The organism is Thalassotalea nanhaiensis (assembly GCF_031583575.1).
Classification (GTDB): domain Bacteria; phylum Pseudomonadota; class Gammaproteobacteria; order Enterobacterales; family Alteromonadaceae; genus Thalassotalea_A; species Thalassotalea_A nanhaiensis.
In genome coordinates, this window is sequence record NZ_CP134146.1 from 2,883,571 (window position 1) to 2,998,913 (window position 115,343).

Here is a 115,343-nt window from a genome sequence, read left to right on the forward strand (position 1 = left end):
GCGCCCGGCGATGCCATGTCACGAGAGAATTCAAGTTCAATCGGGTTAGCGTGACGGTATAAACGAATTGGCACGGTGCCCATATCAGCAGCAATTGCATGTTCGTTAGAGAACAATTCAGCAACTGCATAACTAGCTTCATTTTCTTTCATCGGCACACTGTAAACCAGATCCATCTGCAATAAATCTTGCGCAGGGTTTACTGTCATAGGAGCATCTAAAATAATGTGTGAAGACTCTTGATCCGCAACAAGTGACACTGCGTAATCGTAAGTATCAAGGATCCATTCGCCAGCACGAGATTCAGTATCATTAGTGTTTTGCAACAAAATCCAATACTTACCCGGTTGAGGGTCCATTACATAACACTTGTTTACTAACTTTTCAGCCTGTGAAACACACGTTCCTTCAAACAAAAAGTTTAGCTCACCAGGAGCAACAATATCTCTACCAACAACCATCATTAGCGTACCTGAATGGGCTTGCAATTCTGGTAATGCATTAGCATTAGTCTCAACTTTACGTAAAGTATCAACTGCAAGCATTTTAGTTCCTTCAGGTACATCAACCCATAGTACTTTTGCCGACGGTTCTTTATGAGCAGTAGCAAAGTCAAAGCTTAAACGCGATTGGTCAATCGGCAATTCAACACGACCAATCCAAGTTTGACCATAGCCTTGTGATGAGTCTAGTTCAACAACACCTGAAGAAGACTTAACAAGGTTACCCTCACTATCTTGATCAATATATTGCACATTATTTTGATGATAAACCCTTGCACTAAGAGTATCTGTAGACATTGCCGGACGGCTTAAGTCAATTGGCGAACGACCAGTATCTGCATTTACATTGGCTTCAACAAGCGTTGGCAGGTAATCAGAGTTTAACGAAACACCTACAGGTAAACGAAGCTCTGGAATACTTGGATCGTTAGCAGTAATGCTTACTTCGCCACCAGTATAACCTGTGCCGTTGATAATATTTTCATATTGATCCTGAGCAACACTGCGGTCAATTTTTGCAGTAAACATTACTGTAACTGACTCACCTACAGCAAGAGTAAAGCTATCAACTGATGATTTAATCGAAACCGCAGCTTCAAATTGATCAATATTAACGTTATAAGTCCCAGCTTTTTTCGCTTTGAATGTTCTTAACCAAGTACAAGTCTCTGGACAGCTGCCATCAAATAAGTAAGGCATATTTAATTGACGAACATCACCGCCTTCATTCGGGCTAGCCGCTAGCATGTTCTCAAGAGTTTCATCTAATACTAAACCAGTATTAATTGCAGCTTTTAAATCGATTAAACCAGTACCTACATGCCAAGAATTAACATTTACTACTTCTTGGTATATAGCTTGTTCAATCATAACTAGCTCACCATCTTCGTAGATAAGTTCGCCGTTTTCATCTGTTGCTGGAATTAGCATTGAGATTTTACGATGATCAGGATTATCGGCATCATAATACTCTTCAGTGATATAACGCGTAGTATAACGAACTGGCGATGCTGTCATTGTCATTGCAGATTCACGCTCTGACTCGCTCCAGTTAGGACGTAGCTGTTTAAACAGTGCCATAGAGCCCGCAACCACAGGAGTTGCCATAGAGGTTCCGTTACTAAATGCAAAGTCAGCTGAATTCCAACCTTTATCAAGCACAGTATTATCAGACCATGCTGCATAAATATGAACACCAGGGGCCATTACTTGCACCGGCATTATATCTTCTACGTAATAGTGAGGACCCTTTGACGTAAAGTTCGCTAACGTATGATCGATATTGTCACTATCTTCCTGTGCTTTAACAATCTCCACAAAATCAGAGTTGATTGAAAGTTTTCGTTCACGCTTTAACTCCGCCAGGCTTGATGGCGTATTTAAAGGAGCAGCAGGATCAATACTACTAAAGAATGGTGAAAAGTCTTTCAGCCAAGATTCATTACGTACGTTTACAAACGGAATGTCTGCCGGGAAGTTGTATAAACTACCGTAAGTAGGATCATCATTGTAAACTACAATAGAGGCATTGAGATCGGCGCGAGTATCACCTCGTCCAGCTTTTAACGCATCACGTTTGGCAACTTCAACTACATTTTCAGCTTTTTGTTGAAAATCTATGTTATTACCGTTACCACGAGCACAAAATACAATAGCATTATCAAAATTAAATGGTTTAGTGATATCGTTAGGATCACGCCACTCTTCAAGGTTTTCACAATACTTATCACCTTCGAACACGCGCATTTCTGGTGCTTGACCATTCGCCGTAGCTTGAATTGATGATTGCCCTGAAACTTCAGCAGTAGTCGATTGATAAATCGGTGCTTTATAGTCAGTGATCACCGGACGTGAACTTACTACACCAAATGAATTTGTTACGGCACCAGGCCCTGTACTGTTGCCATAACGAGCATCATAATTTTCATAATCACGATCGGCAGGAGCACGCACACGACACTGACCTAAGGTAGGCTGATCAATAGTAGAGTTTTCACCGTCACCATCTCTATCTTCTGGTACACAATTCTCTTCTTCAGAATCTTTACATGTATCACCATCATGATAAACAATGGTGTATTTGTTATTCCAAGTTAAGCCGTTATTAAATTCTGTTTCCATATACGGCTCAACACCGTATGCACAAACAATACCTTTAGAGTTACCTAATCGACCACGATAATTTGGATGTACATCATCGTATTCAAGTTCAGGACAGTAAAAACGTTGGGCCCGTTTTTGTTCAAGAGGTGATGGTTCACCCGTATTCGGCGAAACAATATCCGTTAACGTTGGGAAAATAGCGTCGTCATTTGCTAAACAAATTGACTCACGCGTGGTGTAGTTTTTAGGAACATCGCGGTTAATATCCAAACAGCCCCAATCTCTACCAGAACCTGCCTCTTCCTGACTTACCCATTCAGTACCAATTAAACAGTTTGATGGATCGTGTTGATCGCCAATGTCTACATTACCAAAACTGTCACACTGCTTAGTATCAGGGTCACGAAATTCATCTTCGCTACATTCAAGATAACAAAGGTCATCTTCGAGCATTTCAAAGCCAGCCTTACAAACAAGCCCTTCTGTACAGTCATCTTCAACACAGGCTCCCATATATTCAGCAAGAACTGCATCACCATCAAAATGATCCCCAGAAATATTAAACCAGCGGTTCGATAGTGTTAATGGATAATCTACGCCATCAATACTAGCATTCAAATCTGCGCCAGTTGACATATTTTCGGCATTTGTTCGGCTTTCGCGACGGTTAGTTTGAGTAGCACCTACAGTTAAAATCCATGGTGCTGAGTTTTTCACAGTTCCAGCATAACCTGAGTTACCCGCTGATACGGCAATATGCATCCCTGATTCACGTGCAGATAAAAACGCTTGACCAATAGGGTGTTCCCAGGCATTAAATGGGCTACCACCTAATGACCAGTTTAGTGAGTCAACACCATCTTCAATGGCGTCTTCAAGCGCTTCAATCATTACATCACCCAAACAGCCGGCATAACCAGAGTTCGAGTTAGCAGAAATACAAACTTGATACATGATCACATTGGCACGCGGTGCTACACCACTAATATCACCAATTGGTTCACGGCTGGCTTCAACGCCAGGGCCGTCAATTTCACGATATAAATGTTTTACGTCTTTAATGGCGTTACCAGCAGCAGTACCTGCGGTGTGCGAACCATGTCCGGCATGATCTTCACCAACTGGAGGAACAGCATATAATCGACCATTTTCCTGATGCAAGTCATTAGCAGTTAAACCTTTTTCGAACATCTTATCGATAAGGGCAGTTTTTGAATATTGATCGGTAATACGATTGTATGAACGCACACCAATCAACTTGTCGTTACACATATGTTCAAAGCCGCGCTTTAAACAATCACCTACATAATTACCGTCACCAAACGGGTTGATATGATCGTATAGATCATCCGTTACCCAAGTAATGTTGCTATCATCGGTATAAGTGCTATTACCACCAAAATCGTGGAAAGACGGATGATCGGAATTAATACCGGTATCTGCTACACCAACAATGATGCCTTCACCTTTGGCACCTAAATCCCAAAAGTGATGTGAATTGATAATGTCGTGCGCACCTGCCACTTCATTTTTCGCATCTACCAAAGTTTGTATAGAATAGCTTTCTACACGGTGAATGCTTTTAACGGCAGTTAGTTCAGCAAGCTTAATCGCCTGCTCTTGCGTCATAGCCGTGGTAAAAGCATTTACGGCAACATCATATTGAGTTATTGCCGAAATATTAAAGCCAAAATTGTTTGCTTCACTAATAAAGAACTCTTGCTGTTGGGCAAGGTACTCTTTGTACTTAACAACACGGTTTTTATAATCACGGCTCGCTTTTACCTGTTTAAGGTTAACTTCACGCTCTTGGCCAGTTGAGTTGATATCACTAGCAACACTTTCTTGAGCAACGGTACGTAAATGCGTAGCGTCTAAACCGTTAAGACCACCAGTGTATTGCGCTACAGGGCGATCTTGCAAAGTAACAAAATATTCTTGAATGCCTTCAATGTTATCTTCAGGAGTAAACTTAACGCGTTGCGTTAATTGTTGATTCACACCATTAACCATTGGCATACCGTTAATACGGTTTACTTCGGCAAATTTAGATTCTGTCGAACCAGTAAGCTCGTAATTTTCAAAACTGCGAGCTGCTTTTAATGTATCTGGTAATTCTGACAAGCTAATATCTGGTAATGATATTTTATTATCAATTTCGGGTAAGGTTAACGCTGCAGCTGCCACACTACCCATATATAGGGTAGAGAATGTAGCTAAAGCTAATTGTTTAATTTTCACCTTTAAGACCTCTCTTTTTAGAACTGCCCGTAGGCAATTCAAATTTAAATTTATTAACGTTAATTACTTTGAAGCTCATACTTAGAAATTATGCTCAAAGCCTAAATAAAACTCTCGACCAATAGCTGAACCTGCATAAGCGCCTATGTTGTACCAAGGCCACTCGTGCGCAAGGAAGGTATCGTCTTTCGGCGCTTGTTCATCAAAAACATTATTCACGGTAAAGTTGACGCGAGTGTCCCCTTCGTTAAAGGTATAACCAAGAACTAAGTTTGCGGTGATGTATGGGTCTAAACGCTTTTGCGACGTTTTCTTTTCAGCGTTTTCAATTGGCTCACCATCGCTGTCTACCGGGTTTTCATCTTCATCAAGTACGTAATCAATTTCTTTGCCGGTATCTTTATCAAACAGTGCATCATTACCATCATCGTTTTGTACAGGTTGTGGACGACGAGGGCCTAAGCCACTCTTGTAACGAACACTCATCGAAGCTGACAAGCCTTCGTAATACCAACCTAAGGTACCAATAACAGTATCAATAGCTTCTGGGTTACCGATTAAGTCATGCAATTCTGTTGGTGGTGTACCATCACCTTCAATGGTGTCACGTTGCGTACTAATAATTCCGGTATGGGCTAAACTAAAATTGAAAATCCCCATATCGTTGCTTTCAAGGGTGTATTTAATTTTTGTATCTGTACCCGTTTGGCGATGCATCGCTAAGTTAAATGGTGTGGTATTTACACTTTCAAGGGTGCTTTGCGCTAATTCTGAATCGCCACCATCTTTACGCACGATTAATTGATTAACCTTGTCACAACCGAACGTAACACCATCGCTAACTTCATCTTCATAAGCACAAACAAACTCATCAAATAAGATGCCGTTTAAACTCGCTTGCTGTATTTGGTTATTGATTTCGGTATCGTAATAATCGAAAGTCAAAGATAAGTTATTAATTGGCTCCCAAACAAAACCGATACCGTAAGAGTCACCCGTTTCATTTTTCAGATCTGAAGCTGGTAATTTATTGGCTTTAAATACTGAAGAGAACGTGCGACAGGCATTTTGATAAACACCGGCGTTAGGGCCATTTGAAAACTCTTCTGGAGAAACGCCTTCTGGTGCCCAAATTTGATCGTAACAACCTAACCAGTCAGTACCACCACTGTAGAATGAGCTTTCAGTGTATATTGCTTGTAAATCAGGGGCTCTAAATATACCTGAATATGAAGCACGTATTAATAAGTCATCGGTAGGACGATATTCAAGGCTGATTGCAGGCGTTACGTCACTATTTATCGGCCCCGTTGCATGATATTCATCATAACGAAGCGCAGTTGTAGCTGTTAAGCCTTCAAGTAGAGGGATTTTAAGCTCAAGACCTGCTGAATAACGATCACGTTCGCCTTCACCACCAAAGCCGGCAAAATTCCACCAACCTTCACCTGGCTCAGCCGTCATTTTGTCATCCGCAATGTACTCAAAACCTTCATTCATGTACTCAAGTACGGCTGCAAATTGGAGAGTGCCCGCTGGTAATTCGTATAAATCACCAGAAACAACCCCTGTTAGCATGTGAGAATATGTTTCATTTTTCTCTTTTGCTCGGCCAAACAAGTCGTCGATAGCTTGAGTTGATAACGGTTCAAAAACATCAATAAGTGAGTTGCCGTCGTAAACAGGAGAGCCTAAGAAGGTAATTTCATCATCATTAGCATCAAGGACTTTTTCGCCTAGGAAATATTTTTCGACCATCGCGTGATCAGCAAGAGTACGCGCGGTATCCATTTGATATTCACTTTGGGTGTAACTTACTTCCCAGTTGTAATCATCAAGAACATAACCTTTGGCACCTATTGAAAAGCTATAGGCTTGTTCGTCAAAGGTAGTCGCTGTATTACCTATTTCTTCAGAGCCCATAAGACGCTGGTGAGTGTACATGCCATGCTCATAACCAAACATATTACCTGGTAATAAAATGGTGTTGTCGCCACTGCCTAATTCGAATATAGGCGCAGGAGAGTTTGGATCTTGTACTAAGCCCTGAACACTGGTGAAACCACGATCATTATCGGCTTTAATGTTGGTAAAAATTAAATCAGCGAAAATTTCAAGATCTGAATTTAATTCAAAATTACTCGATACCATGGCAGAAATCTTTTCCTGACCATTACGTATGGTGCTGCGTTTACCTTTATCGAAACCACAATAGCTGCCATATGAACCTGGAATAGTGCTTTCTTCATCACGATCTCGGTAGGCGTATTCCATACCTGGAATCGCATCACAAGCTTCTTTGCCTGGATCTAAGTAAGTATCAGGCTGTTGATGTTCTGGTAAGTTGTTAAAAAAGGCATCGTAACCACGAGCAGCAATAGCATTTACTTTCATTGCGCCACGGCTCATTACCGGAGTACCGTATGGGTAATCCATATCTGATGGACCATAAATGGTATCAGAATCTGCGTACTCTAGAACGGTTGTTACATTACCATTGTCAAAATCAAAGCCTTTTACTACATTGAAGCGGCTTGAATCGCCATCAATATTATCTGGTGTACCTACAGTGCCACCTACAGAAAAGCCTTCAAAATCTTTCTTTAATATAACGTTGATAACTGCAGCGGCTGCGTCAGAACCGTAAATTGCCGACGCACCAGTAGAAACTACTTCAATTCTCTCAACTGCGGCCATTGGTACAGAGTTTACGTTTACTACTGTTGCACTTGAGTTATAAGCGGCAGGGTAGTTCGCAATACGACGTCCATTTACCAATACCAACGTATATTGCGGGCCTAAACCACGAAAGTTTAATACCTTAGCATTTGGAGTGAAGCCATTTGAATTTTCATCAGCGGTAACAGAACCGGTATTTTGTGATAAGTTTTGCAACGCATCGTAAACGGTCATGTTACCCGCTTTGAGCATGTCATCAGCGCTGATAACTTCAACCGGTAATGGACCTTCTAAGGTTGTTTGGTTAATACGAGAACCAGTGACTTGAAATACCTCAATGTCTTCATCATTTTCAGATGACTCTTCAATCAAGTCTTGGTCAACTTGATCTACTTCAACCTGCTCTTCCTGGTCATTAACGCTTTGTTCAGCTTCTGCTCTGGCAACCTGGCTCAGTAGCAGTGATGAAGTTAACAACGACAGGCTCATGGCCTTGGTTAACTTATTTAAGCTTAATTTCATAATGTTAGCCTATACAGTAGTTATAATAATTAACTTTTGCTCTGCAGCCCTTAGCTAACGGGAATAAGCTCTAAAAAACTGCAGAGAATAAAATTGCAGCTCTAATCTAATGTAATTAACTGTAGAAATATGTGAAAAAAGGTTAACAACACTAAGGCGAGGGTTTTAAGGAAAATTTGATGAAAACTAGCCGTTTACAAGCTGTTTTATTTAGGTAATTTAAATGTTAAAAGGCTCGAGGAAAACGCAGAAATTAGGCAAAATAAGAAAAGACAGTGTTAACAACACTGCCTTTTTATTTTAATTATTAAATCAGTTATTTGTTGGTACTACCACGTCACCAACAAAGCTGCCATCTCTTGCTTCACAATAAGCGCCAGAAACCGTAAACGCACAAGCGCTATTCGAGTTCATTTCAAGCTCAGTTATAGCATGGTCGCTATTCACATCCATATTGTAATGATGTTCGTCACAATTCCACACATAAGCATCTACAGGGAATGTTTCTGGATTTGCTACCAAAGCAGACTCACTCGCCAATTCAGCCTTACAGAACATGGTCGTATTACACTGAACAAACTCACCATCTACATTATTGTCAACAAAACAAACTGATTGATTTTTATGAGCTACAGCAACAATCGAAGCAGGTGAATTTAATTGTGGAATTTCAATAGGATCATCAACTAACTCTCTGGTGTGCAATTCTTCATTAAAGACTTCAGGTGTAATTGAATTTGGATTTAACTCAACAGGAATAACATTACCTTCACCGTCTTGGCTAAATGTTAAATCTAACAAGACAGTACTTGCGTCTGTTGGATCATAAATATCACCATAAACGTATTTCTCAGCAATGTTATTAACATTATCACTAGGACTATAGCCATAACAATAAGCACCAGTTTCATCTGTTAAACACACGTTTTTTCCGGTAAAAGACACATCGCTAATAGAGCTACTTTGATGATCAATTTCATGAATTAAACGCTCAGTTGCCCCCCAACATTGAAAACGTTCGGTATCTTCAACGCAAAATATACTCGCTGTATTGTAGAGCTTTTTCGGTTGGTTAAAGGTCGTTGCATTAACATCAGCATTGATGTTGTATTGATTCCCCCCCCAACAAACAACATCGCCATCAGCGATAACACAAACACTATCTGCCAGCACTGACATGTCAGTAATATTATCTAGGTTGTCTGGTTGTTCAGTTATCATTAGTCCGTCAGAGAAACCTCCGTCAAAGCAATGAACACCAGCATCATCAAGAAAACAAATAGAACTACTACCACCTTGTATATCAGAAGGGTTTATCGCATAAGCGGGTAAACCAACACCATATTTATTTTCAAATTCAAGTCCTACATCGCCACCAAAACAATACACTTTGTTGTTAGTTAACACACAACTAGTTTGCCCCACCGCAACTATACTTGATGTAGTTATGGTATCAGCATTAAAGTTAAACTGCTTATTAGCAAATGTCGTAGGCTTTGCCCACTCACCATTGTTTAAACAAAGCAGCTCATCATTTAACGCATCACCAACACATATTTCGCCAAAATTTGCTCTAGGCGCAGGTTTAACAAATTCAAATTTATGGTAGACAGCCGGGTTAGGGTCATCTGCATTAGTAAGGCCATCACCGTCGATGTCTAATTCATTTGGATCTTCATCAGCTAGACCATCGTTGTCTGTATCTTTTTGCCAATCAGGATTATTCGGGAAAGCATCTTCGAAATCGGATACGCCATCGTTATCGCTGTCATTATTGCGCAATTGTAACTCTTCAATAAGTGCTTTTGCTTTGGTTGCTAATGCATCACGTATCGCTACATCAATATCATCTGCAAAGAAATCACTCATTGCAATTGCTAAATCAACCTGCTGCTCATTTGTAACAGCTAGCTTTGCTTGATCTAGGAATATTTTTAACGAAGATTTGTTCAAATCACTTAGTAACACACCAGATGTTTCGGCGCTGTCTTTAACCAATTTTTGCACTAAATGACTAAAAGGCGTAATCATCACATCAGCTTGTTCAAGACTAGTATCAACATCTAACATGCTGGTACCCATTAACTTAATCGGTAGAGCCTGAAAATCATCATCGTCTCTAGAAACATCATCAGCGTTTATACCAGCACCGGTTCCCAATTCAGCGACAAGATTGGCATGAACCAATTTACTTACATCTGCCTCACTTACGACAATCGAAAAGCTACCCTCTTCACCGGCAATGGCTGACGAAATATCTGAAGGTTCATTATCGTCATGGTTTAAGTCATTATTAAAATCAATAAATACATTTGCACCACTGATGTAACCATCAATCACTTTACCATTTACAATAAAGTCACCTGGAGCAATGACTTGCGAGTCGGTTACCGTGATAGTGATTGTATGCGAAATAGCAGTAAAACCATTGTCAGCATTAATAGTTACTGTATATGTTCCTGCATCTTCACTTGTTGGGGTACCACTTAATTGACCGGTTGCAGAATTTAACGATAACCAGCCTGGTAAATTATCACTACTAAACACATCTTCATTGCCAGCGCCAGTAATGGTAGGCGTAAACGAATACGCTTGTTCTTCTGCAACACTGTCGTTATTTAGCCCTGATAGATTAAACACATCATTAACGCTAATAGAAAATGATGTTAATGAGGTACTTTTAGCACCATCGGAAACTGAAATGGTTATATCTGTATATTCACCAGCATGGCTATAATTTGGAGTACCTGATAACTCACCTGTCGAGCTATTTATATTTAACCAACTTGGCTTATTAGTCACCGAAAAAGACAAACTATCATTTTCAGCATCGCTCGCTGAAGGAGTAAAACTGTATGCTTGATTTTCATCGATTGCGGTAATTGGTGTACCTGAAATGGTTGGAGCACTATTCGTTGGAAGTGGAGGATTAGGTTTATCGCTACCACCGCCGCCACCGCCGCCACAAGCTGTAACTCCAAGCGTAGTAAATAACACTACCGCTAGTTGAGATCTTCTAAAATTGCTTAACATAAATTGTTCCTAGGATTATCACTCATTTAGCCAATAGTGATTTCTGCGAAAAAACATGAAAATACGGCTAAATAAAATTTTTAGTGACCTTAATCTAATAAACTCACGCCGGAAATTTTGTTAAAAGTTGTTAAATGCAATTTCACTGAACTTACAGACAAAAATAATTACTTGCCTGATCCTTGTGTACAAGCCAGTTATTTACAACATTCATACCCACACAAAACATTTTATTTACACGATATTTTTGAAACAAGAATTGGTTAACAGTTTTTAACATATATGTTCATTGCGATAACTTAATCTGAATGTTGAGAAATTTTATAAACAACATGTTATTGCCTTATGAATGGAGGTGATAAATGGATATTTAAAGGTGATAATCAACATGAGTAAGACGATGAATAAATCATATTTAGCTCTTCTTGTTGCTACTACATTGGGCTTAACAGCTTGTGGTGGCGGAGGCGGTGGTGGCGGAACGAAAGTAGAAACCCCTAATACAGCGCCTACAATTTCAGGAACGCCAACGGTTTCAGTTAATGAGAACCAAGCTTACAGTTTCACTCCATCAGCAAGTGATAGCAATAATGATTCTTTAACATTTTCAATTACCAACAAACCAAACTGGGCTTCATTTGATACCTCAACGGGTGCATTAACCGGTACTCCTGATTATGACGCAGCTGATATCTATGCAGCTGTTAGCATCAGCGTTTCTGATGGTAAAGATAGTGTAAACCTTGCCCCATTTGATATTAATGTTATCAATGTAAACCGAGCGCCTATCATCGAAGCAATTGAAGACCAAAGTGTGTCTGAAACGTCTGAATTTTCGTATTCATTAAGTGCAAGCGATGCCGATCAGCAAGACCTTACATTTACTGTAGAAAATGCACCAACATGGTTAACGTTAAATACCGACACCAATGTATTATCCGGCACGCCAACATTAAGCGATGCAGGTACAAATGTAGTAACAGTTAGCGTATCTGATGGTGAAACTACAACATCGAAAGATTTCAATTTAAGTATTCTCAATTCTGTCCAAGTCAGTGGTAAAGTCATCGATGGCTATATCAGTGGTGCTGACGTTTATTTAGATTTAAACAACGATGGTATCCGCAATACCAATGAAGAATTTGTTACCACTGACACTAATGGCTCGTACTCGTTTGTCGTTAAAGGGGAAAACCTAAACGTTCTGCAAACTAAATTTTTACGTGCTTATGTTGGGAATGGTGCAAGTGATGCAAGTCGACCAGAACTTGATTTTGCCGTTAACCCTGTAACGTTTTCATACGCTCCTATGGCAAATATAGACAGTAGTACTGACGCCGTTGTGGCAAATATTACGCCGTTCACTCACAGTGTTAGTGAAGAAGTAGCAGCAGCAATTACAAGTGATGCAACGTTAGCAGAGATTCAAGCAGCACTAACGAGTGCTGAAACAAAGATTTTATCTGAGCTATTGTCCGCGTTGAGCATTGATGATACTCATCAAGACATTACACAGATTAAAGCTGCGTTATTATCTGATTTTATTGCTTCAGGACTTAGCAGTGAAATTGTCGATGCGATGATTGCTAAAGCCAAAGACATGACAAATTTGGCAATGGCGATGCAATCTTCTATTGATACTGATGAAGATGGCTTTTCAGATTTATATGAAACTTACTTTGGCTCAGATCCACAAAATAATGCGAGTACGCCTAATGATTTAGACGGCGACGGTCACACTAATGATGAAGAAATTGCGGCAGGCTCAGATCCTCAAGATCCACTATCAACCCTCGACGACCTCGATGGCGATGGATACTCTAATGCTGAAGAAGAATTTTATGGTACAGATCCAAGAGATAAAAACTCTAACCCGGGCGACTTAGACGCTGACGGTGTGCCTAACGGTGGTGATGCATTCCCGAACGATGCCAACGAACACTCCGACATTGATGGTGACGGTATAGGTGACAATGCTGATTTAGACCGAGACGGTAACGGATTTAATGATGCTGACGAAACAAAAATTATAGCCGGACGTAACTTTAAATGTGCTATTAACCTTGATAAAACCGTTAGTTGTGATCTTACTAGTGACTCTACTTTCGCACAAAACGACATTCCTGCAGAGTTAGCTAATGTTGAATTGTTAGCCGCTGGTGGTGCACACGTTTGTGCAGTTTCAAGTGACGCTAATGATACTGCTATTTGCTGGGGTGACAATCAATACAAACAACTTGATGTTACACCAGCTGGTGGCAAGATTGTACAGCTTGTTTTAGGCGATAATTACACCTGTACCGTAGCTGAAGATGGTGATGAATTAAAGGGCTATACCGTTCAATGTTTTGGTGCTTTAACGAATCGAGAAGGCGATTTTGAAGAAAGAAATGGTAGCTTTGCCTTAGTTGCAGGTGGTCCAAACCATATTTGTGCAAATTCAACTGTGGTTGAAAATGGCATAGCCCGTGGTGTTCCTTACTGTCTTGCTAATGATGAAGGCGTAGTTTTAGAGACCTCTTCTGCAGGATATGGTAATAATACTCTTCAAGTAACAGGCTTTTCTTTAGGGAAAGATTTTACTTGTACTTATACTAATGAACAATCATCAACCTGTATTGGCAGCTTAACAACGCTTGCAATTGATGGTGTGGTACTAACTCAGGTAAGTGCAGGCGATACTCACGTATGTGCTATTGAAATGGTAGATGAATTAACTAATCAGGTTCATTGTTGGGGTGATAACACATTTGGTCAGTTAGAAATTGGTAGCGTATTAGATGGCCAAAGTATTGATCGTATTCATGCCTCAGGTAACACTACTTGTGCATTTGTTAAAGATAATGCACAAGACCCTATTTGTTGGGGTGCTAGCACTGAATTTAACGCAACGTCCATTGATTATCCGGTTAGCTATATGACTGGTGGCGATTTGTTCAAGTGTGCAGTACTAAGCGATGGCAGTGAAATTTGTGATGGTACAATCGATGCTGATACCAATGATGATGGCGTTACCGACCTATTTGACGGAAGCGACTTTATTCCAGCACCGAATGCACAAGTACCTGGTTATTCTATTTGTATGGGTGTTAAAGCGACAGATAAACTTGCCTGTTTAACTCCTGCAGGACTTGAATACTCTACTGTTATGATAAAAGGTGAAACGAAACAATTAAGCGCCAACGCGATTGTTGATAATGGTTTAACTGGCATGGGTGATCAAGGTGGTATCTGTGTTCTTGATAATGGTGAAGTAAATTGTGTTAGCGGTATTATGGCTAGCGACACACCGTATACAAGTTCAAACCCAGTGGAGATGGGCGTTGGCAAATTTACGGTATGTTTTATTGATGACGAAGGTTTGCAATGTATTAATAAGCATACACAAATCAGCTCAAGCTTGGTTGACAACATGCCTGATTTTTCTGAAGCGGTAGGATTTAAAAGCTTACAGGTTCATCAAGATACAACCCAAGAATATGCTTGTGTTGCTGCTGGATATGTAAACTCTCAAGATAAGGTTTACTATAAAGCACAGTGTTGGGGTTCTGCTGAGCAAGGGCAACTTGAAGCAAGAACAAATTCACTTTCTAAAGGCTTTCAACGATTTGAGCTAAATAGTGTTAATGCGTGTTTGATTGCTTCTTCTCTTATTGAGTGTTGGGGTAATACTGAAAACGGTATTGGAAGTATCAATACTGCAACTATTGAACAACAAGAACTGGGCATTAATACTTACAATCCAATCAACGCTGAAGAAGTCATGGTTGATGATGAACTTAAAACCATTAATGTAAAAGTAAGTGATGTATCATTAAACTTTAAGACACTATGTTATATCAGTGACTCAGGGTTAAACTGTGTGGGTACTGATCCTGCCCTGCCTGCATCGACGTTACCAAGTAATATTGAAATTGGTGGTGCCGATACATGTCTTGTCGATGGTATCAATGTTCTCGTTGATAATGATGCGACTATGGGCGGAACTAACATTGAATGTAGTAATAGCGATTTTGGTGCTATCACGAATATCTTTGATGTTGACGCAAGCGCTATAGCGACATGTGTTTTTACCGACGATAAAACAGTGTGTAAAAGTACAGTCCCTAATTATGAGTTTGATGGCGAAGTAAGCGCTCCAATTGAACCGTAATATAGAATGCTAAAACGATAAAAATGCCAGCATCAACGCTGGCATTTTTGTATCTAAAACCATTCAGCGTTACAAAACTTTCTAAACCTAGTTCCTATTGGATACTTGGTTAGATGCATATGCTGTACTTCCTTAAACCAACACAGATAAATGTCAACATTCTTTACAGATGTTGATTTATATAAAGTTAAGTGGTTGATTTTATTCTGGTGGAATGTTTATTGCTAATAAACATGGATCGGCCCCGCAGTGGGAAGTCAATGGATGGCTGATGGACTGACGGACCTTTCTCTGAACCTCTTTTCTGATGGACGGATTCGCCGAACGATGCTAAATGATTATGATTATAAAATCGCTTCATTTTGCATGTTCTAGATGGTTCCTGTTAATACTTGCCATAAACTCAATACCAAAAAATGGAACAATATATTATGAAATCAATTAACTCAGTTGTTAAAAGCGTTATTGCATGTACATTCTTAATCGCTAGTTCGTCAGCATTTGCCAAAATGCACGTTCAAAACTTCGACCTTTTCAACTTACCGTTACCTAATGGTGTTTGCACGACACCAGATGCCTGGTTTACCTCTGGTAACTTACAAATAATGATTCATATAAGAGAGGATGGTAATGGAGGTATGCATTACACCTTTAGGGAGCAACTTAAGGGGGTTGCGATAATCGATTCAAATGGAGATACCTACCGAATGACTGGAAACGTGCATGAATTTGGCCCATGGGAAACATCTGTACAAGAAAACTCTGGAGGCAACACTATTATCCACGACTCTTGGAATATGCGGATTACGCCGACAAAAGGTAGCGATGGTAAGGCATTTTGGTTGAAAGGACGTCTACAAATAGTCATAGATAGTGAAGGAAACGTAAATGTGATCAAAAACCAAATAGATGAAGAATGTGTAGACTAATCTCACTCGTTTGTTTGGACGGTGTTTTATAAGGATTATTGAATAAGAAATTATGTTTAAAAAAGGGGTTGTCTTAATTAAGACAACCCCTTTGTTATTACGTGTAAAATCTAAACGTTAGAACTTTGCCATTAATGACAATTCTACATATCTCGGTATGGTAGTACTTGATACTAAGCCATAATCAGGATTAATTTTACCGGTGCGACGGTTGCCATCAAAACCATCAAAAATCTCACCAGTTTCATTGTATTGAGTCGTAGTGATTTCGTTAAACACGTTATATACCTGCAGTTGTGCTACGGTTTCAAACCCGTAAAAGTCGGTTGCATAACGTAGATTCATATCAACAATAAAGGTATTTGGTGTACGACCTCTAGAACCACGAGGACTTGGCACTGAAATATAATCAGGATTTTCCGCATCTTCACTTTCAGGATCTTCTTCTAAACAATAGAACGAAAACGATCCATATTGTGAAGCATACTCATCGGTTGGATGATAGCCTAAACAGTTGTTAGGTCGACCCGTTTGCCAAGTAGCATTAAAGCCCACTGTTAGTTCGTCGGTAATCGCATAAGCACCATTAACTTTCAATGTATGGCGACGATCATTAGCAAGATCACCATTAGAAAAGTCCATTAAACCTGGCTGGTCAAAACTTTGAGTGATACCAGAGTCGGTTTGTTCAATGTCTGAGTTTACAAGACCTTCACTGTTACCCCAGGTGTGGCCCCAAGTATAACTGGCAGAAATACTGTAATCGTCCTGCCATTTTCGTTCAACGGTTAAATCCCATTGTAAATGAGTACGTTCAGCTTCAGGGAAGCCTAGGTATTCTGATGGAATTGTCCATTGTTGAAATGCTAACGGCCCGTTTTCGCCATTACCGTTAAAGTCGGTAGTGTCATCAGGATCTGCCCAAAAAGTAAGGTCTGAGCCCGGGTTGGTTAACACATAATAATTAAAGCCAGTACACGACGTACAATCAATGCCCTGCTCTTTTAGATAATCATCAAAGCCTTTATCTACTGCAACATCTTCAATGGTTTCACCAAGCCAACGATACGTTCCTCGTATGCCCCAAACAAAGTCGCCAAACGTTTGTTGAAACGACAACATAACTTCTTCTTGGTACATAGGTTCAATGCTGCTATCGACTAATTGTCGAGTATCTTGCAACGTACCATCAGCAAACGTAGAGATGTTATTAATGTCCAGAGTTTCACCATCTATGCCATTAAATAACTCATTGTAAATCACATCTATATTGTAAGAGAGTTGCTGATTAAGCTCAGAGCCAGCTAAACGAATATTGGTATTCGTTGCCACCGGCAAATAAAAGCGCCCATAACTAGCACTAAGCTTTGATTCGCCATCGCCAAACATATCCCAGGCAAACCCTAAACGCGGCGCTATCTGACCATCCATTTCAATATAGTCTTCACCAGCGCCATTTTTGTTGGTGAATTCATCATATCTAAGGCCAAGGTTTAACACGATGTTATCGGTAATTTGCCATTCGTCTTGCACGTATAAGGCAAAACTTTCGGTATCAAAACTGCCTTTATTGGTCATAGTACTGGCAAAAGCATATTCACTATCTAAGTAGGTTAATTCCCCGCCTTCAAAGTACGTCATTAAATTGTCTGTTTCGAAGGTGAAGCCATAAGAGCCGTTACCCGAAAAATATCTATCTTCTTTAGCGTTTAGTTTCTCAATATCGATACCAAACCTGAAGGTATGATCAAGATAGTAATAATCAAAGTCAGCACGGAACTGATCGCGTTTATCTTCTTGTATACCAATTGTAGATATTGCCGGGCCAGAAATAATTAAACCTGTGCGGGTATCAACAATTTGTGTTTCACCATTATGACTTACAGGTGACCAGCCACTACTGTGTTCATTATGACCAAACATGATGCTTGCTTGTAAGTCATCTGTGATTGGACCGGTATATTGAATTGAGAAGTTTTTACCACCCGCTTCTGTTTCATAAACATTATTATATGAGCCTTGAGTTGGATGAACTACGCGACCATTATCAATAGAATCACTGGTATTATCAAAATAGTACTGGCCCTTTACCTTATTGTGCAAATCATAAGGGGAACGAGTAATTTCGTAAGCCCGATCATCAGAAAACGCGGTAATTGCGATAATGTGTTCATTAGTAATATACCAATCGAGTTTACCACCCCAAAAGGCATCATCGGTTTCACGCTCTGAATAGTTCCAAATGCTGGCCGACTCTTGAGTAACCATTCTAGGATTGTAAATGGCGTAATAAAACAAGCTATCATCAATAATAGAGCCACTCGCCCATAAGCTTACTTCAGTGGTTTCATAGGTGCGGGCATGGTTAATACGATAATATTCGGTGCCATAGTACTCTTGCCCTTCTTCAGTACGCATAACATCAGGACGTTTTTCTCGTAAACTGTCCGGTTCGTGAGTAACACTTATGCCATATTCAGATTCATTGGCACCACTTTTAGTCGTGGCATTGATAACCCCGACTGCTCGGCCAAACTCTGCAGAAAAGCCACCAGTTTTTACTTCAAAACTTTGGTACATTTCCCAAGGGACATTACTAAAGCCTAGGCCATTACGAACATTTGTTACGTTCAAGCCATTAATGTAATAAGCATTTTCAGCAACTGATGAACCACCAAAAGAAACCAAATCACCAAAACCTGAGTCACCTTTGGTTGTACCTGGAGCCAATAAAGCTACCGCCGACATGCTCTTAGGTACAGGGATACGCTCTAAATCGAGGCTGGTTACAACAATACCTGAGCTTGATGATGTTGTATCGATAGGAGCGATAGAAGATGCTCTTACTTCGATAGTTTCCATCCCCTCAACATTCATGGCTAAATTAACCAGTGTTTTACCACCAATTGATACTTTAGCATTCTCTTGTTCAGCTACCATATAACCATCTTTGGTGGCATAAATATTATAGGTACCGGTTGGTAATAGAGGGAAACGATAATGACCATTTTCATCTGAGTTTATCGTTCTTGATAAACCCGTTTGAGTATTAATAATGGTGATTTCTACACCTGCTACCGCCACTTCGCCTTGCGCAATTGTTTTACCTGAGATATGGCCGGTTGTATTGTCAGCGTATACATTTGCTGACGTTAATGCCGATAACAACGTTGCGGCAAGTAAAGATTTTTTAAACCTTTTATTTATTAATTTATTTTTCATAATTTTACCTGAAATACCCGCAGCTTAATGTTTATTAGGAATGCTTAATGTTGAACTTCTCCGAAGTACCAACACCAAAGAAAATAAGGCTAACAACCAGCCGAAACTACCGCCTTTTGAAACGTTAGACTTGTAAGGATCAATAGTGACTGTATAAACAGAGGTTGTTTTATACTCACCATCAACAGCTGTCATTTCGAATGAGACTTGCGTGGTTGCATCAACTGAAGGTGCAATAAAATGAATTGTATTAGATTTTTTACCGTCAAACTCAATCGCACTGCCTTCGATTTGGTTCCAATCGAATTGTAAAGTATCACCATCTAAATCATCGGTAATCGCAACAATTGACACTAGTTCGCCTTCCATTACGGTGATTTCATCGCCTTGCGATGTTGGCGCAACATTGACATCAAGTAGTATCAATTCCACTCGCTCAGTTTTGCTGTTACCAGATGAATCTGTTGCTGTAACTTCAAAAATTAATAAAGAATTTTGGGCAATGATTGGCGCACTAAAGCTTAAGTTTGCATCGTTAGTTTCAGATAAAGTAGCCGTTGGACCACTGATCTGCTGCCAAGAAAACGTAACCGCTTCGTTGTCGTACTCAAGTGCCGATGCAGTTAAATTAATAACGGTTTGCTTACCAGATGAGTCTTTTTCAGTCGCTTTAACAAACTTGTTGGTAACAATCATAGGAATGCGATTACCACATGCTTCATGACGTTCACCAACGGCAACAGAAAATGCCGGTTTAACTGTATTAAAAAATTCAAAGTCATCGATAAACCAGCCAGCAGTAGGTTGCTGTTCATCAGTACCTATAGCAAAACGTACTTGTACGTTCTTACCGTTTAACTGGCCTTCAGGAATAATAATTACAACTTTTTCACCTTTAGGGTTTGACGGCCCTACATAGGCTTGACGGTGGCCAAGAGGATTTTGAGCTCTTGCTTTAACTTCTGAGAACGTGCCATGAACTACCCCTGAATATGGTGCGCTCATGTGGGCATTAAAGGCCATTACATCTTGCCATTGTCCACCATCAACACTTAATTCAATAACACCACCATCCCAAAACTCATCAATCCAAGGCGAATCTTCCAACGCACCTGCTGGACGATACTGACCAGACTCAAAATCAAAAATATGGAAAAACTCAAAGCTGAAGTCACCGCTTTCTGATACTTCAACTTTAGGCGATGTCAGGTAAGTTAATACTCTTGTAGGGCTTGCTGCTCCCCACCACATTTGACCTTGGCGAAGGTCAAGAATGTCTGAGCCATACTTGTTATCAAGGAGCCACGGGTAAACAGCAATACCATAAGACTCTTCAGTCACGTTATCAGCAAAGGTATTCCAATCATTTGTGGTGGCAATATTATTTTCAAAGCGAGTGATAGATTCTTGGTTGGCAATAATGTCGGTTTGAGATGTTGTCCAAGCACTACCTGCAGGAGGAATAAGTGCTGACGTTTCATCATTCTCAAATTCGATATCAAAGCGCACGGTAGATAACGGCTGAGCACTGTGTAAGGTGATTTCAAACGGTACGGTTTTGATTTCACCATAGTTTCCAGCAAAATCAATGTTAATAACATTATCAGCTAGAACAACACCGTCTTGGCTTATCGTAACATCATCAATGGTTTGAATAATGGCACGGGTTCCAGTAAATGCTTGTGTACTTAAATCTTTCAAATGTAAAACTATTTGCATGGTTTCACCAACATCAAGAGATTCATCAAGATCACAGTAAGCACCAAACTCATTTATAAACTGATAATCAGCAGTTACATTAACAACTGAAAAGGCTGGGTACTGAGTAGCAAAACTCTCTACAACTTGTTCGAACAAGGCATCATCGCGCTCTGGTGAAATAGCACCTAAACCAAAACCTCTGCGTGCAAATGCTTCAAGCATAATTTTAAAATCTTGCTCGTCTGTTGCGGCAGTAACGGCTAATAACGCATCACGAGCTTCAGTGAATGTTGGCCAATAATTGGTCACTTTTAAGCTGGCAACCAAGTATTCCTGCATACGTTTTTCAACCATATCAAACGTTAAGTCTGTACGGTTGTTATGTAGTGCAATATAAACATTCCACAAAGCTGCAGCCCAAACTTCACCGGCATTGTGCACTTCATTATTTGGAATATATTGAGCCTGATGATAAGCACCTACACCTGGTGGTGTTTCTGCACTAAAGGCAATATGCCCTAACGTCAGTGGGTTAACGTTCATATCTGTGCTGTATGGGAAACGACGAATCCCTTCTTTAAAGGCAATATTACCAACTAGGTTTCGGCCTACAAATGTAGACATTGGGAAGTCGCCTTGGAACATTTCGTTACCCAAAATGTTTCGATCAGATTCTTTAAGTTGCAACATCATCGCGACAAAATCGCTCCAACCTTCACCTAAAGAAGCTCCTTGCCATTGCATTAAGCCCCAACCGTTATGAATTAATCGGTTCGTTAAAAAGTGAGCCCACTCGTGTGCAACAATTCCTGCATCAAATGCACTGTGGTTTTGATCGGTTTTTACCACAACGTCAAAGGTAACATCCTGTTCGGCATCAAGAGAAGCTAGGATGTTTTCAGCATTTTCATACGATAAAAACACCCCAGGAATATCAACATCAGAGCCATCATCATTTGGCCCTAACCCCATATTAATGGTGCCACCAATTTGACCTTCTGAGTTTTCTTCCCCTTGCTTAACATGGTTAAAGACAAAGTAACCAACAGCGCCTGCACTTTGAGCATTCAATGCTTTATTTAAAAAGCTACACTTACCACGTTTTATTACCGCGATTTTTCCGGCAATCTGTTCTGGATTGATCACTGGTTCACATAAGTCATTTGACTCGCCGTCACCATCAAAGGCATAGGCTAATTGATTTTCGACAGTGGTTGTTTCAGGATCATCTTTCATTTCAAATGTACTTGGCCCAAATACAGAACGACCAAATCTATCAGGAGAAAAAACATCGTCTTCAGTTTCTTGTCCCAACAACCCTCTTACATCAAACAGCAGTTCATACAATCCCCAGGTATACATGCGCATAACCGGTGTTTGACCATCAGGAGGTGTCATCATTGAAGCATTATTTGAACCGTTAAAGTCAACTCGAGCTTCAATGGCATCGTTGCCTAATCCACCTCTGCCGTAATTATCCTGCTGGGCATTACCAGCTTGTTCATTAAAACCCGCGTCATACAAATAATCATGCATGTAGTTGGTCACATAAAACATTTGCGTCATTGCAGCACGAACATTTTTAGGATCTGAGGCAGGCAAATTGTATTCATAAGGATAATCAAACGTTCCGGCTGAAGAGGTGGTTAAGTAAAAATCACGTTGTACTTCACCTTCTTCTGCAACATCAAAACCTTCAGGCGCTTCAATATCTGCCATAACCAATGCATTATTACCAAATGCATCAACTTGATTTGGTGCTAACCAAGGATCGTTAGTACTTATTCCGGCATTTTCGATAGTGACAAATTGATCATCAACAAGGTGATCTTGATAATTGCCAAAAAACTCTGGATCAAGTCCATTAGGATATGGTGAAATTTCTATACTGGTTGGCGTATCAAATGGTTTGTATGGTGACTTATCGTCTGCGTAAACTTTATAACGATAGGCATGATTTGCCTGCAAACTTCCACTATGAAGGACTCGCAAGTCGCGTGCAGAGATAATATAGCCCTGCGTATTACTTTGCTGTGTTGTTGAATCAATGGTTGTTACATTAACCATATAAGCGGCTTCTACGCCCCTTTCCATTGGGTAATACACAAACGTTGCAGCAGCGTTTTCAATGGCCCATGATTTACCGTCAACAAAATCAGGTTGTGCACTTACAGTAAAAGTATCAAAACCATTTTCTGTTTCAACACTAACTAGATCACTGGCACTCACATCGACATTACTGGCGCGATAAGCTGAGATGATCGCACTTTTCGAAGATTGATTAAAAATAGAATTTTGTTGCTGCGATGAACCACTTATTGCAGCAAAAGTACCAGAACTGGCTACTGCTGATAAACTTTGATCCATGATGATATTGATTTCACTACCAATGACATCAACACCATTAACTTGCTGCTTATATTTCACAATAACCGGACCATTGCCAGTATCGTGAACATGAGCAATGACGGCTTGGCTTGCACCATTGTCGATATAACCATGCTGACTGGCAATATTGTCAAAATAGCTGGAGCCAGCTCTTTGAATTTGAGACTTTTTATCCGCGATAAAATTTAAATTGGCGCGTTTTAGTTGCTGTGGTTTGAACCACTGAAATGTTGTGTTACCTTGCTCATTAACCTGGTTTTTCATCTGATGAGATGCAGAAACCGATTTATTCAAAGCGGATGAAGATGCAAGCGCATCGTTGTTAAACGTGTGTTGTACCGTTGCAGCAAGTGCATTAACAGACAAAGCACTTGTTATCGCCAACACTAAGTTTAGTTTTTTATTTAACATAAATCTTTCCAATTCTTACTTTTAGTAAAAAATTTTTTCGAGCCTGTCGCAAAGCAACAGGCTTGAAAATTTATTATTTTTGTATTGTTTTGCGGCTAACTGCACACAGAGTTATTAGCATTAATAGCCAATATGCTGCGCCACCTTCAGGATCGCCTTTAGCTTTTTCATCTTCAGGTGCTTGAGTTACTTCAACAGTAAAGGATTTACTTACCTCAACCGTGCCGTCAGATACCACTAACGTGTAGGTATGAGTCCCTGCACTGAGGTTTGATAGATTTAATGAAGGGTTATGGATTTGCGCTTCATCTAAATGCTCGCCCTGCCAGGTATAAATTAACTCGTCATTATCTTTGTCTTTGGTATAGGTAACTATTTGCACAAACTCATCTGACATAATGGCAAAGTGGTCATTTTCAAAAGAAATCTCTGGGGCGTCATTAACGTTCAGTACTTCGATATTGAACACGGCAGATACGAAGTCCTGTGCATTATCTTTATTCGTTAATGTTAATGTGACCGGAACTGGTGATTTAGTGAAATAATCGGTTGTTGCAACAATAGTGAGCAATAACTGGTTGTTGGCCAACGTATGATCAATAGTAATGTTTTGATCTGCAATATCGATGTCAACTAACAGGTTATTATTTGCTACTGCAATAGGAACAAATTTAGCACCACTGTCTTCAGTAACAGATACTGTACTTAAACTTTCTAATGTTAAAAGCGTACCGACTTGAATGTCCGTTTGGTTACTGAACTCTAAACCAGAAGACACATTTTTCACTTTAACTGATAACAACTCGCCAACTTGCGCATCACTGCTAACCTTTACTTTAAAGTCAATGCGACTTGCTGCCGATTCAGGGCCTATGTAATCAAAACAAACAACTTTATCATTCTTAATTGCAGAGAATATTTCCACTTTGTCGTTTGCTTTCATAGAGTTGAAATACTCGGCGCCATGGTACAAGCCGCCGTAGGTATTTTTATAACCTTCAGATCCTATTAACCCGACATTGGCACTGTATAAAGCATCGTTGAATAACATTCCGCCATTAAAAGACCTTTCAGTATCATCAAATAGTGCTCGGCTAATATCATCGTAAGCAATCACAACTTCGTAAGCACCAGCAGTATTTTTAGCTTCACCGGTTTCCATGAATATTTGGAAGTCGTAGTTATCATTTCCATAATGATCCAACTCTGACGAATGGCTAGGCTCTGAGCCATTTAAGTAGCCAATATTTCCGGTATTGGTTGTACATTGAGTAACTTGCTCATCAAAACTGTTGGTACCGATAGCTTGGTTTTCACATACTTGTTTCCACGCGGTTTGTGCGTTGTCGTAATTGATCACAACTTTACTACCAAGAGTGGCAACGCTGATCCCTGATTTTGGCTTATCGGCGCTCGCTTCAGGTCGAAATGGCACAATAAATTGCTGACCAAATCCTTGTGCTCGCCAAAGAGGCGCTACAGCATCCACTAATTGAGAGCCGTTAAGACCACCATGATAGGCAAAATCAAGCGCACGGCTTTCATTTGGTAATCCCGTACCAAGAGGGTTGGCAGAGGCAAAATGGTGCAAGCCAATAAAACCATTACCAAACAGGTACATATAACGGCTTTGTGAGTAATCACTATTGCCAAAGAATGTGATCCATGGTGATTCTATATCTTGACCTTTGAACAATTCGGCAATATCAATAACTACATGTTCACGGTCTATGTATTGTTGGCCGTTATCGTCTTGTGAAGCCATCCAGTTGAATGGTCCCCACTGGTCATGATGAACACGTGCAGCCCATTCACGATCGCTTTCAACACTACCATCTTCATTTAATCGTCTTGGGTTTGACATAATGGTTTTACCCATTGGCGACAGTAAATAGTCTTTAGGCTCAGCCGCAGTATCTCGCATTGCGCTGCCAGTGATAGGTGTTAAATCTAAATCCAGGAAGGTGCCAGACGTTTGATCTTGGTAATTAGGAGTACGACATAGAGCATCATCTGCATTAGTGGTGACAGCGTATTCGCGTGCTAATTTTGCCGCACTGCGCATGCTACCTTGAACACGCAAATTACCATCTTGTACAAACGGAGTTAGGTCAACGTAGTCATTATCAGCAACAGTAATACTATTGTTCACAATCTCTAAATTTGATGGCAATTCAGCCTGTAAATTAAAGTTGCGCGTAGCTGGCGACATATTTTCATTAAACACTAACGCCATATTAATGGTGGCACCTGGGATTACGTCTTCAGGCTTTGACATTAAAACAACATTGGCAGCATCGCTTACACGGTTGATGTCAAGGTTAACGGTTTTAAAATTATCTACGGCAGTAAATGCGGTATAAACATTTTGACCAGCGTTAAGATCCAGATCCCAATGTACCGTTACCTTTTTAGTGCTTTCATTTGCAGTTAAATGAATATTTTCAGCAACAGTGTCTGAAACAACACCAGTAAAAGTCGAAACGGTGGTGGTTAACTCATCAGTCCAAAACTCGGTATAAGTAGGATCTGAAGAAATACTCCACTGATAGATAACCCAATAATCATCTTCTATAGGGTCAGTAATAGAGCAAAAGTTATTTGATCCAATGGTCGAGCCATTCGTTGAAAACGCTGAAGAAAAGTCAGAAATACATAATATTTCTTCTCTAAAATCAACATAACGGTTTTTGTTTAAGTCTCGGCCAATAGCAACTTTTAGTGCCGTTTTACGGTTGTTATCTAAGAATTTTCTGTTGGCTACCTTACCAGCCTCGGCAATAATTCTTTTACTGCCAGGCGCAACTCGTACCCATTCAACATAAGCTGTTTGGTTACTAATTTGTGCTTCAACATCAAAGATTGGGTCAACACAATATTGTGAATAAAACAGATAACAACTCATGTCATCCCAACCAGATATAGGTTTTAACACCGTTTCTACAGCATCAACAATGTTTGGCTGGTAAACGGTAAATTCAGGTGTGTTCACATCGTCAGTAGTGAAATTGGCAAGTACAGCAGAGCCTTGGTTCATATCGGTACTAACAAAGTGCATATCATTAGTAATATCAAGTTTTGTACCAACAACAACAGGCCAATGTGCTTCTGGGATACTTCTGTCTGTAGCAGAAAAAATTATATCTCCAGACGTTACAGACTCTTCATTATTTTTAATATCGCTGTCATTTTCATTATATTCATTGTACCAATTGCTGTACGTCCACCCTTCTCTGAAAGTTTCTTCAGTAACATTAAAGTTAATAGTAATCGTTTGGGTTTCACCTTTTTTCAGGGTAAATTGCGAAGGTGATATGGTGATATCAGCAGACGCGTAATCCATATACGTTTCAACTAACCAAGTTGCATCACGAGTTGCTTCAACAACACGGGTGATGGTACACGATGAGTAACATTGACGTTCAAGTACCCCTGGCAAGTTTAGCTCTGAAATATTGTTTAACGCAGGATCGGCACTTTGATAGTTTGCTACCGACTCATGCATGATCAAGCCAGTATTGATGGCTCGTTCAACATTCATTAAACCACTTCCCATGGTGTAAGCGTCAGGTACTCGCTCTACCTCATCATTAGAATGAACAGCAGGCTTTGCTGTCATGGTGATAGCAGAAATAACTTGAGATGGAGACCAGTCGGGGTGAGCTTGTTTTACCAAGACTGCAGAGCCTGATACTACAGCAGTGGCAATTGAACTACCGGTTTTTGTTAACCAATCAGACGCTATACCATATTCATTATATGGTCGCTGATCTGCCGATGCAGCTAATACATTAACGCCAGGAGCGACAACAGATGGCAACAGATGTTCGCCATTGACACCCGAACCAGGACCATAGCCTGTGGCATTGTCATACATGTAACCAAGTAAAGATGCATATCTAAACTCAACTATCGGGCGGATCATTGTTTCAATTTGTGCGCCGAGTTGGTTCGATTTAACGACCCATTGGTAGAAAGTATTAGACTGTTCTGTTTCAAGAACCGAAGTCATTGCAAACGTAGCTGGAAAATTACCGTCATAATTTAAGGTGATATTAGGCGACACGTAAGAAGTGGCTACCATTATCATACCGCCAGCACCTGCAGCTTTTACCTGGTCGGCCATGTGCTGGTAAGTTTGTGCGACACTACTATTGTTTGTATAGGAAATATTCCCTTCAACATCGACAAGACAAACAGCAATGTCAGATGGAGAAAAGGTATTTTCAGGAATGCTGGTACACGCTTTAAGTTCAGCAAGTTGCTTAACTGAATACGCAGTTGTATCTACGACGGTTTCAGCAGCAACCGGATGCCCAAGAAAGCCGTCTCCCGAGTAACCTGTATACGCCGCATATTCGTTGATAGGTGTTAATGTACTGCCTTCTTGACGCTTCGGGCGACTTTCTTCATCGCCACCTGAAATTTCATTGATTGCTGCATAGGTTGTATATGACTCAGACTTATCGGTGACACCAACACTCAGTAACCAAGGAGATGCGTGATCGGCTGAGCCAATTTCATTACTCGCCACACCAACAGCCGTTACTACTACAATTCCTGCCTGATGAGCATTTAAAAATGCCATCTCAACCGCGTCTAAGTATGGGTTAAGACTAGAGCCATTAACTTCAGCCATTGAGAAGTTAATCACATCGACTTCGTCTGAAATAGCATCATCTATCGCTTTTAAAACGGCCTCGTCGGCACAACTTGTGTCGTTTCCAAGTGCATCACAAACCTGGTAGGAAATTATTTGCGCATGTGGAGCAATACCAGAAACATCATAAGACGTTACTGCGACAGGAGTACCATCGTGTTGCCATTCTTTATAACTTGGAAAATGGCGAGCAACGCCTTCGATACCATTACCAGCAGCAACGCTGGCAACGTGTGAGCCATGGCCATTATAATCTTCACCATTTATATGCTGAAATTCATCTGACTCGTTAATGTTATATGTAACATTCGGAATGATCACATCATCAGGGTAAGAACGGATTCCGATCAACTTATTATTACAGCGCTGGTCACCATTATCAGCACAGTCACCTATAAATTCAGAAACTTGCGGAAAGGTATAGCCGTTCACTGTATTATCATCGGCAAATGATACGTGGTCACTGTTGATGCCCGTATCCAAAATACCGATAATCATGCCTTCGCCGCGATAAGATTTACTGCCTAAACTGGTTTCTCCAGCCCAAACAGCTTCAGTGCCTGCATCTTTTGGCAAACTAAAGGACTGCAATTTTGAATAGCCTAAACGGGCTACCGCTTTTACATCATTTAACTGCGATATTTGTTGAGCCGTTTGTTGGTCAACTTTAATGGTAAAACCGTTTAGGGCTTGAGTGTAATTAAAACGAGGCTTTACATTTATGTTTAACGCAGCAAGTTTGTTAACAAGGGAATGCTGTTTGCTAAGTAAATGTGCTTGATAATCATGCACCGTACTGAACTTCTGTTTAAGCTCTTCAGGATTATTCGTTTGTTGAAATGCATTTAAACTAGCGGAACGATTAAATTCAAATTCGTTATATGCTGTTGCTGAGTCCTCAGGTAAAAGCACTACGTAAGTATGTTCACCGCTAAGGTTAGGATCGAATGAAAATTTGATTTTCTTTTGAGCTGATAACTTGTGATTGAAAGAACCTGCTGGCAACGATGTTGCAGCTTCTTTTAACATTTGTTGACTAACAATAGCCTGATTGCTTACCTGAGAAAGCGGCGAACTTATTTCACCATTTGTTGCAGCTGTGGCCACACCAACAGAATAAGCAGTCACCAACATTGAACTTATAAAACGTTTAACTTCCAAGAAATTCCCCTTAAATTTAATGAGTTAGGGTAAAGTGCCGTAATCGGCTTATAATAATTTTCCCATGATTATCTTTTAGTGAAGGCGACGGGGTTGTTAAAAAATGTTAAACAGCTTGCTGTTAATTTGAGAAGTTAAAGTTAACGGCTCAAGTTAAGCTATAAGTTACAAGTCATTGAGGGGATTATTAGACGGTAATTATTTTAGTTTCGTAAATCATTTGTTAAAAATTGTTAAAACACAACCCCACCACACACACATACAAAACCGCAACAAACACAACTAAGCACCTGTTAAATAAGGGATTTTATTTAACACACCATTTAATCCGACGATTTATCTTTGATGCTATCAACAGCAGTAAATTTGAGATGGTGTTAGTTTAAATTTGCAAATTAAATCTTCAGTCAAGCTCGACGTTGATGGCTAAAAATTAAGATTTATGAATCAAATTAAGAAGAGAACTAAGATGAACAATAAAGCATTCATGTTATGTAGCGTCTTGTTACTTTCTGCCTGTGGTGGCGGTGGTGGCGGTGGCGGTACAGAGAAAAAAATAACTCAACCTCCAACAAATCCACCAACGGTTTCTATTACTGCAGTGACTTCTGCACCAGAACAAACTGAAGTGGTGCTAACACCAAGCATTAGTTTTGATAGTTCAACGTTAAAGTCAGCACTATGGTCACAAGTGTCTGGCCCAACCGTTGACGTCGTCACTGGTGAAAATCAACAAGCCAGTTTTTTAGCTCCTGTTGTTAAAGTACAAGATGGTGAGCAAACGTTAGAGTTTTCTTTAACCGTTACCGATAATAATGACTTAACTACAACAGAAAGCGTAGCTGTTACGGTACAGCCGATTAACACTAACCCGGTAATAACAACAGCAAACATTGAAGCCATCGCCGAGCAAAGCTCTTATACTTTTGCAGTAGAAGCTACTGATAATGACGGTAGCATTGCAAGTTTTTCTTGGACAACAGAAAATCAAGACGTTGTTATAAGCGATGCTGACAAAGTGAATGCTAGCTTTACAGCGCCGCAAATAGAAACGTCTGTTGTCATTGATTTTACTTTAACGGTAATCGATGACGAAAACGGTGAAACCTCAAAACTTATTTCGGTTCCAGTAAACCCTGTGGTAAGCGGTATGTTAGTTGGAACTGAGTTTAACCCGGTTAACACTAACTCCACACCGATAGAAGAGCGCGATGTGGTGATATATGACTTGGTGTCAAATCAGATCCTTGGTAGCACTAAACCAAACACTGACGGTAGCTATTCAGTTATGCTGCAAGATAGCGCCTCTTTATTAAATGGCATCAAAGTAAGCGCTACCAAAGACGTTATTATAGAGTCCAGTGAAACTCCAGGTGAATTTTTCACCAGTAAAGAAACTGAGCTTGAAGCAATATGCTATAGCGAAGAGCGACACAGTTGTAATGCTACGCCGATATCTTTTTTAGTAGCTCGAGTACTTGATTTTAAAGAAGACATATCAACTCGTAGTCAAGCCAAAGAATACCTTGAGCAAGCTCTTAATATTAATTTATCAACCGACCCATTTCTTGATACCGCTAATAACAACGGTATTGATATTAATGTTATACAAACAGCATTATTGTCGAGTGAATTAACTTACACAGGTTGGGCAAATAGTGTGTTGGGCTTTATTGAAGGGTCTACAGAAGATGTAGCAACCATGGCAACTTATTTTACAAATATTGATGCGGCACGTTTAGGCGTAATTATTACCTCAAACTCTGCTACTTTAATTGAAAATGCCTTTGATATTGTCGATTTTACCGCAACTGCCAATTTGTTTGGCGAACTTCCCGATGGCAATTCTGGCATTTACAATTACCAATGGGAATTGCCTCAAGGCCATGACATTACCGTAGAAAATGACGACACTACATCAAAGCTGTTACGAGTTAAGTTACCTGATGTTGAACAAGACACGCCTTTAACCTTCATGGTAACAGTTACAAATGACGACTTCGTTGCAAGCAATGAGATCACGTTAACGGTAAAACCTGTTGAAACTGTAGATAACACAATACCAAAAATTGAGACCTTAAAGGATGCGATATTTGAGTCAAATAGCGATATTGTAATAACCGCCAGCGCATCAGATGGCCAAGATTTCGCTTCGCAGCTTAGTGTTAGCTGGCAGCAACTTTCAGGACCAAATGTAACTCTAGAGTCTACAAACAATTTTACGTTAAGCTTTAAAACACCAGAGGTGCTTGCTGAAGCCGAAAAATTAGTTTTTGAGATCACAGTAATAGACTCAAACTTTGGAGCTGCGACAGACACTGTCGATGTTTATGTAACTAAAGTTATTGAGTTATCTGCATTCAGCTTAAATGACACAGGGGTTACTGACTGTGGAAATTATGCATTCGATGGCGGCGCACATAATAACAATGTTAATTGTTTAGCACCCGTAGGCTCTGAGCCATTGCCAAATAATCAAGACGCCCATTTTGGTCGTGATGTTGATAACAATGATGATACGGATGGTGTTGCAGGATTTAACTATTCTAAAATAGCTGCAGATGGCACAGTACTAAGTAATGACGCAACCGAGTGGTCTTGTGTGCTTGATAATGTAACTGGTTTAATGTGGGAACGTAAAACAAGTGCAAAAGATATTCATGGTATTGACACCGTATTCTTCTATTTTGATACCGATTACTCTAAAAATGGTGGTCGACCTGGATACATTTTAAAAGATCCTGAAACAAACGAGCCTATTTTAGACATCAATGGCAAAGAACAGGCCAATAAAGATGAATGTAGTGAAAGTGAAGCTGTTTGTTTAACGACAGAAGAGTTTGTTGCTGAAACTAACCAAGAAAACTTATGTGGTTATGCTGATTGGCGCATGCCTCATAAAACTGAGCTTATGTCTATTGTAAATTATAATGCTGCGAGCATTCCAACAATAGATGCCGGTTATTTTCCATTTACCAAATCAGCGCCTTATGTAACCAGTACTGGCATTGGTGAACAACGTACTGTCGGAATATATGAAACCCGTAAAGTAGCAATGGTTCACTTTGCTGCTGGTGAGTCATACTATTTCAATAAGAATTTTATTGGCAATTCAACAGCATCACGAAGAATAGCAGCAAGACTGGTACGAGTGGATCAAAGTCAACCTATTCATGCTCATGGAGATATTATTGATGGCAAACAAACCTTTGACAGTGTTTGCAATGGTTTTGAAACTAAGCTTTATCCGCAACTGCCTTTAAAAGACGAGTGGTCAAAAATGTATTGTTCTAACATGGATGCCACCAATGAAGCATGTCCTGATAATCATAAAGGCCTAAGTGGCGATTCTACAGGCAAGTGTTGTGCATACACAGTTGAAACCAGAGAAAATCAAAAAGACCGTGCCATTTGGGGAAGTGGTGATGAGTTAGAAGTGCTTGATGTTGAACTAGGCTCTTGTTGTTCTTCTGAAGGTTGTCGTGGACTTTCAAATGGTTCGTTTAACTTAGATGCAATGGCACAATAGGAATTAGGTATGAAAAATTTAAATTTATCCGCACTAATAGGCAGTACATTACTACTAACAAGTGCCGCATCTGTTGCTCAAGACCAACATGGTGAAGCGCCAATAAATCAAAGTTGTATGTATAACATTGAGCAATCGGCTCCGTTAAATCGCTATAGAATTAACAGTGGTGGTGCCACCGTTTTTGATAAAGTGACAGGGTTAACTTGGTCACGTTGTGATTTAGGTCAAAGCTGGAATGATTCGCTTGGCTATTGCGAAGGCGCAAAGTTAGAAGTTAACTGGCTAGAGGCCAACCAACAAGCAACTAACTATGAAGCTGGAGGATTAACCGGTTGGAGACTGCCAAACATCAAAGAATTGGCGACCCTTACCGAAGATAGATGTTCTCTACCAGCGATGAATACTGAAATATTTAATAGCGGCACTGGCTATGAGTATTATTATAGTTCTACTCCATATGTGTTTGATGCTACTCATAAAAAAGTAATGGTATTTAGCGCTCGTATATCAGAAGTTTTAGCTTACGAAAAAGACAACACGTTGAACGTGAAATATGTACTTAAGTAGTTTTACAAGACTTTAAATAATAGCCCTGCTTAGCAGGGCTTTTTTATGCGTTTAAATGGTCACTTTACGTATATGGAACTCTATTAAGATGGATTGTATTCGTTCACCAACATTTTAGTCAGCAACTATTTACCCATAATTAGAGCGTTATCCTACTTTCAATTCTGGTACAAATTTGACGTTAACTATCTGAAAAGGTTAAGGTCTGTTTCACGCCCTGAGTCCTTCAGTCAACTAAATATTCGCAATCAATGGTGAGTTTCTATCTTTCAAAGCCTGCAAATATCTACTCTCTGAGTAAGGCGTTTTCGACTTCCAACAGCGAAATAATATACGTACCCATTTGAAAGCTAAACTCCGAACAGCGGCTTGATGAGAGCCTCCTTTGGCTCTTTGTTGGTCGTAATACAGTTTCGCCCAGAATGACTGATATATAGATCTATCCGCCCATTCAATGAATGATTGTCTGAGAAATTTTGAACATTGCCAACGCCAGTGAACCCAACATTTTTTGCCACTTCGTTCTGTTACAGGGGCTATACCTGCGTACATTTGAATCTCTGATGCTGTGTCAAAACGAGATCGATTTTCTCCCATAGCGACCAGTAATCTGGGCGCTAAACATATGCCTGTTCCTGGTAACGATTTAAACAAATCAGCATCGGGCATCTCTTTGAAAATAAGTGCTATCTCAACATCATATTCTTTAATAGATTTAATGACGGTATGAAGCTGTTTAACTAGCGTCGAACTAAGCAGTTCATGAGTATCAATGACGGCTTTATCGTCTGTCAGTTGAGTTGACTCTTTGATTGAGGCTATGCGTTTTTCTAGCAATGTTACTGCGTTACCACCGTGCTCCAAGAAGAACTGTCGGACAGTTGATTCGTGAGCTCGACGTAATTTTTGAAGACTTGGCCATCGTAATATGAAGTCAGCAAATAATTTTGTATCACGATGACTGAACCAGCTAAGTGGTTGAGGGTAATACTGTTTTAACGTGTTATTTAATCGATTAGCAAACCGCCGCCTATCTTCAACAAACCGACGACGTTGTTCGACTAAGAATGCGAGTTTACGCATATCCTCACTTTCCAATTTCAACGGCGTGATCAGTTTTGGATAATTGATCATTAAACCCAATGCAATTTCAGCATCCGTGGGATCATCTTTAGCACCACTTGGCGAAAATGCTGAACGGTACTTGGCAAGCATGGCAGGATTGATTGGAAATATGGTGATGAAATCATACTTCTGTAATGCATAAACAATCGGTCCTCGACATAGCTCTACGGCCGCATGAATATTACCTTTGTATTGCTTATGTAGCTTTAAAATCCATTCATCGACAGATTCTGGTGAACTATCAACAACAACGAATGAACGACTTCCATCGGGTAGCTGAATACACACATCGTGTTTCTTGGTTGCCCAATCAATACCAATGTGTAATATTGGTTTTTGTTTCGTAGTCATGTGCTATCTCCTCATAGTAAAGTCAGGAGAACCAAGGCTCTTCGAAATCAATATAATGAGCTGTTTGAAGCGAGCCCTGAGTATTCGTTATAGAGCTTGGTAGTACCTGCAACATCGAAGCTAAAAGAGTAAACATACAAGTTGTTCTGAGCGAGTTATTCGTATGAAGCAGGCACATGACCTGAACTAAATAAGTATGGTTTAATTCAGGACTAAAAGATTATATAGAGCGATAAGCAGAAGTCACCTCCCTAGTTCAACTAATGGAATATACCTAAATGAAAGCAAGTAAGTTTAAATATCCATTAATAGTTTTGATGGTTGTTTTTGTGTATGTATTCGCTAGTGAATTTATAAATAAAGATAAGTGTTTAGATTCAGGCGGAAGCTGGAATTCAGCATTACAAATTTGTGAGACAGAGAGTTTTTCATCCGTTAACTTAGTTAAAGTAGATAAGTCTGAAGCTAAGATGATGTTGTTTAGTGATGGAAAATTAGTTAGGGAATATGACGTAGTTTTTGGTGCAAATCCTCAAGGGCATAAACAACAAGAAGGCGATGAAAAAACACCTGAAGGAACATATAGCTTGGACTATAAAAAGGAGGATTCTTCATTTTATAGAGCAATGCATATCGACTACCCGAACAATATAGACACAGCTAATGCAAACAAGCGCGGTGTCTCAGCAGGTGGTTTCATAATGATACATGGACAAAGAAATTATTTGGGGTGGTTATCAGCAATTATGCAAAATTTTAATTGGACTGATGGCTGCATAGCATTGACTAATGACGAGATGGATGATTTCATGGAGTTAGTCAGCGTCGGAACCGAAATTCAAATAGAATGGTAACGGCTGCTTCGAGCGAACAACAGCCGTAGAAACGGAATTTAAATAAAGGAATATGGAGCTATGGTAATTAAACAAATAACAGCAATAACATTAAGATTTTTAGCTCTCACTCTTCTAATCAAATTAACACTAAATATCCCAATGATATTAATGTTCTTAAGTTCATACGAATCTTATATGCAACAAGATATTCCTATATTCTTATATGTTGGTCTAATAGCTAATTTCGTGATTGTAGGGTGCATTTCAGCCTACTTAATATGGAAAGTTTCAAAATCAATTATCGAAAAAGCTCCTACCAATACTGAAAGTTGGATGAGTGAAGATAATCAAAAATTCTTAATTCAATTAGGCGGCATCTATTTTATTGTTAATGCATTAGTGTATTTGCCAGCAGCCATAGGTCGATTGCCAAATAGTCAGCACATTGTATTTGAAAATACTCTTTCAGTGGTTGGTTGGCTAATTCAATTACTTATAGGTATCCTAATAACAACTAGAGCAACACACTGGCATAAGCTGCTACTTAAGCTGAGAAGCAGAACATAACTTATGGCGGTTAAGAGCGAATGAGAGACAGTCAGTAGTTGTATGGAAGTTATGGATAGACGATATAAAATGCGAATTGAACGCTATTGGAACAAAATGGAAAAACAAGCTGACGAAGCATTATCAAAGCTTGATTTCAACGAATGGTTCGATTTATGGCATACCCATCCTGATTGGGATGGGAAAGGTAACTCTAGGCCAGAGAATCGTCAAAGAGCATCTACACTTACAATCCAATTACTTCAAAAAGTGGAAGACTTATCAGGCAATAGCAAAAAAACTATTCAATGCTTTGCTATTGTTTGTGAAGACACCATGGAAAATTCAGTTTACATTCATAGTGAAAATCCAAATGGGTCACAATTTCCATTTTTATTTGAAGATGTAAATTGGAGTCAAAAAGTTGACGAGCTAGAATCCATTATTAACAAAGAACTATACGAATATGGTGTGTTTAATAAAGATGACTCACAAACTTATTTCATTCGTAAAAAAAGTTAGCTACACCGCAACGTGGTTTGAGTACACAAGTTTGACCTTAAGCTATTGAAAAGGTTAAGGTCTGATAAGAGCGAGCAGCGGTCGTTGGCAACAATAGTATATATATGAATAAGCAAGAATCAAAACTAACTCAGTGGGCTATTGAATTTTTGTGGCTAGCTATTCCGTTTGGAGTATATATTGAGTCTAAAAACTATATTTACCTTTTCATGCTGCCTTTATGTTTGTCATGTGTGATTTTTGGTAGGCTAAAAATTAGAGCTAAATCCGATGCAATTATTGAGCATGAAAAAATAATTAAATACTCGAAGTATGAATGGCAGTCTGGTTTCATGGTTTTTGTACTGACTGCTGGAATTTATATCTTTAATATGACTTAAGATGCTGACCTTAGTATTTCTAATATCAAGGTCGGCAAAGAGCGAACAGCAGTCATAAACGTAATTTAACCCCCTTTGATTAAATCCCTGAACTATTGAGTACCCAATGAGTAAAAATTTATATTTAATAATGTTCTCTGTTGTCACTTTAGTAGGTACATCATATGTCGGAATTAAAGGTATAAATTACTACATTGACAAAAAGTCGGCGGAGATTGTAGAAAACACTTTAGCAGATAATACAATCTCGCATTTAGAGTCACTGACTGAAGTTCAGTTGCTCTTAAACGAAAATAAAATTTCAGAAGCTTCTTTGAAGTTAAAAAACAATGCTGATACATTGAAATATATTTTGAAGAACCACTGCAACTTAAAGAGGTGCGACCTTGCCCTTAGAGAGTATTAGATTGACCTTAAGCTTTTCAATAGGTTAAGGTCTGTTAAGAGCGAACAAGAGACAGTCACCACCTAGTTAATTTATGGATATTATGGAAAATATTTTAGGGATAATCCTTATTTCATTCTTGTGTTTCTGTGGAGTATTTAGTCCACTTCTAATGCCACTTTTTGTTAAAGAAGAACACAAAGATAAATTCCCTCGATACATGGATGCAATTCAACCTCCTTATGTTTACCAGAGTAAATGGTTCAAACCCAAAGGTATTATGCTTCAAAGGCTCGCTCTTATTGTGTGGATACCTGCACTAGTTTTAGCGTTATATATGTGGTTAACTGGTCAAATAAACCCATGACAGCTAAATCGACATCACAGGCTGTAATGAGCGATTCTCGGACGGTCAGCATTATGATAACAGCAAGGAAGAATGTGTGCGTAATCTAGTAACAATTTTCTTAATCCTTTTTTCTATTAATTGTTTTGCCACCCAGCAAATAGAAGATGATTTTATTGTAGATGGTAAAGCATATGAGCTAGGACAGTTTCAGTATCCATTAGAAAATTTGTACAAATTTGAAGATATTCATTCCATGTTGGGCACACAAGGAGTCTGTACCGCTAATTGGAGGGATTACAAAGCTACATGGGAGCTTAAAGATAATGAATTGTGGATTAACTCCATGGTAAAGGGGGCTTGTGAAAAAGAGCCTGCACTAGTTGATCCCGTGTTATTTTTTGGTGAAGAAGAATACCCTGTTAAGGTCGTATGGTATAACGGAGACATAAAGCTTCGTCTTTCCAGTAATGATTATCAAACATGCCTAGATGATATAGGTGGTGAAAGACCTATCGGCTATAAATATAGTGCTGATGTTTATGAGTTTTCCGCTGGAAAATTGGTGTACAAATCTAAACAAACAATAACTAAAGTTTGGGAACACGCTTTAGCAGACTGTACTAGTCATGGGCAGGAATGAGCGAGCAGCAGACAAAATAAGAGAAATAAATTCATCTCATGAAGTACATATTTTTATTTTTATCTTTGTTAATTTCCCAAAGTGCCCAAGCTTTATCTGGCAACCTTATGTCACTAGGGAATAGTTGCACTCATCAAAAAGAAATTGTTTCTCTGACTAGTCATAACTTTCTTGATGACAATATGTATGAACTTGAGGCTTTTGGTGAGTATTCTATTTATTTCTACTTTTGTAACGAAGAAAATATTGTAAATGAAATTTCTATGTTTCAGAGGTATATCGAAAAGAATATTGCAGTTAGCCAATATGAACGTGCAGTTAAAAAGCTAACTAAAAGGTTTGGTTCTCCTTCATTTGATGGGAGCCAATTATCTAAAAATATACCTTCTGAATTAACTAAGCCTTTCATTTTTAATAAACAATGGTCTATAAAAGGAATGACACATTACGTGAGTGTCGAGAAAATAGGATACGAAGGGAAATGGACTTTCTATTACCGCATATCTATGGCACAAATTTGACCTTAACATACTGAAAAGGTTAAGGTCTCCTTCACGCCCTGAGTCCTTCAGTCAACTAAATATTCGCAATCAATGGTGAGTTTCTATCTTTCAAAGCCTGCAAATATCTACTCTCTGAGTAAGGCGTTTTCGACTTCCAACAGCGAAATAATATACGTACCCATTTGAAAGCTAAACTCCGAACAGCGGCTTGATGAGAGCCTCCTTTGGCTCTTTGTTGGTCGTAATACAGTTTCGCCCAGAATGACTGATATATAGATCTATCCGCCCATTCAATGAATGATTGTCTGAGAAATTTTGAACATTGCCAACGCCAGTGAACCCAACATTTTTTGCCACTTCGTTCTGTTACAGGGGCTATACCTGCGTACATTTGAATCTCTGATGCTGTGTCAAAACGAGATCGATTTTCTCCCATAGCGACCAGTAATCTGGGCGCTAAACATATGCCTGTTCCTGGTAACGATTTAAACAAATCAGCATCGGGCATCTCTTTGAAAATAAGTGCTATCTCAACATCATATTCTTTAATAGATTTAATGACGGTATGAAGCTGTTTAACTAGCGTCGAACTAAGCAGTTCATGAGTATCAATGACGGCTTTATCGTCTGTCAGTTGAGTTGACTCTTTGATTGAGGCTATGCGTTTTTCTAGCAATGTTACTGCGTTACCACCGTGCTCCAAGAAGAACTGTCGGACAGTTGATTCGTGAGCTCGACGTAATTTTTGAAGACTTGGCCATCGTAATATGAAGTCAGCAAATAATTTTGTATCACGATGACTGAACCAGCTAAGTGGTTGAGGGTAATACTGTTTTAACGTGTTATTTAATCGATTAGCAAACCGCCGCCTATCTTCAACAAACCGACGACGTTGTTCGACTAAGAATGCGAGTTTACGCATATCCTCACTTTCCAATTTCAACGGCGTGATCAGTTTTGGATAATTGATCATTAAACCCAATGCAATTTCAGCATCCGTGGGATCATCTTTAGCACCACTTGGCGAAAATGCTGAACGGTACTTGGCAAGCATGGCAGGATTGATTGGAAATATGGTGATGAAATCATACTTCTGTAATGCATAAACAATCGGTCCTCGACATAGCTCTACGGCCGCATGAATATTACCTTTGTATTGCTTATGTAGCTTTAAAATCCATTCATCGACAGATTCTGGTGAACTATCAACAACAACGAATGAACGACTTCCATCGGGTAGCTGAATACACACATCGTGTTTCTTGGTTGCCCAATCAATACCAATGTGTAATATTGGTTTTTGTTTCGTAGTCATGTGCTATCTCCTCATAGTAAAGTCAGGAGAACCAAGGCTCTTCGAAATCAATATAATGAGCTGTTTGAAGCGAGCCCTGAGTATTCGTTATAGAGCTTGGTAGTACCTGCAACATCGAAGCTAAAAGAGTAAACATACAAGTTGTTCTGAGCGAGTTATTCGTATGAAGCAGGCACATGACCTGAACTAAATAAGTATGGTTTAATTCAGGACTAAAAGATTATAAAGAGCGACAAGCGGACGAATTTGGGTTAAGGAAAACTATGATTAAAAAAATATTTATCGCGAGTTTAATCACTATTTTTTTTGAGTTTGCATTTTCGTTGATATTTATTAAAGCATTTACATTGGCAATAGACTCAACAAAAACATTAGCCATGTCAGATTTATTTGGTTTGGGAATGATTGCTGCTCTAATTGCTTGCATTGTTGTAACTGTCTGGGCTATTCCTGTTCATCTTGTTTTAAATAAATTAAAGAAATTCCATATAGGATGGTACATCCTGTCTGCCTTAATTCCTTGTTTGGGTCTTATTACTTTAGAGCTGCAATCAACTCATCCTGTTCCTGCTTTGGGGCTGCCTAGTATTTTATTTGGAGTTCCAGGAGCTGCCGTATTTTGGTACTTTTCAGTCTATCGTATAGGAGCAATGACTCATAGACCAAAGTGTAGCGAGAAGCGGTCGACTGCATAAAGCCAAAAGGACGATAAGATAATGAAATTGATGAATCGGGTTAGAATAATAATGGCTGTGTGGGGAATCACATGTCTGTTTTTTGTTGGTCTGGGCCACCTTGGTGGTATAATAACAAAAATGTCTACCCCTATGGCTTTTTCAGCTATCGAGAGTAGTTACATCAAACTTGATTCGTTATCTGAAGAAGAACTGAAAGATTATGACTTTCTTAAGTCAAGGGTTCTATTAAATGGCCAAGGGCAGAAGAATTCTTCAGCGCAAGCGAGAAAATACCTAACTCGCGTAGGATTGGGGAATGCTGTTATTTTTTTTGTTTTAGCCATATTTCTTCCTAGCATAATAAAGCGGCTAGCGGTGCCTAAACCTAGGTCACATTAAACGCTGCTTCGCAACAAGATTGTTATTAAGCATACTAATTATGAATGACAGCTTGTGGCACTTTTGACACGGTTGCGTCATACGAGGTTATCGCGTAAGTTATTGAAAAGCCGAACGGCAAAAATGAGCGAACAACAGCCGTTGACGCTTATTCATATCAAGCATAACTGATTAGGGAAATATGGCAGTTATATCAAAAACAAAACTTAGCCTTAGAGTGATTGGTGATGAACTTATCCCTGACGAGGTAAGTAATTTATTAGGTTGTGAACCAACAATTGAAAGACGTAAAGGAGAGCCTTTTTCTTGGAACAAACAACTGGAACAACACCGATTAGCTAAATCAGGAATGTGGCGTTTAGAAGCTAAGGATAAAATTCCTGGCAATATAAACGAGCAAATTTCCGAACTTTTAATTCAAACATCTAGTGACATGGATGTGTGGCGTTCTTTATCTGAAAAATATACTATTGATTTATTCTGTGGCTTTTTTATGGAATCTTGTATGGAAGGTATTAGTTTATCTTCACAATCAATAAAGGACCTCGCCGACAGGTTCATAGAAATCGAATTTGATATATATGGACCTGATGATGAATAAACCTCATCAGTGGCGGGTTAGAGCGAACAACAGCCGTAGAAACGGAATTTAAATAAAGGAATATGGAGCTATGGTAATTAAACAAATAACAGCAATAACATTAAGATTTTTAGCTCTCACTCTTCTAATCAAATTAACACTAAATATCCCAATGATATTAATGTTCTTAAGTTCATACGAATCTTATATGCAACAAGATATTCCTATATTCTTATATGTTGGTCTAATAGCTAGTTTCGTGATTGTAGGGTGCATTTCAGCCTACTTAATATGGAAAGTTTCAAAATCAATTATCGAAAAAGCTCCTACCAATACTGAAAGTTGGATGAGTGAAGATAATCAAAAATTCTTAATTCAATTAGGCGGCATCTATTTTATTGTTAATGCATTAGTGTATTTGCCAGCAGCCATAGGTCGATTGCCAAATAGTCAGCACATTGTATTTGAAAATACTCTTTCAGTGGTTGGTTGGCTAATTCAATTACTTATAGGTATCCTAATAACAACTAGAGCAACACACTGGCATAAGCTGCTACTTAAGCTGAGAAGCAGAACATAACTTATGGCGGTTAAGAGCGAACAACAGCCGTTAAAGCTTTTCATTAGATAAAGGGATTTATGAAATATTTAATTGTACTAAGCTTACTTTTTACTTCATTAGCTGATGCAAGTGAAAAAGACGAAATAGAAATCAATTTATCAAAATTACCCACAGGACAGCACCTTCGAGTGGAGTGGTATGGTTTTCCTGTTTTAATACTCAAACCTAATACAGAACAGCTAGATGCCATCAAGGATAATAAAACAAGAATCTCTGAAGAAATCCAGAGTCAGGCTTTTCAAAACTTTGCCAGATCAAGCGGTAATGAAAGAGCTAGCGTATTATACGATTCAACTATCCAAGCTTATCAAAATGGTTCGTTAATCCATCCATACCCATTAATTGTATTAATGGCTGTAAGTCCTACTCAAGGGTGCGCTATTGGAGCACAAAAGACAGAAAACATTTTAATTAACCCTTGTAATAAAGTTACTTATTCACTTGATGGAAGAGTATTAAATTCAAATGGAAGATTTGCCGCTAACTTATTGATACCTAAGTATTCGGTATCAGACAACAAATTAAAAATAAGCGCCCCAAAACTTGCCAAGCTTAGAGATTTTTCTCCTGATATCTTAGCATCAAATCAATCAAAAGAGGCTATGGTTTGGGAAGCCGTTTCGTGGGATAAACTGGACGTCTTAAATCACTTGGTAAATAAAGATAAGTCTATATTGAATATCAGAACAGGTGTTGGCTGTAATCTTCTGCATGTCGCCTCAAATAAATCGTCCCAATTAGTTAGTCACCTTATCGACAATGGACTATCTACAACGCTTATTTGCAATGGAGGATATACTCCTATAATGCTTTCTCTTCTTACGAAAAACACTGAAAATGCAATTCTTTTAGCTAAAAGCGGTGCGAAAACATCTTCATATTGTGAGCAAGGCACCTGTGCTAAGTCATTGCAGGAATATTTAACATCAGAAGCTAGGTATTCAGAAAAAGAAGCGAATGAAGTTATAAATCAGATAAAAGCTGCTAGATAACCAATGACTGAAAGTGGCACAAAGCAGACCAATCAAAGATCCTGAAACAAGTTCAGGAAGTCGAAACTTTTATAGCCACGATACGCTTAATGAGGTCCCCGATGTCGCTTTGGCTCGACAATTGCTCCTGCATTGTTCTAACTACGTGCATCCATGCACTAGTCCTCGAGGATGACGGCGTATTTTCTCTACTTCCGCTCCTGGCACAAAGCAGCTTGATTAAGTCACCTTGAAACTAGAGGAGTTCCCACCCAAAAGCACGGTGGGATGACGGTGTTCCTTTTCTTATTTGAACGTGTTTCTGATTGGAAAAAAAGCAGGCGAAACCACGGACTCCCGCCTCGGCTCGGGCATCCTGCTTCGCTCTATCTTCTCCATCCGTGGAGTCGTTCGCGGGAATCACGGTGAACCTTTAAGATACCTTGCTTATCGCTCTCCTTTAAAGTAACTATTAGCAACGGAGAATGCTCTTTTGCCAATTTTTTCTCCCATTAATCGTCCGGGTATATCATCTGCTGGGGGATGAATTCCTCCCCAAATTCTAGATAAACTGCATTGATCTGATGCATCACGGTAAGTTGCCCACTGCAAGGTCATACTGACGCTTGGGCCTTGTTCAAACACTAAAAATTCATTGGCGTTTACTTCAAAGCCACTCATTCCCCCAGGGAAATATGCACTGCCCGTCAGCTCTGTCATTAACTCTGCAGCGGCTCTTGAGAATGTTGAGTGACCAGATACATAACCGGCAAATGGCGGGGTTACAAAAGAAGGTCGTTGATAAGGCCACCAATTTTCAGCCAAAATCCAATCAACTCCAGCAGTATCAGTTTCTGGGTTCTGTATATAGTCAGGTCCTTTCCAAGCAAACACTTTAATTTTTCCAATGTGCTCACCATCATTGCCTGCGAGTGGGTCTTCAGCTGTAACCAATTCAATTAAACCATCATCTAACGGTATGCCGTCTTCATGATAAGAAGGCAGAGAATCGTCAGTGCTTTGCCCTAAATCAGCCATAGCACGAATTGACGAAACTGGACGAATGTAGTCATACCAACCCTTTATTCCCCAGGCTGTAATAGCGGAGTCATGCATGGCACCGCCTAGTGCAAAATAAGCTTTTACGTCAAACTCCAAGGCATCAAGTTCATCACCCTGGCCGGCAAACTTACGTTCAAAGTCTGCGTGTTCTATTACAGTATTTAAAATGACAAACCAATGTCCAGGAGGTGTTTCAGAGTCTGGTCCGTCAGCCCAAAATTCTGCCAATACTCGTGCGTAGTCACCACGTGGTACCATTTGAGGTTGATATGGTTCATTTGTGCTTGGGTTTAAGTTGTATCCTTTACCAATATCTCCCCCTGCATACTCTTTATAAAACTGTGGCATATCAACAAAATTGCGAGGCATGGTGTTGATATCTATATTTCCTTGGCTGGCTGGTGAAATGTCAATCAATACACCATCAGCAGGATCTAATTGAGAGGACCATTTACTGACTAAGGCGAAATTCCATTTATATTGTTCGGCAAGTTCGCCATCATAGGTTGGCGGCATACCGGGATCATGGTACACGTAATAATTAAAACCATCTCGTTCATGAATCGTTAAGTCATCTTCACTTAATGAGAACGGTGCAACTTGGCCCCATTCAGGCCCTAAAAACTCGATTGCACCGTCAACTTCATTACCAGATTGATCAATGTAGGTGCCAAGATTTAGCGATTGCCATCTATTCATATCAGAAATATTGGGATTACCTGAAAGCTCAGGTTGTAAAGGCTCATTAACTGGTTGATACGCTATATTTGAATAAAGAATGTCCTCTTTAGAGCCATCTTTAAAACCATATTGAATGTAACAATCTGCTATATAGTTTCCTAACGCTGCAGCGCTTCCTTGGCTAAAGTCCATGCTTTCATTGGCAATGTCATAACCTAGGTTCTGCATAAATGCATCAGCGATTTCGAAAGTATCATCTTTGTCAGGTGATAACTTAAAACGGTGTTGAATAAGTCGATAACTGGCGTAGCTTATTGCTTCTTCACGTGCAGTTAGAATATTTTCAACAGAAATTTTATCGTCATAAGTGCATTGAGAACCCAATAGTTCCTTGCCTAACAAGTAAGTAGACGATACGTCTGAAAAAGCGGCCCAAGCATCATACATGGCCGCAGAGGTATGGAATAAATTGCGAGCATGTACCGTTGGCCTAGCAAAGTCATTGCGAATACCTTGTAACAAAACATCATTCCACTGTCTAGCTACAGAAGGGACTGCGGATTCAGTTTCATCAACGGGAAGAAAGTTATCATCAATAGGCGATGATTCATCATCTGAGCCACAACCAGTTAACACGGTTACAGCCAATAATGGAGGGATTAAATATTTACTGCTCATTTAATTATCCTGTGTTTATTGTTCTATTATTAAACTCTGATTGGCGTCTACATCAGTGATTATTTGTAAATGTCCGTTTGGCCATTCAATGGTTATACGCTCTACTTTACTATGATCTGCAAGACCAAAGTGTAACTCTGCAGGGTTGTGCGAGGTGAAATTATTGTTGATATTTACTTCCCGCATTTGGGTAGTATTTGCAACGTTGATTGTCACTTTAGCACCGATTGCAAATCGATTTTTTTCTGGGGTTGTTAATTTTAATTTTAAAAAGTTGCCTAAATTGCTGCCATTTACATTTTCATAAAACACTAACGCATTCTTGCCGTCATCATTATTTTGTAGGAGCAAATCAATATCACCATCGTTATCGGCATCAAAACAAACAACCGCTCTGCCCTGACCTTTCTCTGTTAATCCTAGTTTTGTATTTTGACTGTCGAAGCCCCCATTGCCATCGGCAATAAACAGCTTAACGGTGTCTTGATTAAAATCTTCAGTACCTTGTTCTCGTTCACCATAGGATGTCCATCCATTAGTTTGAAAAATATCTTGATGACCATCATTATTGAAATCAGCAAAACAACTTCCCCAAGACCAGCCACCATCAGAAATGCCACTAATATAAGAAACATCTTTAAACACACCTGAACCATCGTTTTGTAGCAATTTATTACCTGAATGAGACAGACTTCCAGTTGTAGGATCCAATGCAAAAATACCACCAATAAACCAGTCTAAATCGCCATCATTATCATAATCTGCAATGGCAGACCCCATGCCACTGAGATCATTAACTGAGATGTTCATATTATGGGTGCTATCAGCAAACGTGCCCGTCTGGTCATTAACTAACAAGCTGGATTTTACAAAGTCAGAGGCTAATAATAAATCGGCGTAGCCATCATTATTTATGTCTGCAAATGAGCTGCTAAACGAGAAATCAATAGGTTTACTTTTTACAACCAAAGCATTATTCAGCCCTGCTTCATCGTCAATATTTATAAAGTTATTGTTTGAATTATTACGCCATAAATACTGTAAATTGTCAGATACTTTAGAGCCATACCGGCTAACAATTAAATCCAAGTCGCCATTATTGTCGATGTCAGAAAATGAAGAGGAAACGACATGGTCCGTAAGTTTAAATGCAACTTTCTTTGTGAACGTGCTGTCACCTTGATTAACGAACAAGTAACTTGCATTACCATTTAAACCGCCAACAAACAGATCAAGATCGCCGTCATTATCAGTATCGGCAAAGCTTGGTCCACTGTATAAGCCAAGTAATTGAACCCCTGCTTCTTTGGCAATATCAACAAAAACACCTTTACCGTCATTTTGATAAAGTTTAGCTAAAGAGTGCTCTCCCCCGATTATAAATACATCAATATCACCGTCATTATCATAATCACCTGCAGCCATTCCTCCCGCCGCATTTAATAATGTTTGATAAACTTCAGCTGTATTCGCCTTAGGTTCAATTCCCCAATAATGCAACAGATTTGCGAGCTGAGTGGTATTTGAAAACGTTAAATTTTCGGTAGAAATTGAACTGATGTCGGTTAAATTTGTATCGAGTGGGTATAAATCATCGATGTCTAAAATACCATCGTTATCATCATCTAAATCTACACTGTTTGCGATGCCATCACTATCAGTATCATAGCGCTCATTAATATCGACAGGATTGAAATCTTCAACATCAAAAACATTATCACCATCATCATCTCGGTCGCGATTATTCCCTATGCCATCATTATCTGTATCAAGGTGCTCACTACTATCAAATGGAAAATCGTCTAAGGTGTCTATGAATCCGTCGTTGTCATCATCATTGTCTAAGTTATCGCCTATACCGTCGAGATCGAAGTCAGCGTTTTCACTGGGGTCTAATGGAAATGCATCCTCACTATCTACTACGCCATCTCCGTCGTCGTCGTCATCAGCGTTGTTACCAATACCATCAAAATCGGAATCTTGATATTCATTTGAATCAAATGGAAACGCATCATCACGGTTAATAACACCATCTGCATCAGAGTCATCAATTGGACTTTGTTGCAATTGGATTTCAGTTAATGCTGTTTTAGAGATTGATGTTAACGTTGCAACTTGCTCTGCTGATAATTCTGAGTTTGATAAAAAGTCACCAAATAAGATATTACCGTTAAAGCCATAAGTAGCTTCATTTTCTGAGATCACAGTTTGTTTAATACTTTTAAAATCATCTGTACTTAGTTCAGTGTCATTAGCATTGCTAATTATTAGAAGAAAACGTGCATATGCCAAATGACTAAGTGGTGAAATGACTTGCCCTGTTATAACTTCATCTTTTGGGATTTCTTGCAAATATGGCATGCGCGCTAAATCTACTGGCAACACCTCAAAATTATCATCTTCTCTGGTAACATCGTCGGCTCCCACAGATATAAGTGCACGAAGAGGGCTGAGCATAAAATTATCAATATTTTCGTCGCGTAGATAAAAAGTAAAGGAGCCTCGCTCATCGGTTATACTGCTTGGTTCTTCATCAATATCTAACTTACTATTCAGATTTGTATCTAAATACACTTTCGCGCCAGAAATATAACCAGAAAGTACTTTTCCGTTAAGCACTACAGTTTGTTTAACATTTATAGATATTGAAGCATTGGCTGACTCTTTACCATCATCAGCGGTTATGGTGATATTTTCATATAAACCAGCATCATTGATTTCAGGCACACCGTAAACTTCCCCGGTATTTACATTAAATTTTGCCCAGGAAGGTAAATTGCTTATGCTAAGCGATAATGCATCATTATCAGCATCAATAATTATTGGCTTTAGAGAAAAATCCTCAAATTCATATACTTCATTTAACGAAGTTGCTGATATTTCAGGTTTAGTATTTTTACTTTTATTTGATTCGCCTGAACAACTGAAAAGACAAGATAACAGGACAAGATTCGACAGTGTTTTACAATTAAATAGGCACATATTTGTTTAGCTTTTTTTAAAGCGATCCCTTAGGTTTTACATAGTAGGAAATGAAACATATACCTTCGAATCATTAAGTAACTGCAACGAAAATCCACTGTATAAAAAATATCAATTAAGAGATGTGAAAATGTGTAAAAACTTAGCCATTTCTTAATAATTAAAAGTAAGTTTGATTAGTGCCAAAAGGTAAAATTAATTTAAGGACGAGACAACTTAAGGATAAAAAAAAGCTACCAAATGGTAGCTTTTTCAAAGCTAAGTAAAATTAAAACTTACTTAATTGTGTATGTTTTCTCACCTACAATAGCTTCACCATCGGCAGTCGTTAAGTTAAACGAAACAGTCACTTCAGTGATGTGGTGATCAAGAGAACTATCACCATATGGGTTAATTGTATAAGTGTAATAAGCACCATCAGCAACATCTGAATGGAAACCAGTTACAACCATATCAGTACCAAATGTAGAGTTGATTTTTTCGTTATACTGATCATTTTTAGCAACGATAGTGCCAAAAGGAACGTCTGCGATGTAGTAGTAATCTTCACCAACTTCATCTAAACCGATAACTTGACCAACTTCTTCAGTAGTAATTACTTGCTCGCCAGTTTCTGAATCAGCCCACTTTTCAGCGTAAGTAACAGATACAACTTCAACAGTACCAGTTAATGCAACAGGTGAAAGCAAGCTAACAGTGTTTGTGCCGCCAACAGGGTTAACTGTTGTATATTTTGCACTTAAACGTGAATCAGCATTAGTTTTACAATCTGTAGCAGTACAGTAGTTGCTAAGTGAAGTAGGATCAACGATTGGGAATGAGTAGTTATGAACTACGCTATCGCCATCTGTATACGTACGATCTAGAGTGACCATGTTATCTGCAGCAAATTTAGCACTTGGTTGAGAGCTACGAGTTGGGGCTGTACCAGCAGATAAATCGTAACCCGCAAGATTTTGAACATCTTTACCTGCACCTGATGCAACAACTAAGTTATCAATCATGTCAGCAGCTAATGGATTGCTTGCCGTAACAGAAATAGACTTTGACTCAAATGCAGAATCATCAGCCATAGCACGAACTGTAAAGTCGAAGTTGTAGCTTGCACCATTAACAACTGAACGAGCATTATCTAAATTTTCATCGTCAAGTAAGTTAGTTGCATCTAATTCAATTGTTAAAACAGTGTTGTCAGCATTAAAGCTAAACTTATCTGCAGTTAAAACGTTACCACTTTTGTTGTCGCCAGTTTTAACCATGAATAAGCCAGTTTTATTTACTTTAAGCTTATCATTCCAATTGCTGTAATCAACTGTTCCAAGTTGTGCAAATGAATAAGCAGCAGTCCAAGCGTCATCCATAGCCGTTTGTGCTGGAGCTATTTCAAGGCTAGCAAGGTATACTTCATCACGACCAGCATCTTCAAATGCTTGAACAGCAGCAACTACATTATCAAATGCAGTAACCAAAGCAGCATCAGCTTCAGCTTGTAATGTCGCAGTATCTTTTGCAGCCAATGTTGCAGCATCACCTTGTGCTGTTGCAGCAGCCATTTGCACGTTGTTTGCAGCATCTTCGTCAGCTTGCGCTGCATCACGTGCAATTTCAGTATCAAGTACTAAAGCATTTGCCGCAGTAATTTCTTCAACAGTCGCGCTACCATCTAACGCATCTAATGCTGCAACGGCAGCATCAAGATCAGTTTGTGCAAGACCTAAAGCAGCAGTTGCCGCAGCTAAATCGCCATCAGCAGCTAATAATGTAGCGTCTGCAGCAACTAAATCTTCATCGTAGCTAACTTCTAATGCACTTACTGCAGCAGGAACTACTGCTGCTTGTGCGTCAGTGTACGCAGCTTCAGCTTCAGCAATTGCAGCTTCTGTGCCTGCATATGTCGCAGTAGCAGCTGCGGCATCATAACCGGCTTCTTCTTCAGCTGTTGCTAAAGTGCCTTCAAGGGCAGCCAACGCTGATACTGCTGCGTTATAATCACCTAAACCGGCAGCAACTTGTGCATCGTTTTGGTAGAAGTATTGTGTTTTATCATCACGGTCTTCAAAAGGCGTATGTAGTTCAACGTTAGTTGACGCACAAGGTTGTGGACCGAACCAACCTGCAGTGAAACAAGTTTCAGTTTTTGCCGTAACTTTAGTGTAGTTATCATTATACTCTTCACCGTAGCGGTACATTCTGTACGGGTATGCATAAATGCTGCTAGTAGAGTCTTTTAAAGCACTAATATCAAAGTTTGCTTCACCCATGTCTACAAGTTCAACTGGTTGTTCAAACGCGATAACAACGCGTGCTGATTGACCAGCAACAAAATCTTCTGATAACACTTTATGAGCAACGGTAACGTTTACATCATTACTTTCAACTAACTCGGTAGTTAAAGAAGCAGATACGCTAGTAGACTCTGCAAAAGTTGCTAAACCAGTTGATAATGTAGCTTCAGTTACTGCAAATACAGAATCACCAACAGTGAATGCTTCAACAGTTACTGTAGATAAAGCTTGTGCTGCTGTTAAATCTGCAACGTAGCTATTACCAACAAGGGTTGCAACAACTGTTTGGCTACCAGCCATTAAGTTGATTGTTGCTGGAGCATCAACAAACTCACCACCATTAATTGATAAATCAAATGACAATGTAAAAATTGTAGGGTTAGAAACGCTATCTACATAGGTCATTACGTTTTCGCCAGCACCTAAATACTGAACTGTCATTGGGTTATATGCAGCAGTGTTTGCAGCAATAGCAGCAGGAGCAGCAGTTACGCCAATCACTTCTACAACATCACCTGCGGCATTCATTAAATCACCAGTGCTGATAATTTGGAAATCATCGCCGTTATCAGGCAGAGCAGCAAAAGTGTATGAACCAGCTTCAGTAGCAGACTCAGTAGCTACAACATCTGGTGCGCCAGCACCAAAGTACATGCCAGGGATATATAAAGTTGCACCAACAATGGCTTCACCAGTTACAGACGTGATAGCAACTGAAGAATCAATTGCTTCAAACATTTCAACACTAACAGCGTCGCTGCTCATGCCTTCATCTGTTGTAAACATAGAATATGCAGTTGCGTACATTCCAGATGCATCAGTGAAAATAAGTTGAACATCAGCGTTTACTGGCAATTCAGACATTACAACACTACCGTTAGCGTCTGTTGTCACATCTACAGCATTGCCGTTTACAAGTGCTTGAACTGCAACACCTGCTAATGGTGCTCTAGTAGTTGCACTCGTTACTTTAACAGATAAAGTAGCACTATCAGCTGCTGGCATTTCAGGAGCTTCAACAACAACATCTACTGAAGGTGGAGTAACAGTAACATCAGCTGGCTCTACGTTTGTGTCGCCATCGTCACCACCACAAGCGGTTAACATGCTAGCAGCAATAACTGATGCTAATAGCGTTTTATTAAATTTAATAGTATTTGACATATTTCTTCCCATATGACTTGTAAGTAAAAGTACCTTAAGTGTTGTTATCGTTTTATTAACCCTTGGTTAACAAACATTTTTATTCTTAAAGCACTTGCGCACAGTCAATGTAAAGCAGCTATTTATTGATGTTTGTTAAAAAGTGTTAACATTTTCGTAACTCAACCACAAAATAAAATCATTTAGATTAAAAACAAAGAGTTAAGAGAAACTCATGAATAAATGAAAAAGTTTTAGTTGGAAAATATGTTACATATAAGAAAGGGGGTAACTCTAACTGTGTGATAGGTTTGTTAATCATGGAGTATTGGGTTTTGGTAGATTGCTAGCTTTGAGTTTCATCAAAAATAAAACAATACTTTAGCTAAAAATGAAAATTAAATGCACGCCATGATTTACAGTTAACCTACGATTTACACTTTTTTACATCGATGTTAACTTTTAATGAGTAGACTTCAATATAAGATGAAAAAACTTGTTATTTCCTGCATTTAATTAGTGCGTTCAAATAACAGTTGTATACCTTAACTCATATTAAAGTTACAATTTTTAATGATCATAGCCACGTTAATGTACGCGCAGATCATTTTGATTTTAACAAGAAACAATAAATTAACTTATACGCTATAGATGGTTCAATGTTGCTTTTATCCAAAATACTTTTCAAAAAATTAAACCTGATCATCATGTCAGCCTTGCTATTATTCTGCTTGCCACTTTCTGCACAAGAGCAAGAGGCTGAAACTGAGCAACAAGAAATTGACGATACTTTCTTTGTATTAAAATTCTCTGCTGGTGATTTTTCCTATGAATCTCCACTCAGTGACAAAGAGGATATTGAATTAAATTTCCTGCCAAACTGGACCTTTTATTACAAAGATCTTTTCTTTATTGAAAGGACTAAGGTAGGGGTAAATTTATACCTCGATGACAACACAATTATAGATGTTGTGGGTAAACATAATTTTGATGGTATTTACTATCATGGTGATGATAAAACTGCACAATTTTCTGTATCACCTTTCCCTTCGCCGTTTAACTACCCTTCTAAAAATGCCCATTTAAGTTACTTAGGTGGCGTTGAAATGAAAAAGTTTTATGGCAAAGACAGAATTACCTTTGGTGTATACAGCGACATTTCTAATGTACACCATGGTGAACAAATTGACCTGAATTGGTTACACCTTTTTTATAACAACGATTTCAAGTTGGCGGTTGAGTTTGGTGCTGAATATAAATCGGACCAACTGCTTGAGTATTACTACGGTTCGCCATTAGAAGGCGACAATATCAATTACTATTCTCAAATTGATGCCGCCTACACCCTATCCGACGGGTTACTATTAGTCTTCAATTATAAGTTTGAAAGACTCTCCAGCAAAATCATTAGCTCAGAGGCAACTGATAAAAAGGATTTAACAAGTATGTTTCTGGGGATCAGCTGGTCAATTAATTTGTAGGCTATTATTTTAAATGCGCAGTACTGTTTGTATTATCATAAGTTTAATGTTGGTTTTATATACCAATAATAGCTTTGCTGCGCCTAAAAATGAACTCTTCGGTTTACCCAAGCAATGTGTTGTCAATGATAAATCTGATCATTGCAAAACAGAGCTTACCCTTTCATGGACTCTTCAAACTGCTCAAGACATATGTATTCTCAAAGATGCCGAGATAATCTATTGCGAAAAGCAATCAAGTCAAAGCTCATATATAGTCAATATAGACAACAACAACACAGTTACTTTTAAACTGGTGGCAATGGATACTTTAGTTGAATTATCAAAATTCAAATTTAACGTATTATACTTAGGTAAAACATCTATTAAGCGGCGTAAACTGCCCTGGCGACTATTGTAATGACAGACAATCCATTAAATAAAATACTGCTAATTGAAGATGACCATAAGCTTGGTTTAAAAATTAAACGTTTTTTAGAGCAACACAAATATGAAGTTGAATGGTTAAATGGCGGTTCATTGCTTGGTGTAGATGCTAAAGTAAACGCCTTCGATGTCATTTTATGTGATATTGACCTGCCTGACATGTCAGGCTTTGATATTTGTAATCAATGGCGCGATAAGTTTAATGGCGTATTTATATTTATTACTGCTTTTACTGATTCTGAATGTCAAATTGAAGGTTTAGAAATGGGCGCTGACGATTTTATTGTAAAACCGTTTGTACCCGATGTGCTGCTAGCAAGAATAAAAGCCGCAACTCGAAAGCTTGGCAAGGTATCTGAAGAGTCTGATGAAGAAACGCCTATTAATTTACCAGGGCTTTCTATCATACCAGCACAACTGCAGGTAAAAGTGAGTGACACCTTACTTACGTTAACCCAACAGGAATTTAAAATACTGTATTTATTTGCTCGTAACTTTAACTATAAAGTCACTCGAGAGGTTATTTCTAAAATAGTAATGAACCGTGAATACGATGGTTTTGATCGTTCAGTAGATGTTTACGTAAGCAAGCTAAGAAAGAAATTTAACGCCATTACTGGTAACCCATATCAAATTAATACCTTATGGGGTAAAGGGTATGTGTTAAAAAATCTTGAAGCAGATAGCTAATTATTAATGAATAAACAATTTTTGCGATTAACCACCTATGTGGTTGCATCTCTGGTCATTCTTGCTATCAGCCTAGAAATTATTTGGGAAGAGTTTGTTCCGCAAGAAACGATCATATCAGCAGATGACTTTTACCAATCAGCAATAGAAGAAAACGGTCAAATTTTTTCTATTCAGCCACTCAGTACTATCATGCTACCTGAAGACCTAATTCAGCAATTAAAGTCCGGTGAAATCATTCGTCTGGATGATAATGAAGATCATTCTTATTACTATAAACTACACCAGCAGAAAGTATTGGTGCTAGGACCAATCATTGACCTTGAAGATGCCAGTAATATTGATGACATTATCAGTTTGGCGTTTTATATTGGCTTTGCCGGTTTGTTGTTGCTTTGGTTTAGACCAGCGTTTATGGATCTAAGAAAACTATCAGCTCATGTTAAAAGCTTTTCAAAAACAGCTAAATGGCAAACACTTGATTTAAAACCCACGTCTATCGCATTTCCCGCGGCTCATACCATTAACAAGATGGCTGAGCGCATTGAGCAGCTAATCGATTTACAGAAAAACTTATCCCGTATGGTTGGCCATGAAATTCGTACACCTCTGGCTCGCACCGGCTTTTCCATCGCCAGCTTAAAGTATGAGCCAACAATGGAAGAGATATTGTCAATTGAAGAAGACTTGCAAGAAATAGAAGATTTAACGGAAGAGTTTTTACAAATTACCAAACTAGAGTTTGACTCTAAAGATATTGTGTTAACCAAACAAAATGTTTACGCACCTATTGAAGAGCTAGTGAATAAATTACAGCGAGCTTCTCGTATTAATATCAGAGTTGACGTTGATAGAAATTTACTTGCTCCGGTTGAAAGCAAAACCTTTAAACGGTTAATGCAAAACCTAGTCACTAACGCTCTAAAACATGCTAAAGATGAAGTGGTTATTCATTTAACTGAGACACAAGGTATATATACGTTATGGGTAAGTGATGACGGTAAAGGCTTTGAAAAAGCCGTAGGTTTAGATAAACCTTACTTTCAAGCTAACCCGAAAAGCGATGGATACGGCCTTGGCTTATCAATTGTAAAGCTTATTGCCTCTTGGTATGGCGGCAAGATAACATTCGATAAATCAAGCAGTTTGTCTGGTGCAAAAGTAATTTTCATTTGGCCAGTTGATTCCGATAACAACTAATTCCAAAGAACAGACGAATAACAGACCCTGAAATAAATTCAGGGAATGGTAGGCTCGAAATTCAGGGAATGGTAGGTTCGAAATTCAGTTAATACTCGCTTTAGGGCTGCAGAAAATGGACTGTCCAGCACCAAATCCTCCCACTTGCTGAACTTGTTTCAGTATCTACCTTACTCAACTTAATAAACTTGTTTCTAAACCTTGTATTGTTATTTTAGAGTCTGAAATAAAAAGGCTCTTAACTGGATTACGCAACTGCCCTTTGAAAACAAAAAAACCGCCAACAGGCGGTTTTTTAGTAAATTTATAAGCTGTTATTTAGCTGAGTTGGCCGTTTTGGCAAAGTCACCGGCTTTGAATATATTAATATCAAATGCACCAATATATTTATTAAACGCCTTGTTGATATCTGCAACAGTTAACTGTTGTACGTTAGCTACTTGCTCATCATAAAACGCTAGGTCTTCTTGCTTTTTACTTGCGCCAAGAATAACACCGGCAATTTGTGCATCACTTGCCCACGCACGGTTTCGGCTGCTGACAAAGCCTTTTACAGCTTCATCTAATTCGGTTGCAGTAAACCCTTCACTAACAACTCGTGCAACTTCTTCTTTATAAGCCGCAATTACACCGTCCATGTTTTCAGGGGCTGCAATAGCATACGCATAGTACATTCCTTGTTTATCAAGTGTACTTACTTGCATACCAGAGCCAACAGAATAACTGTAACCTTCTTTAACACGAATTCGAGCGCCAATACGAGATGAGAAAGAATCACCACCAAAAATAGTATTGGCAATCCTTAAAGCTAAGTAATCTTCGTGCTTAACATCCATCATCATTGGGTTAATAACATATAATTGCGCATTAGCCTTGTCAGGTGTTTCTGAACTTACAACTAAACCACCTTTGTCTTTAAAGCTAACTGACAAATGTTCATAAGCGGTATCATTAACAAAGCTTGATAATTGCGTATGCAATTGCTTAGAAATACTTTCAGCATCAACATCACCTACAACACTGATGTGACCATTGTTAATGTTGGTATGGCTGTTATATAAGCTTGCAAGCTCGTCTACCGTAACAGCATTAACTTGAGCAATCTTTTCATCTAAAGCAAGGTATGCTTTGGGATGTCCCTTAGGATAGTTACTTAACGATTCTCTAAAAGTATTACTGGCAATAGCACCTGGGTCGTTACGTTGTTTTTCAATACTTGCAATAGAGCTGCGCTTCATCACTGCCAATTCACTCTCAGGGAACGTTGGTGCAGCCATCAATTCACCAAAAAGTTGCACTGTTGCATCTAAGTTAGCTTTATCTGTGTTGATTGAAATATCAGTTGAACCTGCTGATGTCGAGATAGAAATTGAGCTTTTTAATTGATCAAGCTTGCTGGCAATCTCTTCTTTTGAATATTTGGCATTACCTTCTTTTAACATGGCGCCAACAAAACCAATAGCCTTGCCTTTACCCGCTAAGTTTTCAGCATTACCGCTTGGAAAATGCATGTTTATAAAAATTTGCTCACCACGCAGTTTTTTCGGGTAAACATTTACTTTGGTGCCTTCAGCCCAATCAATTTTTACTAATCGGTTTTTAATATTTTCAACGGTATTATCATAAACCTCACCACTGGCAACAACCTCTTTGCCTTTGTAGTCTTTTAATACATCTTTTAAGTCACGAGCCACTGGAATTTCAGCTCTTACCGGTTTTTCGGTAGGGATAAAACGAGCAACCGTGCGGTTTGACTGAACTAAGTATTTTTCTGCTGCCGCCTGCACTTGCTCTACCGTAGTTTGGGCAATTAAATCGCGAGAATAGAAGATATGGCGGTAATCCCCCATGGCAATGTATTCAGATAACTCCATACCAACACCGGTAACATCACGCATTGACTGCTCTGCCTGACGTGCTAATTTTGCTTGTGCTAGTGTCAGCTCTTCTGCAGTAATAGGTTGTGTTTTTAGTTGTTCAACAATGGCAATTAATTGAGCTTCTAACTCTGCCAGATCTTGCCCCTTATTACCCTGTGCCATTAATAAAAACTGAGAGCTGTCTTTGAGGTTAAACATAAAGTTAGTTGCCATGGTAGCAACACCTTTTTCAACCAATGATTTTTGTAAGCGACCACGTGTTCTGTCACCCAAAATGTCGGTTAAAATATTCAATGCTGCCGCATCATCATGTACTGCCGAAGGGGCATGATACGATAAGCCAACAACAGGTAAATCACCAACTCGGCGAATATTTACTGTTCGCTCACCATCTTGAGTTGGTTCAACCGTGTATAAAGGCTCAATTGGCGTTACTGGCTTGGCAATAGCACCAAATTTTTGCTCAATTAATGCTTTTGTTTTTGCGTTATCAAAACGCCCAGCAATGGTTAGTACTGCGTTATCTGGACGATAGTGCTTTTTATAGAATTCACGTAATCGAGAAAAAGGGAAGTTTTCAACATCACTGCGTGCGCCGATCGTAGAATTACCATAGTTGTGCCATAAAAATGCCATTGATGACATGCGACCAAGTAACATTCTGAATGGGTCATTTTCACCTTTTTCCATCTCGTTACGCACAACTGTCATTTCACTTTTCAGTTGTTCTTCAGTAAAAGTAGCGTTGACCATGCGATCAGCTTCCATACCAATAGCCCATTCAAGGCTTTCTTCATTGGCGTCGAACACTTCAAAGTAGTTGGTTCTGTCTAACCAGGTTGAGGCGTTTTTACCCATACCACGTTTTTTGAATTCTTTATCGATATTTTGATAATTAGTCGAGCCTTTAAATAACATGTGCTCAAGTAAATGGGCCATGCCCGTTTCACCATAATATTCATGTACTGAACCTACACGATACGTGACATTTACTAATGTCTTAGGTTGTGAGGCATCAGGGTAAAGTAAAACGGTCATGCCATTTTCTAGACTATATTCTTCAATGCCTTCAACACTACGAACATATGTTAATGAACCACTTTGGTTTGCAACCACTTGAGAAGCCACATTATTTTCAGTTGTGGAACACGCAGAAAGACTTAGCGCCATTGCAACTGACATGCCTATAAGTGTCGGTTTTAAAATTTTCATTAGTTAACCTTTGTAAATGTATAATTGAAGCTGTTTCAGGTACAAAAAGTTAAATACCTGACAGCTTTCTTTAGTAATTTAATTAACGACAATTTTATCGTATTAACAAAAAAATAAATGTTAAAAGTTATTAATTTAAAGTGTTCAGGAAAGTGGGATTAGTATTGTTTTCATCCCTGAAGTACCCTCCCTTTACCCCATCCTTGGTGCGGGAGGATAAGCACATCCATGTGCAAAAAAAAAATCCCGGAGCGTTCGCTTCCGGGATTTTCAATTTTAACTTGTTGCTGTTTTATTTTTATCTAACTGAGTTAAATCGAGCAAGCCTTAAAATGAACAGCAAAGATAACATTATAAACGCCATACTACCGCCAGAGCTGCTATCGTCACTTTCAGCGACTTTAAGGCTGTTATCATCTTCTGAATTATTACACGTTGCGGTTGGAGTAAATCCTGCAACCTCTTGCACAGTTACATTAAATGACGTCGTTGCATAGTCACTGGCATTGTCTACATCAGCAACAGTTATCTCAACAGATGTTTCGCCATTAAAATTACAACTTGCATCAATAGTTAACGTAGCTCCAGGTTCATTACCATCAATAGTGGTAATTACCCCTTCACTAGCTGTTGTAATAACATTCACGCTGTTTTGTAGATCATTATAAATAACAGGTAAAGTAACAACATCACCTTGGTTAATAACCAGGTCATTCATTGCATTAATAGTAAGATTACCCGCAACAGTTAATGTTTCATTCACCGACTTAGTAATACGATTTAACTTTGTTTTTACCGTTAGATCGATCTCTTGACCTGCATAATCCTCATTTACCTTTAACCAAAAGCTAAAGTTGGTTTTTGAATAATCATCACCAATAAAATCGAAACAAATCACTAAATCATCGTGTAGTACTTCATCCAGATTATCGTAGGCAACGCTGTTATTTCTAAAGCCACCAGCAGGTCCAAAAGTACCGCGAATTCCTGCCATACCATGAAATCCAATACTGCCCTTACCATGCGTCATATTTAAATTATCATAAGCATAAATGATTTCATAACTGCCCATTTCATAGCTATATTCTAGATCGAGAATCGCTTGAAAATCATAGCTGTCATTTTGGCTAACACCAGTAGAGCCATAGCTATAACGCTGCCCTTCAATCGTATAAGCGTTGTCCCATTCAATTAAAATATTCTTGTTGGTTTCGCTAAAGAATGCGCCTAATGTAATCCCTTGTGCGTCAAACGCATCAAGAGGATCTGCAGGCTCTACTTTGCCTGTAGTTAATTGCATAGAATATGAACCTATCATCAGCGGACCTAAACGAATATCAGGTAATCCATACATAGTTGAGAACGGGTCACCATAAGGGATACCAAATAATGGGTAATCGGTACCCGAGTCAATATATCCCATTGGGCTAACGCGCAATTCGTTATATTTATTTGGCGCATCATAAAGGTTAAAATCTGCCTCACTGGCAAAGCCAAATAACTGCTTAACATCAATTCGCAGTGAGTCTTTCCACGACCCCATTCTGTCAGGTTCATCTGAGCCATAAGGCGGATTTGCTGCTCTTGGGTTTAATCTAGCCATATCAACATAGCCACCATTAGGGCTACTACCATCAAAATAGTTACCCATTGGTGGTGTTTTACACATTGCACTGTATTTTGCTGCTAATGGGTGATCTTCAAATCCTTCAACACCGGGATCTACGTTGGTGGTCATTTGATAGAATGGATATAAATTATAGCTGTTTGGTTGATAGCCAGAAATAGTAATGCCTTCTTTTGTATCGCTATATCCAGTTACAAAGCGTGGATCTCCACCAATACTATAAGGAATATAACTTAACCCATCCGGAACATCGAAATTCAGCTCAAAGCTTCGCTCATAACCGGTATGATTTTTCGCATAATTCACATCAACTTTAATGTAGTTACCTGCTTTAACATTGGTATCAGAAACCGTCACACTAAAGGCATCTTCACCACGAATTAAACTTACGGGCATAGAACCAAGATTTGCTAGATTATTCTCTGAAGTGCCCAGCTCAACCATACCGTAAACGGCATCCCCTTGGTTAAGTTCAACATCGTAAGCTAAATCTAATGACATTGGCGAGGTACCGTCATAGGTTTGTGGCGCGGTGATATTAAACACATCGGATTCATGATCAGTCACCACGGAAACAACATACTGATAGGTGTCTCGTAAATATTCATAAAAGCCTTTTGAGGCTTTATCTTGATTAACGTTCTGTAAATAAATCCAATAGCGCCCCTGAGCTGGGTTAGTTAACATACAATTGTTATTCATCAGATCTGATGTTGATAAACAAATTCCTTCTTGCTCAAATTCAATCTCGCCATTTGAGTTATTGTCTCGACCGACTGCGATAAATAAATCACCGGCCAACCAAAGCTCCTGAGGATTGCCGCTTGCTGTTGATGTAGTCGAAATTCTGTCTAAAACATCAACACCTAGCAACTTGGTGTTTGCAGGTACATCAACCCAAATTAAGCGCACTGAATCTTCATTGCGTGCATTCTCCCAATCCCAGGTACTTGGCGTGTTATCAAGTGGTAAGTCTACTTGACCAATCCAAGTGCCACCATAACCTACATTTGGTAATGAAAATTCTCCAGCACCATCAACAGATAACTCTCCATCGGTATTTGTTGAAAAATAATCAACAGCACCAGTTTGATAAACCTTAGCAGTTAACTCATCTGTAGATCCCCAAGGTGCAACGTTATTTATCGGAAATTGACCAATATTTTCACTGGCAACACCACTGGCAATTAATGGCAGACTTGAAGGAACAAGAGCAACACCAACCGGCAGCTTAGATGAACCAAGTTCAGCATTAACAGGCACCAAATGAACCTCGCCTGACACCATACCAGTACCGAAACTGTTGGCACTGGTAGCACGTTGCATTTTAGCGGTAAATAAAACCTTAGCTGACTGGCCTTGCTGTAAAGTAAAACTGCTTGGCGAAGACTCTAATTGCAAGGAAGTTTCTGCTGTTTCAACATCGATATTCCAAGTATTACTACCCGGCGTTGTTGAGGTAAATGTACGAGTCCAACGACACGTACCAGCACATTCACCATCAAATAAGTATGGTAAGTTCAGTTGGCGTAAATCACCACCCGTTTTCGGATCTGCGTTTAAAAAGTTAGTATGCTGTTCATCCATAACTAGCGCACTTTCAACTGCAGCTTGAACGTTAACTAAACCTGAACCTGCTTCATAAGATTTAGTTTTTTGGCGCTTAAAGTAGCTAAAGTAAGTTTTTAGAAGTATTTCGTCTTGGTCATCTTTAGCAAAGTCGCCGGTATCAGGATCGATAACAGGTGCTTCATAAACAAATTTTTGATGGAAAATATTGGCTTCATCATATTCAGGACAAAGCTCAGCATCATTACTGTTCGCATAATCGGTATTGTCTATGCCATTTTCAATGTCTAAACCAGAACAGTTTATTCGAACCCAAGAACCACCGGTAACCTCTCCTGCCGTTAACATAACTGCAGACTCTCGCTCTGCGGCGGTCCACTCTGGGCGCGCCTGAGTCATAAGTGCCATTACACCTGCCATATGAGGCGAAGCCATAGATGTACCAGTTTCAAACGCGTAATCGGCAGAGTTTGATTTATTCTGAAATGCACCATCGTTGGTATATGGCGCATAAATATTTACACCTGGAGCCGCAATCGAAGGCCCCATCAGACTTGGATAATGCTTGTTTGGACCTTTAGAAGAGAACCCAGCCAAATCTTTGATTTGCTTAGGATCAAAACCAACTCGCTGTTTAACCGAGTTAATTGTTAGGTAAACTTGCTCGTTGTCTAAAAAGTTTTGACGTAATGTTTCACGTCCCAAACCTTTTTTCCATGTTGCATTACCAACATGAATGTATGGAAATGCTTTGTAGTTAACATCACCTGTTAACTCATCTACATGTTTGATGTTAACGGCCAACGATATTCGAGAATTTCTGTCATACTCCGCATTATCGTTATACATCACCATTCCAGCTGCACCGAGTGCACCGGCATTTTCTGCTTTTGCAAGACGCGGGATATTATTGGCAACGCTCTCATCACCACGTGCACAAACGATAATGTTGTTGGTAAAGTCAAATGCTTGACTTGGATCTTGTGGCTCTTTCCAGCTGTCAAAATCAAGACAATGTGGGTCGCCGGCAAATACTTTCATCATTGGTGCTATTGGAGTAACAGTCTGTACCGGTGATGATTGTTTAAAGCTATTTGTTTTAGACGTACCAAAAGTAGACAAAGTTGCTAATTCTTCAAGGGTTTTACCATTAGATAAATAACCCTGACCATTGGCTCCATGACATGCCCCGTGGAAGCTGTCATCAATATTGTACGGGTCACCTGGCCAGATACTTTGGTCTTTAACATCAATGTTATCAATCACCCCATAAGCACAACATTTACCCGCTGAAGCTCCACTAAAGCCTCGATGATTTTCTGGGCACTGCTCAGCGGCATAGGTAGGGCAGACGAAACCTTGTTGAATCAAATCAATCGGCATTTGTGGGTATATAACGGCTTCGCCACCAGGACATAAGCTTTCCCAACTTACTCCACCATGAGTATGATCTTCTATGCAACCACCTAAACCATCATCTTTCTGACCAATTAAACAATTGCTACTATCAATTGGATCTTCACCGGATGAACCCGTTGATTTCAGTTCACAAATAAGCGTATCTGAATTTCTTTGTTGCGCATCAGTACATTCGAGATAACACATATCGTTGATCATCTCATGATTGTCTTCACAAACTGGTGCAGGGCTACAATCACTATTGATACACTCCCCCATATTTGCGCCTAAAAATGCAGGAGCAGTCACTTCACCAGAAATACTACGGGCTAAATCCCCGCCTAAATCAACGCGATTAAAATCAATGCCGTCGACACTGTACTGTAATGTAGCTGAATCAATATTTTCTTGTTTTCGGCCTAGCTCCGTTGCCCCAACTGTCATTGACCAAGGAGTTACGTTAGATACCTGCCTGTAACCGCCGTTGTTTCCTGCCGCAGCGGTCACGTGTACGCCCTGCTCTTTTAATGATAAAAAGCCCATTAATACGGGATCGCTCCACGGGTCACGCGAGCCACCACCTATTGACCAGTTAAGTACATCAATACCATCGAGTATTGCTTGATCAATTGCAGCTACCATAACATCAGACAAACAACCTGCAATAGGGTCGCCACCGCCACCAGGCAAACAAACCTGATAGGAAATAATATTGGCATGCGGGGCTACACCGGTTACTGTGCCTAGCTTTTCTTCGCCGCCGACAACACCAGGGCCAGCTCTGAATTGACGATATAAATAATCTACATCGTATACTACATTTCCGCCGGCAATACCTGAGGTATGAGTACCATGACCAACATAATCAATGCCGTTATCAGGACGAACCATGCCATAGCTATCGCCATCATCTTCACCTCGCTCAGTAGCCACTTTGCGTGCCAACTCGCTTCGATACCAAGATGTGATTTGTGGATATGAATACACACCGATCAATTTATTGTTACATAAACTGCGCCATTCACTTTTAGCACAATCACCTAAGAAGTTACCATCACCCAGTGGATTTTGATGTACATAACCATCATCTCCAACTTCGCTAAATGAACGACTTGATGGGTTGATACCGGTATCGGCGATACCGATGACCATACCTTCACCTTTATAACCACCATCCAGTTGCCAAAGTTTATTGGCATTGGTTACTTCGTGCGAACTTGGAAACTCTGCATGCTCTACCCCTTCTGGTAGATACACCTTTACAGGGGTGATTGCTTGCACATTGCTAAGCTTTGCAAGCTCTGCAGCTTGCTGTTGATTCATGTTGACAGTAAATGCATTAATTGCGTTTGTGTATTGCTGTTCTATATGCAGATTAATCCCCATTTGTGCAGCCGAGTTTAGCAACTGCTGATGAGATTGATGTAAATACTGTTGATAGGCTTCGACGCGAGATTGATAAGTAGATGACTTTTGTATCTGTTTACGCTGCTTATTAGTAACAGTACTGCTTATCGTGTCGTTAGCGTTCAAATTTGATTGCTGCTCTTTGGCATAGGTTTTTAAATGTGTTGCCGCTAAGCCATTTATGCCACCTGTATATAAGGCCACTGGTGCTTGCTTCATAATAATAAAGAAGTCATGATTACCAGTTATTTCTGCATCACTTACAAATTTATCCCGTCGGGTTAGTTGTCGATTAACGACATTAGTAGCTTCTGGCATGCCAGTTAAACGGTCTACTTTAGCTTCAGTAACCGTACTCGAAATCGCATCAGCAGGGATATCAATTTGTTGACGCAAATTTGATTTAATTAGATGGGATGGAAGCTCAGTTTTATCGGCATTCCATAATTCAACAGCAGATACTGCACCACTCATATATAGTGCACTAAAACCTGCTAACATTAATTTTTTGGTGTTCATAAATAACCCTTTATTTCTATTATGCTGCAGCCGTCCCTGGCTACCTTTTCAATATTCGTCTATGTAATTAAGCGCTTAAATCTGGCTTAAAAATGATGATTTATATTCAAATAAAACTCTCTACCCAAGGCAGAGCCTGAATAGCTATAAATGTCATACCATGGCCACTCGGTTGCCATGAATGAATCATCATCAGGAGAATTAGCATCAAATACGTTTTTAACTGTTAAAGACACGTTGGTATGACCTTCATTCATGCGATAAGCAAGCACCAAGTTTGCGGTAATATATGGATCTAAGCGTTTTTGTGATTGTTTCGCTTCACCAACACTGCGAGCATCTTCACCTTGGTAATAACCATCGGTAACCAAATACTCTCTATCTTCAGTAATTTCATAGTTCAGTGCATCACCATATTTATCGAAGAAAATAATGTCGCCGTTATCATCTTTTTTCAGTTGAATTCGATGTGGAGCTAAAGCACTCATATATCGGCCTGATAACGTTGCAGAAAAGCTTTCATAGATATAAGTCATAGAGGCGGTGATAACATCTTGTGGTTCGCGATTGTTAATGTTGTCACTAAAACCAAACGGCATTTCATCATCACCTTCGATAGCGTCAAATTCGGTGGTCAATATACCGGTATGATTCGCTGAAAGGTTTAACGCGCCCCAAGAGTCTAATTGCCAGAAATATTCAACACTGGTATCAATACCTGTTTGACGATATGACGCTAAATTAAACGCGGTTGTATTAACCGTTTCCAAGCCGCCCTGCGCAAAAAGATCATCCGGGTTTTGAATTGGCTCACGAATGACTAACCCTGTTTTTTCATCAGTACCCGTCACTACATCACAGCCAAAGATAGGAGCGGAATCTGACGTGCCATATCGACAATGAAAATCTTCCAGTAAAATTGAAGAGATATTGCCGCGCTGAACTTGGTTTCTTATTTCTACATCGTAGTAATCAAAACTCAATGTAAGCTCTGGCATTGGCGAGTAGACAAACCCCAAACCAATTGACGTTCCCTCTTCGTTTTTCAACTCTTTGTTTGGTAATTGCTCAGCATTAAACTGAGTTCCCATGCAGGCACTGTAATATTTTTCATCTTGAATAAATTCGTGCGGGCTGATTGAATTGGCAAAGCTATTTTCATAACAGGAAACATAATCGGTACCGTATGAAAATGCGCGAGAACGGGTAAAGATTGCTTGCATATCTGGCGCTTTAAATGAGCGTGAATAACTCGCTCGAAACAACCAGTCATCATTGGGTCGAAACTCAACATTATAGGCTGGGGTAAAATCTCCTGAGTTTGCTGTTGAGCCGTTATCGTATTGATCATAACGCAAAGCAATACCAACATTTATACTTTCAGCAATTGGAAATTTAGTTTCTATTCCAGCCGATGAACGAGATCGTTCACCAAAACCAGCAAACCCGGCTAAGCCCCACCAGCCCTCACCTTCTGGTTCTGTCATCAAATCATCAGGAACGTACTCAAATGTTTCATTAACGTATTCAACTACAAACGCATACTGGGCAGCACCTACTGGCATTTCGAATAAATCACCATTTACCACGGCACTTACAGTTTGTGCTTCGGTTTTGTTGTTTGATGTAGTCGTTCCAACTAATCGACGAACTTCGTCAGCATTGAGAGGTTGGTAAATATCGTGGGTACCGGTACCGTCATACACTTTAACGCCAAGTTGGTCTTTTAAATACTCACCAAAAAACATTTCTTCAGTTTCTTGGTATCGTAATGCCCGCTGATCGTTTTCCAGCTCATAGCGTGAATCAGTAAAGTACACTTCCCAAGCATGCTCTCCAATGAAGCCTTTAGCGCCAAGGGTAATGCTTAACGATTGCTCATCGAAGTGATAACCGGTATCGCCTATTTCTTCCGACGGTAAGATGCGGCCCATAGTGTACCAATCCGGCATCACTAGAAATTGACCATCAGCATCTTTAACTTTTAACTGGTTTTCACCAGTTTCTAATTCGATTGTGCCGCCATTAACTGCGATATAACCATGATCAGTAGTTGATGTATTTTGTGTGTAAAGCACATCGACAAAGCCTGTAATATCATCGCCTAAGTCATAGTTTCCAGACGCCATAACAGAAAACTTTTCTGATTCAGGACGGAGCGTTCGATATTTTGCGCTATCAAAGCCACAATAATTCCCCCAAGAGCCCCCGGTTTGTCCAGCAGCAATAGCTTCAGGCAGTTGTTTCCTATCTTCGTAACTTGTCCACGGCAGAGCATCACAGCCATTTACTCCGGGATCTAAATAGGTTGGTTCGCCTGTTGGGTTTAGTAGGTAATCATAAGCAGCCCAATTATCAATAAGCACCGCACCACGAGCCATAACAGGGTCCCCAAAAGGGAAATCATAAGCAGAATCAATCTCATCAATATCTCCGCCTTTAATAAACTCTACGTCTTGGTACTCAGCGACAAGAGTTAAGTTGCCTTTGTCAAAATCTATACCGTGAGTTATCTGTACTCGAGTTGTGCCTTTACCATGCTCTTCTCCAGTACCATAAGTAAGTGCGACATCGGTGCCATCTAAATCTTTCTTTAAAATAACGTTAATTACACCAGATACCGCATCAGAGCCATAAATGGCAGAAGCACCTGTTGTTAAAACTTCTACTCGTTCGATGGCAGCGGCAGGTATTGTACCAATATTAACAACAGATGAATTCGACTGATAAGCTGCAGGATAGTTAGCAAGCCGACGACCATTAATAAGAGTTAGCGTATATTGAGGTCCAAAACCGCGAAGATTTACCACATTGGCATTAGGGGTAAAACCACTTGCACCAACTTCAGCAGTATCAACAGTACCGGTGTTTTGTGACAAATCTTGCAATGCATCAAATAAGGTTAATTGACCTTTTTTGAGCATGTCTTCACTGGTGATAACAGTAACCGGACTAGGGCCTTCAAATGAGGTTTGGCCTATGCGAGATCCAGTGACTTGAAAAACTTCAATTTCTTCTTCAACTTCTTCTTGCTCGGACTGCTGTTGTTGTTCTACTTCTACGTCGCTTTCTTGTTGAAAAGCGTATGCGTTAACTGGCAATGCCAATGCAGATACGAACAGTGAGTATCGTATACTTTGCGCAAGGGTATTCATTGGTACATTCATATCGACTACCTGAACTGATATTGATTATTTTTAGTTTTATTTGCCGATTACAGAAAAATAAAATTCGGCGAATTTTTATATCATGTAGAGATGTTTACTAGACGTGAAAAAATGTTAAAACGAGGTGAAATAAAAAGGGTCAGAGTCAATTTAATTCGATGAATTAAATTGACTCTGACCCCCAGGAATTATTTTAGGCTTATTGTTTTGGTAAAATAACTTTAACTTGTGAAGTTGCGCTGACCTTGCCAGCGTTATCTACCCAAACATCAAGGATGACTGTATCTTCATCTTTAATGATTTCACTTACTTTACCGTGGAATGCCAACTTGTCACCAGTACAGTTAAAAGACAGCATTCTAAGCGGCCCAATTTTACGAATGAAAGTTTTTACCCCCCCCCACTCAAGAGCTAAACGTTCAATCATGCCATACAAGAAGAATGTATTAGCATAGGCATCGTTTGCGCCAGTAGCCTTTGCCATAGATGCATCATGGTGAATCAAAGATAAATCTCGATTAGCAGCGGCTTCCATCACCAAACGCTGCAGAGTAACATCAATATAAATTGGTGATAATTCTTCACCAATGGTGATATCTTGCATTGTTTTTTGCAAAGACCAGTCAATTGTTTGATTAGTATTATCAGTCATTAACCTTCTCCTTTGCTTACCGGGTTAAAACGGAATATATCTAAAATGCCAACGGCAACAATTTCATCATTTTGATTTCGGTAGGTATCTTTTTGCTTAAAGAACGCACCTTTACCAACGCGAAGTTCTTTTTCAACTAATGAAACCAGTTCATGAGTAATTGTTACAACATCACCATGGTATAACGGCTTAAAAAATTCCATTTCCATTGATGTGGCAAAGCTTAAAGAGAATGGCGCAGGCACATCAAAAATCACTGGGATTGGAATTTGAATTGGCTCATCACCATGTTCAAAACGCTTATCACCTGATTGCCAGTGTGCTGGTTGACCATAGGTAATTGCCATAGTGCTTGGTGCGATTTTACCTTCATAGCCTGCGTCAATTGCCGCTTGCTCATCAGTATATAATGGACAAGCAAATTCTTTTGGCTCTAACCAACGGCGTACACTTGAAGCATCCACAGCATCAGCACCTTGGGAAACGCCTACAACCTTACCTACGTAAGATAGTGCTTGCTCCCAAGTACCTTGCATGCCCCAGCTTGGTTTATCTGAGGCCATCAGTTATCCCTCAATTAAGTGAAATAACGGCAGTTTAAAATCGCCATTGGCTTTAACAAATTCAACGTCAACTCGGTCACCAATTTTAGCGCTTTCTGCGCCAGCACCAACAACATTACTTGCCATACGAATACCTTCATCTAAATCAATGTATGCAACGTGTATTGGCAATTCTTTAGTAAACTCTGACGTTGTACCTAAGTATGTAGTGGTAATTGAATAAATAGTACCTGTACCTTTAGCTTCAACCCAGCCTAGGTCTTTTGACCAACACTCAGGACAAACTCTGCGTGGGTAAAAAATATTGGTGTCACAGCTATTGCAATGTTGCACAAGTAATTTATCTTGCTGTACCGCGTCCCAAAAAGGCTTACTTTCAGGGCTTATTGCTGGTAATGGTCTTTTCATTTCGCTCATTGTCTATTTCCCCCAAATTGTAGCTAACGTGTTCATGCCTGAACCACCTGACGTTACCATCATCACTTTTTCAGCGCCTTCAACCTGGTTTGCACCAGCTTCGCCGCGTAATTGACGAGCCACTTGACAATAAAATGCCATAGATACACCTGAGCCTGTATGACCACGGCCTGTTGCATCACCGATAGTCGTACATGGTGTTTTACCACCAAGTTTAGTATGGCCTGCTGCATGATAACGTGCACCTTCACCTGGTTCACAAATACCGTTTGCTTCTAAATAACTCGCTTGCGTAAATGGATATGCACCATAGATTTCATGAATATCGATATCTTCAACAGATAAGTTCGCTTGCGCTAATGCTTCACCACAAGATTTACGGTAACCTTCACGCCAGAATATATCTTCACGTACGATTGGTGTTCCACCTAAAAAGTCAGAGCCATGCCCTAGTTTCCAAACAGGATTCTTACAATGCTTTTTAGCATACTCTTCTGAAGCGATAACTAAACAACCACCACCATCAGCAAGCATGTTACATTCAACTGACTTCAACGGAGTTGAGATCATGCGAGCGCCCATAACGTCTTCTGTTGACTTTGGTTTATTGTGGAATAACGAATACGGGTCACGTGCTCCCCAGTCTCGTAATGCGTGAGTGATTGATGCAACTTCTTCTTCTGTAGAATTAGTTTCATGCATATAACGTTGTGTAATTAACGCCATAGCACCATTGAATGTCATACCAAATGGGAATTCCCATTCTTGATGCATTGGTGCTTTGGCAAAAAATGTAATTAAGTCTTCCGCAGGTATATCTGATTGCACAGTAATATGAGGAACTAAAACCACTTCACACATACCTGATGTGATCCATTGCTCTGCCATGCGCACACAGTTAGTTGTTGATGCCCCACCGGCATTACAAATAACGTTATCTTTTACGTTTTTGAAACCAAAATGCTCAGGTAAAAGACCAAAAGCAGTTTGTGAAATTAGATCTGGCTGTGCCTGTGGCGCAACATTAATGAAGCCTTGAACATCATCTTTATCGATACCGGCATTTTTTACGGCACCTAAGATTACTTCTTCAGCGATATCCCAGCGCGTGCGCTCAGGATTAATTTGTGTCGGTACTTCGTGGTAACCGATTATTGCAATTTTGCCCATAATTTTTTTCTCAATTAATTAGGATTATTCTTGTTAGGGAATGTCCCTAAAGCAAAGTTCTCTGATTTTTCGTTCGTGTTTTGGTACCAAAGAGGTACATACGCAATATATAGAACCCGCCATACTTAAATCTGGACTCAAAAACAACACTAATGAGTCACACTCAATTAACGTAGCACCATACATTTAGTTTTTCAACAAGAAACTCAAACGCATTGCGTATTTTTAAATGAGATGAACTTATTTGCACAAAATGAAAACTTATTAGTTGTAGTTTTAATATTTAATAGAGCAATGAACTCGATGCTATGGTTTATTTCAATAAGGAGCATATTGAATACAGGCCAATGAAAATGTAGTCGCAGCTGAAAGTGTTCAGCTATATTTCCAAATCAATACCGGTTAAACGCGACAATAGATTGAGTTCAGCTCATTTTTTGGTAAAGTAGTTGCCACAAAAGATTAGTGTAAAAACTTTAAAAACGAATAAATAAAGTCTGATACATGTTCTCAGACAATAACTAGGAGCTGAAATGGCTGGTTTTAATAAAGTAGTAAATTCATACGAAGAAGCAATGGCAGGTCTGGAAGACAATATGACTGTTATCGCTGGTGGTTTCGGTTTATGCGGAATTCCAGAAAACCTAATCAATGAAATTAAACGCAAGGGTACAACCGGTTTAACCGTTGTTTCAAATAACTGTGGTACTCATGACCAAGGTTTAGGTATGTTGCTTCTTGATAAGCAGATCAAAAAGATGGTTGCTTCTTACGTTGGTGAAAACGATATTTTTGAAGCTCAGATGATGAGTGGCGAATTAGAAGTTGAACTAACCCCACAAGGTACTCTTGCTGAAAAAATGCGTGCCGGTGGTGCTGGTATTCCAGCATTCTTTACTGCAACTGGTGTTGGTACTCCGGTAGCTGAAGGCAAGGAAGAGCGAAACATTAATGGTCGTGATTATATTTTAGAAGAATCGATCACAGGTGACTTTGCTATCGTAAAAGCTTGGAAAGCCGATAAGTTTGGTAACCTGGTATTTCGAAAAACCGCTCGTAACTTTAACCCATTAGCGGCCACAGCCGGTAAAATTACCGTTGTAGAAGTTGAAGAAATTGTGGAGCCAGGAGAGTTAGATCCTGATCACATTCATGTACCGGGTATATATGTTAACCGCCTTATTAAAGGTACCTTTAAAAAAGTTATTGAACAACGCACTGTGCGTTCATAATTGGAGAATTAACCATGGCTTTATCTCGTGAACAATTAGCACAACGTGTTGCGCAAGAATTACATGACGGTTATTACGTTAACCTTGGTATCGGTATCCCTACTTTAGTTGCAAACTACGTACCTGAAGATATGGAAGTGATGCTGCAATCTGAAAACGGTCTTTTAGGTATGGGTCAATTCCCTACTGAAGATGAAGTAGATGCAGATTTAATCAATGCAGGTAAGCAAACAGTTACAATGGCAACTGGTGCTTCATTATTTGACAGTGCTGAATCATTTGCCATGATCCGCGGCGGTCATGTTGATTTAACGGTACTTGGTGCATTTGAAGTAGACGTAAACGGTAACATCGCCTCTTACATGATCCCAGGCAAGCTTATCAAAGGTATGGGCGGTGCAATGGATTTAGTAGCAGGCGCCGATAACATTATTGTTACCATGACCCATGCCTCTAAACATGGCGTATCTAAATTGCTTTCTAACTGTACTTTACCGCTTACCGGTAAAGGCTGTATTAAAAAAGTATTAACTGATTTAGCTTTTATTGAAATTAAAGACGGTAAGTTCCACTTACTCGAGCGCGCACCAGGTGTTAGCGTTGAAGAAATTGTTAAATTAACTGAAGGTGAACTTGTGGTACCAGACCACGTCCCTGAAATGAAATTTTAATAAAATGCCGTCATAACAATATTCATTATCCCTGCTTCTGCAGGGATTTTTGCCTAAAATGATACGAAAAAATAAATAAATACCGCTTATCATAGCGCTATAAGCGAAATAAAATTAACAGGAAGAGAAATTATGAGTAAACGTGAAGTAGTGTTTTTAAGTGGTGTACGTAGTGCAATTGCTGATTTTGGCGGGTCTTTAAAAAATGTTGCCCCAACAGATCTCGCAGGTCAAATGGTTGGTGAAGCCGTTAAACGTGCTGGTGTTAATAGTGAAGAAGTTGGTCATTGTGTTATCGGAAATGTTACCCACTCAGATCGTCGTGATATGTACATGAGCCGCGTTGCAGCACTTAAAGGTGGCTTACCAGAATCTACTCCTGCATTAACCGTTAACCGTTTATGTGGCTCAGGTTTACAAGCGGTTATTTCAGCTGCTCAATTAGTATTACTTGATGATTGTGATGTTGCCGTTGCCGGTGGCGCAGAGTCTATGTCTCGCGTACCTTACTGGTCACCATCGACTCGTTTTGGTAGCAAAATGGGCGACGCTCAATTAGTTGACCCTATGGTTGGCGCATTAACGTGTCCTATTGGTAACACTCATATGGGTATTACTGCAGAAAACGTTGCTGAGCAATGGAATGTTAGTCGTGAAGATCAAGATGAAGCAGCAGCTGAATCTCACCGTCGTGCCCAAAAAGCAATTGAAGAAAATCGTTTTGATACACAAATTGTTCCGGTAGAACTTAAAACTCGTAAAGGTGTGGTTGAATATACAACTGACGAACACGTTCGTTTTGATTGTACATCGAGTGATATGGCTAAACTACGCCCAGTGTTTAAAAAAGACGGAACAGTAACAGCGGGTAACGCATCAGGTATAAACGATGCCGCTGCAGCGCTGGTTATGGCTGATAGTGAATACGCCGCAGCAAATGGTTTAAAACCACTTGCTAAGCTTGTTGGTTATGCGTTTGCCGGTGTAGCACCAGAAGTAATGGGTATTGGTCCAGTACCTGCAGTAAACAAGCTACTAGAAAAAACAGGCATCAATAAAAACGATATCGACGTTTGGGAAATCAACGAAGCGTTTGCTGCGCAAGCATTAGCAGTTTGTCGTGATTTAGAACTTGATATGGATAAAGTTAACCCTAACGGCTCAGGCATTTCATTAGGTCACCCAATTGGCGCAACTGGTGCGTTAATTACGGTTAAAGCGATTCATGAACTAGAACGAGTTCAAGGTAAATATGCCGTTATCACTATGTGTATTGGTGGTGGTCAAGGTATTGCTGCGTTGATTGAGCGCGTATAACATAGGCACACTTTAACTGGAGGAGGTCCTGGATGTCGCTTGAGCTCCTCCAGAATGACGCGATGTAAGTTAACTTACATCGCGTATACGTAATAATTTTTGAAAAAATATGACGTCATCCCGGAAGAGCGCAGCGATATCCGGGACCTCATAATGAAGTAGCGTGCTTGAGTTAATTACACAGAGTTATGCCTGCAAATAACTGCAAATTCGCAAAGTTTTACTTTCCTGCCTACACTAAAAGTCTATCTATATAACCTCTGAATAGGCTTTCAATAATAACAAATGGCTGAGTCTGAACATGAACATTTATGTCGTTACTCTGACGAACAAGGCTTTACCTGTGACCTGGAATCTAATGATTCAGGTTGGTGCTATTGGCATGACTCCAGCATTATAAAAGACTCACCAAGTGATAAAGAAAAATTGCAGGAATACGCGCGAAATGGCGGTATGCTACGTGGTATCAGCTTAAAACACGCTGATTTAGCCGGCATTGATTTGGTCAACCATCATCATAAACACGGCTTTGATTTGAGCCATGCAGACTTTTACCGGGCAGATTTAACCAATGCCCATATGTTTAATACCAATCTTGAATACGCCAGTTTAATGAAAGCGGACTTAACCGAGGCAAACTTGCATAACGCCAATATGAAGCATTGCAACTTGCTAGGCATAAAGTGGCAAAGTACTAAAATTAAAAATATTGATATAGGTGATGAGCTAACTCAAGAAATTCAAGCGAGAAAAGCTCAAGATAACTATGACTTAGTACTGGCGTTAGACTTATTTGAACAATCAGAAGAAATATATCGCGATTTACGCAAACATGCTGAACGCGCCGGTATGTTTAAACTGTCAGGACGGTTTATTCAAAAAGAGCTAACCATGCGTCGCTATCAAATGAAGAAACCTTCTTTGGCCCGTTTAATGTCAAAAGTAGTGGATTTATTTTGTGGTTATGGCGAAGAGCCACTCAAGGTGGTTAATTTCTCAATTGGTCTAATTTTATTTTGTGCAGTGCTGTACTTTTTCTCGGGAATAAACTTTGAGGGGCAACAATATTACTTTGATGCAAGTTTGCCTTTTACTACAAACCTGAATCATTTTTTCTCCTGCGTATATTACTCAGTTGTCACCTTTACCACGCTTGGGTATGGCGACATCACTCCTATTGGTATATCGCGGCTTATCGCGGCAACAGAGGCCTTTACAGGAAGTTTTACCATTGCCTTGTTCGTGGTGGTGTTTGTTAAGAAAATGACTCGATAACTTAACTTAGTTTCGAATACGCTTTGCTCCGAATACAATTTAGATACGAATACGTAGCTTCGCTACTTCGAATACGCTCTGCTTCGAATACGTTTCACTTCGATCACTACTTCGTAATTCGGAGTGTAACGTATTCGAGATTCGTGTCTGAATTATAAAATATTTGTCAGCGCAATACCGACACCAATTCGGTTTTGCTTATGATTGTAATCAATTAATGATTCGCCGTAGCCAGTAAAATATTGAACATAGCCTCTTAACTTGCCCCACAACGGGAAAGTCATACCGGCTTCAGCACCACCTTTATGTGTAGCAAAGTTTTCACGTACACCAAGGCTAAACTCTAAATTATCATACTTATAAACAGCACCTAAGCTGAAATACCCCATATATTCATTGATATCAGGGTTATCATCACCATCGGGGTCTAAACTACCATCTTCCATAATTTCTTTGTCGTCTTCAGGCAACCGATACCAAGGCTTAAATGACAATGCTAAATTGCCCTTTTCCCATAAAATATCGAAATATACACGATTCCAACTACGAGAAATGCTAGTAGAACGACCATTTGATTGATGTTCAATACCAACCATAAAACCAGTATTACCGCCAAATGGTTGCCAATCTAAGCCTGACAAATAAAACAGTTCAGGTTGATAGTTGGTTTCACGAAATGGCTTTGAGATGCCTTCTGAGTATACTTGCCACCATGACTGAATAGTCATACCAAAATATAGTGAGTCACCTTCTCTAAAAAGATCGCCATAATTTAACGGTACTTTAATACTTAATTGGTATTTAGATTCGTAATCTTCAATATTTTCGGCCCAGCCTGAATCAGGTGCTTGTGCCGCATAGGTTTTACGATTCATGCTGTCTGAAATTGAAACAGGCAGGATATAATTCATTTTATGTGGGGTGATTACATAAGGGTCAAACTTGGTTTCACTTTCACTGATGAATCGTCTTGAAATGGCGCCCTTACTGGTATCTTTAGGCCCATTAATTTCGACTTCACATTCTTTACGAAGTTTTGATACAAGCTCTTGACCACCAGCCTTGTTTAATTTATCGATTAAACATGCCAAAGTTTTAGGGTCTTGTGCGGCTTGCTCAACCGTTTGCGGGGCTTTGTCATCTTGTTTTACATTTTCCTCTGCTTGTACAGATAAAAACGGTAGTAGGGATAAACAAAGTAACGAAGTTTTTACGGACGTGTATTTAGAACCATTCATATTATTTTACTACTCAGCGCAAATCCTTTACTTAATATTAATGATTCATAGAAAGTAATCAGGATGAATTATTGTTATTAACAACAACATTAACAATTTACACACAAAGTTGAAACATTAATTTATAGGGAGCCTATATGAATTAGTCACTTAGGGACTAAGTAGCAGGTTTTCAGATATATTTTTAACAGATGAATTAAGCATCTTTAGCTGAGCTAATAAGAAAATCCCCAGGATAATTTCCGTTTGCTCAGCTACTCAAATGCAATGGTTAATAGGATTATGCGATAATAGTTTGTTCGATATTCGGTAAGTAAATATCGGCATTTAAAGTTACGCCAGGTCTATAAATGTCTGCTAGGGCATCAATACCTGAACGATACATTTGTGAATTTACTTGCGTTACAATAGCGAGAGTACAAACTATAATTGCGACAATGATAACTTTCATTTCACACCTTCCATTTCAAAAGATTAAGAACCAATCACCCTAAAATCATTAAAGTGAATGGGTCTGTTAAAACAACAAGCTTTAGCAGACACAGTGATGATATGTAAAAAAGTGTTAAATTACGTAATCAATTAAATCAAAAATATGGTGTTAAGAGTTAACAAATCGCTCAATTAACAGGTAATTAACACAGCTATATTCTTTTAGTTACCTATGATGAGATTATTGCAAACCAATAGTTCCATCATGAATACAATTAAAATTTGTTCGAACTAAAATCATCAAATGCTTGTACTATTTCGGCTTTCGTATTCATGACAAAAGGACCGCCACGAGCTACAGGTTCATTTAAAGGAACCGCTGATATAAATAAAAAGCGTATATCACTGCTTTTACTTTTAATAATTACCTCAGTACCCGCTGTTAATATTCCTAACTGTTTATGCGCTAATGGCGCTAAGTTACTGCCAATTTCTGCATCGCCTTCGATCATATATATCATGCTATTATCTAATTTAGACACGGTGTGATTAAATGTTTCTCCACATTTTAACGTCACGTCCAAATAAGTAGGGTTAACAAATTCATTGTTTATTACCCCTAGTGTTCCTTGCTGTGTTTTACCTGCAATCACTCGGATGAAACTACCATTATCATGATCTTCAACAGGAATGTCGGCAGCTTTGAATTCCTGATATTTTGGCTCCGTCATTTTATGCGCTTTAGGCAAATTTACCCAAAGTTGAAAACCGGCCAACAAGCCCTCTGTCTGCTCAGGCATTTCAGAGTGAACAATGCCCTTACCCGCTGTCATCCATTGCACGCCATGTTGTTCAATCACGCCTTCATTACCAGCATTATCTTTATGACGCATTTTACCTTCAAGCATATAGGTAACAGTTTCGAAGCCACGGTGGGGATGCTCAGGGAAACCTGCAAGATAATCGTTAGGCTTATCACTGCCAAACGCATCAAGTAATAGAAATGGATCAAGCATATTTAATTCAGGCGAACCAATAATGCGTGTCATGTTTACACCTGCGCCATCACTTGTTGGAATGCCGGCAGTAGAATATTGTAATTCTTTAGTATTTGAAGTGCTCATAAAAAAGGCCTATCTGTTAATAACTATAATAGGCCTAATATAAGATGGTACTGAAAAAGTTAAAATATCAAAAAGGTATCGATATCGTGCTACTTTTTCGATGATAACAATTTACTTAATTACCAGTTAAATGAATTAACTTATCCTTAGAAAGGTAGGCTTCATCTACGTCTTGTAACTTATTATAAGAGATCATTTCTCGAATACTGTCGATGTAAGCTTGACCGCGCTCTGAATACTTATCTAACGTACCCGCAAGTTCCATCCCAGTAATAGCGTCACCGTTTGCTCTAAGCTCTGCTCTTAAAGTACGTAACTTGGCATAAGCTGTTGTGGTATTAATATTGAACATATAACCTTCAACAGAGCCTAAAGGGCTGTCAAATCTGGCTAAACCATAGTCCCCTAACTCTTTGCGTTGCTGTTTTGGCGCCATCCCTTTACCAGAGAAATCCCACTGCCCAAAGAAAGCATTACCCTCTTCAGCAAAGCGCGATGTCCCCCAGCCGCTTTCTTCTGCAGCTTGTGCAAGGGCTAATGATGGCGGCATAATATCAACTTTAGTGAGTAAATTAGTGCGAAGCTCTTCAGTCATTGCCTGTTGCTCATTTTCTAGTACTGAATACTTTACCGCTAAGGCCTTTAATGTTTGACTATCAAGGGAAGCCATTTTAACTTCTTGGCGTTCCAATAGTATTCGCTCATTGGAAATAAGTACTAGGGGCGCCATTAAACGGAAAAACACTTCTTTTTTTAATGCGACAGGCATTTCATTAGATGTGTGCTTCCATTCTTCACTGACTTTTTCAAAGCTCAATCGAGGTACTTCTCTATTCCCCTTAGCCCAACTTTCGCTGTCATACTGATGCTCTTTAAACAATGCCATCAGCTCATCCAATGAGTGTATTTCTACCTCGATAGGATCTTTCATCGCCTCAATTACAAATTTTTCATCAATAACTTTAGTTTTATCAGGCTCAGAACAAGCACTTAACAATAATGATGAGGCTAAAATAGAAAGGGAAAACAGTTTTAATTTATTGCGCATTATTTATCCATAGCTATACGTTATTTTATTATGTATTGAGTATAACCATTAAAATAAAAAATAGTGTTTTTTAAACCATACCTTTTGTAAAAGTTTTGTATAGCTCATTAGCTATAAGGTAATCCCCTTCAATCTCGGCAATTTCACCTCGACGTAATAATTCAACAATAAATTCCTTGTTTCCTGCTAGAGCTTGTCGGCAAACCTGTTCATTTGAATAGTCCGTTAAACTCCCTAACGATTCGCTAAAGTTTGCACCTTTAATTTTTCTTAATTCAACTAACATTTTTTCTAACTGCATGATTTAATTCCCATTACTAAGATAAATACAGAATAGTTGAAATGATAAAACTAAAAGTGACAATGCTAAGTGCAATTATGATAAATAATGACGGGACAGGATTGGAACGAATACGTACCTCCGGTACTCCGAATACGTTTCACTGCGAATCTCGAAGGAACTCTCGGAGCGTCAGCATATTCGAAGCGATAGCGTATTCGAAGTGAAACGTATTGGTTACTGAAGTATTAGTGCAACGCTGCTCTAAACGGCAAGGCTGCACAAATGCGCGCCTCTTCGATTAATATCTCTTCCAGGCGGGGGTAAACTACATCAGCAGGAAAATACTCAAGTGCTAACTCTACAAATAAGTTTTTATGTTTCTCTTCTGATTTGGCAATGTCGTCATAAAACTTTTTATCTTTGCCTTCAGGTAATACCTGAGCAATTAACGAAAAGCGTTCATGACCACGCGCTTCAATAACACCGGCAACGAGCATTCTATCTAGAAATTTTTCAGGTCGGCTATGGCGAAACATTTTACGAATATCATTAATGTAAGGGTCTTTTTCATCATTGGCTAGCATAACACCGCGACGAGTCATCAATTTCAGCACTTGTTTAAAATGAATCAATTCTTCCAATGCTAAATCCGTCATGGCTTTAACCAAACTTGTTTTGTCTTGGTAGTGAGATAGCATCGACATTGCCATGCCTGATGCTTTCTTTTCGGCAGCGGCATGGTCTTGTAAAAAAGAGTCAAAGTCTTCAACGGCAACGTGAGCCCACTCAATAGGGGTGTGATATTTTAATTCAAACATGTAGAAATATTTTGCTATTTAAAAATTTCGATTATTTTACACATGTTTTTATCTAGGTTACAGTGAAAAAGCACTCTTGCTGTTGCTCTCACAAGCCATCACGGCACATTAATGACTAATGTCGACCAAAGAATATTGCTATATCCAGACGGCTTTCTTTAGTACGACACCCTGTAGAATAACCGCATGTTCTTCCTCGAATGTGACTCATTCCACCTTTTCCATCATAGATTGAGCGTTCATCCCTAAACGTTTTGATTGCATAATCTAAATATAAATCATAATCAAACCCTTGATGTACAATGGTAATAATTTCTGTGTCATCATCTAGATTGGTAATCTTGTTGTATGTCGAAGGAGATGTTTTCTTTGCCGATTCTTTGACTATCTCTAATCGATGCTGGCTATCTTTGTAATCAGAAAATTTAAGGTCGTTATAAAGCACAGCTGACTTATAAGAGTCTTTTTCTATAGCGGTGCCTGTTTCATACATTTTAGCTAATAAATAAATAGCCGGTTTATAGCCAACGCTTTTCGCTCGTTCAAGCAACTCTATTTCTTTTTTATTGCTATCACTACTCATATCAAATGTTTGCATCGCTGTTTGAAAAAGAGCAGGTCCATACTCCCTTTTAACTGCCCTTGATAATAAATTTTCAGCCTTAATAGTATCTTGCTCAACACCAATACCATCTTTATAAAGATTAGAAAGCATCCAGGTAGCTTTAGTAGAACCTTGTCTAACAGCTCGCCTTAACCACTTCGCACTTAACTCTGAATTCTGCTCCAGACCATCACCGGTTAAATATGCCGTTGCTACTAATACTTGTGCTGACGGGTTGCCATTATGAGCAAACTTAAGAATTGTTTTAAACTTGTCTCGACAAGTTTCACTGACACATTTTTGAACAGCATCATTGCTAACTGTATGTTGAGTTTGTACTGTAGAAGCAAATAAATTTGGCGTTAAAAATACAGTCAGAATGAATGCACTGAGTGTTATCCGTTTCATATTAAATATCCTTTGTGATTTTCATAAAGCGATTATAAGTATTATAGCAGTGTAAATATTTATCAATTAACAATAGCTTAAAAAATCGAACAAGATATGTTGTCTTTTTAGTTTATAGTAGTGCCTTGTAGAAACCCTTCACAATATAGATAATAGTGGCATGAAAAATACTTTATACATCACCGGCGCGGGAGTTAGCAGCGAGAGTGGCATCCCTACGTTTCGCGGAGAGGATGGTTTTTGGACTATCGGCAGTAAAAACTATACGCCAATGGAAATGGCCACACGGGCCATGTATGAAAACAATCCTGTTGAATTTCTATCTTGGTATTACCATCGTTTTGCTACCTACAGAAACCATGGTCCTAACGAGGTTCATCGCTGGTTAAGCGATAAAAACCTTATTACTCAAAATATAGATGGTTTAGATGGTAAAGCCGGCAATAAAGATTATATTGCTATTCATGGTCGCCTTGATCAAATGACGCTTTATCATCAACAAGGCGATGACGTATCTTGCATAGCAACACCTTGGGAAGATGTAGATTCAGATAATTTAGTGACATCCTTGCTGGAAATATTCAATATAGACCAGCAAACTAAGCGACCTAAATTGAATCAATCGAATAAGCCCTATGTATTATTATTTGATGAATATTACACCGATTTATATCGTATAACGGAAGCGCAAGAGCGAATGATGGCAGCCGAAAAAATGGTATTTATCGGCACGTCTTTTAGTGTGAACATTACCCAAATGGCATTACGTGCAGGCATAAATAACCGCATCCCTATTGAAATTGTTGATCCTGCGCCTATCGAGCTACCTTACGAACATGTGACTTATCACAAAATGAAAGCATCAGAGTATATTCAGCAAGCATAAAGGTGGGAGATTAAAACCCCTTCTATCACCACTTCAGGGGAAAAATATCATTACCTGCCACGGCAAGTTGGCATTCCATCATCCCTGAAGTAATAAAGGGTCCGAGGACCCTTTATTATTTAACAAGTATTTTTATAAATGTTGCTTTAAAAAGTCGACATAAGCATTGGACGCAGTGATCCGATTTACTTTTTTACGAAAGCCATGTCCTTCATCATCAAAGAGAACATATTCAACCGGTACATTGTTTGCTCTGATACCAGCAACCATCTCATCACTCTCAACTTGCAACACCCGTGGGTCGTTAGCACCTTGAACAACTAATACTGGCTTAGTGATATTTTTAGCGTGAAATAATGGCGAAATACGACGTAATCGTTCTTCATCAGTCGCAGGATCGCCCATTTCATCGTACAGGGCTACCTTAAATGCTTCCCACCAAGGTGGAATGCTTTCTAGAGTGCGAAGCCAGTTAGTAACACCAAAAATATTAATACCTACTTCAAACTCATCGGTAAAAGCCATAGCTGCCATTGTCATGTAGCCACCATAGCTGCCACCAATAACACCAATTTTATCGGCGTCGACCCAATCTAAACTTTGTAAATGTTTTTTGCCATAAACAATATCTTGCAGATCGTTTTCACCATGGTTTTTATCATCCAGGTGATAAAAAGTTTTACCGTAACCTGATGAACCGCGATTATTTACCGCAAAAATTGCATAACCTTGATTAACTAAATGTTGAATAACAGCGCGATAGCCTTTTCTAGACTGACCACCAGGGCCACCATGTACCCAAACTAACGCCGGAACTTTATGCTCAGCACTGGCTGTTTTTGGTTTATAAAGTAGTCCTGGAACGACTAACCCGTCAAAGCTTTTAAAGCGCACGACTTCACTGGCGACAAGATCTGATGCCCGCATATCTGCATTCAAAGTTTCAGTCAATTGATTAGCACTTGCAGAGCCTAATTTGTAGGTGAATAGATTGGATGGTGACACATCTGAATTTATATAAAACACCATTTGAGACGAGTCGTTTGAAAAGTTAACGCCACGTAAGTCGCCCGCTGGTAATTTTGGTAAATCAATTGCTTTCCCCGTTGCAACGTCACTAATATGTAACTGCGTTTGCGCATCATTATTAACTCCAACGGTTGCATATTTTCCATCTTTGGAGAAATCAACAAAACTAACATCCCAATCGCTTTTGTAATATAAGCTACGCTCTTTAGTGGCAATATTATATGACCAGGCTTGATTGTATTCACCAAATTCATTGGTGCCATAAATTAATGAAGTTGAATCTGCAGTAAAGGTATATATTCCCTCTTCTATTGCACCTTGTGAAGTACTTAACAATTTAGGAGTTTGGTCATCGCTGGTTAAGTCAGCTAAGTACATATCGGTATCTGCACCCGACACAGCTTTCACCAAAGCAATATATTGGCCGTTATTACTATGACCATCAACACTCAACATTTGCTCATTTTTAAAAACTAGCTCACGTGAGTAATCACTACTATTGTAATGATACACATCCATTGCTTTTGCATCACGCTCATTGGTTTTAACATAAAATGAGCCATCGTCCAGCCAGCCCATAAATGAGGCTTTTAAATTTTCACCGGGGGTTAGATCTTTTACTGTGCCGTCTTGCTCTTGGACATACAAATGGTTCAGCTCATTACCACCTTGGTCAGCGCTATATAAAAAGCGATCATCATTTGGGAACCAACTAACACCAAATACGGTGTCTTTGTCAGATTTACTTAATTGTGTAGGCGCCGAACCATCGATAGGATATCGGTAAACATTAAACACACCTGTTGCATCACTGGAAACTAATACGGCAGTACCATTATGATTTATTGATGAGCCAAATACAGTGGTAGTTTGATAAAACTGCTCGGCACTGTATGTGTTACTCGCCGTTGCCGTCGTTTGTATTTTAGCGGTATTAGAACTGTCAGTTGTATTCGCTGCTTGCTCTGAACAGGCGACGATCCCTAACGCTAAAGGGACGAGAGATAAATAGCTTATTAACTTCATTATTGTTCCTTGTTTTTAGTCTTTTATTCCAGATTGATGTTTAAATATCAGTAACTACCATAAAAGGAATTGGTCAACTTATCTACAACTTTATTATTTACAAAGTAATAAAGATATTCTCTCAATTTGTACGAAAAAACTCTGACAAAAGGACTATGTATACTATTGATTTAACGATAATTAATAACTTATATCTAGCTATACAAGGGGCTGTACATAGACTTACAAAACTATTTCAAATAAGCCTTACAATTTTGCACCTAATCGACCTATAATTTAAATAAAATTAAAAACAAAATAAGCTGGAGTAACTTTCATGAACACGGCAAAACTTTTTCCCTTCATACTTTCTTTATTTATTTTAAGCGCTTGTAATGAACCACAAGTAATCGCTCCTGAAAAAGTTGAAGTGATCGTTACGCAGCTAAGCCAAAAAAATATTCCTTTGTATGGCCATTATATTGCTAATACCCAAGCTTCCCTTGATGTTGAAGTACGAGCCCGAGTAGAGGGTTACCTTGAACAACAACATTTTTTAGAAGGTAGTTTCGTGATTAAAGATCAACTGCTCTATTCTATTGATGATGGTCCGTACCAAGCCGCACTTGCCAGTGCTCAAGCCAGTCATATTCAAGCGAAAAATGCGTTAGCAAAAGCTAATAGAGATGTAAAAAGAATTAAACCACTTTATGAGCAAGATGCTTCCAGTCAACTCGATTTAGATAATGCTTTTGCTGATTTAGACAGTGCACAAGCCAGTTTAAAATCAGCGGAAGCCTCATTGCAACAGTCTGAGTTGGAGTTAAGCTATACCCAAATTCGCGCTCCTATATCTGGCGTTGTCAGTGCTTCAAATGCCGACATTGGTGCATTAGTTGGCGGCTCAGGAATTTCATTGCTAACCAATGTACAAAAAGTAGATCCATTGTTCATCGAGTTTCAAATGACTACCTTAGATTACTTGCAAGCCAGACGTCGATTAAAAAGTTACTATGAAAAATATAAAGCAGATATTGAGGGAACCTCAGTTGAAGGCTTAGTTACCATTACATTACCCGATGGCAGTGAATATCCACACTTAGGGCAAATGAAATTCACCGCGCCAAAGGCAAATCAAGAAACAGCAACATTTACCGCCAGAGCCGAAATTATCAACCCAGACAGAGAATTACTACCAGGTCAGTATACTAAGGCACGTATTCAACTTGATGAACTCGACAATAGCTTATTGTTGCCAGAGCAGGCGGTAAAGTTTGAACAAAGTGGCTCCTTTGTTTATGTGGTATTACCTAACAATACCGTTGAGAGACGTTTTGTTGTATTAGGCCGCAATGTTGGCGGTAACTTTTTAGTACAAAGCGGTTTAAGTAATGGTGAAAAAGTAGTGCTAGAAGGGACTCACAAAGTACAACATGGTAGCCATGTAATTGCCATTATGGCAAGAGACATAAAAGAGGCAGCTAAAAAAGCCCAGGAATCTGAAAATAAATCCCAGAAAAAAGCAGCTGAAAAGCCCGCTAAAGCCAAAGAAAAATAAGGGAGAATTTTAGTGATTTCACAATATTGTATTAAACGCCCTGTTTTTGCTTCGGTATTATCAATAATCATTTTGCTGGTTGGTATTGTATCAATTTTTAAAATGCCAATTGATCAATACCCAAACATATCTCCGCCACAAGTAACAATCTCTGGTAGTTACAGTGGCGCTACTGCCGCAATAACCGCTGAGTCAGTTTCGATCCCGTTAGAACAAAAAATTAACGGTGTACCAAATATGCTGTATATGACATCCAGTAGCAATAACGGAGGTAGTTCTAAAATAAAAATCACTTTTGATGTAGGTACCAACCCTGACTTTGCCGCTATTGATGTGCAAAACAAAGTTAAACAAGCGGAAGGTGATTTGCCTGGTGATGTTATTACTGATGGAGTCACTGTTGAGAAAACCTCAACCGTACCACTAATGACCTTAATTTTACGCTCGAGTGAAGCACGATTTGACGATTTATATTTAAGTAACTTTGTAACCCTGCAAATTCAACAGGCATTAAAACGTATCCCTGGCGTTGCCAAAGTTAGAAATGTTGGTGCTCGTACTTATTCAATGCGAGTTTGGTTACGACCGGATGATCTCGCCTCTTATGGTTTAACCCCAAGTGATGTGGTTGATGCTATCAAAGAGCAAAACGCCAATGCCGCAGCAGGCTCATTAGGTAGCCAACCAGCCGATGGAGATATTAATTTATCTCTTACTATAAACGCTTCAGGGAAATTAAAAGATGCTGAATCTTTTGGTAATATCATAATCCAAGCTACTGACAATGGTGCATTAATTAGACTTAGAGATGTAGCAAGAGTAGAGCTTGGCGCCAGTGCTTATAAACTGATATCACAACACAATGGGCAAAGTGCAGCCATTGCTGCTTTGCTGTTATTACCGGGCGCCAATGCACTGGAAGTTGCTGAACAAGTCAGAACCACAATGGCAGAATTATCTGGTCGATTCCCTAGCGGGATCAGCTATGAAATCGCTTACGATACTTCTGTATTTATTGAAGCTGCAATCAGTGAAGTGGTTATAACCTTAATCGAGGCGTTATTATTAGTTTCTGCCGTGGTGTTTTTATTTTTACAAAATTGGCGTACAACTATAATCCCTATGTTAGCGGCGCCAGTATCAATTATTGGTACATTTACCTTTTTGGCCGCTTTTGGCTTTTCAATTAATACCATCAGCTTATTAGCAATGGTGTTAGCAATTGGGTTAGTGGTTGATGATGCGATTGTAGTGGTCGAAAATGTCGAACGGATCATGCAAGAAAAAGCCATAAACGCCGCACAAGCAACAGCAATAGCGATGAAAGAATTAACTGGCGCCTTGATCGCAACTTCACTAGTCCTAGCTGCTGTATTTTTACCTGTTGCGTTCTTAGGAGGAATATCTGGAGAGCTTTATAAAGAGTTCGCGATTACACTAACGGTTGCCGTTCTTATATCAACTGTAGTTGCCCTCACCCTAAGCCCTGCTTTATGTGCACTGTTGATGAAGCCTGAGAAAAAAACCTTGCGGATGTTCAGTTGGTTTAATAAAAAAGTTGATGAACTTACCAGAAAATATAGTAGTTACGTTGCTGTAGCAATAAAACGAACAGCGCGTTCTATTATTTTATTTGCAGCAATATTTACTGTCGGCATAGTAATTTTCAAACAGATGCCTTCCGGATTTATGCCACTTGAAGATACCGGTATGTTCTATGCCGATATACAATTACAACCCGGCACGTCGGTAGCGCGCACGGCACAAACAACGTTTAAAGTTGAAAAAGAATTAACGGCTCACCCAGCAATTGAACAAATCATTACATTAACAGGTGAAAACCTTAGTAATGGCTCTGGCGAAGAAAACGCTTATTTTCAAATAATGCTGAAACCTTGGGATGATAGATCAGACTACACCATGGAAAAAGTCATGAGCGAAGTTGGTGAAATGATTTCCGGCTATCCAGAGCTCACTTACAAGGTATTTCAACCTCCCGCTATTGCTGGTATGGGTGAGCGCAGTGGCTTTTCATTTGAACTGCAAGACCGTAGTGGCGCCAATTCTGAAGGTTTAGTTGAGATAGCTAAGACATTCATTCAAAAAGCACAGTCTTTACCTGAAATAGGCAATATAAGTAGCACCCTAAGTGGTGATATACCTATGCTAAAACTCATCGTTGATCGTGAAATGGTAAAAACTTATGGGGTGAATTTAGCTGACTTAAATACTTTGTTAAAGCAATTGACCGGTTCAACCTCAGCGAGCGACTTTAATATGTTTGGTCGCACTTACAAAGTAAAAGTACAAGCTGAAGCCGAATTTAGACGGCGCCCAGAAGATCTTTCCCGCTTTTATATTAAGTCAGGAACGGGGGCATTAATACCTTTATCCATGCTAGCTAAAATTGAATACGCTGCCGGTGCTGGTAATATCAGTCGTCACAACTTATTCACCAGTGCAAGTATTGGCGGCACTCCCGCCCAAGGTTATAGTTCAGGCCAAGCAATGGCCGCAATAGAGCAATTAGCCAAAGAACAATTGCCTGATGGTTTTGCATATGAATGGACAGGTATGTCATATCAGGAAAAAAATGCCAGTGGTCAAGCCGGCTCTGCGATGTTACTTGCTGTGGTATTTATCTATTTATTCCTTGCCGCATTATATGAAAGCTGGGTGATCCCTATTCCTGTATTATTAATAGTGCCTATTGCTTTAGCAGGTGCAGCAATTATTGCCTGGCTGCTTGGCATTGAAAATAATCTTTTCTTTCAAATATCGGCCGTAGCGCTGGTAGGTTTTTCCGCTAAAAACTCTATTCTAATTGTTGAGTTTGCCAAAAGCCTACATCAAGAGCATGGTCGAACCATTAAACAAGCGGCAATTGAAGCAGCAGAGCAACGCTTTCGCCCTATAATAATGACGTCTGTGTCATTCATATTAGGTATATTACCGTTAGTTCTGTCAATGGGTCCTGGAGCACAAGCAAGACAATCAATATCAACCGGTACACTTGGTGGCATGATTGCAGCAACGACTGTTGGGATTGTTCTAGTACCATTATTTTTTGTAATTTTTGTTAGTTTCGCTGAAAAAATGAAACAAAAATTCAGCTCTGCAGATAAGGAGGCTTAAGTATGAGTAACCTATCGTTAAAGCCAAACTACTTAGTGCTGGCAATCACTTTGTTATCTGGGTGCGCTATTGGCCCTGACTATGAAAAAGCTCCTGAAGTAGCTTCGGAAGAATTGCCTACGTGGCAATTCAACGATGAAGCAAATCAAACAGGTGCTTCAGTAGCCACATTAGACTGGCGTTCGTTTTATCAAGACCCGGTACTCCAGGAGTACATTCAACAAGCTCTGGATAATAACATTGACTTAAAAATTGCCAGCGAGCGGGTGTATCGCTCGCAAATTGGTTTAGTAGAAAGTGATAGCCGATTTTTGCCGAATGTTGATATGACTTTTGACGCTGATCGAGAGAAAACCAGCAGAGCGTTAACAACAGATCCGAAAATAGACAATGAATTTAAATGGACGGCTAATGTATCCTGGGAGCTTGATTTATGGGGTAAATTGCGCCGCAGCAATGAAGCTGACATTGCAAATTTACAGGCAACCCAAGCAGAATTTTACGGTTCAAGAATATCGCTAATTGCGCAAGTTGCCGAGTTGTATTATAAAATTCAAGATGCTCAAAATCAGATACAATTAACTAATAACAATATTGTCGCTCGCGAAAAGTCTAAACGAATTACTGAATTAAGACACGCGCAAGGCATTATCTCAGGGTTAGATGTTAGCCAGAGTAACGTAGAGTTAATGCAGGAAAAATTAAAACTTCCAGCACTACATAACTCGCTCAATTCAAACATGTATCAACTGTCTATACTACTGGATCAATCACCTAAAAAACTAAAAATTCCAGCTCGAAATCCTAACAACTTAGACCGTGAGTCGCTCCCTGTTGGCTTGCCATCAGAGTTATTAAAACGTCGCCCTGATGTTATCTCACAAGAGCGTAAGCTTCATGCGGCAACCGCCGCAATTGGCGTAGCAAAGGCTGATTATTTCCCTAATATCAGTTTGGTGGGTAACTTTGGAGCCAAAAGTTTAGAAGTAGATGACCTACTCGATAATGCCGAGTACTGGGAAATAGGTGCCGATATTTCTATGCCTTTATTTAATTGGGGGGCAACAACGGCGAATATTGACAAAGTAAAATCTGAATATCGCGAAACCGTTCTTAATTATCGTAAAGTTATTTTTGTAGCCTTTAGAGAATCAGCTGAAGCTATAGAAAATGTTGATAAAAATCGTACAGAATATTATTTAAAACGCGAACTGTTAGCGGCAACAGACGAATACTTACGCCTTGCCAATTTACGTTATAGCAATGGTGTTATCAGCTATATCGACGTACTTGATGCCCAGCGTAACCAAGCCAAATCACAACAAGACTTTTCTGCTGCGGCCGAAAGTTTACAAACATCATTTGTAGGCTTGTATAAAACGTTGGGTGGGGGTTGGGATTCTGCAGGTTACAACACAGCGTTAAATAACGAAGAAGAAATCGACGAAACAGTTGAACAACAAAGTAATATTATCAATAGCCAAATGCCGGTAGCACCGCAAACTCAGGATAATTAAAGGTTTAGTTTTTGATTAAAACCTAACCACTGCTAGTAACAGTGGTTAGTTGCTTATTTTTTCTAACGAAGCCCCAGCTCAACATCTTCAATTATATAATTACCATTAAACTGCGGGTGAACATGCCCTTCAGTACCTATTTCAAAAAAGTCCTGTTCTTCACTACTTAAGCCTTGGTAGCCATTTATAACGCCGTATACCCACACTTCTTTATCGAGTGTGAGTTTATTTTGTTGATGGTACTCTAGTGCCGACATCCCCTGTCCCGAGTCGATCACTTGGCAGAAGTAGCTTTCTACATTTTGTTTTATTAAATCGCTTTCAATATCGATTTGTTCTATATCGTTTATTTCAAAACCTTGCGCTTGGCGTTTATCTTTAACACCAACGTTAGCATGGCGAATTTCTTTTATGTGACTGACAACCTCAGCAAATAAGCGTTCATGCTCAATGTTATTGACATCAATGCTTGCCGGTTTAATTATTGCTTTTGCATGGTTAAATAAACTTGGCACATTATGCTTTGCAGAATAGTCCTTTACTTGATAATCAGGCTTTTGTTGTGCATGTAACACAAAGCCTTTTAACAGCTGATAACGGTGCAGGTATTGTCTAAACTTACCAAGTAAATCAATTAATTTACTTTGAGCAATGCTTAGCTCTTGACTAATTTCACTGTGGCTACGTTGTAATTGCACCACTAACAAGCGTCGTAGTTCTCTTGACGTACCCGCAATGGTCGCTAGTTCATCAAACTGGAACATCTCCAATTGTTTACGCATTTCAGTGAGTTGGCTTTGAGCCAGCTCATTTTCTCTAATTTTTGCATTAATCGATGCTACATAACCAAACTCGTTATGAATACGTCGCCACAAGTTTCGAACGTTTGATTTTAAGCTATCGACCAAACCATATACATGCTCGGTTAAATCTTCGATATAGACTTCGGCTTCAGCATAGTTTTGATGGTGCAGCGCTTCTTTATAATGTGACGTTACAGTTTTAATTAACGCCAGCTTTGTGCCTATATTGGCATCTAACTGTCGATTGCGTTCATCCCTAAGGTTATTTTCTAACAAGCCTCTAATTGAGCTTCTTAAACGTAAATCTTCGCCGGGCTCTGGCCGCCAGAGTACACCATGCTCAGTTAACTTTTCCAATACCTTTGCATCAAAATCAAGCTCATTGACCCGGCCTGACAAATACGCCTTCATGATCACATCTGAATGCTTAGCCAGGATTTTTAAAAATTTTATGCCCGCAGCTTGCAAGGGGTGACTCACAATAAGTCCCCTTGTTTAATTGCTTCTTCTGCTTGCTCGGCTAAATTAAGGTTTTCACTTTCATCAATAAAGCGGATCACTTCAAACAAGTAATCGACTTTTCCGGTAGCAACAAAAATTTGATTGTCAGGGTTAGGTTTTAATAAATAGCCTAACTCAAGCAAGCGCTTAAATATCAACTTTAACTGCGCATCTACAGCGGAGCTTGATGAATTAAATAAGCTATAACGTGATATTTTAGTTAGCTGTTCACTAAAAGCAGGCGTGTCTTCAATAACAGACTGTAATTCATTCAGTCGTACCACTTTGCCTTCAGACAATGGCGAGTTGTCACCCTTAGCTTCTTGCACTAGGACCAACCACTCGATTAGTGGCAATAATGACGCCGTAATTTCTCGAAATTGGCTATTTACCACTTTACGTTCATCATCACCTATACCTTGGTAGGCACAAAACAGTACTGTGCCATCATTTGCATTAGCGATGGTACGGTTCATTAAATTAAGTTGCTGTTCAACGCTGGCAAAATTTTCAGTATTTTGTAAGAAACTAAATGCAAGTTCATCGCTGGTTTTACAAATAAACCCGCCACTGAGTAATGTTTCCATTACTTGTCCTTTTAAACTGATCATAGTGCTTCCTCCACTTGCTCAAGCTCATCCGCTTGTTGGCGCTGTTTCAAACGTTCAGTAATTGGGTTTACTTTCGGTTGCACCATTCTTAGTTTTTGCTGCGCAGCACTTTTATCAATTAAATAACGATTTTCAAAGAAGTGTAAAACATCGGATTCAGGGTTAGGAAATGCACCAAGCACAGTAATTTGATTAGCCTTACAGGCATCAAATATTTTCTTCACATTTTTGTTTGCTAACGTACCAATTTCATCGATTGGCCAATGGATAACAGCCTTTGAGTGACCTCGTAATAAACGAGTGAATGCCAATAAAAATTTACATAAAATAAGGTAAGCCATACCATGGCTCGATGACTCATTCAGTTGTCTATCAGTGCGGATAACCAGTTCTGAATTGCCTTCTTTTAAGTGCAGTTCAATGTCCAGTAACTGACTAATACCGCCTGTTATTGTTGCTTTGCCTAACACTTCTAATACTTCGCGGATGGTTTGCGTGTACTCTTCATCAGGTAGAGCCGACTCTTCATCATTAAGCCAAGCCTGATGCAACTTATTAAAGCGTGCGAGTTTTGGCCAAAAATCAAACTCTGAAATTTTAGAGCGAATTTTTACTGACGACTCAGAAACACCATCAAGGAATAACTCTTGATCAACTTCTTTTGAAATGCGACGTGATTGTGATGATATTCGCGTATCAATATCCGCTAATATATTGTAATACTGAGTTAAATCATTACCAAAATTTAAGCCATTATTACGTACGCCTTCTAAATGTTGTGGCACTAAAACCGTTAATAACGTTTCCAGTTCATTAACCATTTTACGAGAATCCAGTACTTGTAAACCTTGTGCATTATCAATTAAACAATCGCGACGGGCATGTTCCCAGGTTTCCGTTAAACTAATACCTGCTTTTTGGCCTATGGCATTATCGAAATAATTAACATAACTGGTTATGTCTTGAGTAGCTCGGCGTTGTTGCTCGAATAACTCTCGCCCTTCTACCAACCTGGCTGAAGGTGTCGCTTGCTCGGTAATAGGCTCAGTTGTTGGCAGTTGCAATAAAGCAAACTGTGGCTTTAAGCTATTAATGCCAGACGCTAACTCTTTTTGTTCGCTTAAGGCTTTTTCAAGCTGTTGTAATTGCTCTTGTAATTGCTGTCTTTGTTGTTGATGGGTTGAGCTTTTTTCAGTTAATAAGCGCATAGCTTGGGCGTTGCTGTTTTTCGCTGTTGACAAGCTGGCTAAATAACTGGCTTTTTGTTTAGTAAATACTAATTCATACCAACGGACGTACTCGTTAACACTATCACGGTGTTTATTGGTAATAGTGATGTCGTATTGGAGTTTAGCAATATCGTTCTTCAGGGAAGCGATTTGCTCAACATCAACTTCACGACTGGCGAGTTCATCTTTATACCACTTTTTACATGCTTTAAGGCCGGCCTTATGCTGCTCGTTTGCATCATCTATCTGACTTTTAATTTGACTAAGCTTTTGCTCTATATCACCAACAAGTTGCTGCCAATGCAGCTCATGTTCCATTTTTTCATCATGACACTGTTCTTTATGTTCATCATAAGCCTGTTGTTGATTAACAACGAGCTTATCTAATGATTTTTGCAGTTGTTGTAAGCTTTTTTGCTGTTTTGTTTTACGCTCAGTTAACGCTTGTTTCTGTTCAGACTTTAATTGCGTGCGCTCATCCTGAACACGTTTACGTGCTTGTTCTTTAAACTGGCATTGTGAATGAATAGTGGTATGTTGCTGTTCTTTTTCACGTACTTGTTTATTCAAACCATCCAGTTCGACTTCGCAGTCAGTTTGTACGTTTTTAGCGGCTTTTAAATCTTGCTCTGCTACGTCAAATTGCTGTTTTAGCTCTGTTTCGGTTTGAGTTGTTTCATTATCATTTATGGCGTCTATATCAAGTAATACGCCATAGATACTAGTCAACTTATTGTCGATATCAGCAAGTGATGGAGCTAAATCAGTGCGCATTAACAGCTCTGGGTTTATCACTTTACCAAGATCAGCTTCCCAGCCATTATGCTCTTTTCGTAAGAACTCTAATAAGGTGTTTTCGCCGGGGTAAAGTAGTACTTCGATAGCGGTTAATCGCTTAATACAAGTAGCAACATTACTCCTGCTTTTATTGAGTTTTTCATTACTGGCAATTTGCTGGTATTTAAGCTGCTGAATATCATCTTGTAATTTAGATAAATCACCGCGTACTTGATCTTCTTCTTGTTGTGCTTGCTCAACAGACGCATCTATTATTGCCATTGCATCTTGCTCAGCAACTGTTGGCCCACTTGCCTCTATTTGCACTCTTACTGTTTGTAAATTAAGTGTGCCATCATTAATTTGTCGCTCAAAATCACCTTTAATACTGCTGAACCTTTCATCTTGGCTAGCATGTAATAATTGTAATGCGTTTTGCTCGCTCAGTTGTTTTTCACGTAAATCATCACGTGCCAAATCTTTTTGCTCGTTTAATTGCGCTAATTCTTTTGATTGCTTCTTTTCTATTTCTGCTAAGCGTTTGTGATATGCCGCCTCAATATCTTGATGCTCTTCGGTCAGTAGTGCATGTTGTTCAGTTTTTGACTGTAACTGCGATTGCCAAGAAGGTATTTTTTCAAGGTTACCTTGATGCGTTTCAATGCTTTTGTCTTGCCAAGCGTTAAATTCATCTTCTATTTGATCAAGGTGTTGTTCGGCGCTGTTAACTTCAGCTTTGCTAAGTGAGATATCTCTGTTTAGCTCATCTCTTTGTTGTTCAAATGCACTATTCAATTCGTTCAGTTGAGATTTATATGCTTGATGATTATGTTCAGCTGTTACTATTGAATCACTCAATAGAGACAGATCGACAGATAATTGCTGTTTTAATTGGCTTAGTCGAGTTTCAGTTTGCTCTAGCTGTGCGTTCACTTTTTGCAATTTATGGTATTGCGGCATCAGTTCGTCAAATTGCTTTATTAATGAGCATTCTTTGATCCAATCGTCAACTTGCGCTTTTGAAATCTTATTACTTGGTGTCTCTACCCCATCTTCTTCTAAAATAGCAGCGATCATAGCTTTGATCGTTTCCATTTTTCCTTCTTTGGAATGCACGGCTTTGATCAATTTTTCAATATGACGTAATCGAGCGTCGCTTTCACACAGGCTAAAAGAACGAGAAGCGGTTAATAAGTCTCGTTTGTTGCTGCTTAGCGCCATTACCGGTCTGTCGTTTTGGATGACTGCTCTAAATTCTTTGGTATTTAACGCTTTCGTGTGAATGATATTTTCACGGCGCATATTACGAATGATTTCACTAATGGCTATAGAGCATCGACCAGCAATGTCTTCGCCAATAAAATCTTCAACGACAAATTCCTTAGCAACAAAACGATATAACACTCCGGTATTTGACGAGGTTAAAATCGCCATGCACATAGCGCCATCTAACCGCTGGTATTCATAAATAATAAAGCTTGATTCTCTGGGTAAATACCACGTTTGAAAGTTATCGCGAGTTGCGGGCACAACTTTATTTGGCGACTCACCATAAAAAACAGGGATCAGGCGTTGCAGGGTGGTTTTACCTGATGCATTGGTTCCACAAATATTGGTGTGTCCATCTACGTTAAGTTCTACTAAACCAGGTAAATGAGTGTCGATTAAAATGATCCGTTTTAAGCCAGACATAGAATGTATTTGAGCCTTTATTATTGTATTAAATCTATCTTATGACTCACACGTGACGGTGTAAATAGCAATACACTAAGAATTGTTCATTTGCCGATAAAACAACTTAAAATTGCTTATTTTTTATCTTCAGTTGCGTATACGTTGCTTCGCAACTCCGAATACGGCACTGAGTGCCTTCGAGTGCGCTACGCTTCGATAACCCCTTCGCAATTAGGAATGAAATGTATTCGTCATTCGTTACTGAATTTACATTTGTTAACAGACCGCAAAAAAACGGTTCGTTATATTAAAGCTCACAACAAAACCTAACGGTTTACTCCCAATCTGTTGTTTAAAGCATTCGCTCACGCGAGTGCTTTTTTTTGGCCAGCTGTATCTGGCGTTTTCAATCCGCTTTGCTTCGAATACGCTTTGCTTCGAATACGCTCTGCTCCGAATACGCTTTGCTCCGAATACGCTTTGCTTCGAATACGACTTCGAGATTCGAAAAGAAATGTATTCGAAGTAGCGAAGCTGCGTATTCGAGTAGCGAAGCTGCGAACTTACAATAGAGTGATAGACAATACCGGGCTCAATTTGCTAATTTAGCGCTTTCAAATTTACGCACAGGTTTTCAGCATGAACCAATACCAACTTTACATTTTTGATTGGGATGGCACGTTAATGAATTCAATTAATAAAATTGTACATTCATTACAAGCCGCAGCCCTTGCGGCGAATTTGCCTATACCTGATGAAAGTGCATCAAAAGGTATTATTGGTGCAAGTTTAACCGAAGCATCTAAAATTCTTTACCCTGGCATTGAACAAGTAAAAATTGATGAATTAATCAAACATTACAAACAACAATATCTTGAAATAAATGCCACACCTTCACCTTTGTACGATGAAGCAGAGCAGTTACTTTTAACGTTACATGCAAAAGAAAAGTTACTGGCTGTTGCCACCGGAAAGGGGCGACAGGGATTAGAACGAGTATTAGCGGTATCGAATACTAAACACTTATTTCATTTAACTAAAAGCTCCGATGATGCTAAGTCTAAACCGCACCCAGATATGCTTGAGCAAATTTTATTAGAGCTTGATGTTAAACCTGAACACGCCTTGATGATAGGCGACAGTCGTTACGATTTAAAAATGGCAGAGCATGCCGGTGTTGATAGTATCGGTATCACCCATGGCGCAGGTTGCATTGACAGCTTAACTGATTGCAACCCGAAAGCCATCGTGCATTCAATAAAAGAATTGGCAGAACTGATCCTTTAATTTATGTATGTTCGATATCGATTAAGCAGGAATGACGGCTGCGGGACATATAAAAAGAGGCCGAAACACTGATTGCGTTTCGGCCTCTAGTTTTTAAGCTTTTAGAAATAGAGTTAACTAAACAGGATCTTGATCAAGCTCACTGTGCTCAACATGAGCAGTGTCTTCAGCACCGTGCATCCAATCAACCAACTTATCGGCCATAAAGAACACAGCAATACCAGCAACAAAACCACTCACCGTAAGCCCCGCAAAAATACCAAAGGCATTATTTATTTGCTCTTGTCCTTCACCAATAAAGCCACCGACAACACCGGCAACTTTGTTAGCAATTGCAGAGCAGGCAAACCAAACGCCCATCAATAATGACAAGTACTTAATTGGTGCAAGTTTTGACACAAGTGATAAGCCAATTGGTGATATACACAATTCACCAAACACCAAGAATAAGTAGGTCATAATTAGGTAAAGTACACTCACTTTAGCTTCTAAATCGCCACCTTGTTGTAATGTTGCTGCAACCATAAATAAGAAACCAACACCAACAAACAATAAGCTGTACGCGAACTTTTTCGGTGATGGAGGCTGTTTATCACCAAGTTTGGTCCAAATACTTGCAAATATAGGAGCAAATGCAATAACGAAAAAAGCACTTACGGCTTGTAACCATGACGCAGGCATTTCCCAACCAAAGATATTACGGTCAGTAAAGTCTTTCGCATAAATATTTAGTAAACCACCGGCTTGCTCATAACCTACCCAAAACACAATAGAAACGATACTCATGATCACGATAACTTTAACTCGATCGCGCTCTTCTGCAGTTAATGGTTTATCTTTAGCTGCGCCCTCACCTGTTGACGAAATACCATGAGCAGATGGTTTTAAACCAATGTCTCCAAGGTACCTTCTTGCTAACGTTAGTTGCATAGCAACACTAATTAACATCCCTACACCGGCAAAAATAAAGCCAAGCTGCCAATCAATTTTTTCCCCTACATAACCTATCGCTAATGGTGCAATGAAAGCACCAATGTTAATGCCCATGTAGAAAATAGTAAACGCACTATCACGACGCACATCACCCTGCTCGTACAAGTCACCAACCAAGGTAGAAATGTTAGGTTTAAATAAACCGTTACCACAGCATAATAGTACCAAACCAAGATAGAATGCGTTTTCAGCATTATCCCCAAGCATTGCTTGTGGCGTGCCTAAGGTGAAATGCCCCGCAGCCATTAACAAACCACCGATGATAATACTCTTGCGTTGGCCTAAAACATTATCAGCAATCCAACCACCTAGAACGGGAGTCAGGTATACCGCCATTGTAAACCAGCCGTATAAGCTTAGCGCTTCTGCATTTGACCAGCCAAAGCCACCACTTTCAACAGTAGCAACAAGGTATAAAACTAGGATGGCACGCATTCCGTAGTAGCTAAATCGCTCCCACATTTCAGTACCAAATAACAGGAAAAGTCCCTTAGGGTGACCTAAGATTGTTGAAGATTGATTCATATCACTCTCTTTTTTAAGTAATTATTTTTAGAGTTATGCCGCAAAGGCAATCACCCATAATAGGGAAAAATTAGCGTTAAGTATAGTTAACTTATTGAGTAAGATATGAAGATTAGATGTTAATTACGAAAAACTTGCGAAGAATTTATTCACATTAGCCTTTGATGTTTTTGCTAACCGTTTAATTAGGGAAAACTCAACATTATTGATTTGATAGTTATCGCGAATATCATCAAGCATGGTGAGCCACAGCTTAGCGGTCATCTCAGCATCAAATAGCGCCCTATGAAAAGTCCCGTCTTCTGCTAAATCTTTATAATTCACTAATGTACCAAGCTTATGATTTGGGGCATCTTGGTAAATACGTCTTGATGTTAATAACGTACAAGCAAACTCACCCGCATAATTATGGTTTATACGAGAAAACTCAGCGTCTAAAAACTTTTGATCAAAAGAAGCATTATGAGCTAGTAGGTTCTCATCGCCAATAAAGTCGGCAAAACGAGCCATAACTTCTTCACAAGGCGCAGCGTTTCTAAGCATCGCATTGGTGATGCCAGTATATTCTGCGATAAACGTACTCACTGGGCGTCCAGGGTTCATCAGCTCCTGGAATGAATCAACAACTACGCCATTAGTAATTTTAACCGCACCAATTTCAATTGCTCTGTCACCCTGAAGTGGCGAAAGGCCCGTGGTTTCAAAATCGAGTACAATAATAGAGTTGGCATTAGGGCTTGGCATAGGTTTCCTGAGTAGCTGAAAATCACACATCCATGGCAATTCTAAGTTAATTCATCCTTGAATTAGACAGAATTTCAGCCATCCTTGGCAATTCTAAGTTAATTCATCCTTGAATTAAACAAATAAGCCCAGGCAATGCCCAGGCTTATATCTTTGTGTCGCTGTGTTTGCAGTATTTAGCTTACACTAATTGCTCTGCAAGTTGTGCACTTACAACATCTACAGCTTGTGTACCATCAATAGTGATGTACTTACAGTTTCCTGAAGTTGCTTCACGTTGGTAGTAATCAACTAATGGTTTAGTTTGATCGTGGTAAATACCTAAACGTTTGCGTACTGTTGACTCTTCATCATCAGGACGAATAGATAAGTCTTCACCTGTTTCGTCATCTTTACCTTCCACTTTAGGTGGATTGTAAACTATATGATAAACACGACCTGAACCAGAGTGAACACGACGGCCGCCCATACGCTCAACAATAACTTCATCGGCAACATCAAATTCAATTACAGAGTCAACGCTTACACCATTTTCTTTCATTGCATCGGCTTGTGGAATTGTACGAGGGAAACCATCAAGTAGGAAACCTGCTTTACAATCATCTTGAGCGATACGCTCTTTTACTAAACCAATAATTAACTCATCAGATACTAGCTGACCAGCATCCATTACTTGCTTAGCTTGTTGGCCAAGTTCAGTACCCGCTTTAATCGCTGCACGTAGCATGTCACCCGTTGAGATTTGCGGAATGCCAAATTTAGCCATTAAAAACTGAGCTTGAGTACCTTTACCGGCACCCGGTGCACCTAATAAAATAATGCGCATATAGAAAGACCCTAAATGTCGTCAAAATACCAATGCATCATTTGCAATTGGTATCATAATAAAGTGTATGAAAACGCCATGATACTTGTTGAAAAGTTTACAAACAAGTGTTTCTCAGCAATTTCTTGTGTGAATTTTAAGATTACCTGAATTGTTGAAGATATCGACTAGACAATGGTCTAAAATGCATTGTATTTTTGAATACGCAGTGCTGCGAATAGCTAGCTTCGAATACGCTGCGCTTCGATAAGTACTTCGAGATTCGAAGTGCAACGTATTCGTGATTCGCTACTTAGTAAGACTAAGCATCAACTTGTTTAGGCGACCAACAAATGATGCTGGATCTTTTAAACTACCGCGTTCGGCTAACATAGCCTGTTCAAACAATACTTCTGCCCACTCACCAAATTTAGCTTCATCTTGCTCATTTGATACATGCTGCACTAAGTCATGCTCAGCATTGATTTCAAAAATTGGCTTACTCTCTGGTACTTCTTGACCAACAGATTGCATAAGTTTCATCATTTGAGAACTCATATCTTGCTCATCAGTAACGATACATGCCGGAGAATCAGTTAAACGGTGAGTAATACGTACGTCTTTAACTTTATCACCTAGCGACTCTTTTAGACGACTTACTACTGAGTCGAATTCTTTCTCAATTTTTTCTTGAGCCTCTTTCGTTTCAGCATCGTCCATATCACCTAGATCTAAATCACCTCGAGTAACTGACTGTAATTGTTTTTCAGCAAAATCTGTTAAGTGACTCATTAACCATTCATCAATGCGATCGCTCAATAGTAAAACTTCAATACTTTTTTTACGGAACACTTCTAGATGCGGGCTGTTTTTAGCCGCTTCAAAACTGTCTGCAACTACATAATAAATTTTATCCTGGCCTTCTTTCATACGCTCAATGTAGTCGTTTAATGACACATTTTGTACCGCAGTATCGCTTTCTGTAGAGGCAAAACGTAGCAATTTAGCAATCGCTTCTTTGTTAGCCATATCTTCAGCTGGACCTTCTTTAAGCACTTGGCCAAATTCATCCCAAAATATTTGATATTTGTCAGCGTCTTTCTTACCAAGTTTATCAAGCATAGTGATAACACGTTTAGTACAACCTTTACGCATTGCTTGTGTTACTTTGTTGTCTTGTAAAATTTCACGAGACACGTTTAGTGGTAAGTCGTTTGAATCAAGCAAGCCTTTAACAAAGCGTAAGTAGGTTGGCATGAACTGTTCGGCATCATCCATAATAAATACACGTTGTACGTATAGCTTTAAGCCATGTTGGCGCTCACGGTTATACATATCAAACGGTGCTTTAGTTGGTATATAAAGCAAAGACGTATATTCAGTAGTACCCTCTACTTTATTATGAGCCCATAATAAAGGGTCGCCGTAGTCATGCGATACGTGCTTATAAAACTCTTTGTATTCATCATCAGTTAGTTCAGATTTTTCACGAGTCCAAAGTGCTTCAGCTTTGTTAACGCTTTCCCACTCTGCAGGTATAGCCGGTACAGCTGGAATCTCTTCACCGTCTGGTCCTTCACTTGCAGGTACTTCTGCAACTTCCTCTGTCATCATTTCTACAGGAATAGATATGTGATCAGAGTATTTAGTCACAATCGACTTTAAACGGTAATCGTCTAAAAATTCTTTTTCTTCTTCTTTTAAGAAAAGAATAATATCAGTACCACGGGTAGATTTTTCAATGTTCTCAACCGAGAAGTCACCTTCGCCAGCAGAAGTCCATTCAACACCATCAGCCACTTCAGTACCTGCTGCACGAGTGCGCACAACGACTTTATCGGCAACGATAAATGCTGAGTAAAAACCAACACCAAACTGACCAATTAATTGTGAATCGGCCGCTTGATCGCCAGATAAACGAGAGAAGAAGTCAGCGGTACCTGATTTAGCAATAGTACCTAAATGCGCGATAACGTCATCGCGAGTCATACCAATACCGTTATCTGAAATGGTTATAGTGTTTGCGTCTTTGTCCGCTTTAACACGTACACGAAGGTTTGCATCACCATCGTATAAATCACCGTTTGATAACGCTTTAAAACGCAACTTGTCAGCTGCATCGGCAGAGTTAGATACTAATTCACGAAGGAAAATTTCTTTATTTGAATATAAAGAATGGATCATTAATTGTAATAACTGCTTAACTTCAGTTTGAAAACCGTGAACTTCTTTATGGCCTGTATCAGACATAAAAATACCTCTTCTTAATAAATTTCATTCATACCAACGCAATAATAAGACGTTGGAATTTGTGTCTGAAAAATATGTGGGGGTATAAAATTTGTTTTAAAGGTTAAAAGACAAGAAAATGTTAAAATTTATAAAAGAAGTTAAGATTTAATCGACTCTTGGCCAGAGCCGACTGTTACCTTATGTGTTGCGGGTATTGGTCTAAAAGCTTTTTCGTCCAGAAAACGCATGTGAAAGCGTATTACCATCGACAAATTCTAACTCACCACCAACAGGCACGCCATGAGCTATACGGGTACTACTGACATTGTATTTTTTCGCAATGTCGGCGATAAAATGTGCAGTAGCTTCACCTTCAACAGTAGGGTTTGTGGCTAAGATCATTTCATCAAATTCATCGCTGGCTAATAATACAGCCAATTTATCTAGACCTAATTCATCAGGTCCTATGCCATCAATGGGCGATAAGTGTCCCATCAATACAAAATAGCGGCCAGTGAATTCGCCAGTTTGCTCAATTGCTAAAATATCAGCAGGCGATTCGACCACACACAGCATGCGTTTTAATTGACGCTTAGGGCTTTGACAAATTTCACAATAATCAAGCTCAGTGAAAGTACGACAACCTTTACAATAACCAACATCTTCCATAGCAGTAGCTAACGTTGTAGCAAGCTTTTGGCCGCCAATACGGTTTCGCTCTAATAAATGAAACGCCATACGCTGCGCTGACTTTGGGCCAACACCGGGCAAACATTTTAAACTATCGATAAGCTCTTGTACTAACGGGCTAAGTTTCATATTGATTTATCTTTTTATTTATAGAATAAAAAACGGGGTCAGAGCCACATAAATTAATGTAGCACTGACCCCGGTTTCGTTTAATTAAAACGGCATTTTCATCCCTGGAGGCATCTGCATACCGCCAGTTAACGCACCCATTTTTTCTTTGTTGGTTTCTTCAACGCGACGAACTGCATCATTAAATGCTGCTGCAACTAAGTCTTCAATCATGTCTTTATCGTCTTCCATAAGACTTTCGTCAATTTCAACACGACGTACATTATGATTACCAGTCATAGTTACTTTAACCATACCAGCACCGGCTTCACCAGTAACTTCCATTTTAGCGATTTCTTCTTGCGCTTTCGCCATTTTTGCTTGCATTTGTTGGGCTTGCTTCATTAAGTTGCCCATACCGCCTTTCATCATAATAGTCTCCAAAATTGTTTGCTTACATCGGCAAACCTAGATAAGTGTGGATATTATACCAATAGCACCAGCTAAGGTTAAGCGTTTGCTATTGGCATTATTTAAATTAAATGTAACTGCTTAAGATATAAATGGTGCCTAAATCAGCTTTTACAATGCTTCAATTGAGTTTTGATCAACAAAGGCACTAAATTGTTGCTCTAACGCTTGGACAAAATCATCGGCAGCAATTACGTTTTTAGCATATTCTAAGCGTTTGTTATTGATGCAATTTTGAATATAGAACGGTGTTGCGCCAGCGTCATCTACTGCATTAATTTGTACACTAGTTTCTTGATTTTTTAAGGTTGAGTAGCAATCAATAATTTGATTGAGTGCCGCCTCTGAGTTTAGATGTTCAAATTTTTTGTCTAAATTAATAACCAATAAATTATTTGAACTTTCTTCTCCCATATTAGCATTTAAAGCCAATTGCCTAACTCTGCCGGTTAACCCCATTGCATCTATGGTATTTGCCCACGCATCAATTTGATTCGCATCTCTGATAACGGCCGGATCAATCACAGACTGATCAAAAGCGCTATTGGCAATACGGCTAATGTCCGATATTGCAGGTGCAACGTCATCAACTTGCTGGCTATTAGAAGCTAAGGGCTCTATATTTTGCTCAGCGGTTGGAATACTCTCTTCCCACGGCAAATCGATAGGCTCTACCGATTGTGGTTCAACGTTGGTCACAGCGTTTGAATCATCAGCTTGAGGTGCAACTAAATCAGGATTTTTAGGCCCAACATTGGTGCGGACCTTAAGCTTGGCTTCAGACTTTTTTGCGCCCTCGCCCTCCGCGGCTTTTTTACGGCTACGCAACATATTGCGCGTGGCCAACATTTTTTCTACATCAGTCCCTGTCTGGGTTTGCTCAATCGTTTCAGTAGGTTCTGGAGTTTCAATTGTTTGTGTTTGAGGTTGTAAAATGTCATCAACAGAGCCTGCTATATCAACACTTTCTGCTTGCACATTTTGCGACTCAATAGGAGACGTTTGCACATCAGTTAGTTGTTGTTGTGCTAGAGCTTCAAGTTGTTGTTGCTCAGCATTTAAACTTGCAATGGATTTATCTGCATTTCGATCAATCGTTAATGTCTCAGGTAATTCACTTTCGGCAGAAACTTGTTCTTGTGATTCACTTGACTCTTGTTGAGTCTCAACAGTTTCAGGTTGAGGTTCAACGATATTTTGCTGCTCAGTTTTAGCTGCTGTTATATTTTCTTTTACATTACTCGATTTAGCTTTGCTATCAACTTGCCCCTGGCTTGCTTCAGGTTTGTCTGAAATGGTACTTGTATTACTGCTATCGTCAGTTAAATCAACATCGTCAAAATCAGCAGTAACCGCTGAAGCGACAGGAGCGGTTTGAGTATCAGCTATAGTGGCGGGCTTAAAGGCCAGCATACGCAGCACAACCATATCAAAACCAGCTTGCTCATCACTGCTATAAGATAAGTCCTTACGACCATTTAGCACAATTTGGTAATACAGTTGTACGTCTTCTGGCGACAGCGCTGCCGAAAACTTGGTTAACAACGTTGCCCGTTGATTATCGACATCAACTGAGTTTGGCACCAATTGCCAAAGAGCTACTTGATGTAACAATTGCAATAATTCAGCCAATAAGCGGTGATAACTTGGAGCAAAGCTGGCAATATTTTTACTCAGTTCTAATAAGGCTTTCGCGTCTTGTTTAATTAACGCGATTAATATTTTATAAATCCAATTTTGATCAACACCGCCAAGCATTTGTTGAACATTGCTTACTTCAATATGCCCCTGCCCCTGAGCAATTGCTTGATCGGTTAAACTTAAAGAGTCGCGCATACTACCGCGTGCAGCTTTAGCTAACATGCCTAAAGCACCATCTTCAAAGGTAACTTCTTCAGCAGTTAATATTTCATTTAATTTAGTTTCAATTTGTTGTGGTGTTAACGCTTTTAAATGAAACTGCAAACAGCGCGACAACACCGTAACAGGCAACTTTTGCGGATCAGTTGTTGCAAGAATAAACTTGACGTGCGGTGGTGGCTCTTCAAGTGTTTTAAGCAAAGCATTGAAACTGTGCTTTGATAACATGTGAACTTCATCAATAAGGTAAACTTTAAAGCGACCACGTGTTGGTGCATATTGAACGTTATCTAAAATTTCTCGGGTATCATCGACCTTAGTACGTGATGCAGCATCAATTTCTAGTAAATCAACGAAACGGCCAGCATCAACATCAACACAAACGTCACATTTACCACAAGGGTTCGCACTAATGCCTTCTTCACAATTTAAACTTTTGGCAAAAATTCGAGCGATGGTGGTTTTACCTACACCGCGGGTGCCAGTAAATAAATAGGCATGATGCAAACGTTCTTGCATGAGTGCATTAACCAAGACAGTAACCACGTGCTCTTGTCCCATTAACTGAGAAAAGTCTTTTGGCCGCCATTTACGAGCAAGTACTTGATAACTCATATTATTGTTTAATCCTGCTGCTATGTTGTTTTAATTATTATTATTAACGCGTTCAATATGGTTAAATGTTAATCGCCTAGGTAATCTACCATAGTGTATACATCTATACCGAGTTTTTCTAATCGCTTATCACCCTGTAAATCAGGTAAGCCAATCACAAATGCAGCCTCTTTTACAGTCGCACCTGTTGAGCGAATTAATTTTGTTGTTGCTTCAATAGTACCACCAGTAGCTAATAAGTCATCTACCATAAGCACAATATCATCATTTTGTAATGCATCTTGATGGATTTCTAGCATGTCTTGACCGTACTCTAAATCATAACTTTGCGAGAATGTGGCTCGAGGTAACTTTTTAGGCTTTCTTACAGGCACAAAACCAACCCCTAATGCTAAGGCTAGCGGTGCAGCAAATAAGAAGCCTCTGGCTTCAGTGCCTGCTACTTTGGTAATACCGGTATTTTTATAACGTTCGGCTAAACGGTCTATACAAAGTTGGAAGGCCTGTGGTTGATCAAGAATGCCAGTGATGTCACGAAACATTATGCCTGGTATTGGATAATCAGGCACATCATAAATTACGCTTTTAAGGTATTGTTTATCTTGGTCTGTCATCATATTTCAAATTGAGAAAAGTATGATCACAGGATAATAGATTTTAGGATAATTTTATAGTCACATTTTGGACTATTCAATTAATATGTTGAGGTTCAGGCAACTTCGCTGCTGTACTCTATCAATTGACGAACTTCATCTAAAAATTCAGAGTTTGATATTGGTTTGCTTAATACTTTATTGGCAAGTTGAACTTCAGAAATTTGATCAACCACTTTAAGCTCTTGCGTGGTTAAAAACATAATAGTACTTGGCGCATTACCCGCCAAAGAAATTAGGTTTTTTATGAGTTGCGGGCCGTTCATTAATGGCATTAGATGATCAACAATACACAAATCAAACCGCTGTTGCTGTGCTTTGTTATAACCATCTAGGCCATTAATTGCAGTTGTTACCTGATAACCAGCCGTGGTTAGAGTTTGGTTAAGTTGCGCCAATACTAAGGCGTTGTCTTCAACCAATAAAATACTCTCAGACATTAAATATTCCTTTACTACAAAAACGTTTAAGTTTCGATTAATTTAACTTGCTTGCGCCAGCTAATTTAGCCGTAGTTATACCAACCCATTAACATAGGTAGTAATGGCATTGCTACCATAACTGTTAGGGCTAAAAACAAGTGACGTTTAGAAGTGCTTTCTTTAAATGAATTATCTACTGACATTATAATTACTACCATTGAAAAAATCAGCGCGAATAATACACGAACAAACTATTCTTTGATATAGATCAAATTAAATAATGCACCATTTGACAAGAGATTTACAAAGAAATAACCATTTAAACAACCATCATTAACATTAACTTTACATTTGCGGTTATTTTATCTTCAAAAGATAATTTACGAGGCTTTATTTTAAGGAATAATATTTACTATTTATGGGGGATATTACACAACAAGGACGAAATTTATTTTTATAGGCAAGGCTTACAAACAAAAAAGCCGGCAGTTACCGGCTTTTTATTAAAAACACGTGTTAACTATTCACCGCACTTGCTTTCTTTTGACTTAGCTTTGCCTTCACCACATTTGCCTTCGCCGCATTTGCCTTTGGCTTTAGCTTTGCCTTCACCACATTTACCTTCGCCGCATTTGCCTTTGGCTTTAGCTTTGCCTTCGCCACATTTGCCTTCGCCACATTTGCCTTCGCCGCATTTGCCTTTGGCTTTAGCTTTACCTTCACCACACTTGCCTTCGCCACACTTACCTTCACCGCACTTGCCTTCTTTTTTGGCTTTTTCACCATCAAAGTCAGCAGACGCGACAACATTTTGAGCTTCAAATGGATTAGCTTCGGCTTTAGCCGGCAAGCTTGCAAATACTGTCAACATCAGAGCGCTTAAGGCTGCTGTTAATAAATAGTTCTTATATAATTTCATAATATTCTTCCTAAGTTAAATTACATTCCCAATACCGTAAACACCCAGTCTAAGGTAATACCAATTCGATTAAGCTTTAATAATTCTCACTAAAATACAAAACTTAGTGGACTTGATATCGATGATACAGACCAAGTATACAATTAAATAATTTCACTAGATCAAGAAATTAGCAAGTTTTTAACTAAAACAAAGAGTAAGAAAGTTTTTCAAATTCAACAAAACAGCCAATTATTATGGAAAACAAAACTTAAGAATGGCGAGTAAATATGAAGATAAATTCAACATTAGACAATAGTATTGTTAATGTTCAAATCCTGTAAATTGTAACCGTGTAGTATTTCAACCAGCTGCAAGCCAACGTATTAGTTAATTTAATTTCTTTTGTACAAAACAATTACTAAGAACGCACAACTAGATATTGTCATATAAAGGGTATTGAATATCGAAGGTTCAAGTATGGTTAAGTATGTACTGATTGCGACTAGCACCATAAAACAAAGTGCTAAACTAAACTGAAGTTTTTTCAGGGTCATTGTAGATAGAAACATTTTAGTTAGCTCCTTAATTTTTTACTAGTTTAAATACGTTACAACTCCAAACTGAGAGGTATAGCCTTACAGTAATGTATTGGCTGTTTTTATTCTGTAAATTCAGGTACTTTCATTTACATTACTTGAACGATAAGCAGAAATAATAGCGGCAGTGCTAGTCCAACGTTAGTGTTCCATACCAATAAAGTCCGCATTCTAGATAAATTCCTTAGACACGTTTTATAACACTGCCAGTCATCTCATTTAGTCGGGGATTATTGAGTAAGGGAAGTCTCTTAAATTCCATTTAATTGAGATTTAGTTCATTTCAGTGAACATTAAAAGTAAAAGACACGTAGGGGATTTTGTCAAACCAGAAAACCTTAAAAAATGTATTTTTTACAGAACAAAATGACAAACTTTTGAAATAAAACAATTTTATTTTTTAAGTTTAAATTCTCTGGAAATTTAAAATTTACAGCTTTGCTCCGGCCCTATTTTCATAAAAAATATTTAGTCATTTTATTACCCGTGCGTGATAGTTCATTATGGAAAAAATGTTAATTATTTTTTCTTATATAAAACGCTTTTTTATAACAAAATAAATTTTGCATGATGATAATTTTTGACTACGCTTTAGATATAAATTTGCAGCACAGTAGATTTATAACATCATGCAGAAATTAAGTGTATTCAAGGGTTAAGGAAACCCAGAATTCATTACTTGAAACTAAAACTTATTGTTTTAAAAAGGTTTTTGCATGGGGGTTATTAATAACAATACATTAGCTAAGGATAGACTCATGGAAAGTATCAGCACATTCCTATTGTTAAATGCCACAATTAACACTCAAATTTTCAAGCTCATTTCAACACAATTGAACCTGATATCTCTAGGTTATCTACTGCCTATGAATTTGACTTACAAGCCAGTAACTTTCGTTCAACATTGTAACCTCCAGCTTTCTGGATAGATCTTAAACTCATTAAATTGATATAAATATTTTGGAGTAAAACCATTAAAACGATGGCTCCAGATCTTTATACCGTTAACTGTTCTTAAGTTTAATTACTGCAGGTTATTAACCCTGTAAATATAAAATTATAATCAGATAACATTCAAGGGAGTTATACGTTTACTCTAAGTACTTTTTACAATTTGAAAATATCAATTTCGTAAAACAATTAGTCGTTTGTACTAGCACTAATTGTCTCGAAAAAAGTTAAAGGATTAACTTGAGAATATGGACAATCCAAAGGAATTGGATTTTGCAGGATGCATAAGGAAGATAATGGCCAAGGAAGGCTAGAACCAATTTGATCACGTGAGCTCATTTACATGTAGAAAATGAGCAGTTATGTGACAACCTGGTATAAACAATGGAAGCGCCGAGTATTGTACTTACGGCTTTACTCGAGTAGGCCAGCATATAACGCATTAGTGTTGCTGTAGTGCCGCTCTAGTCAGGATGACGAAGTAGTTTGAGTACTTGAAAACCTTGAAGGATCAAAGTTTTCAAGGGAGATTTAAGAGGAGTATTACTCATAAACAACAGATAAATTATTTTAACAGGAGTGAAATAATTCATAGCTTTGTTTATGAGGTGCCTCTTACCTTTCTTCCGCAGGTGAGTTTTCAGTAACAAAATTTGATTTGAACCCGCAAAGGAATTGCATATGCCTAGAAAACCAAGACTTTATTTAGCAGATCAAACATTTCATATTTCTATAAGTGTTAATAATCAACAGAGATGCTTTTATTGTACTACCGATTATCAATATTATTCACTATTACTCAGCCAAGGACTGCACAAATATAAGGTCCTATTGCACGCTTTTGTCTTAATGGAGACTCAGATTCAATTATTAATAACACCGAGTTGCGTTAAAGGTATTGCTCGACTTATTCAATATATATCAAGTAATTACGTTAGGTATATCAATAGAAAATACCACCGTAGTGGATCTGTATTTCAAGGTAGGCATAAAGCGAGTATTATCGATGCGGATAATTATTTATTAGCGTGTATGAGATTTATAGAGTCTGAGCCGCTAACCAAAGGAGTAGCTTCTCACCCTGCACAATATCCATACTCTAGTTACAGACAAAATGCAGTATCCCAACGGATATCACCGCCTGAGGTGACAGTTAGTCCGCATAGCCAATACCTGCATTTAGGCCATAATTTACTGAGCATAAAAAGTAACTACCGAAAACTATTTTTGCATCGCAGCCAAACATATCTCGACACATTAATCATTGAGCGACTAATACACAATTTTCCTATCGGTGATCAATTCTTTATTAAAAAGGTAGAAGCCTTGCATCAGGTAACGTTCAAAAAGATGAAACCGGGCAGACCGTCAAAGCCAGTGAAGCTGATGCTACCCGTGATATTTTGTTAAAACCAACAGTTACTATAGCTTACAATAAATACTGAATGCGGTGAGCGCATAGATGTTAAGAAACGAGCTATGGCATTTCTGCATATAGTTCATCCCTGAACAAAACAGAAATACGCCTTCCCTGGCATTTCTGCATATAGTTCATCCCTGAACAAAAAAGGATCTGTGATACAGATCCTTTTAATTATTGAGCGAATATAAAAAGTAGTTAAATACGTTTATAACCGTTAAATTTATAAGCTATTTATATACGCTTTAAATTCTTCAGCTAATTCAGGGTGACGTAAACCGTACTCTACATTCGCTTTTAAATAGCCAAGTTTAGTACCACAATCGTGAGATTTACCTGTCATATGAAACGCTTCAACAGTTTCAATATCCATTAATTTAGCAATTGCATCGGTAAGTTGAATTTCATCCCCTGCACCTGGCATGGTTTTCTCAAGCAACGCCCAAATTTCGTTCGATAGAACATAGCGACCAACCACGGCTAAGTTCGATGGAGCTTCTTCCTGTGGTGGTTTTTCTACTATTTCGGTCATTGGACAAGACTCACCAGGTAACACTGCCTTACCGCCACAATCAACTACTCCGTAGCTGCTAACTAATTCCATAGGTACTGGTTCTACCATGATTTGACTGGCTTTAGATTCTTCATAACGAGTCAGCATAGCTGACAGGTTTTCTGTCTGTAGATCTGATGCAGCATCATCAATTAATACATCAGGTAAGACAACAACAAATGGGTCATCACCAATTATTGGCTTTGCCTTTAAAACCGCATGCCCCAGCCCTTTGGCCTCGCCTTGGCGTACATGCATAATAGTGACGTCACGAGGGCAAATAGCTTGTATTTCATCAAGTAACTGGCGTTTTACTCGTTTCTCAAGAGTTGTCTCAAGCTCAAAAGATTTATCGAAATGGTTTTCGATAGCATTTTTAGACGAATGAGTAACTAAAACAATTTCTTTAATTCCCGCAGCAATACACTCATTTACTATGTATTGAATTAACGGTTTATCAACCACTGGCAGCATCTCTTTTGGGATAGCCTTTGTAGCAGGTAGCATTCTTGTACCTAAACCAGCAACAGGAATAACAGCCTTTTTAATGGCCGAGTTTTTAGATAATGGCAAAACGGAGTTTCCTTGTGTTTTTTATTGCGATAAAGCTATATCGTTTGCAAGTAAGTATATGCCAAACAAGCTAGGAATTTAAGTCTACTTAGGTATTAAAGCGTTATTTAATAGTAATCCCCTATACTTACCCATAGACAGTTGTATTTAACGTAAAGGTTTTCGTTAAAAACCACGAACTTTTATGATTCAAATCAACACTTTTACACAAATAAAGATTTAATCTTGATAAAGGTTACAGGTAAATTTACAAACGACAATGAGGCATATCATGAACACCATATTAGTCATTGCAGACCCAAATTTTGAGAAGTCAGTTGCGATTAAACAGGCAGATAAACTGAGCCAACTCTATAACGCTAAACTTCATGTCGTATATTTTTATTATGAAGATTTACGTGGCTTGGGAGATAAAGGCGACGCATTTAAAGAAAGTCTTATTGCTCGCATGGACGATAAAGCCAACGATCAATTGGCTGAATTGTGTGAAAACAACTTAAATACCTACGAAATTGTTTGGCAAAAACACATCCATACCTGGGTGAATCACTATGCGGAAAATGAAAAGCCACTAATGGTTGTTAAAACAGGTAATCGTAGTGAAACCATGTTTTATACACCAACCGACTGGCATTTAATAAGGGAATGCCCGGCGCCAGTATTGATTGTGGCTGAAGATAAATGGAGCAGAACACCAGATATACTTGCGTCTGTAGACTTGCAAACTCAACTTCCTGACAAACAAGCACTGAATCATAAAATACTTGAAACATCGACAAAGCTGGCAAGTAAATTGAATGTGCAGGTGCATGTTTGCTATACCCCGCTATTTTCACCGGTTCTACGCGATTTTGGCCTACAATTTAAAGATGAGGTGGAGGCGAAAGCGAAACAAGACTTAAGTGCCACCATATTGCAATTAAGTAAACAGTATCAAGTACCCGTAGATAATTTTCATATCCATGCAGGTAAACCTGAGCTGGTCATCCCTTCTATGGCGGCAAAATATCACGCCGGTATTGTCGTTATTGGCACAGTAGGCAGAAAAGGCATCAGCCAAAAGTTATTGGGCAATACTGCCGAAAACATTCTGAGCTTTTTGAAAACCGACGTTTTAGCGTTAAAGCCGTAAAAGGCACTACTAAGTAATAACCTTGGAAATATAACTAATACCATGAAAAACAGTATGTTAGTGATCTCAGATCACGAAGAGCAAAATTACACCGCTATTTTACAAGCCGCGGAACTGGCAAAAGCCTACAACTGCAAACTGCATATTGTAAACTTCTGCTTTGAAAACTTGCGTGGTGTGACTGACATAGAAGAAGCTCAAGGTACTATTGTTCGAAATCTGCATGAACTTAATGCTCACAAATTGGTTAATACACTACAAGGTGTCGTGGAGTATAACTTTGAAACGGTTTGGGAAAAAAACATCCATATTTGGGTGGACAACTATGTAAAGGAGCACAAGCCATACATGATTGTAAAAACAGGTCATCGCACTGAAGCCTTGTTTTATACACCTACCGATTGGCACATCCTTAGAGAATG

71 protein-coding genes (2 of these 71 only partly in view) are annotated in these 115,343 nt (G+C 39.1%); 31 read left to right on the forward strand and 40 right to left on the reverse strand.

What is annotated here, in order from left to right:
* The 3 genes from RI845_RS12565 to RI845_RS12575 all read right to left on the reverse strand — a co-directional run.
* A protein-coding gene (locus RI845_RS12565) for a S8 family serine peptidase (protein WP_348386513.1) crosses the window boundary here: on the reverse strand, positions 1-4,847 show its 5' portion. Its footprint begins 1,648 nt before the window's first position; only the first 4,847 of its 6,495 coding nucleotides appear in the window; it begins with the start codon at positions 4,845-4,847; its stop codon lies off the left edge, out of view.
* Positions 4,848-4,928: 81 nt separating this feature from the next.
* Positions 4,929-8,048, reverse strand: a complete 3,120-nt coding sequence (locus tag RI845_RS12570) for a TonB-dependent receptor domain-containing protein (RefSeq protein WP_348386514.1) — start codon at positions 8,046-8,048, stop codon at positions 4,929-4,931.
* Between the two features lie 312 nt (positions 8,049-8,360).
* Positions 8,361-11,081, reverse strand: a complete 2,721-nt coding sequence (locus tag RI845_RS12575) for an Ig domain-containing protein (protein WP_348386515.1) — start codon at positions 11,079-11,081, stop codon at positions 8,361-8,363.
* 388 nt (positions 11,082-11,469) lie between these two features.
* Between RI845_RS12575 and RI845_RS12580 the strand changes: the two genes are divergently transcribed.
* Together RI845_RS12580 and RI845_RS12585 are read left to right on the forward strand one after the other, a co-directional pair.
* Positions 11,470-15,234: a putative Ig domain-containing protein gene (locus RI845_RS12580; protein ID WP_348386516.1), complete on the forward strand. Its 3,765-nt coding sequence runs from the start codon at positions 11,470-11,472 to the stop codon at positions 15,232-15,234.
* A gap of 431 nt (positions 15,235-15,665) precedes the next feature.
* The gene (locus tag RI845_RS12585) at positions 15,666-16,163 is read left to right on the forward strand and encodes a hypothetical protein (protein ID WP_348386517.1); all 498 of its coding nucleotides are present in this window, start codon (positions 15,666-15,668) and stop codon (positions 16,161-16,163) included.
* A 117-nt stretch (positions 16,164-16,280) separates the two neighbouring features.
* On the opposite strand, the gene RI845_RS12590 is transcribed toward RI845_RS12585, so the two are convergent.
* The 3 genes from RI845_RS12590 to RI845_RS12600 form a co-directional block, all read right to left on the reverse strand.
* The gene (locus RI845_RS12590) at positions 16,281-19,385 is read right to left on the reverse strand and encodes a TonB-dependent receptor (RefSeq protein ID WP_348386518.1); all 3,105 of its coding nucleotides are present in this window, start codon (positions 19,383-19,385) and stop codon (positions 16,281-16,283) included.
* Between the two features lie 24 nt (positions 19,386-19,409).
* Complete coding sequence (locus RI845_RS12595; protein WP_348386519.1) at positions 19,410-23,885, reverse strand: M36 family metallopeptidase; 4,476 nt, start codon at positions 23,883-23,885, stop codon at positions 19,410-19,412.
* A 73-nt stretch (positions 23,886-23,958) separates the two neighbouring features.
* Positions 23,959-29,706: a S8 family serine peptidase gene (locus RI845_RS12600; protein WP_348386520.1), complete on the reverse strand. Its 5,748-nt coding sequence runs from the start codon at positions 29,704-29,706 to the stop codon at positions 23,959-23,961.
* 469 nt (positions 29,707-30,175) lie between these two features.
* Here RI845_RS12600 and RI845_RS12605 point away from each other — a divergent pair, with 469 nt between their 5' ends.
* Both RI845_RS12605 and RI845_RS12610 read left to right on the forward strand, forming a co-directional pair.
* Positions 30,176-33,235 carry an Lcl C-terminal domain-containing protein gene (locus tag RI845_RS12605; RefSeq protein ID WP_348386521.1) on the forward strand — a complete coding sequence of 1,020 codons (3,060 nt, stop codon included), beginning with the start codon at positions 30,176-30,178 and terminating at the stop codon, positions 33,233-33,235.
* A gap of 9 nt (positions 33,236-33,244) precedes the next feature.
* Positions 33,245-33,805: an Lcl C-terminal domain-containing protein gene (locus tag RI845_RS12610; protein ID WP_348386522.1), complete on the forward strand. Its 561-nt coding sequence runs from the start codon at positions 33,245-33,247 to the stop codon at positions 33,803-33,805.
* Between the two features lie 234 nt (positions 33,806-34,039).
* Here RI845_RS12610 and RI845_RS12615 read toward each other — a convergent pair whose 3' ends face one another.
* Positions 34,040-35,281, reverse strand: a complete 1,242-nt coding sequence (locus tag RI845_RS12615) for an IS110 family RNA-guided transposase (RefSeq protein ID WP_348386421.1) — start codon at positions 35,279-35,281, stop codon at positions 34,040-34,042.
* 278 nt (positions 35,282-35,559) lie between these two features.
* Here RI845_RS12615 and RI845_RS12620 point away from each other — a divergent pair, with 278 nt between their 5' ends.
* The 7 genes from RI845_RS12620 to RI845_RS12650 all read left to right on the forward strand — a co-directional run bounded on the left by RI845_RS12620 (position 35,560) and on the right by RI845_RS12650 (position 39,460).
* The gene (locus tag RI845_RS12620; RefSeq protein WP_348386523.1) at positions 35,560-36,135 is read left to right on the forward strand and encodes a L,D-transpeptidase family protein; all 576 of its coding nucleotides are present in this window, start codon (positions 35,560-35,562) and stop codon (positions 36,133-36,135) included.
* 60 nt (positions 36,136-36,195) lie between these two features.
* Complete coding sequence (locus RI845_RS12625) at positions 36,196-36,684, forward strand: hypothetical protein (RefSeq protein ID WP_348386524.1); 489 nt, start codon at positions 36,196-36,198, stop codon at positions 36,682-36,684.
* A 51-nt stretch (positions 36,685-36,735) separates the two neighbouring features.
* Complete coding sequence (locus RI845_RS12630; protein ID WP_348386525.1) at positions 36,736-37,185, forward strand: hypothetical protein; 450 nt, start codon at positions 36,736-36,738, stop codon at positions 37,183-37,185.
* A 104-nt stretch (positions 37,186-37,289) separates the two neighbouring features.
* A complete protein-coding gene (locus RI845_RS12635) occupies positions 37,290-37,565 on the forward strand; it encodes a hypothetical protein (protein ID WP_348386526.1) in 276 nt (91 codons plus the stop codon).
* Positions 37,566-37,671: 106 nt separating this feature from the next.
* The gene (locus RI845_RS12640; RefSeq protein ID WP_348386527.1) at positions 37,672-37,971 is read left to right on the forward strand and encodes a hypothetical protein; all 300 of its coding nucleotides are present in this window, start codon (positions 37,672-37,674) and stop codon (positions 37,969-37,971) included.
* A 422-nt stretch (positions 37,972-38,393) separates the two neighbouring features.
* Positions 38,394-38,939, forward strand: a complete 546-nt coding sequence (locus RI845_RS12645) for a hypothetical protein (RefSeq protein WP_348386427.1) — start codon at positions 38,394-38,396, stop codon at positions 38,937-38,939.
* Positions 38,940-38,977: 38 nt separating this feature from the next.
* Positions 38,978-39,460: a hypothetical protein gene (locus tag RI845_RS12650; protein WP_348386426.1), complete on the forward strand. Its 483-nt coding sequence runs from the start codon at positions 38,978-38,980 to the stop codon at positions 39,458-39,460.
* Positions 39,461-39,515: 55 nt separating this feature from the next.
* Here the strand turns inward: RI845_RS12650 and RI845_RS12655 are convergent, their stop codons facing one another.
* On the reverse strand, positions 39,516-40,757 hold the full coding sequence (locus RI845_RS12655; RefSeq protein WP_348386421.1) for an IS110 family RNA-guided transposase: 1,242 nt from the start codon (positions 40,755-40,757) through the stop codon (positions 39,516-39,518).
* 263 nt (positions 40,758-41,020) lie between these two features.
* Between RI845_RS12655 and RI845_RS12660 the strand changes: the two genes are divergently transcribed.
* The 5 genes from RI845_RS12660 (at position 41,021) to RI845_RS12680 (ending at position 44,027) form a co-directional block, all read left to right on the forward strand.
* Entirely contained in the window at positions 41,021-41,452 is a 432-nt protein-coding gene (locus RI845_RS12660) for a hypothetical protein (protein WP_348386528.1), read from the forward strand.
* 51 nt (positions 41,453-41,503) lie between these two features.
* On the forward strand, positions 41,504-41,833 hold the full coding sequence (locus RI845_RS12665) for a hypothetical protein (protein WP_348386529.1): 330 nt from the start codon (positions 41,504-41,506) through the stop codon (positions 41,831-41,833).
* 181 nt (positions 41,834-42,014) lie between these two features.
* Entirely contained in the window at positions 42,015-42,434 is a 420-nt protein-coding gene (locus tag RI845_RS12670; protein WP_348386530.1) for a DUF4279 domain-containing protein, read from the forward strand.
* Between the two features lie 70 nt (positions 42,435-42,504).
* Complete coding sequence (locus tag RI845_RS12675) at positions 42,505-42,993, forward strand: hypothetical protein (protein ID WP_348386531.1); 489 nt, start codon at positions 42,505-42,507, stop codon at positions 42,991-42,993.
* A 59-nt stretch (positions 42,994-43,052) separates the two neighbouring features.
* Positions 43,053-44,027, forward strand: coding sequence for a hypothetical protein (locus tag RI845_RS12680; protein ID WP_348386532.1), 975 nt, complete (start codon positions 43,053-43,055; stop codon positions 44,025-44,027).
* Positions 44,028-44,453: 426 nt separating this feature from the next.
* Here RI845_RS12680 and RI845_RS12685 read toward each other — a convergent pair whose 3' ends face one another.
* The 3 genes from RI845_RS12685 to RI845_RS12695 all read right to left on the reverse strand — a co-directional run bounded on the left by RI845_RS12685 (position 44,454) and on the right by RI845_RS12695 (position 52,858).
* Positions 44,454-46,427 carry a vanadium-dependent haloperoxidase gene (locus RI845_RS12685; RefSeq protein WP_348386533.1) on the reverse strand — a complete coding sequence of 658 codons (1,974 nt, stop codon included), beginning with the start codon at positions 46,425-46,427 and terminating at the stop codon, positions 44,454-44,456.
* A 15-nt stretch (positions 46,428-46,442) separates the two neighbouring features.
* Positions 46,443-49,409 (reverse strand): FG-GAP-like repeat-containing protein, encoded by a 2,967-nt coding sequence (locus tag RI845_RS12690; protein WP_348386534.1) that lies wholly within the window; start codon positions 49,407-49,409, stop codon positions 46,443-46,445.
* Positions 49,410-49,684: 275 nt separating this feature from the next.
* Positions 49,685-52,858 carry a hypothetical protein gene (locus RI845_RS12695; RefSeq protein ID WP_348386535.1) on the reverse strand — a complete coding sequence of 1,058 codons (3,174 nt, stop codon included), beginning with the start codon at positions 52,856-52,858 and terminating at the stop codon, positions 49,685-49,687.
* 638 nt (positions 52,859-53,496) lie between these two features.
* Between RI845_RS12695 and RI845_RS12700 the strand changes: the two genes are divergently transcribed.
* From RI845_RS12700 to RI845_RS12715, 4 genes are read left to right on the forward strand one after another with little or no spacing between them, the layout of a single operon-like run.
* Entirely contained in the window at positions 53,497-54,318 is an 822-nt protein-coding gene (locus RI845_RS12700; protein ID WP_348386536.1) for a MipA/OmpV family protein, read from the forward strand.
* Between the two features lie 13 nt (positions 54,319-54,331).
* Entirely contained in the window at positions 54,332-54,718 is a 387-nt protein-coding gene (locus tag RI845_RS12705) for a DUF3019 domain-containing protein (RefSeq protein WP_348386537.1), read from the forward strand.
* Entirely contained in the window at positions 54,718-55,434 is a 717-nt protein-coding gene (locus RI845_RS12710) for a response regulator transcription factor (RefSeq protein WP_348386538.1), read from the forward strand. The genes RI845_RS12705 and RI845_RS12710 overlap by 1 nt, the downstream gene beginning before the upstream one ends.
* A gap of 6 nt (positions 55,435-55,440) precedes the next feature.
* Positions 55,441-56,634 (forward strand): ATP-binding protein, encoded by a 1,194-nt coding sequence (locus RI845_RS12715; protein ID WP_348386539.1) that lies wholly within the window; start codon positions 55,441-55,443, stop codon positions 56,632-56,634.
* A 314-nt stretch (positions 56,635-56,948) separates the two neighbouring features.
* Here RI845_RS12715 and RI845_RS12720 read toward each other — a convergent pair whose 3' ends face one another.
* The 7 genes from RI845_RS12720 to RI845_RS12750 form a co-directional block, all read right to left on the reverse strand.
* A complete protein-coding gene (locus RI845_RS12720; RefSeq protein ID WP_348386540.1) occupies positions 56,949-59,726 on the reverse strand; it encodes a M16 family metallopeptidase in 2,778 nt (925 codons plus the stop codon).
* Between the two features lie 298 nt (positions 59,727-60,024).
* The gene (locus RI845_RS12725) at positions 60,025-66,246 is read right to left on the reverse strand and encodes a S8 family serine peptidase (RefSeq protein WP_348386541.1); all 6,222 of its coding nucleotides are present in this window, start codon (positions 66,244-66,246) and stop codon (positions 60,025-60,027) included.
* Between the two features lie 86 nt (positions 66,247-66,332).
* Positions 66,333-69,413, reverse strand: a complete 3,081-nt coding sequence (locus tag RI845_RS12730; protein ID WP_348386542.1) for a TonB-dependent receptor domain-containing protein — start codon at positions 69,411-69,413, stop codon at positions 66,333-66,335.
* A 199-nt stretch (positions 69,414-69,612) separates the two neighbouring features.
* Positions 69,613-70,065, reverse strand: a complete 453-nt coding sequence (locus RI845_RS12735; RefSeq protein ID WP_348386543.1) for a hotdog family protein — start codon at positions 70,063-70,065, stop codon at positions 69,613-69,615.
* Complete coding sequence (locus RI845_RS12740) at positions 70,065-70,628, reverse strand: FAS1-like dehydratase domain-containing protein (protein WP_348386544.1); 564 nt, start codon at positions 70,626-70,628, stop codon at positions 70,065-70,067. The genes RI845_RS12735 and RI845_RS12740 overlap by 1 nt, the downstream gene beginning before the upstream one ends.
* 3 nt (positions 70,629-70,631) lie before the next feature.
* On the reverse strand, positions 70,632-71,045 hold the full coding sequence (locus RI845_RS12745) for a Zn-ribbon domain-containing OB-fold protein (protein ID WP_348386545.1): 414 nt from the start codon (positions 71,043-71,045) through the stop codon (positions 70,632-70,634).
* Positions 71,046-71,048: 3 nt separating this feature from the next.
* Entirely contained in the window at positions 71,049-72,215 is a 1,167-nt protein-coding gene (locus RI845_RS12750; protein WP_348386546.1) for a thiolase family protein, read from the reverse strand.
* 533 nt (positions 72,216-72,748) lie between these two features.
* Between RI845_RS12750 and RI845_RS12755 the strand changes: the two genes are divergently transcribed.
* The 4 genes from RI845_RS12755 (at position 72,749) to RI845_RS12770 (ending at position 76,710) form a co-directional block, all read left to right on the forward strand.
* Positions 72,749-73,447 (forward strand): CoA transferase subunit A, encoded by a 699-nt coding sequence (locus RI845_RS12755; protein WP_348386547.1) that lies wholly within the window; start codon positions 72,749-72,751, stop codon positions 73,445-73,447.
* Positions 73,448-73,461: 14 nt separating this feature from the next.
* The gene (locus RI845_RS12760; RefSeq protein WP_348386548.1) at positions 73,462-74,118 is read left to right on the forward strand and encodes a 3-oxoacid CoA-transferase subunit B; all 657 of its coding nucleotides are present in this window, start codon (positions 73,462-73,464) and stop codon (positions 74,116-74,118) included.
* Positions 74,119-74,226: 108 nt separating this feature from the next.
* Positions 74,227-75,435, forward strand: coding sequence for an acetyl-CoA C-acyltransferase family protein (locus tag RI845_RS12765; RefSeq protein ID WP_348389542.1), 1,209 nt, complete (start codon positions 74,227-74,229; stop codon positions 75,433-75,435).
* A gap of 285 nt (positions 75,436-75,720) precedes the next feature.
* On the forward strand, positions 75,721-76,710 hold the full coding sequence (locus RI845_RS12770) for a pentapeptide repeat-containing protein (protein WP_348386549.1): 990 nt from the start codon (positions 75,721-75,723) through the stop codon (positions 76,708-76,710).
* 152 nt (positions 76,711-76,862) lie between these two features.
* Here the strand turns inward: RI845_RS12770 and RI845_RS12775 are convergent, their stop codons facing one another.
* The 7 genes from RI845_RS12775 to RI845_RS12805 form a co-directional block, all read right to left on the reverse strand.
* Positions 76,863-77,948 (reverse strand): phospholipase A, encoded by a 1,086-nt coding sequence (locus RI845_RS12775; RefSeq protein ID WP_348386550.1) that lies wholly within the window; start codon positions 77,946-77,948, stop codon positions 76,863-76,865.
* Between the two features lie 280 nt (positions 77,949-78,228).
* Positions 78,229-78,399, reverse strand: coding sequence for a hypothetical protein (locus RI845_RS12780; RefSeq protein WP_348386551.1), 171 nt, complete (start codon positions 78,397-78,399; stop codon positions 78,229-78,231).
* 256 nt (positions 78,400-78,655) lie between these two features.
* Complete coding sequence (locus RI845_RS12785) at positions 78,656-79,504, reverse strand: pirin family protein (protein ID WP_348386552.1); 849 nt, start codon at positions 79,502-79,504, stop codon at positions 78,656-78,658.
* A gap of 115 nt (positions 79,505-79,619) precedes the next feature.
* A complete protein-coding gene (locus RI845_RS12790; protein WP_348386553.1) occupies positions 79,620-80,552 on the reverse strand; it encodes a glucosaminidase domain-containing protein in 933 nt (310 codons plus the stop codon).
* 70 nt (positions 80,553-80,622) lie between these two features.
* The gene (locus RI845_RS12795; protein ID WP_348386554.1) at positions 80,623-80,853 is read right to left on the reverse strand and encodes a hypothetical protein; all 231 of its coding nucleotides are present in this window, start codon (positions 80,851-80,853) and stop codon (positions 80,623-80,625) included.
* 227 nt (positions 80,854-81,080) lie between these two features.
* Positions 81,081-81,653, reverse strand: coding sequence for a tRNA-(ms[2]io[6]A)-hydroxylase (gene miaE / locus RI845_RS12800; protein WP_348386555.1), 573 nt, complete (start codon positions 81,651-81,653; stop codon positions 81,081-81,083).
* Between the two features lie 115 nt (positions 81,654-81,768).
* Entirely contained in the window at positions 81,769-82,665 is an 897-nt protein-coding gene (locus tag RI845_RS12805) for a tetratricopeptide repeat protein (RefSeq protein WP_348386556.1), read from the reverse strand.
* 160 nt (positions 82,666-82,825) lie between these two features.
* Here RI845_RS12805 and RI845_RS12810 point away from each other — a divergent pair, with 160 nt between their 5' ends.
* Positions 82,826-83,551 (forward strand): SIR2 family NAD-dependent protein deacylase, encoded by a 726-nt coding sequence (locus RI845_RS12810; protein ID WP_348386557.1) that lies wholly within the window; start codon positions 82,826-82,828, stop codon positions 83,549-83,551.
* Positions 83,552-83,683: 132 nt separating this feature from the next.
* Here the strand turns inward: RI845_RS12810 and RI845_RS12815 are convergent, their stop codons facing one another.
* Positions 83,684-85,606 carry a S9 family peptidase gene (locus tag RI845_RS12815; RefSeq protein WP_348386558.1) on the reverse strand — a complete coding sequence of 641 codons (1,923 nt, stop codon included), beginning with the start codon at positions 85,604-85,606 and terminating at the stop codon, positions 83,684-83,686.
* Positions 85,607-85,922: 316 nt separating this feature from the next.
* On the opposite strand from RI845_RS12815, the gene RI845_RS12820 reads away from it, so the two are divergent.
* Genes RI845_RS12820 through RI845_RS12830 form a run of 3 tightly spaced genes read left to right on the forward strand, consistent with a single transcriptional unit; the run spans position 85,923 to position 91,795 of the window.
* Complete coding sequence (locus RI845_RS12820) at positions 85,923-87,143, forward strand: efflux RND transporter periplasmic adaptor subunit (RefSeq protein ID WP_348386559.1); 1,221 nt, start codon at positions 85,923-85,925, stop codon at positions 87,141-87,143.
* A 12-nt stretch (positions 87,144-87,155) separates the two neighbouring features.
* A complete protein-coding gene (locus tag RI845_RS12825; protein WP_348386560.1) occupies positions 87,156-90,278 on the forward strand; it encodes an efflux RND transporter permease subunit in 3,123 nt (1,040 codons plus the stop codon).
* A gap of 2 nt (positions 90,279-90,280) precedes the next feature.
* Entirely contained in the window at positions 90,281-91,795 is a 1,515-nt protein-coding gene (locus RI845_RS12830) for an efflux transporter outer membrane subunit (RefSeq protein ID WP_348386561.1), read from the forward strand.
* A 62-nt stretch (positions 91,796-91,857) separates the two neighbouring features.
* On the opposite strand, the gene RI845_RS12835 is transcribed toward RI845_RS12830, so the two are convergent.
* From RI845_RS12835 to RI845_RS12845, 3 genes are read right to left on the reverse strand one after another with little or no spacing between them, the layout of a single operon-like run.
* Positions 91,858-93,078 (reverse strand): phosphoenolpyruvate carboxylase, encoded by a 1,221-nt coding sequence (locus tag RI845_RS12835; protein WP_348386562.1) that lies wholly within the window; start codon positions 93,076-93,078, stop codon positions 91,858-91,860.
* A complete protein-coding gene (locus RI845_RS12840) occupies positions 93,075-93,710 on the reverse strand; it encodes a hypothetical protein (protein ID WP_348386563.1) in 636 nt (211 codons plus the stop codon). The genes RI845_RS12835 and RI845_RS12840 overlap by 4 nt, the downstream gene beginning before the upstream one ends.
* Positions 93,707-97,408, reverse strand: coding sequence for an ATP-binding protein (locus tag RI845_RS12845; protein ID WP_348386564.1), 3,702 nt, complete (start codon positions 97,406-97,408; stop codon positions 93,707-93,709). Before RI845_RS12845 ends, RI845_RS12840 begins: the two co-directional genes overlap by 4 nt.
* 621 nt (positions 97,409-98,029) lie before the next feature.
* Between RI845_RS12845 and RI845_RS12850 the strand changes: the two genes are divergently transcribed.
* Positions 98,030-98,677 carry an HAD-IA family hydrolase gene (locus RI845_RS12850; RefSeq protein ID WP_348386565.1) on the forward strand — a complete coding sequence of 216 codons (648 nt, stop codon included), beginning with the start codon at positions 98,030-98,032 and terminating at the stop codon, positions 98,675-98,677.
* Between the two features lie 117 nt (positions 98,678-98,794).
* On the opposite strand, the gene RI845_RS12855 is transcribed toward RI845_RS12850, so the two are convergent.
* From RI845_RS12855 to galU, 11 genes are all read right to left on the reverse strand, one after another.
* Positions 98,795-100,195 carry a peptide MFS transporter gene (locus tag RI845_RS12855; RefSeq protein WP_348386566.1) on the reverse strand — a complete coding sequence of 467 codons (1,401 nt, stop codon included), beginning with the start codon at positions 100,193-100,195 and terminating at the stop codon, positions 98,795-98,797.
* Positions 100,196-100,318: 123 nt separating this feature from the next.
* The gene (locus RI845_RS12860; protein WP_348386567.1) at positions 100,319-100,939 is read right to left on the reverse strand and encodes a 3'-5' exonuclease; all 621 of its coding nucleotides are present in this window, start codon (positions 100,937-100,939) and stop codon (positions 100,319-100,321) included.
* Between the two features lie 181 nt (positions 100,940-101,120).
* Complete coding sequence (gene adk / locus RI845_RS12865; RefSeq protein WP_348386568.1) at positions 101,121-101,765, reverse strand: adenylate kinase; 645 nt, start codon at positions 101,763-101,765, stop codon at positions 101,121-101,123.
* Positions 101,766-102,053: 288 nt separating this feature from the next.
* Positions 102,054-103,994 (reverse strand): molecular chaperone HtpG, encoded by a 1,941-nt coding sequence (htpG, locus tag RI845_RS12870; RefSeq protein ID WP_348386569.1) that lies wholly within the window; start codon positions 103,992-103,994, stop codon positions 102,054-102,056.
* A 201-nt stretch (positions 103,995-104,195) separates the two neighbouring features.
* Entirely contained in the window at positions 104,196-104,795 is a 600-nt protein-coding gene (gene recR, locus RI845_RS12875; protein WP_348386570.1) for a recombination mediator RecR, read from the reverse strand.
* A gap of 84 nt (positions 104,796-104,879) precedes the next feature.
* A complete protein-coding gene (locus RI845_RS12880) occupies positions 104,880-105,209 on the reverse strand; it encodes a YbaB/EbfC family nucleoid-associated protein (protein WP_348389543.1) in 330 nt (109 codons plus the stop codon).
* A gap of 147 nt (positions 105,210-105,356) precedes the next feature.
* Positions 105,357-107,720 carry a DNA polymerase III subunit gamma/tau gene (gene dnaX, locus RI845_RS12885; RefSeq protein WP_348386571.1) on the reverse strand — a complete coding sequence of 788 codons (2,364 nt, stop codon included), beginning with the start codon at positions 107,718-107,720 and terminating at the stop codon, positions 105,357-105,359.
* A 68-nt stretch (positions 107,721-107,788) separates the two neighbouring features.
* Positions 107,789-108,337 carry an adenine phosphoribosyltransferase gene (apt, locus tag RI845_RS12890; RefSeq protein ID WP_348386572.1) on the reverse strand — a complete coding sequence of 183 codons (549 nt, stop codon included), beginning with the start codon at positions 108,335-108,337 and terminating at the stop codon, positions 107,789-107,791.
* A gap of 92 nt (positions 108,338-108,429) precedes the next feature.
* On the reverse strand, positions 108,430-108,813 hold the full coding sequence (locus RI845_RS12895; protein WP_348386573.1) for a response regulator: 384 nt from the start codon (positions 108,811-108,813) through the stop codon (positions 108,430-108,432).
* A gap of 502 nt (positions 108,814-109,315) precedes the next feature.
* Positions 109,316-109,714 (reverse strand): HvfA family oxazolone/thioamide-modified RiPP metallophore, encoded by a 399-nt coding sequence (locus RI845_RS12900; RefSeq protein WP_348386574.1) that lies wholly within the window; start codon positions 109,712-109,714, stop codon positions 109,316-109,318.
* Positions 109,715-112,886: 3,172 nt separating this feature from the next.
* On the reverse strand, positions 112,887-113,789 hold the full coding sequence (galU, locus tag RI845_RS12905) for a UTP--glucose-1-phosphate uridylyltransferase GalU (protein WP_348386575.1): 903 nt from the start codon (positions 113,787-113,789) through the stop codon (positions 112,887-112,889).
* Between the two features lie 271 nt (positions 113,790-114,060).
* Here galU and RI845_RS12910 point away from each other — a divergent pair, with 271 nt between their 5' ends.
* Positions 114,061-114,921, forward strand: coding sequence for a universal stress protein (locus RI845_RS12910; protein ID WP_348386576.1), 861 nt, complete (start codon positions 114,061-114,063; stop codon positions 114,919-114,921).
* Between the two features lie 42 nt (positions 114,922-114,963).
* Positions 114,964-115,343: the start of a universal stress protein gene (locus RI845_RS12915; protein ID WP_348386577.1), read on the forward strand. Its footprint extends 484 nt past the window's final position; the window shows 380 of its 864 coding nt (coding positions 1-380); its start codon is at positions 114,964-114,966; its stop codon lies beyond the right edge, outside the window.

Excerpts from the sequence above, each read along its gene's own strand:
- RI845_RS12570 (WP_348386514.1), bottom strand. The coding sequence starts at position 8,048 with ATGAAATTAAGCTTAAATAAGTTAACCAAGGCCATGAGCCTGTCGTTG.
- RI845_RS12575 (WP_348386515.1), bottom strand. The coding sequence starts at position 11,081 with ATGTTAAGCAATTTTAGAAGATCTCAACTAGCGGTAGTGTTATTTACT.
- RI845_RS12580 (WP_348386516.1), top strand. The coding sequence starts at position 11,470 with ATGAGTAAGACGATGAATAAATCATATTTAGCTCTTCTTGTTGCTACT.
- RI845_RS12585 (WP_348386517.1), top strand. The coding sequence starts at position 15,666 with ATGAAATCAATTAACTCAGTTGTTAAAAGCGTTATTGCATGTACATTC.
- RI845_RS12590 (WP_348386518.1), bottom strand. The coding sequence starts at position 19,385 with ATGAAAAATAAATTAATAAATAAAAGGTTTAAAAAATCTTTACTTGCC.
- RI845_RS12595 (WP_348386519.1), bottom strand. The coding sequence starts at position 23,885 with ATGTTAAATAAAAAACTAAACTTAGTGTTGGCGATAACAAGTGCTTTG.
- RI845_RS12605 (WP_348386521.1), top strand. The coding sequence starts at position 30,176 with ATGAACAATAAAGCATTCATGTTATGTAGCGTCTTGTTACTTTCTGCC.
- RI845_RS12610 (WP_348386522.1), top strand. The coding sequence starts at position 33,245 with ATGAAAAATTTAAATTTATCCGCACTAATAGGCAGTACATTACTACTA.
- RI845_RS12615 (WP_348386421.1), bottom strand. The coding sequence starts at position 35,281 with ATGACTACGAAACAAAAACCAATATTACACATTGGTATTGATTGGGCA.
- RI845_RS12620 (WP_348386523.1), top strand. The coding sequence starts at position 35,560 with ATGAAAGCAAGTAAGTTTAAATATCCATTAATAGTTTTGATGGTTGTT.
- RI845_RS12625 (WP_348386524.1), top strand. The coding sequence starts at position 36,196 with ATGGTAATTAAACAAATAACAGCAATAACATTAAGATTTTTAGCTCTC.
- RI845_RS12630 (WP_348386525.1), top strand. The coding sequence starts at position 36,736 with ATGGATAGACGATATAAAATGCGAATTGAACGCTATTGGAACAAAATG.
- RI845_RS12635 (WP_348386526.1), top strand. The coding sequence starts at position 37,290 with ATGAATAAGCAAGAATCAAAACTAACTCAGTGGGCTATTGAATTTTTG.
- RI845_RS12640 (WP_348386527.1), top strand. The coding sequence starts at position 37,672 with ATGAGTAAAAATTTATATTTAATAATGTTCTCTGTTGTCACTTTAGTA.
- RI845_RS12650 (WP_348386426.1), top strand. The coding sequence starts at position 38,978 with ATGAAGTACATATTTTTATTTTTATCTTTGTTAATTTCCCAAAGTGCC.
- RI845_RS12655 (WP_348386421.1), bottom strand. The coding sequence starts at position 40,757 with ATGACTACGAAACAAAAACCAATATTACACATTGGTATTGATTGGGCA.
- RI845_RS12660 (WP_348386528.1), top strand. The coding sequence starts at position 41,021 with ATGATTAAAAAAATATTTATCGCGAGTTTAATCACTATTTTTTTTGAG.
- RI845_RS12665 (WP_348386529.1), top strand. The coding sequence starts at position 41,504 with ATGGCTGTGTGGGGAATCACATGTCTGTTTTTTGTTGGTCTGGGCCAC.
- RI845_RS12670 (WP_348386530.1), top strand. The coding sequence starts at position 42,015 with ATGGCAGTTATATCAAAAACAAAACTTAGCCTTAGAGTGATTGGTGAT.
- RI845_RS12675 (WP_348386531.1), top strand. The coding sequence starts at position 42,505 with ATGGTAATTAAACAAATAACAGCAATAACATTAAGATTTTTAGCTCTC.
- RI845_RS12680 (WP_348386532.1), top strand. The coding sequence starts at position 43,053 with ATGAAATATTTAATTGTACTAAGCTTACTTTTTACTTCATTAGCTGAT.
- RI845_RS12685 (WP_348386533.1), bottom strand. The coding sequence starts at position 46,427 with ATGAGCAGTAAATATTTAATCCCTCCATTATTGGCTGTAACCGTGTTA.
- RI845_RS12690 (WP_348386534.1), bottom strand. The coding sequence starts at position 49,409 with ATGTGCCTATTTAATTGTAAAACACTGTCGAATCTTGTCCTGTTATCT.
- RI845_RS12695 (WP_348386535.1), bottom strand. The coding sequence starts at position 52,858 with ATGTCAAATACTATTAAATTTAATAAAACGCTATTAGCATCAGTTATT.
- RI845_RS12700 (WP_348386536.1), top strand. The coding sequence starts at position 53,497 with ATGTTGCTTTTATCCAAAATACTTTTCAAAAAATTAAACCTGATCATC.
- RI845_RS12705 (WP_348386537.1), top strand. The coding sequence starts at position 54,332 with ATGCGCAGTACTGTTTGTATTATCATAAGTTTAATGTTGGTTTTATAT.
- RI845_RS12710 (WP_348386538.1), top strand. The coding sequence starts at position 54,718 with ATGACAGACAATCCATTAAATAAAATACTGCTAATTGAAGATGACCAT.
- RI845_RS12715 (WP_348386539.1), top strand. The coding sequence starts at position 55,441 with ATGAATAAACAATTTTTGCGATTAACCACCTATGTGGTTGCATCTCTG.
- RI845_RS12720 (WP_348386540.1), bottom strand. The coding sequence starts at position 59,726 with ATGAAAATTTTAAAACCGACACTTATAGGCATGTCAGTTGCAATGGCG.
- RI845_RS12725 (WP_348386541.1), bottom strand. The coding sequence starts at position 66,246 with ATGAACACCAAAAAATTAATGTTAGCAGGTTTTAGTGCACTATATATG.
- RI845_RS12730 (WP_348386542.1), bottom strand. The coding sequence starts at position 69,413 with ATGAATGTACCAATGAATACCCTTGCGCAAAGTATACGATACTCACTG.
- RI845_RS12735 (WP_348386543.1), bottom strand. The coding sequence starts at position 70,065 with ATGACTGATAATACTAATCAAACAATTGACTGGTCTTTGCAAAAAACA.
- RI845_RS12740 (WP_348386544.1), bottom strand. The coding sequence starts at position 70,628 with ATGGCCTCAGATAAACCAAGCTGGGGCATGCAAGGTACTTGGGAGCAA.
- RI845_RS12745 (WP_348386545.1), bottom strand. The coding sequence starts at position 71,045 with ATGAGCGAAATGAAAAGACCATTACCAGCAATAAGCCCTGAAAGTAAG.
- RI845_RS12750 (WP_348386546.1), bottom strand. The coding sequence starts at position 72,215 with ATGGGCAAAATTGCAATAATCGGTTACCACGAAGTACCGACACAAATT.
- RI845_RS12755 (WP_348386547.1), top strand. The coding sequence starts at position 72,749 with ATGGCTGGTTTTAATAAAGTAGTAAATTCATACGAAGAAGCAATGGCA.
- RI845_RS12760 (WP_348386548.1), top strand. The coding sequence starts at position 73,462 with ATGGCTTTATCTCGTGAACAATTAGCACAACGTGTTGCGCAAGAATTA.
- RI845_RS12770 (WP_348386549.1), top strand. The coding sequence starts at position 75,721 with ATGGCTGAGTCTGAACATGAACATTTATGTCGTTACTCTGACGAACAA.
- RI845_RS12775 (WP_348386550.1), bottom strand. The coding sequence starts at position 77,948 with ATGAATGGTTCTAAATACACGTCCGTAAAAACTTCGTTACTTTGTTTA.
- RI845_RS12780 (WP_348386551.1), bottom strand. The coding sequence starts at position 78,399 with ATGAAAGTTATCATTGTCGCAATTATAGTTTGTACTCTCGCTATTGTA.
- RI845_RS12785 (WP_348386552.1), bottom strand. The coding sequence starts at position 79,504 with ATGAGCACTTCAAATACTAAAGAATTACAATATTCTACTGCCGGCATT.
- RI845_RS12790 (WP_348386553.1), bottom strand. The coding sequence starts at position 80,552 with ATGCGCAATAAATTAAAACTGTTTTCCCTTTCTATTTTAGCCTCATCA.
- RI845_RS12795 (WP_348386554.1), bottom strand. The coding sequence starts at position 80,853 with ATGCAGTTAGAAAAAATGTTAGTTGAATTAAGAAAAATTAAAGGTGCA.
- miaE (WP_348386555.1), bottom strand. The coding sequence starts at position 81,653 with ATGTTTGAATTAAAATATCACACCCCTATTGAGTGGGCTCACGTTGCC.
- RI845_RS12805 (WP_348386556.1), bottom strand. The coding sequence starts at position 82,665 with ATGAAACGGATAACACTCAGTGCATTCATTCTGACTGTATTTTTAACG.
- RI845_RS12810 (WP_348386557.1), top strand. The coding sequence starts at position 82,826 with ATGAAAAATACTTTATACATCACCGGCGCGGGAGTTAGCAGCGAGAGT.
- RI845_RS12815 (WP_348386558.1), bottom strand. The coding sequence starts at position 85,606 with ATGAAGTTAATAAGCTATTTATCTCTCGTCCCTTTAGCGTTAGGGATC.
- RI845_RS12820 (WP_348386559.1), top strand. The coding sequence starts at position 85,923 with ATGAACACGGCAAAACTTTTTCCCTTCATACTTTCTTTATTTATTTTA.
- RI845_RS12830 (WP_348386561.1), top strand. The coding sequence starts at position 90,281 with ATGAGTAACCTATCGTTAAAGCCAAACTACTTAGTGCTGGCAATCACT.
- RI845_RS12840 (WP_348386563.1), bottom strand. The coding sequence starts at position 93,710 with ATGATCAGTTTAAAAGGACAAGTAATGGAAACATTACTCAGTGGCGGG.
- RI845_RS12845 (WP_348386564.1), bottom strand. The coding sequence starts at position 97,408 with ATGTCTGGCTTAAAACGGATCATTTTAATCGACACTCATTTACCTGGT.
- RI845_RS12850 (WP_348386565.1), top strand. The coding sequence starts at position 98,030 with ATGAACCAATACCAACTTTACATTTTTGATTGGGATGGCACGTTAATG.
- RI845_RS12855 (WP_348386566.1), bottom strand. The coding sequence starts at position 100,195 with ATGAATCAATCTTCAACAATCTTAGGTCACCCTAAGGGACTTTTCCTG.
- RI845_RS12860 (WP_348386567.1), bottom strand. The coding sequence starts at position 100,939 with ATGCCAAGCCCTAATGCCAACTCTATTATTGTACTCGATTTTGAAACC.
- adk (WP_348386568.1), bottom strand. The coding sequence starts at position 101,765 with ATGCGCATTATTTTATTAGGTGCACCGGGTGCCGGTAAAGGTACTCAA.
- htpG (WP_348386569.1), bottom strand. The coding sequence starts at position 103,994 with ATGTCTGATACAGGCCATAAAGAAGTTCACGGTTTTCAAACTGAAGTT.
- recR (WP_348386570.1), bottom strand. The coding sequence starts at position 104,795 with ATGAAACTTAGCCCGTTAGTACAAGAGCTTATCGATAGTTTAAAATGT.
- dnaX (WP_348386571.1), bottom strand. The coding sequence starts at position 107,720 with ATGAGTTATCAAGTACTTGCTCGTAAATGGCGGCCAAAAGACTTTTCT.
- apt (WP_348386572.1), bottom strand. The coding sequence starts at position 108,337 with ATGATGACAGACCAAGATAAACAATACCTTAAAAGCGTAATTTATGAT.
- RI845_RS12895 (WP_348386573.1), bottom strand. The coding sequence starts at position 108,813 with ATGTCTGAGAGTATTTTATTGGTTGAAGACAACGCCTTAGTATTGGCG.
- RI845_RS12900 (WP_348386574.1), bottom strand. The coding sequence starts at position 109,714 with ATGAAATTATATAAGAACTATTTATTAACAGCAGCCTTAAGCGCTCTG.
- RI845_RS12910 (WP_348386576.1), top strand. The coding sequence starts at position 114,061 with ATGAACACCATATTAGTCATTGCAGACCCAAATTTTGAGAAGTCAGTT.